General features: G+C 71.3%; 118 protein-coding genes and 1 pseudogene (1 of these 119 only partly in view). 62 read left to right on the forward strand and 57 right to left on the reverse strand.

Annotated elements, in window-relative coordinates:
* The 8 genes from JHE00_RS05190 to JHE00_RS05225 form a co-directional block, all read right to left on the reverse strand.
* Positions 1–692, reverse strand: a 692-nt coding sequence (locus tag JHE00_RS05190) for an LLM class flavin-dependent oxidoreductase (RefSeq protein WP_200315845.1), incomplete at its 3' end; no start/stop codon positions are given.
* Positions 693–705: 13 nt separating this feature from the next.
* Positions 706–1,683 (reverse strand): ABC transporter substrate-binding protein, encoded by a 978-nt coding sequence (locus tag JHE00_RS05195; protein WP_200315240.1) that lies wholly within the window; start codon positions 1,681–1,683, stop codon positions 706–708.
* Between the two features lie 12 nt (positions 1,684–1,695).
* Complete coding sequence (locus tag JHE00_RS05200) at positions 1,696–2,427, reverse strand: ABC transporter ATP-binding protein (protein ID WP_200315242.1); 732 nt, start codon at positions 2,425–2,427, stop codon at positions 1,696–1,698.
* Positions 2,428–2,429: 2 nt separating this feature from the next.
* Positions 2,430–3,281 (reverse strand): ABC transporter permease, encoded by an 852-nt coding sequence (locus JHE00_RS05205; RefSeq protein WP_200315244.1) that lies wholly within the window; start codon positions 3,279–3,281, stop codon positions 2,430–2,432.
* The gene (locus tag JHE00_RS35785) at positions 3,278–5,062 is read right to left on the reverse strand and encodes a rhodanese-like domain-containing protein (RefSeq protein WP_200315246.1); all 1,785 of its coding nucleotides are present in this window, start codon (positions 5,060–5,062) and stop codon (positions 3,278–3,280) included. The genes JHE00_RS05205 and JHE00_RS35785 overlap by 4 nt, the downstream gene beginning before the upstream one ends.
* Complete coding sequence (locus tag JHE00_RS05215; protein ID WP_200315248.1) at positions 5,059–6,057, reverse strand: ABC transporter substrate-binding protein; 999 nt, start codon at positions 6,055–6,057, stop codon at positions 5,059–5,061. Before JHE00_RS05215 ends, JHE00_RS35785 begins: the two co-directional genes overlap by 4 nt.
* On the reverse strand, positions 6,054–7,184 hold the full coding sequence (locus JHE00_RS05220; RefSeq protein ID WP_307831825.1) for an LLM class flavin-dependent oxidoreductase: 1,131 nt from the start codon (positions 7,182–7,184) through the stop codon (positions 6,054–6,056). Before JHE00_RS05220 ends, JHE00_RS05215 begins: the two co-directional genes overlap by 4 nt.
* The gene (locus JHE00_RS05225; RefSeq protein WP_230422805.1) at positions 7,181–7,891 is read right to left on the reverse strand and encodes an alpha/beta hydrolase; all 711 of its coding nucleotides are present in this window, start codon (positions 7,889–7,891) and stop codon (positions 7,181–7,183) included. Before JHE00_RS05225 ends, JHE00_RS05220 begins: the two co-directional genes overlap by 4 nt.
* A 149-nt stretch (positions 7,892–8,040) precedes the next feature.
* Between JHE00_RS05225 and JHE00_RS05230 the strand changes: the two genes are divergently transcribed.
* Entirely contained in the window at positions 8,041–8,664 is a 624-nt protein-coding gene (locus JHE00_RS05230) for a CGNR zinc finger domain-containing protein (RefSeq protein ID WP_307831839.1), read from the forward strand.
* A gap of 132 nt (positions 8,665–8,796) precedes the next feature.
* Here the strand turns inward: JHE00_RS05230 and JHE00_RS05235 are convergent, their stop codons facing one another.
* Positions 8,797–10,089 carry an aspartate aminotransferase family protein gene (locus JHE00_RS05235; RefSeq protein WP_200315254.1) on the reverse strand — a complete coding sequence of 431 codons (1,293 nt, stop codon included), beginning with the start codon at positions 10,087–10,089 and terminating at the stop codon, positions 8,797–8,799.
* Between the two features lie 96 nt (positions 10,090–10,185).
* Here JHE00_RS05235 and JHE00_RS05240 point away from each other — a divergent pair, with 96 nt between their 5' ends.
* Positions 10,186–11,097: a LysR family transcriptional regulator gene (locus JHE00_RS05240; protein ID WP_200315256.1), complete on the forward strand. Its 912-nt coding sequence runs from the start codon at positions 10,186–10,188 to the stop codon at positions 11,095–11,097.
* A 13-nt stretch (positions 11,098–11,110) separates the two neighbouring features.
* On the opposite strand, the gene JHE00_RS05245 is transcribed toward JHE00_RS05240, so the two are convergent.
* Positions 11,111–11,761: a DUF3159 domain-containing protein gene (locus JHE00_RS05245; protein WP_200315258.1), complete on the reverse strand. Its 651-nt coding sequence runs from the start codon at positions 11,759–11,761 to the stop codon at positions 11,111–11,113.
* A gap of 329 nt (positions 11,762–12,090) precedes the next feature.
* On the opposite strand from JHE00_RS05245, the gene JHE00_RS05250 reads away from it, so the two are divergent.
* Both JHE00_RS05250 and JHE00_RS05255 read left to right on the forward strand, forming a co-directional pair.
* On the forward strand, positions 12,091–13,365 hold the full coding sequence (locus JHE00_RS05250) for a sensor histidine kinase (protein ID WP_200315260.1): 1,275 nt from the start codon (positions 12,091–12,093) through the stop codon (positions 13,363–13,365).
* 233 nt (positions 13,366–13,598) lie between these two features.
* Positions 13,599–14,387, forward strand: coding sequence for a helix-turn-helix domain-containing protein (locus tag JHE00_RS05255; protein WP_200315262.1), 789 nt, complete (start codon positions 13,599–13,601; stop codon positions 14,385–14,387).
* On the opposite strand, the gene JHE00_RS05260 is transcribed toward JHE00_RS05255, so the two are convergent.
* From JHE00_RS05260 to JHE00_RS05280, 5 genes and pseudogenes are all read right to left on the reverse strand, one after another.
* On the reverse strand, positions 14,379–14,648 hold the full coding sequence (locus tag JHE00_RS05260) for a GlsB/YeaQ/YmgE family stress response membrane protein (RefSeq protein ID WP_200315264.1): 270 nt from the start codon (positions 14,646–14,648) through the stop codon (positions 14,379–14,381). The two genes, JHE00_RS05255 and JHE00_RS05260, sit on opposite strands and share 9 nt — an antisense overlap.
* A 285-nt stretch (positions 14,649–14,933) precedes the next feature.
* Positions 14,934–15,518 (reverse strand): annotated as a pseudogene (locus JHE00_RS05265) (3-keto-disaccharide hydrolase); the annotation flags it as partial.
* Positions 15,519–15,774: 256 nt separating this feature from the next.
* Positions 15,775–16,344 (reverse strand): dihydrofolate reductase family protein, encoded by a 570-nt coding sequence (locus JHE00_RS05270; protein ID WP_200315268.1) that lies wholly within the window; start codon positions 16,342–16,344, stop codon positions 15,775–15,777.
* Positions 16,345–16,759: 415 nt separating this feature from the next.
* Entirely contained in the window at positions 16,760–17,230 is a 471-nt protein-coding gene (locus JHE00_RS05275) for a DIP1984 family protein (protein ID WP_230422806.1), read from the reverse strand.
* 49 nt (positions 17,231–17,279) lie between these two features.
* Positions 17,280–18,380, reverse strand: a complete 1,101-nt coding sequence (locus JHE00_RS05280) for a winged helix DNA-binding domain-containing protein (protein WP_200315270.1) — start codon at positions 18,378–18,380, stop codon at positions 17,280–17,282.
* 187 nt (positions 18,381–18,567) lie between these two features.
* Between JHE00_RS05280 and JHE00_RS05285 the strand changes: the two genes are divergently transcribed.
* The 4 genes from JHE00_RS05285 to JHE00_RS05300 all read left to right on the forward strand — a co-directional run bounded on the left by JHE00_RS05285 (position 18,568) and on the right by JHE00_RS05300 (position 20,594).
* The gene (locus tag JHE00_RS05285; RefSeq protein WP_200315272.1) at positions 18,568–19,236 is read left to right on the forward strand and encodes a DJ-1/PfpI family protein; all 669 of its coding nucleotides are present in this window, start codon (positions 18,568–18,570) and stop codon (positions 19,234–19,236) included.
* A gap of 28 nt (positions 19,237–19,264) precedes the next feature.
* Positions 19,265–19,564, forward strand: a complete 300-nt coding sequence (locus tag JHE00_RS05290) for a hypothetical protein (RefSeq protein WP_200315274.1) — start codon at positions 19,265–19,267, stop codon at positions 19,562–19,564.
* Between the two features lie 106 nt (positions 19,565–19,670).
* Positions 19,671–19,859 (forward strand): DUF4177 domain-containing protein, encoded by a 189-nt coding sequence (locus JHE00_RS05295; RefSeq protein ID WP_200315276.1) that lies wholly within the window; start codon positions 19,671–19,673, stop codon positions 19,857–19,859.
* 12 nt (positions 19,860–19,871) lie between these two features.
* A complete protein-coding gene (locus tag JHE00_RS05300; RefSeq protein ID WP_200315278.1) occupies positions 19,872–20,594 on the forward strand; it encodes a helix-turn-helix domain-containing protein in 723 nt (240 codons plus the stop codon).
* Between the two features lie 44 nt (positions 20,595–20,638).
* On the opposite strand, the gene JHE00_RS05305 is transcribed toward JHE00_RS05300, so the two are convergent.
* Positions 20,639–21,271 (reverse strand): TetR/AcrR family transcriptional regulator, encoded by a 633-nt coding sequence (locus tag JHE00_RS05305; protein WP_200315280.1) that lies wholly within the window; start codon positions 21,269–21,271, stop codon positions 20,639–20,641.
* Between the two features lie 101 nt (positions 21,272–21,372).
* Between JHE00_RS05305 and JHE00_RS05310 the strand changes: the two genes are divergently transcribed.
* Entirely contained in the window at positions 21,373–22,227 is an 855-nt protein-coding gene (locus JHE00_RS05310) for an NmrA family NAD(P)-binding protein (RefSeq protein WP_200315283.1), read from the forward strand.
* A 13-nt stretch (positions 22,228–22,240) separates the two neighbouring features.
* Here the strand turns inward: JHE00_RS05310 and JHE00_RS05315 are convergent, their stop codons facing one another.
* The 11 genes from JHE00_RS05315 to JHE00_RS05365 form a co-directional block, all read right to left on the reverse strand.
* Entirely contained in the window at positions 22,241–22,897 is a 657-nt protein-coding gene (locus JHE00_RS05315; RefSeq protein WP_200315285.1) for a response regulator, read from the reverse strand.
* Complete coding sequence (locus tag JHE00_RS05320) at positions 22,894–24,108, reverse strand: sensor histidine kinase (protein ID WP_200315287.1); 1,215 nt, start codon at positions 24,106–24,108, stop codon at positions 22,894–22,896. The genes JHE00_RS05315 and JHE00_RS05320 overlap by 4 nt, the downstream gene beginning before the upstream one ends.
* Positions 24,101–24,805, reverse strand: coding sequence for a hypothetical protein (locus JHE00_RS05325; protein ID WP_200315289.1), 705 nt, complete (start codon positions 24,803–24,805; stop codon positions 24,101–24,103). Before JHE00_RS05325 ends, JHE00_RS05320 begins: the two co-directional genes overlap by 8 nt.
* Positions 24,802–25,701 (reverse strand): ATP-binding cassette domain-containing protein, encoded by a 900-nt coding sequence (locus tag JHE00_RS05330; RefSeq protein ID WP_200315291.1) that lies wholly within the window; start codon positions 25,699–25,701, stop codon positions 24,802–24,804. The genes JHE00_RS05325 and JHE00_RS05330 overlap by 4 nt, the downstream gene beginning before the upstream one ends.
* Positions 25,698–25,943, reverse strand: coding sequence for a PLDc N-terminal domain-containing protein (locus tag JHE00_RS05335; protein ID WP_200315293.1), 246 nt, complete (start codon positions 25,941–25,943; stop codon positions 25,698–25,700). The genes JHE00_RS05330 and JHE00_RS05335 overlap by 4 nt, the downstream gene beginning before the upstream one ends.
* 111 nt (positions 25,944–26,054) lie before the next feature.
* Positions 26,055–26,453, reverse strand: a complete 399-nt coding sequence (locus JHE00_RS05340) for a VOC family protein (RefSeq protein ID WP_200315295.1) — start codon at positions 26,451–26,453, stop codon at positions 26,055–26,057.
* Positions 26,454–26,473: 20 nt separating this feature from the next.
* Positions 26,474–27,244 carry an NAD(P)-dependent oxidoreductase gene (locus tag JHE00_RS05345; RefSeq protein ID WP_200315296.1) on the reverse strand — a complete coding sequence of 257 codons (771 nt, stop codon included), beginning with the start codon at positions 27,242–27,244 and terminating at the stop codon, positions 26,474–26,476.
* A gap of 34 nt (positions 27,245–27,278) precedes the next feature.
* On the reverse strand, positions 27,279–28,010 hold the full coding sequence (locus JHE00_RS05350) for an IclR family transcriptional regulator (protein WP_200315298.1): 732 nt from the start codon (positions 28,008–28,010) through the stop codon (positions 27,279–27,281).
* A gap of 23 nt (positions 28,011–28,033) precedes the next feature.
* Positions 28,034–28,654 (reverse strand): RraA family protein, encoded by a 621-nt coding sequence (locus tag JHE00_RS05355; protein WP_200315300.1) that lies wholly within the window; start codon positions 28,652–28,654, stop codon positions 28,034–28,036.
* Between the two features lie 66 nt (positions 28,655–28,720).
* Positions 28,721–28,996, reverse strand: a complete 276-nt coding sequence (locus JHE00_RS05360; protein ID WP_200315301.1) for a hypothetical protein — start codon at positions 28,994–28,996, stop codon at positions 28,721–28,723.
* 32 nt (positions 28,997–29,028) lie between these two features.
* Positions 29,029–30,375, reverse strand: a complete 1,347-nt coding sequence (locus JHE00_RS05365) for a TRAP transporter large permease subunit (protein WP_200315302.1) — start codon at positions 30,373–30,375, stop codon at positions 29,029–29,031.
* Between the two features lie 223 nt (positions 30,376–30,598).
* Here JHE00_RS05365 and JHE00_RS05370 point away from each other — a divergent pair, with 223 nt between their 5' ends.
* The 5 genes from JHE00_RS05370 to JHE00_RS05390 all read left to right on the forward strand — a co-directional run bounded on the left by JHE00_RS05370 (position 30,599) and on the right by JHE00_RS05390 (position 34,984).
* On the forward strand, positions 30,599–31,201 hold the full coding sequence (locus tag JHE00_RS05370) for a TetR/AcrR family transcriptional regulator (RefSeq protein WP_200315303.1): 603 nt from the start codon (positions 30,599–30,601) through the stop codon (positions 31,199–31,201).
* 111 nt (positions 31,202–31,312) lie between these two features.
* A complete protein-coding gene (locus JHE00_RS05375; protein WP_200315304.1) occupies positions 31,313–32,809 on the forward strand; it encodes a cryptochrome/photolyase family protein in 1,497 nt (498 codons plus the stop codon).
* Between the two features lie 17 nt (positions 32,810–32,826).
* Positions 32,827–33,756 carry an SDR family NAD(P)-dependent oxidoreductase gene (locus JHE00_RS05380; protein WP_230422807.1) on the forward strand — a complete coding sequence of 310 codons (930 nt, stop codon included), beginning with the start codon at positions 32,827–32,829 and terminating at the stop codon, positions 33,754–33,756.
* Positions 33,757–34,197: 441 nt separating this feature from the next.
* Complete coding sequence (sigK, locus tag JHE00_RS05385; protein ID WP_200315853.1) at positions 34,198–34,752, forward strand: ECF RNA polymerase sigma factor SigK; 555 nt, start codon at positions 34,198–34,200, stop codon at positions 34,750–34,752.
* Positions 34,739–34,984: a zf-HC2 domain-containing protein gene (locus tag JHE00_RS05390; RefSeq protein WP_200315305.1), complete on the forward strand. Its 246-nt coding sequence runs from the start codon at positions 34,739–34,741 to the stop codon at positions 34,982–34,984. The genes sigK and JHE00_RS05390 overlap by 14 nt, the downstream gene beginning before the upstream one ends.
* A gap of 16 nt (positions 34,985–35,000) precedes the next feature.
* Here the strand turns inward: JHE00_RS05390 and JHE00_RS05395 are convergent, their stop codons facing one another.
* The gene (locus tag JHE00_RS05395; RefSeq protein ID WP_200315306.1) at positions 35,001–35,249 is read right to left on the reverse strand and encodes a hypothetical protein; all 249 of its coding nucleotides are present in this window, start codon (positions 35,247–35,249) and stop codon (positions 35,001–35,003) included.
* A gap of 27 nt (positions 35,250–35,276) precedes the next feature.
* Positions 35,277–36,143: a trypsin-like serine peptidase gene (locus tag JHE00_RS05400; RefSeq protein WP_200315308.1), complete on the reverse strand. Its 867-nt coding sequence runs from the start codon at positions 36,141–36,143 to the stop codon at positions 35,277–35,279.
* A gap of 154 nt (positions 36,144–36,297) precedes the next feature.
* On the opposite strand from JHE00_RS05400, the gene JHE00_RS05405 reads away from it, so the two are divergent.
* The 5 genes from JHE00_RS05405 (at position 36,298) to JHE00_RS05425 (ending at position 39,773) form a co-directional block, all read left to right on the forward strand.
* Positions 36,298–36,912 (forward strand): hypothetical protein, encoded by a 615-nt coding sequence (locus tag JHE00_RS05405; protein WP_200315310.1) that lies wholly within the window; start codon positions 36,298–36,300, stop codon positions 36,910–36,912.
* Positions 36,913–37,046: 134 nt separating this feature from the next.
* Positions 37,047–37,208 (forward strand): hypothetical protein, encoded by a 162-nt coding sequence (locus JHE00_RS05410; protein ID WP_200315312.1) that lies wholly within the window; start codon positions 37,047–37,049, stop codon positions 37,206–37,208.
* 35 nt (positions 37,209–37,243) lie between these two features.
* Complete coding sequence (locus tag JHE00_RS05415) at positions 37,244–39,085, forward strand: asparagine synthase-related protein (protein WP_200315314.1); 1,842 nt, start codon at positions 37,244–37,246, stop codon at positions 39,083–39,085.
* Positions 39,082–39,339 carry a lasso peptide biosynthesis PqqD family chaperone gene (locus JHE00_RS05420; RefSeq protein WP_200315316.1) on the forward strand — a complete coding sequence of 86 codons (258 nt, stop codon included), beginning with the start codon at positions 39,082–39,084 and terminating at the stop codon, positions 39,337–39,339. Before JHE00_RS05415 ends, JHE00_RS05420 begins: the two co-directional genes overlap by 4 nt.
* Positions 39,336–39,773, forward strand: a complete 438-nt coding sequence (locus JHE00_RS05425; protein ID WP_230422808.1) for a lasso peptide biosynthesis B2 protein — start codon at positions 39,336–39,338, stop codon at positions 39,771–39,773. The genes JHE00_RS05420 and JHE00_RS05425 overlap by 4 nt, the downstream gene beginning before the upstream one ends.
* Before the next feature lie 301 nt (positions 39,774–40,074).
* Here JHE00_RS05425 and JHE00_RS05430 read toward each other — a convergent pair whose 3' ends face one another.
* From JHE00_RS05430 to JHE00_RS35790, 11 genes are all read right to left on the reverse strand, one after another.
* Complete coding sequence (locus JHE00_RS05430) at positions 40,075–40,464, reverse strand: VOC family protein (RefSeq protein WP_200315318.1); 390 nt, start codon at positions 40,462–40,464, stop codon at positions 40,075–40,077.
* Between the two features lie 124 nt (positions 40,465–40,588).
* Positions 40,589–41,011, reverse strand: a complete 423-nt coding sequence (locus JHE00_RS05435; protein ID WP_230422809.1) for a DoxX family protein — start codon at positions 41,009–41,011, stop codon at positions 40,589–40,591.
* Between the two features lie 223 nt (positions 41,012–41,234).
* A complete protein-coding gene (locus JHE00_RS05440; protein ID WP_200315320.1) occupies positions 41,235–41,705 on the reverse strand; it encodes a nitroreductase/quinone reductase family protein in 471 nt (156 codons plus the stop codon).
* A gap of 194 nt (positions 41,706–41,899) precedes the next feature.
* Positions 41,900–42,505 carry a hypothetical protein gene (locus JHE00_RS05445; protein ID WP_200315322.1) on the reverse strand — a complete coding sequence of 202 codons (606 nt, stop codon included), beginning with the start codon at positions 42,503–42,505 and terminating at the stop codon, positions 41,900–41,902.
* An 82-nt stretch (positions 42,506–42,587) separates the two neighbouring features.
* Positions 42,588–42,848, reverse strand: a complete 261-nt coding sequence (locus tag JHE00_RS05450) for a hypothetical protein (RefSeq protein WP_200315324.1) — start codon at positions 42,846–42,848, stop codon at positions 42,588–42,590.
* Between the two features lie 31 nt (positions 42,849–42,879).
* On the reverse strand, positions 42,880–43,701 hold the full coding sequence (locus JHE00_RS05455; protein WP_200315326.1) for a S1 family peptidase: 822 nt from the start codon (positions 43,699–43,701) through the stop codon (positions 42,880–42,882).
* A gap of 125 nt (positions 43,702–43,826) precedes the next feature.
* On the reverse strand, positions 43,827–45,191 hold the full coding sequence (locus tag JHE00_RS05460) for an FGGY-family carbohydrate kinase (protein WP_200315328.1): 1,365 nt from the start codon (positions 45,189–45,191) through the stop codon (positions 43,827–43,829).
* Positions 45,188–46,633 carry an FAD-binding oxidoreductase gene (locus tag JHE00_RS05465; protein WP_200315329.1) on the reverse strand — a complete coding sequence of 482 codons (1,446 nt, stop codon included), beginning with the start codon at positions 46,631–46,633 and terminating at the stop codon, positions 45,188–45,190. Before JHE00_RS05465 ends, JHE00_RS05460 begins: the two co-directional genes overlap by 4 nt.
* Positions 46,634–46,665: 32 nt before the next feature.
* The gene (locus tag JHE00_RS05470; protein WP_268958189.1) at positions 46,666–47,442 is read right to left on the reverse strand and encodes an SDR family oxidoreductase; all 777 of its coding nucleotides are present in this window, start codon (positions 47,440–47,442) and stop codon (positions 46,666–46,668) included.
* Positions 47,443–47,553: 111 nt separating this feature from the next.
* On the reverse strand, positions 47,554–48,039 hold the full coding sequence (locus JHE00_RS05475; RefSeq protein ID WP_200315330.1) for a GNAT family N-acetyltransferase: 486 nt from the start codon (positions 48,037–48,039) through the stop codon (positions 47,554–47,556).
* Between the two features lie 40 nt (positions 48,040–48,079).
* The gene (locus tag JHE00_RS35790; protein ID WP_200315331.1) at positions 48,080–48,964 is read right to left on the reverse strand and encodes a Rieske (2Fe-2S) protein; all 885 of its coding nucleotides are present in this window, start codon (positions 48,962–48,964) and stop codon (positions 48,080–48,082) included.
* Between the two features lie 700 nt (positions 48,965–49,664).
* Between JHE00_RS35790 and JHE00_RS05485 the strand changes: the two genes are divergently transcribed.
* From JHE00_RS05485 to JHE00_RS05555, 15 genes are all read left to right on the forward strand, one after another.
* On the forward strand, positions 49,665–51,158 hold the full coding sequence (locus JHE00_RS05485; protein ID WP_200315332.1) for an amino acid permease: 1,494 nt from the start codon (positions 49,665–49,667) through the stop codon (positions 51,156–51,158).
* Positions 51,159–51,260: 102 nt separating this feature from the next.
* Positions 51,261–52,454: a PucR family transcriptional regulator gene (locus JHE00_RS05490; RefSeq protein ID WP_200315333.1), complete on the forward strand. Its 1,194-nt coding sequence runs from the start codon at positions 51,261–51,263 to the stop codon at positions 52,452–52,454.
* A 142-nt stretch (positions 52,455–52,596) separates the two neighbouring features.
* Positions 52,597–53,841, forward strand: coding sequence for a lyase family protein (locus tag JHE00_RS05495; RefSeq protein ID WP_200315335.1), 1,245 nt, complete (start codon positions 52,597–52,599; stop codon positions 53,839–53,841).
* Positions 53,834–54,922 carry an NAD(P)/FAD-dependent oxidoreductase gene (locus tag JHE00_RS05500; RefSeq protein WP_200315337.1) on the forward strand — a complete coding sequence of 363 codons (1,089 nt, stop codon included), beginning with the start codon at positions 53,834–53,836 and terminating at the stop codon, positions 54,920–54,922. The genes JHE00_RS05495 and JHE00_RS05500 overlap by 8 nt, the downstream gene beginning before the upstream one ends.
* Before the next feature lie 10 nt (positions 54,923–54,932).
* Positions 54,933–56,468: an AbgT family transporter gene (locus JHE00_RS05505; protein ID WP_200315338.1), complete on the forward strand. Its 1,536-nt coding sequence runs from the start codon at positions 54,933–54,935 to the stop codon at positions 56,466–56,468.
* A 21-nt stretch (positions 56,469–56,489) separates the two neighbouring features.
* A complete protein-coding gene (locus tag JHE00_RS05510) occupies positions 56,490–56,801 on the forward strand; it encodes a hypothetical protein (RefSeq protein ID WP_200315339.1) in 312 nt (103 codons plus the stop codon).
* Positions 56,802–56,896: 95 nt separating this feature from the next.
* Positions 56,897–57,769 carry a TetR/AcrR family transcriptional regulator gene (locus JHE00_RS05515; RefSeq protein WP_200315340.1) on the forward strand — a complete coding sequence of 291 codons (873 nt, stop codon included), beginning with the start codon at positions 56,897–56,899 and terminating at the stop codon, positions 57,767–57,769.
* Positions 57,766–58,659 carry a beta-keto acid cleavage family enzyme gene (locus JHE00_RS05520; RefSeq protein ID WP_200315341.1) on the forward strand — a complete coding sequence of 298 codons (894 nt, stop codon included), beginning with the start codon at positions 57,766–57,768 and terminating at the stop codon, positions 58,657–58,659. The genes JHE00_RS05515 and JHE00_RS05520 overlap by 4 nt, the downstream gene beginning before the upstream one ends.
* Positions 58,652–59,605 carry a 3-hydroxyacyl-CoA dehydrogenase NAD-binding domain-containing protein gene (locus JHE00_RS05525; RefSeq protein ID WP_200315342.1) on the forward strand — a complete coding sequence of 318 codons (954 nt, stop codon included), beginning with the start codon at positions 58,652–58,654 and terminating at the stop codon, positions 59,603–59,605. The genes JHE00_RS05520 and JHE00_RS05525 overlap by 8 nt, the downstream gene beginning before the upstream one ends.
* Positions 59,598–60,035: a thioesterase family protein gene (locus JHE00_RS05530; RefSeq protein ID WP_200315343.1), complete on the forward strand. Its 438-nt coding sequence runs from the start codon at positions 59,598–59,600 to the stop codon at positions 60,033–60,035. The genes JHE00_RS05525 and JHE00_RS05530 overlap by 8 nt, the downstream gene beginning before the upstream one ends.
* A 31-nt stretch (positions 60,036–60,066) precedes the next feature.
* Positions 60,067–61,623 carry an ABC transporter substrate-binding protein gene (locus JHE00_RS05535; protein WP_200315344.1) on the forward strand — a complete coding sequence of 519 codons (1,557 nt, stop codon included), beginning with the start codon at positions 60,067–60,069 and terminating at the stop codon, positions 61,621–61,623.
* A gap of 13 nt (positions 61,624–61,636) precedes the next feature.
* The gene (locus tag JHE00_RS05540; protein WP_200315346.1) at positions 61,637–62,593 is read left to right on the forward strand and encodes an ABC transporter permease; all 957 of its coding nucleotides are present in this window, start codon (positions 61,637–61,639) and stop codon (positions 62,591–62,593) included.
* Entirely contained in the window at positions 62,590–63,465 is an 876-nt protein-coding gene (locus JHE00_RS05545) for an ABC transporter permease (protein ID WP_200315348.1), read from the forward strand. Before JHE00_RS05540 ends, JHE00_RS05545 begins: the two co-directional genes overlap by 4 nt.
* Positions 63,462–65,057, forward strand: coding sequence for an ABC transporter ATP-binding protein (locus JHE00_RS05550; RefSeq protein WP_200315350.1), 1,596 nt, complete (start codon positions 63,462–63,464; stop codon positions 65,055–65,057). Before JHE00_RS05545 ends, JHE00_RS05550 begins: the two co-directional genes overlap by 4 nt.
* A complete protein-coding gene (locus JHE00_RS05555; protein WP_307831826.1) occupies positions 65,054–66,142 on the forward strand; it encodes a serine hydrolase domain-containing protein in 1,089 nt (362 codons plus the stop codon). Before JHE00_RS05550 ends, JHE00_RS05555 begins: the two co-directional genes overlap by 4 nt.
* A 7-nt stretch (positions 66,143–66,149) precedes the next feature.
* Here the strand turns inward: JHE00_RS05555 and JHE00_RS05560 are convergent, their stop codons facing one another.
* Positions 66,150–67,856, reverse strand: coding sequence for a cation:proton antiporter (locus tag JHE00_RS05560; RefSeq protein ID WP_200315352.1), 1,707 nt, complete (start codon positions 67,854–67,856; stop codon positions 66,150–66,152).
* A gap of 141 nt (positions 67,857–67,997) precedes the next feature.
* Complete coding sequence (locus JHE00_RS05565; RefSeq protein ID WP_200315354.1) at positions 67,998–68,927, reverse strand: TauD/TfdA dioxygenase family protein; 930 nt, start codon at positions 68,925–68,927, stop codon at positions 67,998–68,000.
* Positions 68,928–69,162: 235 nt separating this feature from the next.
* Between JHE00_RS05565 and JHE00_RS05570 the strand changes: the two genes are divergently transcribed.
* The 5 genes from JHE00_RS05570 (at position 69,163) to JHE00_RS05590 (ending at position 75,220) form a co-directional block, all read left to right on the forward strand.
* Positions 69,163–70,185, forward strand: coding sequence for an ABC transporter substrate-binding protein (locus JHE00_RS05570; RefSeq protein WP_200315356.1), 1,023 nt, complete (start codon positions 69,163–69,165; stop codon positions 70,183–70,185).
* Entirely contained in the window at positions 70,182–70,988 is an 807-nt protein-coding gene (locus JHE00_RS05575) for an ABC transporter ATP-binding protein (protein WP_200315359.1), read from the forward strand. Before JHE00_RS05570 ends, JHE00_RS05575 begins: the two co-directional genes overlap by 4 nt.
* Positions 70,985–71,827, forward strand: coding sequence for an ABC transporter permease (locus JHE00_RS05580; protein ID WP_200315361.1), 843 nt, complete (start codon positions 70,985–70,987; stop codon positions 71,825–71,827). The genes JHE00_RS05575 and JHE00_RS05580 overlap by 4 nt, the downstream gene beginning before the upstream one ends.
* A gap of 4 nt (positions 71,828–71,831) precedes the next feature.
* Entirely contained in the window at positions 71,832–73,163 is a 1,332-nt protein-coding gene (locus tag JHE00_RS05585) for an LLM class flavin-dependent oxidoreductase (protein ID WP_200315363.1), read from the forward strand.
* An 89-nt stretch (positions 73,164–73,252) separates the two neighbouring features.
* Complete coding sequence (locus JHE00_RS05590) at positions 73,253–75,220, forward strand: UvrD-helicase domain-containing protein (RefSeq protein WP_200315365.1); 1,968 nt, start codon at positions 73,253–73,255, stop codon at positions 75,218–75,220.
* 3 nt (positions 75,221–75,223) lie between these two features.
* Here the strand turns inward: JHE00_RS05590 and JHE00_RS05595 are convergent, their stop codons facing one another.
* Positions 75,224–77,155 carry a S9 family peptidase gene (locus JHE00_RS05595; RefSeq protein ID WP_230422810.1) on the reverse strand — a complete coding sequence of 644 codons (1,932 nt, stop codon included), beginning with the start codon at positions 77,153–77,155 and terminating at the stop codon, positions 75,224–75,226.
* Between the two features lie 203 nt (positions 77,156–77,358).
* Between JHE00_RS05595 and JHE00_RS05600 the strand changes: the two genes are divergently transcribed.
* The 4 genes from JHE00_RS05600 to JHE00_RS05615 all read left to right on the forward strand — a co-directional run bounded on the left by JHE00_RS05600 (position 77,359) and on the right by JHE00_RS05615 (position 79,992).
* A complete protein-coding gene (locus tag JHE00_RS05600) occupies positions 77,359–77,730 on the forward strand; it encodes a hypothetical protein (RefSeq protein ID WP_200315366.1) in 372 nt (123 codons plus the stop codon).
* A gap of 122 nt (positions 77,731–77,852) precedes the next feature.
* Complete coding sequence (locus JHE00_RS05605) at positions 77,853–78,245, forward strand: GntR family transcriptional regulator (protein ID WP_200315862.1); 393 nt, start codon at positions 77,853–77,855, stop codon at positions 78,243–78,245.
* A gap of 8 nt (positions 78,246–78,253) precedes the next feature.
* Positions 78,254–79,147 (forward strand): ATP-binding cassette domain-containing protein, encoded by an 894-nt coding sequence (locus tag JHE00_RS05610; protein WP_200315368.1) that lies wholly within the window; start codon positions 78,254–78,256, stop codon positions 79,145–79,147.
* The gene (locus JHE00_RS05615; protein ID WP_200315370.1) at positions 79,144–79,992 is read left to right on the forward strand and encodes an ABC-2 membrane transporter-related protein; all 849 of its coding nucleotides are present in this window, start codon (positions 79,144–79,146) and stop codon (positions 79,990–79,992) included. The genes JHE00_RS05610 and JHE00_RS05615 overlap by 4 nt, the downstream gene beginning before the upstream one ends.
* An 83-nt stretch (positions 79,993–80,075) precedes the next feature.
* Here JHE00_RS05615 and JHE00_RS05620 read toward each other — a convergent pair whose 3' ends face one another.
* Entirely contained in the window at positions 80,076–80,309 is a 234-nt protein-coding gene (locus JHE00_RS05620; RefSeq protein WP_200315372.1) for a hypothetical protein, read from the reverse strand.
* 185 nt (positions 80,310–80,494) lie between these two features.
* Between JHE00_RS05620 and JHE00_RS05625 the strand changes: the two genes are divergently transcribed.
* Positions 80,495–81,319: an IclR family transcriptional regulator gene (locus tag JHE00_RS05625; RefSeq protein ID WP_200315374.1), complete on the forward strand. Its 825-nt coding sequence runs from the start codon at positions 80,495–80,497 to the stop codon at positions 81,317–81,319.
* A complete protein-coding gene (locus tag JHE00_RS05630) occupies positions 81,316–84,198 on the forward strand; it encodes an FAD-binding and (Fe-S)-binding domain-containing protein (RefSeq protein WP_200315376.1) in 2,883 nt (960 codons plus the stop codon). The genes JHE00_RS05625 and JHE00_RS05630 overlap by 4 nt, the downstream gene beginning before the upstream one ends.
* A 3-nt stretch (positions 84,199–84,201) precedes the next feature.
* Here the strand turns inward: JHE00_RS05630 and JHE00_RS05635 are convergent, their stop codons facing one another.
* Positions 84,202–86,448, reverse strand: coding sequence for a S9 family peptidase (locus JHE00_RS05635; RefSeq protein WP_200315378.1), 2,247 nt, complete (start codon positions 86,446–86,448; stop codon positions 84,202–84,204).
* A 143-nt stretch (positions 86,449–86,591) separates the two neighbouring features.
* Between JHE00_RS05635 and JHE00_RS05640 the strand changes: the two genes are divergently transcribed.
* Positions 86,592–87,812, forward strand: a complete 1,221-nt coding sequence (locus tag JHE00_RS05640; RefSeq protein ID WP_230422812.1) for an MFS transporter — start codon at positions 86,592–86,594, stop codon at positions 87,810–87,812.
* Positions 87,799–88,539, forward strand: a complete 741-nt coding sequence (locus tag JHE00_RS05645) for a MerR family transcriptional regulator (protein WP_200315382.1) — start codon at positions 87,799–87,801, stop codon at positions 88,537–88,539. The genes JHE00_RS05640 and JHE00_RS05645 overlap by 14 nt, the downstream gene beginning before the upstream one ends.
* 4 nt (positions 88,540–88,543) lie before the next feature.
* Here JHE00_RS05645 and JHE00_RS05650 read toward each other — a convergent pair whose 3' ends face one another.
* A complete protein-coding gene (locus tag JHE00_RS05650; protein ID WP_200315384.1) occupies positions 88,544–88,681 on the reverse strand; it encodes an alpha/beta hydrolase in 138 nt (45 codons plus the stop codon).
* Positions 88,682–88,702: 21 nt separating this feature from the next.
* On the opposite strand from JHE00_RS05650, the gene JHE00_RS05655 reads away from it, so the two are divergent.
* Both JHE00_RS05655 and JHE00_RS05660 read left to right on the forward strand, forming a co-directional pair.
* Positions 88,703–89,287 (forward strand): hypothetical protein, encoded by a 585-nt coding sequence (locus tag JHE00_RS05655; protein WP_200315386.1) that lies wholly within the window; start codon positions 88,703–88,705, stop codon positions 89,285–89,287.
* The gene (locus tag JHE00_RS05660) at positions 89,284–89,466 is read left to right on the forward strand and encodes a hypothetical protein (protein ID WP_200315388.1); all 183 of its coding nucleotides are present in this window, start codon (positions 89,284–89,286) and stop codon (positions 89,464–89,466) included. The genes JHE00_RS05655 and JHE00_RS05660 overlap by 4 nt, the downstream gene beginning before the upstream one ends.
* A gap of 62 nt (positions 89,467–89,528) precedes the next feature.
* Here the strand turns inward: JHE00_RS05660 and JHE00_RS05665 are convergent, their stop codons facing one another.
* The 4 genes from JHE00_RS05665 to JHE00_RS05680 all read right to left on the reverse strand — a co-directional run bounded on the left by JHE00_RS05665 (position 89,529) and on the right by JHE00_RS05680 (position 92,204).
* Positions 89,529–89,789 (reverse strand): hypothetical protein, encoded by a 261-nt coding sequence (locus JHE00_RS05665; RefSeq protein ID WP_200315390.1) that lies wholly within the window; start codon positions 89,787–89,789, stop codon positions 89,529–89,531.
* Between the two features lie 78 nt (positions 89,790–89,867).
* Complete coding sequence (gene pepE, locus JHE00_RS05670; protein ID WP_230423102.1) at positions 89,868–90,572, reverse strand: dipeptidase PepE; 705 nt, start codon at positions 90,570–90,572, stop codon at positions 89,868–89,870.
* Positions 90,573–90,618: 46 nt separating this feature from the next.
* On the reverse strand, positions 90,619–91,269 hold the full coding sequence (locus JHE00_RS05675; RefSeq protein ID WP_200315394.1) for an aspartate/glutamate racemase family protein: 651 nt from the start codon (positions 91,267–91,269) through the stop codon (positions 90,619–90,621).
* Entirely contained in the window at positions 91,266–92,204 is a 939-nt protein-coding gene (locus tag JHE00_RS05680; protein WP_200315396.1) for a DUF1177 domain-containing protein, read from the reverse strand. Before JHE00_RS05680 ends, JHE00_RS05675 begins: the two co-directional genes overlap by 4 nt.
* Before the next feature lie 153 nt (positions 92,205–92,357).
* Here JHE00_RS05680 and JHE00_RS05685 point away from each other — a divergent pair, with 153 nt between their 5' ends.
* The 4 genes from JHE00_RS05685 (at position 92,358) to JHE00_RS05700 (ending at position 96,011) form a co-directional block, all read left to right on the forward strand.
* Complete coding sequence (locus tag JHE00_RS05685; protein ID WP_200315398.1) at positions 92,358–93,128, forward strand: IclR family transcriptional regulator; 771 nt, start codon at positions 92,358–92,360, stop codon at positions 93,126–93,128.
* Between the two features lie 33 nt (positions 93,129–93,161).
* A complete protein-coding gene (locus tag JHE00_RS05690) occupies positions 93,162–94,853 on the forward strand; it encodes an OPT/YSL family transporter (RefSeq protein WP_200315400.1) in 1,692 nt (563 codons plus the stop codon).
* A gap of 2 nt (positions 94,854–94,855) precedes the next feature.
* Complete coding sequence (locus JHE00_RS05695) at positions 94,856–95,551, forward strand: AroM family protein (protein WP_200315403.1); 696 nt, start codon at positions 94,856–94,858, stop codon at positions 95,549–95,551.
* 61 nt (positions 95,552–95,612) lie between these two features.
* Entirely contained in the window at positions 95,613–96,011 is a 399-nt protein-coding gene (locus JHE00_RS05700; protein WP_200315405.1) for a hypothetical protein, read from the forward strand.
* 26 nt (positions 96,012–96,037) lie between these two features.
* Here JHE00_RS05700 and JHE00_RS05705 read toward each other — a convergent pair whose 3' ends face one another.
* Positions 96,038–96,691 (reverse strand): polysaccharide deacetylase family protein, encoded by a 654-nt coding sequence (locus JHE00_RS05705; protein WP_200315407.1) that lies wholly within the window; start codon positions 96,689–96,691, stop codon positions 96,038–96,040.
* Between the two features lie 112 nt (positions 96,692–96,803).
* Between JHE00_RS05705 and JHE00_RS05710 the strand changes: the two genes are divergently transcribed.
* The 3 genes from JHE00_RS05710 to JHE00_RS05720 are packed head-to-tail and all read left to right on the forward strand — an operon-like array spanning position 96,804 to position 99,357.
* Positions 96,804–97,478 carry a response regulator gene (locus JHE00_RS05710; protein WP_200315409.1) on the forward strand — a complete coding sequence of 225 codons (675 nt, stop codon included), beginning with the start codon at positions 96,804–96,806 and terminating at the stop codon, positions 97,476–97,478.
* 26 nt (positions 97,479–97,504) lie between these two features.
* On the forward strand, positions 97,505–98,878 hold the full coding sequence (locus JHE00_RS05715) for an ATP-binding protein (protein WP_372440358.1): 1,374 nt from the start codon (positions 97,505–97,507) through the stop codon (positions 98,876–98,878).
* Positions 98,875–99,357, forward strand: a complete 483-nt coding sequence (locus JHE00_RS05720; RefSeq protein ID WP_200315413.1) for a hypothetical protein — start codon at positions 98,875–98,877, stop codon at positions 99,355–99,357. The genes JHE00_RS05715 and JHE00_RS05720 overlap by 4 nt, the downstream gene beginning before the upstream one ends.
* Before the next feature lie 26 nt (positions 99,358–99,383).
* Here JHE00_RS05720 and JHE00_RS05725 read toward each other — a convergent pair whose 3' ends face one another.
* Positions 99,384–99,842: an SRPBCC family protein gene (locus JHE00_RS05725; protein WP_200315415.1), complete on the reverse strand. Its 459-nt coding sequence runs from the start codon at positions 99,840–99,842 to the stop codon at positions 99,384–99,386.
* Between the two features lie 44 nt (positions 99,843–99,886).
* Positions 99,887–100,435 carry a hypothetical protein gene (locus JHE00_RS05730; RefSeq protein ID WP_200315416.1) on the reverse strand — a complete coding sequence of 183 codons (549 nt, stop codon included), beginning with the start codon at positions 100,433–100,435 and terminating at the stop codon, positions 99,887–99,889.
* Positions 100,436–100,735: 300 nt separating this feature from the next.
* Here JHE00_RS05730 and JHE00_RS05735 point away from each other — a divergent pair, with 300 nt between their 5' ends.
* Both JHE00_RS05735 and JHE00_RS05740 read left to right on the forward strand, forming a co-directional pair.
* The gene (locus JHE00_RS05735; RefSeq protein ID WP_200315418.1) at positions 100,736–101,461 is read left to right on the forward strand and encodes a hypothetical protein; all 726 of its coding nucleotides are present in this window, start codon (positions 100,736–100,738) and stop codon (positions 101,459–101,461) included.
* On the forward strand, positions 101,461–101,841 hold the full coding sequence (locus JHE00_RS05740) for a GntR family transcriptional regulator (RefSeq protein WP_200315420.1): 381 nt from the start codon (positions 101,461–101,463) through the stop codon (positions 101,839–101,841). The genes JHE00_RS05735 and JHE00_RS05740 overlap by 1 nt, the downstream gene beginning before the upstream one ends.
* Here the strand turns inward: JHE00_RS05740 and JHE00_RS05745 are convergent.
* Positions 101,838–102,752 (reverse strand): EamA family transporter, encoded by a 915-nt coding sequence (locus JHE00_RS05745; RefSeq protein ID WP_230422813.1) that lies wholly within the window; start codon positions 102,750–102,752, stop codon positions 101,838–101,840. The genes JHE00_RS05740 and JHE00_RS05745 overlap by 4 nt on opposite strands.
* Positions 102,753–102,821: 69 nt before the next feature.
* On the opposite strand from JHE00_RS05745, the gene JHE00_RS05750 reads away from it, so the two are divergent.
* A complete protein-coding gene (locus tag JHE00_RS05750; protein ID WP_200315422.1) occupies positions 102,822–103,679 on the forward strand; it encodes a LysR family transcriptional regulator in 858 nt (285 codons plus the stop codon).
* Between the two features lie 13 nt (positions 103,680–103,692).
* Here the strand turns inward: JHE00_RS05750 and JHE00_RS05755 are convergent, their stop codons facing one another.
* From JHE00_RS05755 to JHE00_RS05765, 3 genes are all read right to left on the reverse strand, one after another.
* Complete coding sequence (locus tag JHE00_RS05755) at positions 103,693–105,309, reverse strand: FAD-binding oxidoreductase (RefSeq protein ID WP_200315424.1); 1,617 nt, start codon at positions 105,307–105,309, stop codon at positions 103,693–103,695.
* A 246-nt stretch (positions 105,310–105,555) separates the two neighbouring features.
* Positions 105,556–106,728, reverse strand: a complete 1,173-nt coding sequence (locus JHE00_RS05760; protein WP_200315426.1) for a hypothetical protein — start codon at positions 106,726–106,728, stop codon at positions 105,556–105,558.
* Positions 106,729–106,787: 59 nt separating this feature from the next.
* Positions 106,788–107,570, reverse strand: a complete 783-nt coding sequence (locus tag JHE00_RS05765; protein WP_200315428.1) for an IclR family transcriptional regulator — start codon at positions 107,568–107,570, stop codon at positions 106,788–106,790.
* A 173-nt stretch (positions 107,571–107,743) separates the two neighbouring features.
* On the opposite strand from JHE00_RS05765, the gene JHE00_RS05770 reads away from it, so the two are divergent.
* The 3 genes from JHE00_RS05770 to JHE00_RS35795 all read left to right on the forward strand — a co-directional run.
* A complete protein-coding gene (locus tag JHE00_RS05770; RefSeq protein WP_200315430.1) occupies positions 107,744–108,595 on the forward strand; it encodes a fumarylacetoacetate hydrolase family protein in 852 nt (283 codons plus the stop codon).
* Between the two features lie 223 nt (positions 108,596–108,818).
* Positions 108,819–109,985 carry a mandelate racemase/muconate lactonizing enzyme family protein gene (locus tag JHE00_RS05775; protein ID WP_200315432.1) on the forward strand — a complete coding sequence of 389 codons (1,167 nt, stop codon included), beginning with the start codon at positions 108,819–108,821 and terminating at the stop codon, positions 109,983–109,985.
* On the forward strand, positions 109,982–110,811 hold the 5' portion of the coding sequence (locus JHE00_RS35795; protein ID WP_200315433.1) for a hydroxyacid dehydrogenase. The gene runs 181 nt beyond the window's last position; the window shows 830 of its 1,011 coding nt (coding positions 1–830); the start codon lies at positions 109,982–109,984; its stop codon lies off the right edge, out of view. Before JHE00_RS05775 ends, JHE00_RS35795 begins: the two co-directional genes overlap by 4 nt.

Consider the following 110,811-nt stretch of genomic DNA (forward strand, 5'->3'; position numbering starts at 1 on the left):
GCGATGATCGGCCGGAACGACACCCAGATCCTCGGCCTCGGCCTGCCCACCGCGTCGGCGTGCGCGTGCACCGCCGCGATCTGCTCCGCCGTCTCCCGCAACGGCTCGCCCCACAGCCCGAAGATGTCGCCGAGCCGCCCGCCGACCCGGTAGGCCGCCTCCGACGACCCGCCCACCGAGATCGGGATCAGCTCCTGGTGCGGCCGCACGTCCGAGCGGAAGTTCTCGAACCGGTAGTGCCTGCCGTGGAAGGAGAACTCCCCGGTCTCGGTCCACGCCCGCCGCAGGATGCGGATGTACTCGTCGGAGCGCTCGTAGCGTTGCTCCTTGGACAGGTAGTCGCCCTCGCGGCGTTGCTCGGCGTCGTTGCCGCCGGAGATGATGTGCACGGCGAGCCGCCCGGCCGCGATCTGGTCGAGTGTGGCGAACATCCGCGCGGCGTGCGTCGGGAAGATGACGCCGGGCCGGTGCGCGAGCATCGCCTTGAGGTGCTCGGTCTCGTTGACGACGAACTGCGCGAACTGGTTCGCGTCGGCCCTCGACGAGTGGTAGGCGACCAGCGTGTAGTCGAACCCGCCGTCGTCGAGCGCCCGCGCGTACCTGCGCGCGTAGTCGCGGTCGAAGCCGCTGGAGCCGGGGTTGGTGTCGGAGTCGGCGTTGGGGTTGATGGCACTGATGAACTCGGCCGGCATCGAAGACCCTCCCTCAGCTCTGCCCGGCCGGGCCGGGGTACAGCGAGGTCTCGACACTGCTCGCGACGTCGACCCCGCTGGGCAGGGAGCCGACGTCGGTCATCGTGTCGGACACCTCCTGCACGGCGTCGACGACCTCGGGCCCGATCGGCTCCAGCCGGTCGTTGCCCTGGTCGACGAGCGTGGCGGCGGTGGCCTCGTCCACGCGGTTGGTCTCGGCGAAGGCGGTGACGTAGTCGCCCCGGTGCTCCCGGCTCCAGGCATAGGCCCGCTCGATCCTGGTGAGCAGGTCGGCGATCGCCTCCCGCTTGGCGGGATCGTCCAGCGACGCGGTGGCCGCGGACAGCAGGCCGATGCCGCTGGTCCGGCCGTCCTCGCCGGTCACGAGGGAGCGCGCCCCACCGTCGAGCGCCTTGACTCCGTAGACACCGAACGTGGCCCACACGTCGATCTGGCCCGAGCTGAACGCGGCCTGCGCGTCGGTGGGCAGCAGGTACCGCACGTTGACATCCGAATAGGACAGTCCCACATCGGCGAGTGCCCGCACGAGCAGGTATTCCGCGATGCTGCCCTTCGCCGAGGAGACCACCACGTCCTTGCCCTCGAGGTCGGCGACGTCACGTACCGGTGAACCGGGCTGCGTCACGACCGCCACGGACTCGCCGGTGCTGCGCAGCGCGGCGACGCCCGTGACCGGCACCCCACCGGAGATGGCCTGCAGGGTCGGCAGGTCGGCGGCGATCGCCGTGTCCACCGACCCGGCCTTCACGGCCTCGAACAGCGGCGCGGCGCCCTGGAACTGTGCCCAGTCGACCTCGTACGGAGTGTCCTCGAGCACCCCTGAGGCGTCGAGCAGGGTCTGCAGTCCCTTGACCTGGTCGCCGAGCACGAGCGTGGTGGTACCACCGGAGGCGGAGCCACCACACCCGGCGGTCAGGGCGGTGAGCAGGCCGGCCAGCGCCAGGGCGGCGGTACGGCGGAAGCGGCGCACGGGTCTCTCCTTTCAGGACGCGGGGGTGGTGTCGGGCCGGGCCGAGGCGTCGCGGACGCCGAGCCAGCCGAGCAGGCGCCCGCGCAGCGCGACGAAGGTCGGGTCGCCGACGTCGCGGGGCCTGGGCAGGTCGACGGTCACCTCGTGGGCGATGCGCCCCTCGTCCATCACGAGCACGCGGTCGGCGAGCAACAGCGACTCCTCGACGTCGTGGGTGACGAACAGGACCGCGCAGCCGTGCTGGCGCCAGAGGTCAATGACGAGCCGCTGGGCCTTGGCCCTGGTGAGCGCGTCGAGCGCGCCGAACGGCTCGTCGAGCAGCAGCAGCTCTGGTTCGCGGACGAGTGCCCTGGCCAGCGACACGCGCTGCGCCTCGCCACCGGAGAGCGTCTTCGGCCACACGCCGCCGTGCCCACCGAGACCCACTTCGTCGAGGTAGCGGATGGCGAGGTCCCGGTCCGGGCGGCCCGGCAGGCCCAGCACGACGTTGCGCCACACGCGTTTCCACGGCATGAGCCGCGGCGACTGGAACGCCACCGCGCGCCGCTGCGGCACCTCGACGACGCCTTCGATCTCGGCGTCGATACCGGCGAGGATGCGCAGGAGGGTGCTCTTGCCGCACCCGCTGTGGCCGAGCAGCGCGACGAACTCGCCCGGCTGGATGTCGATGTCGAGATCGGTGAGCACGCGCCGGTCGCCGAACTCCCGGTTCAGCCCCCTGACGCGCACGGATGGCTCGGTCATGGTCACGTCCCGTCGAAGGAGGAGCGCCACGACAGCAGGTACCTGCCGAGGAGCCGGACGATGAAGTCGGAGATGAGGCCGAGGATCGCGTAGACGACCAGACAGACCACGATCACGTCGGTCTGGAAGAACTCGCGCGCGGTGTTCATCAGGTACCCGATGCCCTCGGTGGCGTTGACCGTCTCGCCGAAGACGAGCGCGAGCCACGCGCTGCCGAGCGCGTACCGCAGACCGACGAGCGCACCGGGCACGGCGCCGGGCAGGATCACGTGGCGGATCAGGCCCACCCGGCCGAGGCCGAGCACCCGGCCCGCCTCGATGAGCTGCGCGTCGACGGCACGGATCCCGCCGTAGAGGTTGAAGTACAGGGGAAACGACACGGCCAGTGCGACGAGCGCGATCTTCGGCGTCTCATCGATGCCGAACCAGATGATGAACAGCGGGATCAGCCCGACCCACGGGATGGTGCGGATCATGCCGACGGTCGCGTCGATCAGATCCTCCCCGAGCCGGAACAGTCCGGCGACGAGTGCCAGCGCGACCGCGATCGAGCCGCCGAGCAGGAACCCGGTGAGCGCTCGCTGGCCGGAGGTGAGGATCGCGCTGGTGAGCTCCCCGTCCGCGGTCAGCTGCACGGCCTGGCTGACGACGTCGACCGGCGAGGCCAGCACGTCGGGCGGCAGCGCGCCGGTCGCGCTCGCGACGTACCAGGCCAGCAGAAACGCGACCGGCCCGATGGTGCGGCGCACGGCACGGGGCAGCGTCAGCCCGGACCGTCTGCGCTCAGGTTCGACGGTCACGCGCCGCACCGCCGAGGGCGGGCCAGGGGGCGCGAGGGGGTCGGCGCGGGTCATGGCGTACTCCTCTCCGTGGGATGCGGGCCGGTGACGGCCGGCCGGCCGGGATCGGCCGACCACTGGGACCAAGAGCCCGGGTAGAGCGCCGCGTCGATGCCGGCGATGGCGAGCGCCGCCACCTGGTGCGCGGCCGTGACTCCGGAGCCGCAGTAGACGCCGACGCCGGCACGCGCGCCGAGCTCGCGGAACCGGGCGGCGAGCTCGGTGGCCGGGCGGAACCGGCCGTCGGCGGTCAGGTTGTCGCCGGTCGGCGCGCTGAGCGCCCCCGGGATGTGCCCCGCCCTCGGATCGACGGGCTCCTCCTCGCCGCGGTAGCGGGCGCCGGCCCTGGCGTCGAGCAGCGCACCCGGGCCGGGCAGCGCGGCCGCGTCGTCGGCGGTGAGCACCGGCAGGTGCCCCGGCTCGAGCACGACGTCACCACGTTCGGGAGCATCACCTTCGCCGGAGTGCAGCTCCCCCTGCCACGCCCGCAGTCCGCCGTCGAGCAACCGGACCCGTGAGACCCCGCCCCAGCGCAGCAACCACCACGCGCGCGCGGCCGACAGGCCGCCGTTGTCGTCGTAGACCACCACGGAGGCGCCGTCCCGCACACCCCAGCGGCGAGCCGCGTCCTGCAGGTCCGCGAGGTCGGGCAACGGATGCCTGCCCTCCGTTGTGGACGGTGTCGCCGCGAGCTCGGTGTCGAGATCCACGTACACCGCGCCCGGCAGGTGTCCCTCCGCGAAGTGCCGGTGGCCGTCGGGATCGCCCAGCGCCCAGCGCACGTCGAGCAGCACGGGCGGCTCCGGTGAGTCCAGCTCGACCGCGAGCGACGCGGCCGACACCAGTACCTCCGCCGCCCGGTCGCGCGCGGCGGCGGCGACGAGCTCACGCCGCACGGCCTCGTTGCGCGGCGTGGCGACGCCGTGCAGGCGGCCGAGCAGCACGATCTCACCGTTGAGATAGTCCACCTCGACGGATCCGGCGGCCCGCGCGAGGCTCTGCCAGGTCGAGTTCCCACCCGCGGCCAGCCCCGGGATCTCCGCAGGCGCGGTCAGGGAGAGGTCCACGTCGGACTCGGCAGCGAGGTCGGCGACGGCGAGGCCCGCGGCGTCGAACACGGCGCGGGCCTCGGTCTCCAGCTCCTCGCCGACCCGGGCGCTGTGCTCTCCCCTGCCGTACAGGGCGTCGGGGGCGTTACGCAGGTTGCCCAGCAGCTTCGCCAGCTTCCAGCGCGGCAGGTCGGTCACCACCTGCACCCCGAAACCGGCCTCGCGCAGGTCGTCGGCGATCCAGCTCAGCCGAGGGTCCTTGCCGCCGGGGTAGCGGCCGAGCCAGAGCAGTCCCGGTGCGCGGCCACCGCGGGCCACCACCTCACCGGGGCGCAGGAACTCGGACGGCATCCACACCACCGCGCCGAACACCGTGCGAAAGCGGCGCAGCGCCGCGCGCTCGTTGTCCAGCCCGTTCTGCAGCACGAGCACCGGGAGGTCCGAGGCGTACCCGCCGCCGGCGACGGGCCGCCACGACCAGTCCTGCAACGCCTGTTCGGTGTGCTGGGACTTGGTGGCCAGCACGAGCACGTCGTCGGCGGTCAGCTCCAGCTCGTCGGGACCGGAGACGACCGGCAGGCGCACCACGTGCGTGCCGTCCGGCCGCACGTAGCGCAGCCCGTCGGCACGCAGCGCCGCACCGTGGTCGCCCCTGGCGACCAGCACCACCTCGGCGCCCGAGAGGCTCAGCTGCGCGGCGACCGTGGCGCCGACCGCGCCCGCGCCGATGATCACGTACCGGGTCATGGCGCCACCGCCTGGGACACCGCGTCGTTGAACCGCGTCGTGAACCCGGTGGACACCTCGACCGGCGCGTCGTAGGTCCCGAGCTCCACCCAGGCGTCGGCCTCGCGTTGCAGGGTGTCGTAGACCTCCGGCCCGATGGGCACGTACGACTTGGTCTGTCGCCGCGCCGCGAGTTCCGCGGCCTCCGGGCTGAGCCCGCTGACCTCCTGCCCCGCTTTCGCCCAGGCTTCGGGGTGGTCGTTGACCCACTCCTGGGCCTTCGCCACGCGGCCGAGGAAGTCGGCGATCGCCTCGCGTTTCGCGGGATCCTCGGAGGCCTCCGTGCCGACGAACTGGAACGTGTAGGTCTCGCCCAGTTCGGTGATGTCACCCGAGTTCAGGATCGGCCGCGCACCGGACTGGGTCTGTGCGGTGGCGAGGATCGGGTCCCAGACGGCCCACGCGTCGACCTGGCCGGAGTTGAACGCGGCGAGCCCGTCGCTGGTCTTGAGGTTCACCAGCTCCACGTCGTCGGCGCTCAGGCCGAACTGCTCCAGCGCCAGCAAGGTGTAGTAGTGCACACCCGCGCCGAAGGTCAGCGCGATCTTCTTGCCCTTGAGCCCGGAGAGGTCGCGGACCGGCGAGTCCTCCGGCACGACGATCGCCGAGGACTCGGCGCCGGAACCGTGTGCGGTGGCCGCGGAGCCGACCTTGACGTTCTTGCCGCCGTAGAGCGCCTGGATCGCGCCGGTGCTCCCGCCGTTGCCGCCGACGTCCACCGACCCGGCGCTGATCGCCTCGAGCAGATCGGGGGTGGCGTTGAAGTCCGCCCACTCGATGTCGTAGGGAGTGTCGTCCAGTCCGGCCGCCTCGAGCAGGGTGCGGCTGGAGAGCTTGTTGGACTGGCCGACCGTCAGGGTGACGCCGTCACCGGAGCCGCTGTCGGAACCGGTACCGCAGGCGGTCAGCGCCGCGAGGGTGACGACGGCCAGTACGGTGCGCAGGATTCGGGTCATGATGCGGATGCCTTCGGAAGAGTCGGGTGGTCGAGGCCGCGGTCGCGCAGCACGTCCCTGATCACGGGCAGCAGGTGACGGCCGTAGTCCCGCGCGTCGCCGAGCAGGTCCCAGCCCTTGAACAGGAACGAGGTGACACCGAGCTCGACGTAGTCGGCGACCGCGCTCGCGACCGTCTCCGGGGACCCGACCAGCGCCGAGGAGATCCCGGACGCGTTGGTGGCCTTCGAGGTTCCGGTCCAGTACGCGCGGTCGAGCAGCGCCCCGCTCGCGTTGACCTCCCGCAACCGGTCACTGCCCTCGTTGTTCGCGGTCTTGTCGCCGATCCCGCGCAACCGCACCCGGTCCCACGAGCCGCCACGCACGTTGCGTTCGATGGTCGACGTGATCCGCTCCGCCTTCTCCAGCGCCGCCGCGTCGGTCGGGGCGATGATCGGGCGGACGGAGACGTTGAACGCCAAGGGTTCCGTGCGGCCCACCTCGGCGGCCACGGCGCGGATGCGGCCGATCTGCTCGCGGGTCTGCCGCAGCGGCTCGCCGTAGAAGGCGATGGCGTCGGCGACCCGTGCGCCCGTCGCGATCCCGGCGGCCGACGAGCCGGCGAAGTAGATCCTCGGCCGGGGCCGCTGCACCGGGAACACGTCCACGTCGATGCCCTCGACCTGGTAGTGCTCGCCGTGATGGTCGAGCGGTCCCTTCGTGGTCCACACGCGCTTGACGATCTCGACGAACTCGCCGGTGCGGGCGTAGCGCTGTTCCTTCGGCAGCCGGTCACCGTCCCGGCGCTGGTCGGCGTCGCTGCCGCCGGTGATGATGTGCACCGCCGTCCGCCCGCCGCTGAGCGCGTCGAGGGTCGCGATCGTGCGGGCGAACACGGTCGGTGCGACGAAGCCCGGTCGGTGGGCGATGAGGAAACCGAGCCTGCTCGTGTACGCCGCGGCGAACGCGGCGAGCTGCGCACCGTCGGCCATCGCGGAACCGTTGCCGATGAGCACCCGGTCGAACCCGGCCTCGTCCTGTGCGGCGGCCAGCCGCCGGAGGTAGTCGAGATCGACGGGGCCGGTGCTGCGCTGCTGGATCTCCTGCCCGTCGTGGGGTGCCAGGAATCCGAGGAACTCGATGCTCACGGCAGCACCTCGCTGGTGTTGCCGAGCAGTTCCTCGACGAAGAGCACGATGCGGGCGGCCGCGATGCGATGGGTGGCGTCGTTGAGCGCGTCGTGGCGACCGCCTGCGACGGCGACCAGGCTCGCCCTCGGCAACCGGGCGTAGCGGGCTCTGGCCCCGGCGAGAGGACTCAGCGGATCCTCGGCGCCGTGCACGCCGAGGACAGGCACGTCCACCGCCGGGAGCTCGGCGTCGAGGCGCAGCGTCTCGGGAATCGCGGCGAGCGCACCCGGGGTGAGCCGCTGTTCGTCGCTGATCCACTTCCGGTGGGCCGGGCACGCGGTGCGCGAGGCCAGCTCCTCGTCCCAGTCGCGCGGAGCCTGCCCGGCGCCGCTGGGCAGGCCGGCCAGCACGAGTCCCGCGACCCGGACCGTGCCTGTGGCCTGCAACCGCGACGCCAGCAGCGCGCCGGTGTCGGAGCCGATCAGCACGTGCGGGGCAGGCAGCGTGTCGTCGGCCAGCAACGTCTTGACCGCCGCGGTGACGGCCTCGGGATCGACGCTCGCGTCGCCCAGCGCGTGCACGCGGTAGCCGTCGGCCGACAACCGCCTGCCGAAACGCTCGTACACGGCGGGCCGCTCGCCCCGGCCCGGCAGCACGACCAGTGTGGCCCTCGGGTTGATGCCGTCGGGCTCGGACCAGTGCAGGCCCGTCGCGTGATCAGTCATGCCCATCACGACACACGACGCCGACGTGAGCCGTCAAACCCCTCACGCAATGTGGGAAGTTGTGCGCTCCCATATATTTTCGTGGTGAAATCGGGTAAGGCAATTCGGTTGACAGGCACGACGAAAGGCAGGCGGCCCCGGTGACGAGTGTGCGTGCACGGGCGGTTCAGGGCCGACGACGACGCGGGCCGGTCGAGACGACCAAGGACCTGCGCAGGCTCGGGTTCCCTTTCCGCTCAGGGAGTTTGAGTCTCGACTTCGTGGCCACCGTGGCCAAACGCGGCATGGGCGATCGCGAGATGCTGGCGACGCCGGACGACCTGGAGACGTGGCTGCACGTCGCGGGACTCCCGCCGGCCGAAGAACCCGCGACACCGTCCGAACTGGACTCCGCTCGCGCGCTTCGCGAGGCGATCCACCGGCTCACATGGTCCAGAGTGGACGGAGCAAGACCGAACCGGGCGGCCATTCGTGTCGTCAACGACGCCGCGAGTGCGGGCACCCCGGCCATCACGATCGGCGCCGACGGGAGCACCGCCGTGCCCGCGCCGAGCGCGCCGGTGACGGCGTCGCTGGCACTGGTCGCCCGCGACGCCGTCGAGCTGTTCACCGGACCGCTCGCCCACCGCATCCGCGCCTGTATCGGCCACGACTGCTCGCTGTTCTTCGTCGACAGGTCGCGGCCCGGATCTCGCCGCTGGTGCGCGATGGCCGCGTGCGGAGAGAAGGCGAGCTCGGCCAGCTACCGGCAGCGCCACCCCGGCGCCCGCTAAGCGAACCCCACCAGCGCTCGCGCGTTCCTGCCGAATGCGGTGAAGGGCACCTTTACTGCACTAGATGCAGTAAAGGTGCCCTTCACCGCAATCAGAGCGGGCGCACCCGGTAGCGGCGCTGCCTGACGCGCCTTAGCGACCCGTCACGTCGGTGAGCGCGGAGTCGAGGATCGCCACGCCGCGGTCGATCTCGGCGTCGGTGGCGGTCAGCGCGGGCGCGATGCGGAAGGTCCCGCCCATGCCGGGCAGCTGCACGATGTTCATGTGCAGCCCGAGTTCGGCGCAGCGGCGCGTGACGGCGGCGCCGAGCCGGTCGGTGTCCCCGCCGTCGGGCCCGACGAGCTCCAGCCCGACGAGCAGTCCCCTGCCGCGGACGTCGCCGATCACCGGGTGCCGCGTGCCGAGTTCGAGCAGCCCGCCTCGCAGCCGCTCGCCGAGTTCGCGGGCGCGTTCGTCGAGCCGGTCGCGCGTCAGCACGTCCAGCACCGTGTTGCCGACGGCGGCGGGCAGCGGATCGTTGACGTGCGTGGTGAAGAACAGGAACCCGCGCTCGTGGGCGCGCTGTTCGATCTCGGCGCTCGTCAGCACGGCAGCCAGTGGCAGCCCGGCGCCGAGGGTCTTGGACAGCGTGAGGATGTCGGGCACCACGCCGTCGCGTTCGAACGCGTACCAGTCGCCGGTGCGGCACAGTCCCGTCTGGGCCTCGTCCAGGATCAGCAGCATGCCGCGCTCGTGGCACTTGTCGCGCAGCGCGGCCAGGTAGCCCGGCGGCAGGTCGACGACGCCACCGGAGCTCAGGATCGGCTCCACCAGGCAGGCCGCGAGGCTGCCGACCGACTGGGCGTCGATCAGGTCGAAGCCGAGGTCGAGCTGACGACGCCAGTCCAGGTTGCCGTCGGCGTCGAGCAGGTCGGGCCGGAACCGGTCGGGCACCGGCAGCGCGAAGTTGCCCGGCGCGGCGGGCCCGTAGCCTGCCCGCCCCGCGACGTAGGTGGCGTTGGCGGCGGCCTGTGTCATGCCGTGCCAGGACCGGGCGAACGAGACGATCTCGTGCTTGCCCGTGACCAGCTTCGCCATGCGCAGCGCGGCCTCGTTGGCCTCCGCGCCCGTGGTCAGCAGCATCGTCTTGTCCAGCGGCTCCGGCAGGCTCTCCGCGAGCCGCCTGGCGAGGTCGAGGACGGGGCGGCTCAGCATTCCGCTGTAGAGGTGGTCGAGCGTGCCGACCTGCTCGCGGACGGTCGCGACGATCTCCGGGTGGGAGTGCCCGAGGATCGCGCTCATCTGCCCCGACGTGAAGTCGAGCAGCTCGCGTCCGTCCTCGGTGAACACCGAGCTGCCCTTGGCGCGCTCGATGACGCCGGGGCTGAAGGAGCCACGTCCGGCGTAGCGGATGAGGAAGCGTTCGTGGGCGTTGTCGTCCGGCATGACCTCGACGCTACGAACGGAGTTCCGTCGCGTCCAGCGCACGATCACGACGATGCTGTTCGACGGAACCGCACAACGGCGTCGCACAATGGAGCCATGCTGAACCCCTGGCGCCTGCGCCTGCTCGGTCTGCTCGACAGCCTCGGCACCGTCCGCGCCGTGGCCGAGACGCTGCACCTGAGCCCGTCGACGGTGTCCCAGCAACTCGCCGTGCTCGAGACCGAGACGCGCAGCACGCTGCTGGAACGGTCAGGGCGGCGCGTGCGGCTGACCCGCACCGGCGTGGTGCTGGCCCGCAGGGGCCGCGAGATCCTCGATCGGATGGCCGAGGCGGAGGCCGAGCTGCGCGCCCTCAACGACGAGCCGATCGGCACGGTCCGGCTCGGGGTGTTCCAGAGCGCGATCCACCCGCTCGCCGTCCCGGCGGCCGCCCGGCTCGCCGACTCGCACCCGCACCTGCACGTGGAGCTGATCGAGTCCGAACCGCACGAGAGCGGGCCCGCACTGCGCACCGGCGAGCTCGACGTCATCGTCACGACCACCGACTACGTCGAGTTCCCGTGGGGCCGCGATCTCGAGATCGTGCCGCTGGGCACCGACCCGGTGGTACTGGTGCTGCCCGCGGAGCACCCGCTCGCCCGGCGCCGGGTGGTGGACCTGGCCGCGTGCGCCGAGGAGACCTGGGCGTGCGACCGGCCGGGCTCCTACATGGCCGAGCTGACGCTGCGGCTGTGCCGCGAGTCGGGCTTCGAGCCCAGGGTCGCGTGCCGGTTCAGCAACTACCTGCTGCTGCTCCAGCACGTCGAGGCCGGCCGGTCGGTCGCGCTGCTGCCCGCGCTCACCGTCGCGCCCGGCCACGCGGTGGTGACTCGCGAGCTCACCACGCCGGTGCAGCGCAACGTGACCATCGTCGTCCGCAGGGGCACGGCTCCGCGCGCCGCGGTGGACGCGGTCGTCGGGGCGCTGCTCGACCACCCCGATATCCCGGCGCTGTCGGCCCCCGGCTGAGTGCCGGACGGGCTCACACGACCCGGCCGCGGTGCTTGAGCCGCTTGCTCGAGTGGCGGGCCGCCCACAGCACCACGAGGAACGCCAGCGCGAGCAGCGGGTAGCCCATCGCGAGCCTGGCGAAGGCCAGCCAGCCGGTGCTGTTCTCGTCGTAGAGCCACTGCTGCACCACGAACCTGGCCGCGAACAGGACCGTCAGCGTCGCCGTCGCGAGGTCGAAGGCCAGCATCGAGCCCCGGTCCGACCGCCACGCGGTGCCCTTGCCGGTCACCGCGTTCACGAGCACACCGACCAGCGGCCACCGCACCAGGATCGACACCAGCAGCAGCGCGGCCCCGATCGCGTTCGTCCAGATCCCCAGCAGGAAGAACCCCTTGGCGGAGCCGGTCTGGTACGCCACGAAGGCCGCGACGCCCACTCCCAGCAGACCCGACACCGCTGTGGGGAACGGTTCCTTGCGAACCAGCCGGAAGACGGTCACCGCCGCCGCGAGGCCCAGTGCGATCACGATCGCCGGCTGCAACCCGAAGACGGAGTTGACGATGACGAACACGACCACGGGCAGTCCCGTGTAGACGAGGCCGATCGGCCCGCCCAGCTGGTCCATCACCGAGTTGCCCGCTCGCCGCGGTTGCCTGTCTCGGACGGTCCGGGCCTCGGTCATCACTAGCTCCCCTTCACTGGTTCGGTGTGCCGCCTGGGGGCCCAGGAGAAACGGTGCCGCTGCGGCACACTCAAGCCCGGACCGCGTGACGCGGGTCACTAGGCCGAACGGGCGATGCGCGCGGCGAGCGAGCCTAGCAGCGCATCCACCAATTGGTTGATGCGACGGTCCGCCACCGCCCGTGGCGAAACCTGGCCGCGCGGACGATCCGGCGCCCGCGCCCTCGCGGCACGCTGAACTCATGCACGAACTCGCGCGAACGCGCACGCGCCCGTCATGCTGACGAGCAACGCGCGGCGGTCGCGCGAGGTCTGGTCCAGGAGTGCGTCGTGAGCATCGAAGCCGAACTGCGCGCGGAGTTCGACTACTGGGAGCGCAAAGAGGCCGCCGCCGTCGACGCGCTTCCCTACGTCCTGCTGACCTTCAGCACCCTCGTCACGTTGCTACAGCCCACCTGGGGTGTGCCGGTGAACGCGCCAACGGTCATCGCGCTCTCGGCGGGGGCCGCGATCTGGCTGCTCTGGTTCCACACGCTGCACCCGCAGTGGCGCGGCAGGCGCCTGCTGATGGGCGGCTACTACGCCGGGCTGATGGCCTTCATGGGGTGCCTGGTGTACCTCACGCCCTGGTATGGGTTCTTCGCGTTCGCGGGCTATCCGCAGGCCTTCGAGTACCTGCGCGGGCGCTGGCGCTACGCGGGCGTCGTCGCCACGGCGACGATCTCGGCAGCGGCCTACCTGGGCGGGGTGGATCCGCTCACCGCCGACGTGCTCTGGGAATGGGGCACCGTCAGTGCCGTGAGCGTCGTGCTGGCGAGCGGCTTCTTCTACCTGGCCGAGATGATGGAACTGCGGGACGTCCGGCAGAAACGGGCGCTCGCGGAGCTGCACCGGGCCAACGTCAAGCTCGAGGAAGCGCTGGAGGAGAACGCGGGCCTGCACGCCCAGCTGCTCACCCAGGCACGGGAGGCCGGCGTGCTCGACGAGCGGCAGCGGATGGCGCGCGAGATCCACGACACCCTCGCCCAGGGCCTGGCGGGAATCCTCACGCAGTTGCAGGCCGCCGAGCAGTCCCTCGACGAGCACCCGACCCTGCGCAGGCATCTGACGAACGCGACGGCGCTCGCCCGCGAGAGCCTCACCGAGGCTCGCCACACGGTGCACGCGGTGGAGCCGATGGTGCTGGCCGAGTCCCGCCTGCCCGACGCGATCGGCGACGTGGCCAGGCGCTGGGAGGAGGTGCACGGTGTGGCCGTGCGGCTGACCACCACCGGCGACGCCAGGCCCATGCACGCCGACATCGAGGTGGCCCTGCTGCGCACCGCGCAGGAGGCGCTGGCCAACGTGGCCAAGCACGCCGCCGCGGGCCGGGTCGGCCTGACCCTGTCGTACATGGAGGACGTGGTGACACTCGACGTGCGCGACGACGGCGTCGGCTTCGACCCGGACGTCAAGCGTGCCGGGGGTTCCGCGGACGGCGGATTCGGAATCGCCGGAATGCGCCAGCGAGTACGGCGCCTCACGGGACGTCTGGAGATCGAGTCGGAGCCGGGCGGCGGCACGGCCGTCTCGGCCACCGTGCCCGCCATCCCGGCAGGCGGCTGAACCCTGCCTGTCCGGGCAGCGATGACGGGCGCGTTCGCCCTCGATCGGGCACGAACCCGGCCCGCACCCGGACGCTGCGGCACACTCGGGACCAGCGTGGTGCGGGTCCCGACGCAGCGGCCGCACCGCCCGGTTCGGGTGGCGTGCCGCGCCGCACGAGTGCCGCGGTGGCAGAGTTCGTGCCGAGTCCGGCGCGGCCCCGCGGCCGGGTCCCTCAGAAGGAGAAGTCAGTCGTGGCCTGGAGTACTCGTCAGCTCGCCGAGCTGGCCGGCACGAGCCTGCGGGCCGTGCGGCACTACCACGACGTGGGTCTGCTGCCCGAGCCGGAGCGCAGAGCCAACGGCTATAAGCGCTACGGCGTCGCGCACCTGGTCCGGGTGCTGCGGATCAAGCGGTTGACCGACCTCGGGTTCTCGCTGTCCCAGATCGCGGAGATGGGCGACGCCGACGAGCATCCCGAGGAGGCGTTGCGCCGGCTGGACGTCGAGCTCGCCGAGACCGTGGAGCGGCTGCAGCGTGTGCGCGCCGAGCTCGACCTGATCCTGCGCGAGTCGACACCGACCGACCTGCCACCCGAGCTGGCCGTCGCCGCGGCCGACGCGAACCTCTCCGGCGCCGACCGCGCCTTCATGGTCGTGATGAGCCGGGTGCTGAGCCCGGAGGCGATCTCGGCGTACACGAAGATGCTGCGGAACCAGCCGTCGAACCCCGTCGTCGACGCCTTCGACGAGCTGGATCCCGATGCCGACGAGAAGACGCGCCAGGCGCTGGCGCGCGACATGGTGCCGCACGTCCGCGAGCTCTACGCCGACAATCCGGGCCTGGTGGACACCAGTCCGCAGACACCGTCGGCGAAGAAGCTGGCGGCGCACTCGGTGGACGCGGCACTCGAAGATCTCTACAACCCGGCCCAGGTGGACGTCATGTACCGCGTCCGGAAGTTGTTGAAGCGACAGCGGTCCGACGATCCCGGTCTGAAAAGGACGGACGCGGGATCGTCGGAACCGGACGGATCAGCGTGACTTGATCTTGCGCCCGGTCACCTTGTTGTAGATGACCAGGACGATGACCGCGCCGATGACGGACCCGATCCAGCCCGCGGGCTCGAAGCCGCGGATGCCCACGGTGAGCAGGCCGAAGATGAACCCACCCACGACCGAGCCGATGACACCCAGCACGATCGTCTTCAGCAGACCGATGTCGTCCTTGCCGGGAACAATCGCTCGCGCGAGGAACCCGGCGACCAGTCCGAACACGATCCAGCCGAGAATTGTCCAGAACATCGCTTCACCTCGTGGTCGATCGGACTAACACTCTTACCCTACGGGAGCGGGTCCCGGCACGCTGGCTTCGAGCGTCGGACACGGGAGCGATTGCCGCGACAGCAACACTTCGGGCCCGGTCAGACCGGTCGGACTCTCACCGGCTGTGGCGAGCGCCGCACGCGCCGTCCGAGCGCCGATGCCGCCGGTGGTCGCGCCGCGCCTCGCCGTGACCGGCAGCCTCGCCGCCACCACCAGGTGGCGACGGCGAGGCAGCACGGCCTGAGCGCCCCGGCTGCGCTCAGGTCAGAGCCGCTCGATCCACACGGAGCGGAAGCGGGGGTTCTCTCCGGGGTCACCGTGGTCCTGCAGCCGGATCGCGCCCGGCTCCGGCCCCTCGGCCCGCCCGGATCCGGTCTTGCCGTCGATCGCGACGTCGTCGTGCACGAGCTGCCCGTTCCACCACAGGCTCACGCGCGCGTCGGCCACCTTCTCGCCGGCACCGTCGAAGCGGGCAGCGGTGAACTCGATGTCGTAGGTCTGCCACGTCAACGGCGGTGTCGCCGCGTTGACGTCCGGAGCCTTCTTCGTGTAGATCGCGCCGGCGTCGTCGTTCGCGGGCTCGTCGACCCCGAACGACTCCAGCACCTGGATCTCGTAGCGCTCCTGAAGGTAGACACCGCTGTTGCCCCGGGTCTGGCCCGTGACCTCCGGCGGATAGTCCGGCTGGAACCACTCGACGTGCAGCCGGAAGTCGGTGAACGTCTCGGTGGTGCGGATGTCGCCGCCGTAGGACTCCATCGAGCCGGCCGCGACCGGCCACGTGGCTTCGCCCCCGTCGGCGGACTCCCAGGCGTCGAGGTCGGTGCCGTCGAACAGCACGATCCGCTCCTGGCCCCCAGCGGCCGGACGTTCGGCCTGCGCCACGGCCGGAGCCGCGACGAGCACGGCGGCGAGCACCGACAGCGGTGCGAGGAGCTTCCGCATGCGCCTTCCCCTCGACGGCGACAGGACCGGCTCGCGCTCCGCTGTGACGGGAGCCACGACGCCCACAGTGAAAAGCCTCTTCGGTGGAAAGTCAACGAAAGTCGGCTCAAGTTCGACAAAAGCCCTCAGCTGTCGCAATGGCCGCGACGACGGCCGCCAGTCAGTTCACCACTCGGTAGCGCAGGTGCGTGGCGGCCGGCGTGACGACCGCGTCGAGGCGCTCCAGCGTGATCGCCGAGCCGAGCGTGGCGAACAGACTCGTGCCGCCGCCGATCAGCAACGGGACCACGTGGACGAAGATCTCGTCGACCAGGCCGAGCGGCAACGCCTGCTGCAACACGGTCGCGCCGTGCAGGCCGACGGCTCGCTCGCCCGCCGCCTCCGTGGCGAGCTCGATCGCCTTGGCCGCGCCGTCGTGGACGAAGCGGTAGACCGACGGGCACCGCGCGGGCGGCTCGCGGTGCGTGACCACGAAGCACGGGAGTCCGCCCAGCGGACCGTTCTCGCCCCACATGTCCACGCACTTGTCGAAGGACCTGCGGCCCATCACGATCGCGCCGGTGCCGACGACGGCGGCGTCCAGCAGTGCCCGGTCGGCCTCGGTCGAGGCGTCGAACAGCCAGTCGTGCAGCGTGCCCGCGCCGTCGCCGAAGGGGTTCTCGCGGCTGTCGTTGGGGCCGGTGACGTAACCGTCGAGCGAGATCGACATGTCGGAGACCACGAGTGCCATGGGAGTGTCCTCTCAGAGTCGGGGATCGGGTGTTCTCACCGACACGTCGAACACGGAGCCCGGCTTTCGACACGGCTCCCGGGAAAGTTCCGGGGGCCCGGGTCCGTGCCTCGATGACGCCCCGGAACGGCGAACTCGACCCGCTCGCCCGACCTCGCCGCCGGGGGCGCGGAGCCGCCCATCGTGGCGGCCGGGTGCGAGGAGGTCCCCTGTCCCTCCCTCACCGGATCCGGAAACCAGCACGTGGTGGTGAGTCGTGCCGCGTACGCGATCACGTGTCCGCTGTGCGGGGCGTGCACTGTCCCACGGGAGTCGAACCCATTGCGCCGCCCTTGGCGCACCAGCGGGCCGGAATTACCGCCGGCCACGGCGTGTGCTCGCTTTTCCGGAAGCCGGCTACCGACTCCTCGCACCGTCAGGGCAGCAGCGTGACCGTCCAGTTGGCTCGCTGGATGTCGGCGTCGATCTGCCGCAGTTGCGCCGCCGTCTGGTCGGCCCGCACGCGCAGCTCGCTCACCGGCAGTGCCGTGAGCGTGCGCAGTTCCGAGCGCAGGTGCCGGAACTCGTTGCGGGCCGCCCCGGCGTCGGCGGCCGCGGTGAGCACACTGTGCCGCTGCCGCAGGACGTCCCGCCGCGCCAGCGCGTCGGTGATCGTGCCCTCGCCCAGCGACGTCGCCGCGTTGGTCCGGTTGATCCGCCGGATCAGCGCCTCCAGCTCTCCCAGTGCCTGCTCGGCCTCCGCGAGCAGCGCGACCGGGTCCTCGACCGGGCTGTCACCCTCCTGGTAGCGCGCGTTGCCGACGATCCGGGCCCGGAGCTGGTCGATCCGCTTGGCGGTGGCCGAGCGGATCGCCAGCGCCTCCGCGACCGTCATCTCCCCTGTCATGATCCCGAGGCTACGGCCTGTACCCCGCTGCGCGCACGCGAGTTCTCACTCACCGAGCCGCGGTGATCCGGACCCGCCGACTGTCGTGATCGGACAGCAATGCCGCCAGCGCACCGCCCTCCTCGGCGACGGCCTCGCGATCGGACTTGGCCAACCGCCGCAGCGGCGCGACCACCACGGTGCTGTCCTCGACGGTCCAGGTCGCGCCGACCCGGCCGTCGACGAGCACCACGCGCTCGCCCGCCACGGAGAGGCCGCGGTGGTCGTCGTCGATGATCCGGCTCCGGTCGTGGTAGCCGAGGATGGCGTTGTCGAACGCGGGCAGGAACCGCACCGGAGCCGCGGCGTCGGCGTCGGGCCGCGGCGCGTCCGGCAGGTCGAGCAGCTCGCGCCCGCGCTCGTCGCGCACGCTCACCAGCTCGTCGCGGATCGCGGCCACCGCGGCGGGCAGTCCCGCGAGACCGCACCAGGCGCGCAGGTCGGCCGTGGCGGCGGGACCGAACGCGGCCAGATAGCGCCGGACGAGCGCCGCGCCCACGGGATCGGCGCCCTCCGGCGCGGGCGGATCGATCTCCCGTCCCAGCCATTGCGACATCAGGGCGTAGCGCGCCCCGCCTGTGGCCCGCCAGAGCCCGCGCGGTGGCAGCTGCACGACGGGCAGGAGCGCGGCGATCAGCACCTCGCCCAACGGCCTCGGTCCCGGTTCCGGCCAGCGGTCCGCGAGCTCTCGCGCGAGCTCGCCCATCGTGCGCGGTTCGCCGTCGGCCAGTGCCTGCCTGCCCGCGTCGGCGAGCGCGTCGAGGTCGACGCCGTCGAGTTCCCTGCGGTATACCCCGAGCACCTTCTGCGTCAGCATCGCGCCGTGCCGCGCGCGCCAGGCCAGTGCGTCGTCGGCGGTGACGAGGTGCACGGTGCGGCGCATCAGGTGGGTCCGGGCCACGCGCCGTCCGGAGAGCGACTCCGAGAGGCTCGCCGGGTCGAACGCGCGCAGCCGCGACCACAGTCCGATGAACGGCTCCTGCGGTTCCTGCGCCTGCAACCCGCCCAGGTGCGCGACCGCGTCGAGCACGGGAAGGTCGGATCGGTCGAGCAGCAGCTGCCGGGCCAGCGTCGCGCGGTTGAGCGCCCGGATCGTGGTCGGGACGGTCATGGACGGTGCACCTTTCGACGTCGCCTGCTCGCACACCACGGTGGCAGGAATAGCGGTCAGGGGATGTCCGCATCCCGGGCCTGGCGACAACCCGTCGGTACGCGGCAGGAATGCCACTCCTGACAGCGGTTCTCCCCGCCTAGCGTTGCACCCCGTGACCACCGGCGCGAAAGGACAATCCGCTGCCATGTACGCACAAATCGTTCTGTTCGACGGCTTCGACCCGCTCGACGTGATCGCACCCTTCGAGGTGCTGCACGCGGGCGGTGTCGCCTCCGGGGGCGCGGTGGAGGTGGAACTGGTCTCCGCCGAGGGCGCCCGCGAGGTGGTCGGCGGAACCGGCGGCCTCGCCCTGCGCGCCACCGCCGGACTGGACCCTGGCCGCGCGGGGATCGTGGTGGTGCCCGGCGCGGCGGGTCGCATCGCCGAATCCGGCGACGACGACAGCGACGGCGACGCCGGGTCCATTCCCGTCCTGCTCGGCCGCACGCTGCGGACCGAGCTGCCGACGCTGCTGCGGCAGGCGATGGACAACCCGGAGATCACCATGAGCACGGTGTGCGGTGGCTCCCTGGTCCTGGCCATGGCCGGGCTGCTGGAGGGCCGCCACGCCACCACCCACCACCTGGGGCTGGACCTGCTCGACGCCACCGGCGCGCACGCGGTGAACGCCCGCGTCGTCGACGACGGCGACCTCGTCACCGGCGGCAGCGTCACCTCCGGACTCGACCTCGCGCTCCACCTGCTCGACCGCGAGGTGGGGCCCCGGATCGCGCACGCCGTCGAAGAGCTGTTCGCCCACGAGCGCCGCGGCACCGTCTGGCGCGACCGCGGAGAAGCACCTGTCTACAGCTGACCACCCTCGAGAAAGTAAGCACACCACGATGTCCGTCGAAGGTCTCTGGGACCTGTCCCTGTCCACGCCGATCGGCACGCTCTCCGCTGTGCTCGAGCTCCGCCGCGAGCACGGCGTTCTCACCGGGACCGCGCGCTGCGCGGGAGAAGAGGTGGCGCTGCGCGACGTCGCCCTCGACGGCGACCGGCTCACCTGGACACAGTCCATCAGCCGGCCGCTGCGGCTCAATCTGGCGTTCGCCGTGACGGTGCACGGTGACACCCTGTCGGGGACGTCGAAGGCCGGGCGCCTGCCCGCCTCGAAGGTCACGGGCACGCGCAGACCGTGACGTCCAGCGCGACACGCCACGAACGCGCGCCACGGCTTGACCATGCCCCTGGGGCACGGTGTCCACTGCGGCGGCAAGCACCAGCCGAGAGCGGGAGGACGCCACCGTGGCCCAGTTCGAGCACAAGATCCTCACCTACGAGATGAAGTGGAAGGGATTCCCCTACTCGCAGATGGAGAAGGAGCTCAACGAACTCGGCAGGGAGGGCTGGGAATCGGTGGGCACCATCGTGCCGAGCATCGGCAACGGGCAGACGCACGAGATCAGCATCGTGCTCAAGAGGACCGTGGGCTGAGGAGGCACTGCGGTGGCGTGGAGCACCCGTCAGCTTGCCGAGCTCGCCGGCACGACGCTGAAAACCGTCCGCTACTACCACAAGATCGGGCTGCTGGACGAGCCCGAGCGCGCGGTGAACGGTTACAAGCGCTACCAGATCACACACCTGATCCGGCTGCTCCGCATCCGCAGGCTCGTCGATCTGGGAGTCCCGCTGTCCGGCATCGAGGCGATGGGGGAATCGGAGGAGACCGCGGCGCAGGCGCTGCGCTCCCTCGACGCCGAGCTGGAGGCGAGCATCGAACGGCAGCAGCGGATGCGGGCGGATCTGGCGGTGGTGCTCCGGCAACGAGAGATGGCCGAGCTCCCACCGGGGTTCGACCCGGAGGCCGCACAGGGCCCGGAATCCGAACGATCCCTGCTGCTACTGCTGTCCCGCGTGCTCTCACCGTCCATGATGGGCACTCTGCGGGAGTTGCACCAGGGCGAACGCGCGCCGTTCGTGGCGCAGTTCGACGCCCTGCCCGCGGACGCGAACGAGGCGGAACGGCAACGGCTGGCCGAGCGCTACCTTCCCGAGGTCGCGCGGGCCTACCGGGACTATCCGGCGCTGCGGAACCTGGACGCCGCCTCGTCGGGCAGGACATCGTCCACCAGGGCGATCGTCAGCGAGGGACTGGCCGAGTTGTACAACCCGGCGCAGCTCGACGTGCTGCGCCGCCTGCACGTACTCCTCGAGCGGGAGAACGACTAGGTCTCGAGTGGGAAACCGGCCGACGCCGGTCGACCGCGCTCGCGTCATCGGGCCGGTCTGCGTATCCCGCCGAGGATGAAACCGGTCCTGCGGTCGTAGTCCGCGCGGGGCGGGCGGCTCCCGTGTTTGAGGGCCAGGGCGTTGTCGACGATGAGCGCATGCAGGTCCTCCCGGGTGAACTCCGGGGCGAGTACGCCGGCGGCATGTCCTGCCTCGACCAGCTCGTCGTAGATCTCTCCTGCGGCATGGCAGATCGCCAGAAGCTGCTCCGAGTGGGGATATTCCTGAAGCAGGACGTCATTGACCGCGGGCCGCCGGTACTGCAGGTCGCGGATCGCGCCGAGATAGTGGTCGATCCGCTCGGCGACATCGGGGATCGAGCGCGTGTGCTCGATGATGCGCTGCGACTCGGCCGCGACGACGTCCTCGATGACAGCCTCGATCAGTCCGACTCTTCCGCCGAACCTGTTGAAGATGGTCGCCTTGCTCACTCCGGCGGCGACGGCGACATCCTCGAGTGGCGCGGAGAAACCGTGCTCGCCGAACACGTTCCGTGCGGCGGCGAGGATCTGCGCGGCATTGCGGCGGGCATCCGTACGCAGCTCAGACGTGGATCTTGACGGGGCCACGACCTCTCCTTCCTCCGCCACGCGGGCGAACTTGACTCCGGGAGTCATGTTACCTACCGTGGGCTCGTAGAAACTTGACTCGGTGAGTCAACTTATTTGGGCTCCCGAGCCGCCCGAGCCGTATGCCCGCACCACAGAAGGACCTAGCCATGATCATCGTGACCGGAGCGACCGGCACCCTCAACGGCGCCACCGTCGTGGATCTTCTCCGACGCGTTCCAGCGGCTGAGGTCGGCGTCAGCGTCCGCAACCCCGATCGCGCCCGGCACCTGGCAGCTCGCGGCGTGCGTGTGCGCCAGGGCAGCTACGACGACCCCGCAGCCCTGCGCCATTCGTTCGCCGACGCGGATCAGGTGCTCCTGGTCTCGTCGAGCGATCTCACCGCCGATATCCTCACGCAGCACCGCACGGCGATCGACGCCGCGGTGGATGCCGGCGCTCGGCGGATCCTCTACACCAGCAGTCACCGAGCCGGCTACGACACGCCCTATCCGGCACTCGCGATCCATGCCGCCACCGAGGCGTACCTTGCCGCGTCGGGGGTCGCGTGGACCGCGCTGCGCAACGGCTTCTACGGCGACCTCGACGCGATGCTCGGCCCGTGGCAGTCCTCAGGCGTGATCGCCAAACCGGCCGACGGCCCGTTCGCGTGGATCGACCGTCGCGACGCGGGACAGGCCGCCGCGGCGATCCTCACCGGCGACACCCAGTTCGACGGCCCCGTCGAACTGACCCCGGCCACGCCCGTCACGCTCGACGACTTCGCGTCGGCGGCCTCCGAGCTGACCGGGCGCAGCATCGAACGCGTCGTCGTGGACGACGAGCAGTGGATCGCGGAGGAGCTGGCGAACGGCACTCCGGAGGCAGCCGCCCGCCTCACGCTCTCGATGCTCCAGGCGACGCGGACAGGCTACTTCGCCCACGTCGACCCGCTGCTCGCCCAACTCCTCGGACGAGAGCCGCGCAACGTCGCCGATCAGCTCTCGGACCACATTGCCCGATGAAGCGAGTCTTCGCTCACGCGTCCTGATCGGTGAGTCCGGCGTCGTGGACGACGAGAGCGACCTGTGTCCGGTTGCCCGCGTCCAGCTTGGCCATGATGTGTCCGATGTGGACTTTCACGGTGGATTCGCTGAGACCGAGCTTCCTGGCGATCTCGCCGTTGCTGAGCCCATGACCAAGGCACACCGCGACGTCGTGCTCGCGCGGCGTCAGCTCGGCGAGCCTGGAGCGCGCCTGCTCCCCCGCCGCACCGGTGGCGAACGTGGTCAGCAGCCGCCTGGTGATCCTCGGCGAGAGCATCGCCTCGCCCTTGCCGACCACCCGCACCGCGGCGACCAGGTCCCGGGGCGGCGTGTCCTTCAACAGGAAACCGGCCGCGCCGTGGCGCAGCGCGGCGTAGACGTACTCGTCGAGGTCGAAGGTCGTGAGGATGACCACCGAGGGCGGGTCGGCGCGCCCGGTGAGCCTGCGGGTCACCTCGATGCCGTCGACCTTGGGCATCTGCACGTCGGTGAGCACGACGTCGGGACGGTACCGGTCGGTCAGCTCGACGGCGTGCGCACCGTCGTCGCCCTCGGCCACGACCTCGATCTCGGGGTCGGAGTCCAGAATCATCCTGATGCCACTGCGGACCAGTTCCTCGTCCTCGAGCAGCAGCACCTTGATCGTCACGTGGCCTCCTGGGCTGGTGTGGCTGTCACCGGGAACCGCGCGCTGACCCGGAACCGGCCGTCACCGGTCGGCCCGGTGTGGAGCTCGCCCCCGGCGAGCTCCACCCGCTCCCGCATACCCACGAGACCGTAGCCGGAGCCGGGAACGTCGGACGAGCGGGGCGTGAGCTGGTTGGTCACGGTCAGGTCCAGCCGGTCGTCCGCGGTGGCCAGCCGCACCTCCACCGCCGCGTGCGGCGCGTGCTTGCCCGCGTTGGTCAGCGACTCCTGCACCACGCGGTACACGGCGCGGCCGACCTCCCCCGCGATCGCGGGCGCCGGGTCCGGCAGCTGGAGCTCCACCCGCGCCCCGGTGGCGGTGACGTCCTCGACGAGCTCGTCGACGGAGGCGAGCACGTCGGTGCCGTTGCGGACCGGCGTGAGCCCGGCCTGCGGCGCCTCGTCGCGCAGTACCCGCAGGATGCCGCGCAGCTCCTCGAGCGCGGTGGCGCTGACCGACCGGATCGTCTCCGCGGTCTGCGCCGTGCGTTCGTCGGGCGCCTGGATCGAGAGCGCGCCCGCCTGCAGCGCCACGGCGGTGACCCGGTGTGCAACGACGTCGTGCATCTCGCGCGCGATGCGGCGTCGTTCGGCGAACACCGCCTGGTCGGCGAGCAGCGTGCGCGTGCGCTCGGCTTCCTCGGCCCGGTCACGCAGCACCGCCAGCAGATCGGCGCGCTGCCGCATCCAGAGCCCGGCCAGCGCGGGTCCGACGATGAACAGCCCGAGGAACATCGCCAGCACCATCGGCGACTGATAGTCGCGCTGCAAGTGCGGGACGAGCACGACCAGGACCGTTCCCAGTGCGGCCACGCCGGTGATCCAGCCGAGGCCGAACCGCGCGGCCACCGAGTACAGCCCGACGGTCAACGGGAGCAGCGTCGCGTCGGCCGCCATCGCCGCCGCGGCGAGCGCGAGCACCGGCACCGGCCACCGCCTGCGGACGAGCAGGGCGGCACACGAGACGAGCACGGCGGGCAGGTGCAGCGGCGGATGCGGGTCGGCGGGATCACCGCTGGCCAGGGTGAACCAGATCGCGAACGCGGCCACGGCGACGTCGAGCAGCACCAGCTCCACCCGGCCGTCCCACCACGTGAGCAGGCGTCTCACCCGCTCGGGCGGCCGCCTCACGGTCAGGACCAGCAGGCGAAACCGGGCGAGGGCCTCACGCATCGCGTCGCATCAGGGTCACGTGCGCCGCGGCGAGACCGGCGACCGCGAGTGCGGCGAACACCAGCGGCGCCAGCCAGCCCTGCCCGCCTCCCCCGGCGGGCAGTCCGGCCGTGCCGCTGATCGGCAGCACCGACAGCGGGACCCGCAGCAGCGCCGCCACCACGCTCTCCGCCATCAGAGCCCACACCGCGAGCACCCCGACCGCGGCGGCGGTGTGCCGCAACAGCGCGCCCAGCGCCACCCCGACGAGTCCCGAAAGGACGGTCAGCAGCAGCACGCCGGCCACCGCGGTCCCCCACGTCGCCGCCTCCGAGGGCAACGCTCCGCCGCCCGCGAGGACCCCCGCGGCGGAGAGCAGCACCATCAGCGCACCGCCGAGCAGCCCCAGCCCGCCGATCACGACGGCCCGCGCCGCGACGATCCGCGCGGGCGTCCGCAGCACCAGGCGCGTGGTGGCCCGCGTGCCGTGCTGGTCGTCGAGACTGAACGCGCACACCCCGACCGCGGCGACCAGCAACGCCCCCACGCGCGCGACCAGACCGAAGGACGAGGTGAACGCGTTGAGCGTGCCGAGATCGCGTTTGAGGCCCCAGTACAGGCCGGACGCGAACTGCAGCACGGCCGCCGCGGTGAGCAGCAACCAGGTCGAGCGCAGTGACCGCACTCGCAGCCATTCGTACGCCAGCGCGTTCTTCATCGCGCCCGCCCTCCCTTCGCGGCGACGGTCGCCGCCATGAACGCTTCCTCGAGTCCACTGTGCCGCACGAACAGCTCGCGCACGGGAGCACCCGTCCTGGCCGCGATCGCCGAGACCAACTCGGTGTCGGCGGTGTCGACCACCAGCTCCTCGGCCGCTTCCCTGCTCACGCGCAGGCCCCGGCGGGTCAGCTCCAGCATCAGCTCCACCGGCTGCGAGGTCCGCACCACCACGTCGGCGTGCGCGTGCCGCTGGACGAACTCGGTCATCGGGCCAGCCGACAGCAGGCGACCCGAGTCGATCACGATGAGATCGTCGGCGAGCTGTGACATCTCGGCGAGCAGGTGGGACGAGGCGAACACCGTGCGCCCCTCAGCCGCCAGATCGCGCAGCAGCACGCGGATCCACCGCACTCCCTCGGGGTCGAGCCCGTTGGCGGGCTCGTCGAGGATCAGGTACTCGGGATCGCCGAGCAACGCCGTGGCGAGCCCGAGCCGCTGCCGCATGCCGAGGCTGAACCGGCCCACGGCCTTGCGAGCGCTGGTTTCCAGTCCGACGGTGGCCAGCACCTCACGCACGCGCCGCGCCGGGACTCCCCCGCCTGCGGCGACCATGCGCAGGTGTGCCTCGGCCGTGCGGGCCGGGTGGAACGCGCCCGCGTCGACGAGCACGCCGACCGACCGCAGTGGGTCGGCCAGCTGCGCGTAGCCGCTCCCCCCGAACGTGGTCCGCCCCGCGCCGCGCGCCAGACCCAGCATGAGCCGGATCGTCGTCGACTTGCCCGCGCCGTTGGCGCCGAGGAAGCCGGTGACCACGCCGGGCCGCACGGTGAAGGTCAGTCCCTCCACTCCGGCACCGTCGGGGAACCGCTTCGTCAGCCCTTCCGCGCGGATCACAACTGCCCCCTGCCGTAGGCGTGGCCACGGCCGATGACGAACCACAGCAGACTGCCGAGGAACGGCGCGCAGAACGCGAAGATCACCCAGACGAGTTTCATCCCCATGGCCAGAGGTGAGGCCAGGATGCTCACCAACGCGGCGATGAAGAGCACCACGAACGACAGGACCGCCGCGAGGATCAAGATCCCTACGATCCACCGCGGGTCCAGGTCGGCGGCGAGCACGAGCTGCGAGTCCACGTCTGTTCTCCTTGCCGAAAACGGGTTGTGCCAACAACGACACGTCCACGATCGGCCACGAACAGCTGCGCCGCATCAGAAGTTCGGCGAGAACCGCCTAGGCGGAAAGTACTAGACCACGGCGGGACTGGCGTGCGCGCACACCTGGATCCGCGCTCCGTCCGGGTCGCGCAGCCACAGGATCCACTGGGTGGGTATCCGTTCGATCTCGCTCACGTCCAGCTCGTGCGCGAGCGCGCGCTCCCTGACGGCCGCGAGTTCGTCGAGACCGGCGACGGCGAGGCCGAAACTCTCCACGCGCGGCCGCGGAGACCTTCCCGCTTCCGCCTCGACCAGTTTGAGGTAGCGGCCCTCGCCACCCAGCTCCACGATCGCCATCCGGGGGACGTCGTCGCTCGCCGCCCGGTCGAACACGATCCTCGCGTCGAACGCATCGGCGTAGAAGCGCGCCATCCGATCCAGTTCGGACGTGACGGCGACGACGTGGTTGATCCCGGAGGTGAGCGGCATGCGCCGGAGCCTAGCCGGGATCAGGCGTGCGACTGCTCCGCGATCCGTTCCAGCGTCCGGCGCGAGGCGTCCGACATCTCGGCTGGCACGGCCAGTTCGGTGAGGTACTCGACGACCGAGCTCATCTCGTGGGCACGGCGCAGCGCGTGCTGGCGGGTGCCCGTCTCGAACCGGTCGATCATGCGTCCCTCGCCCGCGAGCTGACCGGCGATCTGGGCGCGCACCCAGCCTTCACAGCCCGCCGCGCGGCCAGCCTCGAGCGTCTCGACGACCACCACCGCGAGGCTCTTCATCAGCACGCTGCGCAGGAGCTTGCGCGAGGTGGCGTCGCCTGCCGCGCCGTCGATGTGTTCCACGTCGGAACCCAGTGAGCGCAGGAACTCCGCCACCTCCGGCGCCGCCGAGCCGCTGACGATCGTGTCGGTCGCGGCACCCTTCATCGGGACGGGGCCGAGGATCGCGACGTCGGCGAACCCGGCGCCGCCCGCCTCGATCAGGGCGGCGGCCTCGGCCATCACACCGGGCGAGGCGGTGGTGAAGTCCGCGTACACCGCGCCCGCGCCGAGCTCGCCCGCGCACTCCCGCGCGATCGTCAGGCTCAGGCTCGCGCCGGTGAGCACCACCACGAGCTCGGCGTGCGCCAGCAGTTCCGGCAGCGACTCCACCCTGCGCACGCCGTCGGGCGTCGGCACGGGCCCCGGGTCGTGCCCCACGACGTCGTGGCCGGCGCGCACGGCGTCGGCGGCGTAGCGGGACCCGGCCTCGCCCAGTCCCGCGAATCCGATCTTCATCTCTGTCTCCTCGTCTGGGGAACCCGGTGCGACGTCACGGGTTCACCGCCTGCGCGGCGCGGCGGAGCTCGGGCACCGAGCCCAGCAACCGCTCCGCGTCCACCGTCTCGGTCGGCCCGACCGCGGAGATCGCGCCGAGCACGGTGGCTGTCTGGTCGTACAACGGCACACTCACGCTGGCGAAGCCGATGTCGCGCTCCTCCACCGAGATGTGGTAGCCGTCGCGGCGGATCGCGGCGAGCTGCTCGCGGTACTCCGCCGGGCTGCCGGGAAGGTCGGGCAGCAGTTCCTCGGCCGTCTCCCGCGGCAGTGCCGCGAGGATCGTCTTGCCCGCGCCGACGTGCAGCGGGAGGCGTCGGCCCAGCGGCATCTGGTACCGCAGCGGGCTCTCCCCGTCCACCCGCAGCGTCAGCACCCTGGCGTTGCCGACGCGGACGTAGAGGTTGGTGGTGAGCCCGGTGGCCTCGGACAGCTGTTGCATGACGGGCCTGCAGCGGTTGCTCAACGGGTCGGTCAGCAGGAATCCGTTGGCCAGTCCCAGTGCCGCCGGGCCGAGCCGGTACTCACCGTGCTCGGCCACGACGAAGCCGCGCTGCTCCATGGCCCGCAGGATCCGCAACGTCGTCGCGTTCTGCAGGCCCGCCCCCGAGCTCAGGTCCACCAGCCGCAAGGGCCGGTCGCTGGTTTCGAGCAGTTCGAGCAGCTGGAAAGCCCTGTCCACGCTCCGGACGGTCGTGGAAGGCTGCTTGGCGGATTCCTCGGTCATGACCGACATTGTCACAGCCGCGATCAGCTCCCGCGCTGGGCAACGGTGCGGGCTCGCGCGGCCTCCTCGTCGGCGTGCTTGCGCTCGGCGCGCTCCAGGACCTCCCGCGCCTCGGCCCACGGCACCACGGCGACGCCGTCGGAGTCGCCCAGCACGATGTCGCCGGGGCTCACGACCACCCCGCCGATCGCCACCGGAACCTGCTTGCGCCACGGCCCGTTCTTGTACGGGCCCGCCGGGCTGCTCGCGCGCGCGAAGACGGGGAAGCGCTCCGCCTCGAGGTCCTCGATGTCGCGCACGGCTCCGTCGATCACCATGCCCGCGCACTCGGCGTTGATCAGCCGGTGTGCGATGAGCTCGCCGATCAGCGCCCGGTCGCGCACGCCGTGACCGTTGACCACCAGCACCTCGCCCGGTCGCACGTCCGCGATGGACTCGTGGATGCCCTTGTTGTCACCACCCGCCACCTCGAGGGTGCGGGCCCTCGCCGTGAGGCGGGCGCCGCGCCACGTGGCGCCGATCCCGGCGTCGACGACGCCGAGCCGGTCCATCGAGTCGCCGACGTTGGCCACCGGCAGTGCCGCGAAGCGCTCCCGGATCCCGAGCCACTCGCGCTCGGCGTCATCGGTGTTGCTGTCGTTCACGTCGTTCCTTTCGGTTGTCGGTGCTGTCTGGTGCTATCTGGTGTTGTCGGTGCGGTCCGGTGGCGGCTAGTCGCCGGGCTTGTAGCCGTGGACGTAGGCGAGCAGCAGGGTCCACATGCCCAGCAGCGCGGCGGTGCCGAAGACCCACGGGCTCAGCACGTCCCACGCCCCGCTCACGAATCCGCCGCTCACCGCGACGAGCCCGGCGATCTGGGACAGCACGAGGACGGCGCCGAGCAGCAGCATCACGACGAGCAGCACCACGAAGACCGCGGTGGTCGCCGTCATCGCCTTCTGGCGGACGGGGCCGGGCGTGGGCCCGGTGGGTTCGGTGTGGGACACGATGCGCGTTCCTCCTCGACGGTTCGGGTGGCTCAGTGCGGCACGGGTAGCCAGCCCGGCCCGATCAGCGTGGCGATGACCAGGAAGGGCAGGACGTAGAGCACGATCAGCGGCACGAAGGTCCGCACCGGGTTGACGCCCGCGATGCCCGTGGCGATGTAGATCGCCGACGCTCCGGGTGGTGAGGCGCCCTCGGTGGAGGCGGCGACCAGCACGACGCAGCCGGCCAGCACGGGGTGCACTCCCGACGCGACGAGCACGCTGAAGCCGATGCCGCCGATGGTCGCGATCGTGGCGGTCGAGCTCAGTGGTCCCGCCACTAGCACCACGAGCACGGCGACGATGAAGGACATGACGGCCGGGCTCGCGTCGAGGCCGATGAGCACCTCGGAGAGCTGTTCGGCCAGGCCCAGCTCGGTGAGCACCGCGCCACCGGCGAAGGCGAACACCAGGGTGGCGCCGATGTCGCGGTAGCGCGGCGCGCACTTGGCGACGAAGCCGAACCACTCGGTGCGCGTCTTCGGCAGCTGACGCCAGCCCACCACCAGCGCGAATAGCCCGAGCAGGACGGGGATCCACACCACGATGCTGATCGAGTCCATCGCGACCTCACCGACCGCGCTCGTCACCAGGTCCCCGGTCGGGCCGAGCGTGACCAGCATGGGAATGAGGATTCCGAGGAACACCAGCAGCGAGGTCCAGCCCCGCCGCAGCGACGTGCGCAGCGGCGAGATCAGCTCGGGGTCCAGCCGGTCGATCTTGTGGCGCCGCACGAAGAAGTACACGACGAGCAGGCGCCACAGCACGCACCAGGCGGCGGCGACGAACATCGCGGGCAGCAGCTGGTCGGTGCTCAGGTACGGCGAGACCGTGCCGAGGCCCACGAGGATGAAGAACGACGCGCTGGGCGGGATCACCGTGCCGTTGCCCGCGTTGCCGGCGACCATCGTCGCGGCGACCTCCGGCGGCCACTTCGACCGCTTCATCCACGGGATCGCCACCGCGCCCATGGTCGCCGCGTTCGCCGAACCGGAGTGCGCGACGGAGCCGAACAGGGCGGAGCCCGCGGTGGCGACGTAGCCCGCCCCTCCCCGGAACCTGCCCAGCAGGGAGTTCAGCACCTCGATCTGCCGGTCGACCACGCCCGAGGCCGACAGCAGGAAGCCGATGAAGGTGAAGGCCAGCGCGGCGAACACGATCTCCTGCGAGAACGCGGCCCGCATTCCCTCCCCGACCAGGTCGAGGAAGGCGGATCCGCCGAACCCGCAGACCACGAGGAAGCCGACGATCATGGCCTCCCCGATGCCACGGCGCAGCACCACGCTCCACACCACGATCACCGTGATGTAGGCGGCGAGCGCCCAGACTGCTGTGCCCATGTCGACCTGGTTCCCCTCGTCGTCGAGAGTTCACTAGATGAACTATTAGTTCATAACTGAATTCGGTCGAGAGTATGTCCAGCGCTGACGTCTCGCGTCAAGTGATTCCCGGAAAGCCCGTGAAGTGACCACTGTGGACGGTCACCGCCGGGGCACGACCGGACGACGTCGGCAACGCCGGTATCGTGCGGGGCATGACTGTGGAGTTCGCGCGGGTGACGTCGTGACCGGTCCGGTTCCGCGCGTCCGGCGCGACGAGGTGCGACGGCGGCTGCTCGACGCCGCGGCCGTGGTGTTCGCCGAGCGCGGCTACCAGGCCGCGCGGCTCGACGAGATCGCCCACGCCGCCGGCTTCACCAAGGGCGCGGTCTACTCGAACTTCGCGGGCAAGCACGCCCTGCTCGCCGAGCTGATCGACCAGCACGTCCGCACCGAGTTCGCGGTGAACGCCGACGAGATCCGCGCCAGGAACCGGCCCGACCAGGCGCTCGAGGACATCGCAGGGGCCTTCGCGGCCGGCATCGTCGAGGAGGGCACCTGGACCCGGCTGCTCGTGGAGATCGCCCAGCAGGCAGGCCACGACGCGGACGTGCGCGAGGTCTACGTCGGCGTGCGCAGGACGCTGCGCGACGAGCTGGCCGCCGCGCTGACCAAGGCGTTCGACGAGCTCGGCATCGAGCTCGCGGTGCCGGCGCAGCAGCTGGCCCTGACGCTGCAGTCGTTGCGACTGGGTCTCGCGCTCGAGCACGGCACCGACCCGGAACAGGCCGATCTGGCCGCCATCCGGGCCGTCTTCACCGACACGCTGCGGGGCCTCACCCGCTGAGTTCCGCCGCACTGCACGAGGCCCGTCCCGAACTTACGATTGGCCGGTGACCCACCGGACCGACCGAAGGGGACCGAGGTCCCCGCGTACTGCCCTGCCCCGGCGCGCGGGATGAGCGCTCCGGCACCGCTGTGGTTGTTCGCCGACCAGCTCGGCCCGCATTTCCACGGCACCGCGGACCTGCGCGACCGCGAGGTCCTGCTGATCCGGTCGAGCGCCGCGTTCGCCCGCAAGCCGTTCCACCGGCAGAAGATGCACCTGGTGGAGGCCGGGATGCGGCGGCTCGCCGAGGACCTGGGCGAGCGCGCGCGGATCATCGACGCGCGGACCTACACCGAGGGCCTGCGCCGGTTCGGCCGCCCCGTGGTGGTCCACGAACCCGGTTCGCACGCGGCCGACGCGCTCGTGCGCAGGCTGCGCGACCAGGGCATGGTAGAGGAAATCCTGCCCACGCCAGGATTCGCGTTGTCCAAAGCGGACTTCGCGGAGTGGGTGTCCGGTCGCAGGCGCTTTCTCATGGAGGACTTCTACCGCGACCAGCGCCGCCGCTTCGGCGTGCTGCTGGAAGCCGACGAGCAGCCCGTGGGCGGCAAGTGGAACTACGACCACGACAACCGCCACCCGCCACCCGGCCAGGCCACGCTGCCGGTGCCCGCGCCCTATCGGCCGCAGGAGAACGAGATCGACGAGCGGGTGCGCGCCGATCTCGACCGGGCGGAGCGCGACGGCGCCATCCGGCCCGTCGGTGTGGACGGCCCTCGCCGGTTCGCGGTGGGACACGACGAGGCCCGCCGGGCGCTGCGCCGGTTCCTCGACCACCGGCTGCCCACGTTCGGCCCGCACCAGGACGCCATGCTCGGCGGCGACTGGGCGATGTCGCACGCGCTGCTGTCGGTGCCGCTCAACCTCGGTCTGCTCGACCCGCTCGACGTCGCGCGCGAGGCCGAGCAGTGCTACCGCTCCGGCGACGCACCCCTGGCCAGCGTCGAGGGCTTCATTCGGCAGGTGCTCGGCTGGCGGGAATGGGTGTGGCACCTCTACTGGCACCTCGGCCCGGACTACCTGCGCCGCAACAAACTCCAGGCGCGCCGCACGCTTCCGGACTGGTGGTGGCGGCTCGACGCCGACGCCATCGAGGCGTCCTGTCTGCGCACGGCACTCGCCGGGGTGCGCGACCGCGGCTACGCCCATCACATCGAACGGCTGATGGTGCTGGGCAACCACGCGCTGCAACGCGGCTACGACCCGGCCGAGCTGAACCGGTGGTTCGCCACGGCGTTCGTCGACGGGTTCCCGTGGGTGATGCCCGCGAACGTGATCGGCATGAGCCAGTACGCCGACGGCGGGATCGTCGCCACCAAGCCGTACGCCTCGGGCGGCGCCTACATCAACCGCATGAGCGATCACTGTCGCGGCTGCGCGTTCGACCCGAAGCAGCGGGTCGGCGAGGACGCGTGCCCGTTCACCGCCGGGTACTGGGCGTTCCTCGATCGCAACGAGGAACGGCTCCGGGGCAACCCGCGCCTGCGCCAACCACTCAACGGCCTGCGCCGGCTGGCCGACCTGCCCGCGGTCGTGGAGCAGGAAGCCGCCCGCGACCGGTTCTGACACTCCTGGAGGATTTCTTGCTCGACACCCTGCTGGACCGCACGGTCGTGCTCGGCTACTCGCGCTGGGGCTACCGCCTGCGGCGGCGCGGCTGGGCGCAGGACGACCCGCCCGCGGGCTCGTTGCGCGGCAAGGTCGTTCTCGTCACCGGCGCCAGCTCCGGCCTCGGCGAGGCCGCGGCCATCGACCTCGCCAAGCTGGGCGCGGCGGTGGTGCTGGTGGTGCGCAACGTCGAACGCGGCGAGCGCACCCTGGAACGCGTCCGCGAGGCCGTGCCGGAGGCCGACGTCAGCACCGCCCGCTGCGACCTCTCCGACCCCGGGTCGGTGCGGGAGTTCGCCGCCACGCGGTCGCGGGTGGACGTGCTGCTGCACAACGCCGGGGTGCTGCCGAAGGAGCGCACGGAGAACGCCGACGGGCACGAGCTGACGCTGGCCACTCACGTGCTCGGCCCGTTGCTGCTGACCGAGCTGCTGCGGCCCGTGCTGCGCGAGTCCGCCGACGCGCGGGTGATCCTGATGTCGTCGGGCGGGATGTACACGCAGGCGCTCGCCGTCGACGACCCCGAGTACCGCCAGGGCACCTTCCGCGGCGCGACGGCCTACGCGCGCACCAAGCGGATGCAGGCCGAGCTCACGCCGCTGCTGTCACAGCGCTGGTCCGGCGACGGCATCGGCGCGTACTGCCTGCATCCCGGCTGGGCAGACACCCCCGGCGTCGCCGACTCGCTGCCCGGCTTCCAGCGGCTGACCAGCAAGCTCCTGCGCACGCCCGCCGAAGGCGCCGACACGGCGGTGTGGCTGGCGGCGACCAGGCCCGCGCCACCGTCGGGCCGGTTCTGGCACGACCGCCGCGAGCGTCCGCTGCACCTGCTGCCGCGCACCCGGCCCGCGGCGGGCCAGCGGGAGCGGCTGCTGCGGTACTGCCTCGAGGCGATCGGTCTCTGACAGCAGTCGTCAGCGTGCGATGAAGTCCAGCAGGACCTCGTTGAACCGCGCCGCGTGAGGCGCGCCCTCGACCACCACCAGCCCGCTGTCACGGATCGCCGCACCGGTCGCAGGCGATCACGCGAATGGCCCGCCGACACGAGCGCGGGCACCCGGAACTCCCAGGAACTGCTGCTCAACGGCCGGCCGTGGATCAGCACCACGGGAGCTCCCGAGCCGTGGTCCTGATAGGACAGCTCGACGGGGGTGTTTCCGTCGGTTCCCACGGTCATGGTGGGCACGGCGCGTTCCTCCTGCGGCCTCGGGTGCGCGGATGGGCCGCCCGGTCGCCCGACCCGACCGGTGCCGAAACCCGGCCTCGTCCGAATCCGACCAATACGGACACGTGGCCACCACGAATTCCCGGTGAACGACGTCGCCTCGACACGGATCGGGAAGGTGATGGAGACACCGGAGTCGTTGATCGAACAGGTGGCGAAGGGCGACAAGGACGCCTTCGCCGACCTGTACGACCAGCTCGCTGGCGCGGTCACCGGCATGGCCGCGCGTGTTCTGCGCAACCAGGCACACGCGGAAGAGGTGATGCAGGAGGCGTTCCTGGAGGTCTGGCGCAAGGCAGGCACGTACTCACCCGACCGGGGAAGCGTGCGGACGTGGGCACTCACGATCGCGCACCGGCGCGCGGTGGACCGGGTCCGCTCGGCGAACTCGGCGACCGAACGCGAGGTACGCGACGGGCTGGCCAACCCTCACCGGGACTTCGACGAGGTGTCGGACGCGGTGCTGGCCGGCTTCGAACGAGCGGAGGTCCGCACCGCGTTGCAGAGCCTGACCGCGCCACAGCGGCAGGCGATCGTCCTCGCCTACTTCGAGGGACACACCTACGCCGAGGTCGCGGTCCTGCTCGAGCTGCCAGTGGGCACCGTCAAGTCCCGAATGCGAGAGGGGCTGTTTCGACTGCGGACGAGTTTGGAGGTGTCCGGTGACGACGAATGACGATCACTACGACCCTCACGGTCTGCTCGGCGCCTACGTGCTGGACGCCGTCACGGACACACAGCGAGAGCAGTTCGAGCAGCACCTCGAGCAGTGCCCACGCTGTGGAGAGGAGATCGACGAGCTGCGCGCGGCGGCGGCGTGGCTGGGCTCGGTGGTCCCGCGCACGCCACGTCCGGCGACGCGGGAGTTCCTACTGGACCAGCTCGACCGGACCCCGCAGGGCGACTGACGGCTCCGTGTGGCCGTCAGCCGGACAGAGCTTGCGGGGGCTCGCGGTGGCCGCCCGCAGCGCGCAGCGCGTCCAGCAGCATGCGGTGGATGACCTCGCGCGCCAGGCCGGTGTCGGCGTGGATGTCCTCGACCGAGCGGCCCTGCAGGGCCGCGGTGAGCAGGTCGCGCTGGTCTCCGGGCAGCCCGCGCAGGGCGGCCAGGGCGTCCCGCGCGGGGCCCGGCCGGCCGGGCGCCGGTGGCAACTCGGAAACGGTGCTGGTCATGGTCGTCCCTTCCGCCGGAGCCCGGCGTTACTTGTCCGCCACCGCGTCGAAGACCACACGCGCGTTGTCGCCGAACACCGCGCCGTCGAGGTGCCCGACTCCGGCGCTGGTCACCGAGACGAGCCGCCCGGTGCGGGTGGCGGGGTCGAAGTCGGCGAACCAGGGTCCGCCGCTGGCCCCGCCGACCATGTCGCAGTTGATCCTGAGGTTCCCCGCCGTCGGCGAGGCCGGGGCCTCGCTCTCGCAGTACAGCTGCCGCTGGCCCAGCTGGGGCCGCGACATCGGGTAACCGAAGGTGGTGACCTGCTCCCCCACGGAGCCGGAGAGGTCGACGTCGTTGGCGCCGACGGTGTCGGTCAGCGACCGCCCGTCGACCGGGTCGACCTGCACCACGCCGATGTCGTGGCCAGCCTGGTCCGTGGTGGTGAACTCGTGCGGGAAGGCCGCGGCGCGCACCGGGAACACCCCGTGCGGCGCCTCGCCCTCGTGATAGCCGGGCGCGAACACCAGGTCCCCGTACGCGGCGTCCTCCCTGCCCGGACTCGTGAGGCAGTGCGCCGCGGTCACCACCGTGCCGCCGCTGTCACCGGCCACCGAGGTGGCGGTGCAGTAGCTGTCCCTGAGGTCGTCGGGATCGGTGAAGTACAACCGCCCGACCGTCTCCAGCGGAGTGTCCTTCCACTCCTTGGTCAGCGGGCCGGTGTCCTGCGTCGCCTCGCTCTTCGCGGCGTCGCGCATGCGCTCCGGGGTCCAGTGCGCGAGCGCGTCCTCGCGCTGCTGCGCCGTGTACTCGGTCACCACCGGGGGCTCCTCCGCCGCGCTCGCGGGCGCACTGGTCACGGCCGAGGCCCCGACCAGGACAGCGAGCAGGGCCAGGGAGCGTGTGAGCCGCATGTGATGCCTTTCGTCCGGACCGGTCATGATCCACTACCCGCTCGGCGAGCACGGCAAACGTGATCCGGGGAACGAGGACTTGAGTGTGCCGTGGCGGCATACCTTTCACTCGGGACCAGCGCACCCCGCAGATCCCGACGACCTGGAGGAACCCGTGACCCGCGAGGCCGATGAGCAGCGGTTGAAGCCGTTCCGGCGCTCCGAGGTGCTCAACCGCCACCTCTACACGATCGAGCACACCGGGCCCGACGGCTCCCCGGCGGTCTACACCGTCGAGGTCGACGCCAACGTGGACTGGGACGCACGGCTCTATGTCGACGAGAAACGGCACGGCCAGCAGGAGATGCCGGCCGAGTTCCCCGTTCCGGGCGGCAAGATCGAGGTGAACGCGTCGATGTACGGCATCCAGCGGGTCCACTTCGTGTCCGACACCGGCGAACAGACCCGCCTGTCGCCGCTACCGGGCACACTCGAGTACCTGCGGGCGAGGCTGGCCCAGCGCAGTCCGGTACTCGACCGGGTGATCGCGTGGACGGCGATCGTGATCCTGGTGATCAACCTGGTGCTGGCGGTTCCCCAGGGTCTCGAGCTCCTCACCGGGGTCCCCCGCGTCGCCGAGCTGGTCGGCACGTTCACCTCGCCGGTCGCGCTCCCGGAGTGGCTCAACATCACGCTGCTCCTCGCGGGAGCCGCGGCCGCGGTGGAGCGGGTGCTCACGTTGCGCCGCAACAAGGTACTCGACGTCGAGACCATCTGGTCGGCGTTCTAGCCGCGCGCGTACCAGCCAGGCAGCGCCCGCGCCAGTCTCCGGCCGGTAGCGGACAAAGCCTGGCAGACCCCGGCGGACCGTTTGGATGATGGCAGGGTCCGAATCCCCGATGAGCGAGGAATGAGGGAACTGTCTTGGACCGCAACGTGAACCACACCGAAGACCTTCACGACGGCTCGATCAGCGAACTGCCCGCCTACGAGCCACCGTCCTTTGAGGACATGGGGTCGTTCCGCGGCGAGACCGGCGGGGGCGGCGCGCTGTACTACGACCCGAACATCCGGGGCATCGTCTGACGGTCTGACCATCGACTCAGGAGAGTGAGCTCGACATGCTGGAGCACGGCGCGCTGTTCTTCCTCGTCCTTCCGGACCGCGAGGACAGCCGCGCCGTGCTCCGGCATCCCGGGCTGCGGGGCCACGACATCCGCGTGGTCGAGCACGCCTCGGGTCTGCCGTGGATCGTCGGCAGGTGGGACGACGGCGACCTGCGTCTCGCGCGCCGTGGTCCCGACTCGCTGGCCGTCGTCGGCCGTGTCTCCGCGAACGACACCGAACTGCTCGCCGCGCTCGCGTCCTGGGACCGGCGGACGGGGGCCGACGAGCCGTCACGCCGCTGGGCGGGTGATTTCCACGTCGTCTCGTCGGTCGGCGGTGAGGCCTCCCTGCGGGGCACCGCGTACGGAACCCGCCGCGTCTTCCACACCGACCACGCCGGGCTGACGGTCGCCTCCGACCGGGCCGCGGCACTGGCGCGGCTGACCGGCGCGCCCATCGACCGCTCCGCGCTGGCCACGCGCCTGATCTCCCCCTCGCCGTACCCGCTCGCCGAGCGTCCACTGTGGAACGGTGTGCACTCCGTGCGTCCCGGGTACCGGCTCGTGCTCCCCGGGGCCGGCGGTGCCCGGTCGGTGCGCTGGCACCGGCCGCCCGAGCCCGGCGTCGGCCTTCGCGACGGCGCCCGGCAGGTGCGCGAGGCGCTCGATCGCGCCGTCGCGCTGCGCACCGACGGCGACGGGCTGGTGAGCTCCGATCTCTCCGGCGGGCTCGACTCCACGTCGGTGGCCTTCGTCGCCGCGCGGCAGCTCGACCCGAGCAGGTTCCTGGTGTCCACCGGCTCGGACAACCCCGGCAACTGCGACGACCTGAACTGGGCCCGCGACGCCGTCGCCCACCTGCCCGGCGTCGAGCACGACGTGTTCGCCGGAGCCGAGCAGCCCCTGTTCTACGAGGGCTGGCAGGACCTGCGGGTGCCCTTCGACGTGCCGTCCGAGGCGATGGTGAACCCGGACCGCGTGTTCGCCTCGGCGCGGCGCATGGCGCGGCGTGGCTCGCGACTGCACTTCAAGGGCATCGGCGGCGACCAGCTCTTCCAGAGCCCGCCCGCGCACTACCACGCACTGCTGACGCGGCAGCCGCTGTTGTCGCTGCAGCGGATCCGCGGGTACCGGGCGCTGTTCTCCTGGCGCTGGCGCGAGCTGCTGCCCGCACTGGCCGACCGGCGCTCGTTCGCCACCGCGATGTCGCGCCTTGACCTGGCCAACCCGCGTTCGGTGGAGTTCGGCACGGTCCTGCTGGACTGGTCCTACCCGGCCCGGGTGCCGTCCTGGCTCACCGCCGAGTCCCGCGACCTGCTGGCCGAGGAGCTCGCGAGCACCTCCGGCGCGGCCCCGCTGGCCCCCACGCGGGGCCGGCACCTCGAACTCGAGGCGATCGACTGCTTCACCCGCGAGCTGGCCCCGTGGCGCGACATCGGCCGCCGCGACGGCATCGAGTTCGCCCTGCCCTACTTCGACGACCACGTGATCGACGCGGCGCTGGCCGTGCGCCCGCGGGACCGGGCCACCCCGTTCGCCTACAAGCCGCTGCTGGCCGAGGCCATGCGCGGGGTGCTGCCCGCGGAGATCACCAGGCGCCGCACCAAGGCCACCGGCGACGCCGCCGTCGGCGCGGGGCTGCGCCGCGGACGCGAGGCACTGGCGGCCCTGTGGGAGGACTCCGTGCTCGGCGACCTGGGGCTGGCCGATCCCGGCGAACTGCGCCGGCTGTGCCTGTCACCGTCGGCCAAGGGCGCAGCGGAGGGACTGATCGACGCCGTGGCCGCCGAACTGTGGGCCCGCTCGGCGGTGCCCGCCGCGGCGGCACCGGACCTGGAAAGGAGCGCGAGCGCATGAGCACCGCCTTCGCCAAGCACGTCACCTTCACCCGCACCGAGTACGGCGGCGTGGTCCTCGACCGCAAGAAGGGCCGCTACTGGCAGCTCAACCCCACCGCGGTGCTGGTCACCGACACGCTCGGCGAGGGAGGCTCGGTCGCCGACGCGGTGCGCCGGGTCAGCCGGGAGTTCGCCGTGAACGAGCAGCGGGTACAGCACGATGTGACCGAGTTGCTGGACCGGTTGCGGGCATCGGGAGTGCTGCGCGCATGAGTGTGCAGATCATGATCCCGTGGGACGAACGGCTGCGTGGCCGGCGTCCCGCGCTGTGGTTCGGCACGAGGCTCGCGATCGCGCTCGCCCGGGTGCTGACGCTGCTGCCGCCGCACCGGCTGGAACGCGTGCTGACGGTCCTGCGGTGGCGGGCCAGGCCCGCTACCGCCGCCGAGACCGACGAGGCACTGCGATCGGTGCTGTCCAGCAGCCTGATGCTCAACGCGCACAAGGCGTGCCTGCCACGCTCGATCGCGGCGGCGCTGACCTGCAGGCTGCTCGGCCGCTGGCCCACGTGGTGCACCGGCGTCGGTGTCACCCCGCCGTTCTCAGCGCACGCCTGGGTGGAGGTCGACGGCGTGCCCGTGGGCGAGGTCGACAACGGCACCGGCTTCGCGAGGCTGCTCGTCGTCGCCCCGGCGGACGAGCGCTAGTGCCGGACGCGCCGCAGCGCCAGTAGCTCCTCGGGCGTGAAGTCCGCCGACCGCGCTCACGTGACGATGCGCTGCTCCTCGTCGCGCAGCTCCCGCGCGACCTTCAGCACGCCGTGCTGGTCACCGTGCAGCAGGTCTCCGGCTCGACGGCCGGCCCGGCGTGCGTACCCGCGACTCCGCGGCCGCCGAGTCGATCGTGACCGCGGGCGCCCGCGGCGGACTCAGCGACCTGCCGCGCGCCCCACGGCCGGCCAGGGATCGCTCCACCACGATTTTGAGTCGCAGACATGCGACAGCAACGCTAGCTCTGCGGGAGATTCTCCCACAGGCCCACCACGTTGCCCTCGGTGTCGACGAAGTAGGCGTAGTAGCCCATCTGCGGGATCTCCGTGCGCCCCACAAGTTTCGCGCCGCCGAGCCGCTCGATCTTCTCCAGCGCCGCGTCGATGCTCGCCACGTCGACGGTGAGCACCGGCCCCTTAGGTGCGGCGTCGGCACGGTCGAACATGCCGCCGTTGATGAACCCCGGTTCGGTTGGCATCCCCTGCTCCGAGGTCGGTCCGGTCGTCACGATCGTGTACGCCATCTCGGGCATGTCCGTGAGATTCCAACCGAACACCTCGCGGTAGAAGCCGCGGGCGCGCTCACCGCTGTCGAACGGGATCTCGAAGTGAACGATCTTGCCGCTCATCGCCGTCTCCTGCCGTCTCCTGCTCCTCGCTCGATCTGACGGCACCGACGCTAGTTACGGCCACCAGGCCCGACCAGGGCACTTCTGCCCTATCCCGGCATGGTCCATTCGCGACAGTGCGCGCTCAGGTTCGCGTCGACCACAGTGCCCATGCGACGAGCAACGGCTGCCCCGCCAGGCGCACGGCGCGCTTGCGGTCGGTGTCCAGGCCGAAGCCGTCGCGCTTGTTCGTGTACTGCGAGATGTTGCCGGGAAACACCGCGGTGAAGAACGCCGCGGTGAGGACACCCATCCGACGGCGTTCCTTCGGCAGCGCGATCAGCCCCGCGCCGAGCGCGATCTCGGCCGCACCGGAGAGCAGCACGACGTCGTCGGCGTCCATCGGAACCCACGGCGGCACCTGGGCCTGGAACTCCTCGCGGGCGAACGTCAGGTGCCCGATGCCGGCGAACGCGAGCCCGGCGCCGAGTGCGTGTGCGGCGACGCGACGCGCGCGATCCGTGCGAGCGCGGCGGCGACGCGTCGACAGCGTTGAAGTACGAGTCATGTCCCCACGGTAAGGACTCACCACCGATCGCGCCGGGTCACGGGAGGAGGAATCGATCGTGTCGCACCCGATGCCTCGCGGAGGAATCCCGCATGCCCGCGCTCACCCGCGTTCTGGGTAGGGCCACCGCCGCCCACGCGGCGGACGCGCTGCCCGACCGCGGTGCACGCCTGAGTCAGCGGTCGGTCCACAACGGACAAGTCTGGTCGCCTCGGTGTGGTCCTCAGTCGCTAGTCGCCGGTTCGAGGATCACGACCGCCGTCCCGCCGGGCCTGCGGGTCGCGTAGGCGTCGAGGTCCTTGTCCAGTTCGCGCCACCGGGCCCACAACCGCTCGTGCTCCTGGTCGCGGGCCGCCCTGCCCCGGACTCGCCTGGTGCCGTCGACAAGTACCACGCTGGCGTCGGGTTTGGCCTGGAGGTTCAGCCACCACGCGGGTTCGGGCTCGGCCCAGCCGTTCATCGCGAGCGTCACCAGGTTCGGGCCGTCGTGGAAGTAGGCGAGGATCACGCTGCGCTCACGGCCCGTGCGACGCCCCACGGTCGTGAGCCGCATGGTGCCCCACCGGGTGCCTTTCGGCGGCCAGAGCCCGGTCCGGCCAGGCGTGAGGCGGTACAGGGCGCGGTGCACCTTCCACGCCAGCCGGACGAACCAGCGCGGCGGAAGCCGCCCGGACCACGTGCCTTCGCGAGACATGGGACCCCCAGGGGCTGCTCCGACGTCGGCCGAGATTAACCCCGCCGCGGGCGCCACACCAGGGCCACTGGACCCCGAAGGCGCCGACTCGGGCCCGCAGTGACCAGTCGCGCACCGGCGCACGCGTCGTGATCCCGGACGAGCCGGGCACGTACCGGCGGCCGGGTACGCATGCGTGCGGCTTCCCGGCGTCGCTACCTCGCGCGGGTGCCCGCCCAGTGGGCGATACCCGCGCCCGCCGCGGTGCCGACGGCGAGCGCGCCGAACAACAACACCCACCACACGTCGACGAGGTACCCGGTCACCGCGATCGCGGCACCGAGACCGAGCACGCCGCCCACCCCGGCGGTCCCGCCCGGTGCGTCCCGGCGGCGAGGATTCGGGCGGCGGAAGAGCGCGGGCGCGGCCCAGAACGACGCAACGGAGATCATCAGCAGCACCACGCCGACGTCCCGCCAGAGGTAGTCCTGCTCGGCGAGTCCGTAGGCCAGCACCGCGATCCCCCCGGACAGGAGGACACCGAACGGCGCGGCCCTCGGCCCGCCCAGCAGGTAGAGCCCGGCGCACGCACCGACCGTCAGCGACAGGCCGATCGGAGCCAGGAACGCCGTCATCCCGACGAGCATCATGTGCTCGGACGGGTAGATCTCGGCCGCGCCCAGCGCGGCCGCCGCGATCCCGAGGACGGGGCTGGCGATCAGCAGCCCCATGGTGATCCAGGTCAGCCTCTTCTCGAACTTCTTCTCGAACAACAGCTGCTCGGCGGCCTGCTGCCCGCGACGCTTCGTGCCGGACCCCATCGCACTCCCCCCGACCGAGCCGGGGCACCCCGTGTGCGATCACCGGCGACGGGCAGACTACCCGGTCAGCCCGGTTCGTGACCTAGTCGCGCACGAGAAACGACGACCCACCCGGGTTCCGGATCTCGCGGACACCCAGGTCGGCGAGGTTGTCCACGAACCGCCGGCGCGTCACGGGAGCCGCCCCGAGCCGCCCGACGAAGGCGAGGTACTCCTCGTAGAGCTCGTGGGTCGCCTGCTCGCCATCCCACAGCAGTCCGCGGTGAAGCCACTCGACCACGGTCGGCTCGGGACGCGCCGTGCGGCGCTCATCATGGTCGCCGTGCTCATCGTGCTTGGTCATGCTCGTCTCCTGCCGGGTCTGGTCGATCGGGTCACGCGGCCGCGGTGACGTCGCGGTCGTCCACCACCTGGTCGATCCACTCCGAGTACGCGGCCACCGACGTGAAGAGCGCGGGCCCCTCGGCGCACTCCGACTCTCCCTGCCCGGAGCGGCTGGTGGCCCCCGCGAGGCTCCAGGTTTCCGGACCGGTCCTGACGAGCAGCGGGCCTCCGGAGTCGCCGTGGCACGCGCCGACACCGCCGTCGCGCTCTCCCACGCACAGCTCGGCGTCGGTCTTGCGGTCGGTGCAGAGCTCCGGTGCCACCACGCGGGTGTCGAGCTGGTGCAGCTGTCGCGGCTTCTCCGGGGCCGGGCAGGTCACCGGGTCCTGACAGGTCGAACCCCAGCCGAGCATCCGGACGTCCGCACCCGGGTCAGTGGCCGTGGCGTCGGCGAGGTCGATGGGCTCGGCGTCCACCGGCTCGGCCAACCGGACCAGGGCCACGTCGTCGCCGACGAACTCGCCCTCTCCGTAGCCGGGGTGCACGACCTTCTCCACCACCCGGCGCTGCTCGCCGCCCTCGGTGCGGTCATTGCTGCCCACCCTGGCCGTGAGCTGCGTCAGGTCGTCGACGCCGGCCACGCAGTGAGCCGCCGTGACCGCCCAGGTGGGACTCACGAGACTCGCCCCGCACCGGTGCAGTGGTTCTGGCGGACCGTCGAGCGTGAGGTTGACGATGAACGGATACTTCCCGTCCGCGACGTCTCCCCCGATGACGGCGGCGTCACTGTCCGACGCGCCCGCGGCGGAGGTGAGGCCCGCCAGAATCGCGCCCGTACCTGCCAGCACTGCGGTGACCCGAGTCCAACGCATTCCGTTCCTTTCCACGACGACTGGAATCGGTGCCCAGTCTCGGGCGGAACAAGATCATCGGGCATCGGCCGATCGGCCGGGTGCGCCTCGGCCGAGTGGTCCGGACGAGCAGGACCACCGGCCCGTCAGTCCAGCGCGGAGGCCATCCACCGGAACAGCGGATCGGTGTGGCTCGGCAGCTCGGCGTACATCGCGCCGAGCCGCCGGTAGAGCTGGTGGGTGGCCGGATCGGGGACGAACTCGGTGCCCGGCCGCACCATCGCCTCGATCGCCTCGTCGAACCCGCCGAAGAGGCCGAGCCCGACACCCGCGCACAGGGCCGAGCCGAGCCCGGCGCCGCCGTTCGCGGTGCGCGTGGGCCGGTTGAACACGTCGGCGATGATCTGCATCAGCACCGCGGACTCCGCTCCCCCTCCGGAGACCAGCACCCGCTCGAACTTGGTGTTGAGCTCCGCGGCCATCGCCTCGGCGTTGCCGTGCATGGTCAGCGCGATCGCCTCCAGCACCGCGCGGTAGAGGTGGAACGGGCCCTGCCTGCCGTCGAAACCGAGGAACGCGCCCCTGCGGAACGGCGCCTCCACCGGAGCCAGCCAGTCGAGCACCGCCACCAGCCCGTCGGAACCGGCCGGGACAGTCGCGGCACCCTCGTTGAGCCGGTCCTCCTCGCCGAGCAGGTCGCGCAGCCAGCTGACCGTCCACATGCCACGCCGGATGCCGTGGCTCTCGTACAGATACTTCCCCGGGCGGCACGCGAAGTTCGACCAGAACGCCTCGGCGTCCCGCACGTTGCGCGCACCGGTGGTCATCCCGGCGATGTAGGTGCCGAGCGAGAGCAGCACGGTGCCGTCGTCGGCCAGCCCGCTGCCCAGTGCCTCCACCGACTTGTCGTTGGCGGTGGCGAACACCGGCAGCCCCGCGGGCAGCCCGGTGTGCGCCGCGGCGTCCTCGGTGACGGTGCCGAGCAGCTCGCCCGGGTTCACGAGCTCGAACAACATCTCGCGCGGCACGTCGGGCTCGGGCAGCCACGACCACGTGTCGGTGTCGATCGGCCACACGCCCTGGTAGTTCGCCGCCGTGTCCCGGAACCGGCCCGTCATCCGGGCGGTGATGTAGCCCGACGACGTCGTGACGTAGCGGACGTCGGGATCGGCGTGCTCGTACGGGCGCGACACCCGGTCGTCCATCCAGCTCAGCACCGGCTGGGCCAGGGTGCCGTCGGCCCGCAGCAGCGCGCGGCAGAACCGGATCGTGCACAGGCCGACGCCGCGGATGTCCTCCACCCTGCCCTCGAACACGGCCAGCGCCGCCCGCATGGCGCCGCCGATCGAGTCCCACAGGTCGTCGTCGGGGTGCTCGACCGCGCCCGGCTCCGGCATCGCGTTGGGGCGCAGCGGAACCCGGCCCCGCGCGTGCACGGTGCCGTGCTCGTCGTAGATCGTGACCTTGGTGCTCTGCGAGCCGTTGTCGATCCCGACCAGATACGCCGTCACGAGCGCTCCACCGGGAAGATGGTGCCCGGGTTCATGATCCCCTCGGGATCGAAGGCCTCCTTGAGCCTGCGCAGGACCGCGTAGGCACTGCCGTGCTCCTGCTCCGTCCACGGCGTGCGGTACTTGCCGATGCCGTGGTGGTGCACCATCGACCCGCCCCGCGCGAGCGTCTCCTCGACGATGATGGCGTTGATCGGAATGTGGTACTTCTCGATCTCCTCGCGGGGTTCGCAGTTGATCCGGTAGTCGTAGACGAAGTACATGTTCGTCCCGGTCTGGTAGCTGTGCGAGGAGTGGCCGCCGAGCATCGTGATGTCGTCGACGTGCGGGTACTCGCCGGTGATCCGCGCGATCACGGCGTCGTAGATCTCGCCGATCACCGACCAGTCGGCGGAGACCTCGGTGGTGTAGCCGAGGGTGGCCTCGGTGAGCATCGCCTTCTTCTCGGCCTCGATCTTGTCGGGTCCCCAGTTGAGGTTGTCGAACCACTCGCGGATGAGCTCGGGCTCCACCCGCTCGTGCGTGTGCCCGGCGAGCACCCTGTCGATCTCGGCGCTGGTGGCGTCGGCCAGCGGCGCGGGCCCCTCGGCGAGGAAGACGGCGACGCACTTGCCCTTGGCGAAGTGGGAGAAATGCTGCGCGGCGTCCTGCTCCGAGTAGACCCTGGCCACCGAGGGCCGGTAGCCGTTGGTGATGACCTCGCGCAGGACCGCGATGCCGGTGTGCACGTCGTCGAGCAGGTAGCCGTGGAAGCGGTAGTTCTCGGGCTCGTACTTGAACAGCTTCACCGTGGCCTCGGTGACGAAGCACAGCGCGCCCTCGTTGCCGATGGCGATGCTGCGGATGTCCGGGCCGGCCGCACGCCGCGGCACGCTCTTGATCCTGGCGATGGTGCCGTCGGGAAACACCGCCTCCAGACCGGTGACCATGTCCTCGATCGCTCCGTAGAGCGTCGAGAACTGACCGATCGAGCGGGTGGCGACAAGGCCGCCGATCTGGGCCAGCGGCTTGGACTGCGGCGAGTGCCCTGTGGTCAGGCCGTGTTCGCGGACCCGCTCCTCGAGCACGCGCAGCGGGACGCCGCACTGCGCGGTGGCCTGCATGGTGACGGGGTCGACGCTCACGATCTCGTCCATCTCGGACCCGTCGAGCACCACGGTGCGCTCGAACGCCGTCTCCAGTCCGCCCTCGGTGCCGGTCCGGCCGGTGCGCGGCACGATGTTGACCCGGTGCTGCGAGGCGAAGGACAGGACCCGCGCCACCTGCTCGGCGTCGCGGGCCCGCACGATGGCGACCGGTAAGGGACCGTCGTAGATGCCGTGGACGGCGGTGTACTTCTTGAACCTGTCGACGCTCGCCTCGCGCAGCAGCTGCTCGTCGGTGTCCACCCGGTCCGCGCCCGCGATCTCCCGAAGGCGGCCGATGATCGCCTGGTTGTCCATAGTGGAATCTTTCTCCCGTTCGGTCGTGTCCGTCAGCGAGTCAGGTAGCCGCCGTCGACGGTGAGGACGTGTCCGTTGACGTAGTCGGAGGCGCGGCTGGCGAGAAACACCACCGCGCCCATGAGGTCGCCGAGCTCGCCCCAGCGCCCGGCCGGGATGTGGTCCAGCACGCGCTGGTTCGTCTCCGGTTCCGAGCGGGTGTGCTCGGTGAGCGGCGTGGCGAAGTAGCCGGGGGCGATGGCGTTGCACTGGACGTTGTGGGCGCCGAGCTCGTCGCAGTAGGCCTTGGTGAAGCCGACGATGCCGTGCTTGGTCGCCGCGTAGGCCGGGGACAGCCGCCCGCCCAGGAAGGAGAACAGCGACGCGATGTTGATGATCTTGCCGTGCCCCTGCTCCACCATGTGCCGCCCCGCGCACCGGCCGAGTTCGAACGGCGCGGTGAGGTTGAGCGCGACCATCGGGTCCCATTCCGTGCGGCCGAACTCGCCGGCGGGCGCGAGTTTCGAGATGCCCGCCGAGTTCACCAGGATGTCGACCGAGCCGAGCGTGTCGACGCAGCACCGCACCACCCGCTCGGGTGCGCCCTGTTCGGTGAGGTCGACGTCCATGAGCTCGAGCCGGGTTCCGGTCGGCCCCGCCAGTTCCTTGGTCTCGCCGTGGTCGTCGAACACCGTCGGCACGAAGACGTCGGCGCCCGCCTTGGCCAGCGCCAGCGAGAACGCGCGGCCGAGGCCGGTGTTACCGCCGGTCACGATGGCGTTGCGCCCGCGCAGGGAGAACATCTCGAGCGAGAAGTCCTGGATGTCCAACGGGAGACCCTTTCGCCGGTGTGCTCGCCTGCCACGTGCGTGCCTGTCGTGGGCGACCGTACCGGCGCTGTCATCGTCGCTCCACCGCGCGAGGCGAGGATCTCCCGGAGTTCACCTGTCCGTTCGGGGCGTGTCCCGAACCGGGATGGCCTGCACCAGGCGACGGGACGCGGCGAAGCCGTGCCGCTCGTAGGCGGGCACGGCGTCCTCGGACGAGTGCACGGTGACCCGTTCCAGCCCGAGGTCGGCGGCCAGGCGCAGAGTCACGTCGATCAGCACGCCGCCGAGGCCGTGGCCCCGGGCCTCCGGGACCACGTACACGCACTGCACGTCACCGCAGGCTCGCTCGAACGCGTACGGCGTCGGCACGCGCGCGGTGATCGCCAGGAACGCCATCCCGAGCACCTCGCCCTCGCGGAGGAGGACCAGGCACCGGTGGCTCGCGGCGTTGTCCCGCGTCCACCCGGCGAACTCGCGCACGAACAGTGCGCGGTCGCGGTCCGGCAGGTGGTCCCGTTCGGCGACCCAGCGCCAGCGCAGGCCGGCGACGGTCTCGAGCTCGACGGGACGGGCGGGGCGGACCTCAATGTTCGGCACGGGTGCGATTGTGCCGCTCCCGGCGCGGCGACGGGCCCCCTCAGCCCGCGGTCGGCACGCCGGCGAACGTGCGCACCCTGGCCTGAACCCTGCCGTCGACGACGCGGGCGTGGAAGCGGGGCTGCGGTGCCGTCGCGGGGCCGTGCACGACCGCTCCGTCGGCGAGCCGGAACACGCTGCCGTGCCAGGGACATCGCAGACAGTCGCCGCCGTTCTCGCTCAGTAGTTCGCCGTCGTGCAACGGACCCGACGTGTGCGAGCAGGTGTCGGCGAGCACGTCGACCTGGGATCCGGTGCGCACGAGCACCACCGGGACGTCGCCGGCGAACCGCTTGACCGGGCTGCGGTCGGGCAGTTCGGCGAACCCGACGAGGTCGGTCCACTCCCCGGGCCCCGTGTGGGGCACGGCCTCCGTGTGGTTGGCGCCCATCGCGAAGTGGTAGGACAGGTGACCGCCGATGGCGGCGCTCGCGCCGAGGACCGACAACCCGGCGAGGCTCGCCGCGGCACCGGCCGCGCGATGACCCCTCCCGCGCAGGCGCAGTGACGCGACGAAACAGAGCAGCCCGACGGCGTTACCGGCCGCGTGCACCACCGCTACCCGCTGTTGTTCCTCGTGTCCCTTCAGGTAGTCGGCCGTGCCCGCGGCGGCCGCGGGCAGGCTCGTCACCAGTCCGACGCGGATCAGCGCGTCGGCCACCGGCGCTCCGCCACGGCAGGCGTCCGCCACGGCCGAAGACACGAACGCGCCCATCGGCGCCTGCACCAGCGCGGGATGCAGTGGGTGGCCCAGCCAGACGCCGTGCAGCGTGTCGCGCAGGCGCCGCGAGCGCAGCACCTTCTCCCCTGTGACGCGCAGGAGCGCGGCCGCGCGGTCGAGCCTGCGTTGCTCGGCGAGGCGGGCGATGTCGTCGAACGGTCGCACGAGTTCCTTGTGCCCTCCTGCGGCCGCGGTCAAACGCCGTGCCGCCAGCGGGTCTTTCAGTCCGGGTGGACGCGGATGGACACCGGCGGACCGGTAGGTCGCCAATGCCGCGTCGTTCACCCGCCGGTGCCGGTCCAGCTGCCCGCACGACCGCGCCGCGGTGGCCTCTGGGGACCCGGTACGTCAGTCGCCGATCGCGTACGGGCACCGAGCCCGAAACCCAGTCCGCGAGCACCGATGCACCCAGCACCGACCGGGCGAGTGTCAAGGCAGGGCGATCTGATCCGCCGACTGCTCCCGAGGGGAGAGCGACGCCGACGGTATCGAGCGTCACCGAAGGGTCCAGTCCACCGAGCCGGATGGTCCGGAATCGACTCGGCCCGGCGTCGGCGACATCAAATTTTCCGTCCGATACGACCGAAATAAGAACCACAGTCCGCTTTCCACAGTGGATTCCTTGGTGCATAACGGTCAATCGGCTCTGGGGTCCTCAACTTCCGAGGGGTCACGCGTCGCTTCCGGTGGCACGCCGTCCACAATGAACGACGCAAAAACTGATCACGAACGCGCCGGTCGTGACGTTCGGCATCTGGGGGCTTTCGCGCGGCCTCGCGTCCTGCCGGGTGATAGTCGGCGCGACCGATCCGGTTGGTCCGGACTGGGCACCGCCCTGGGCGGGCCGGGCAGGGGAAGGGAACGCATGGCACTGGGCAGAACGAAGTCTATCGAGCAGGCTATTCGCGACACCGAAGAACCCGAGTTCCAACTGAAGAGAGCCATCGGCCCGGTCCAGCTCACGATTCTCGGCATCGGTGTCCTCATCGGTACCGGCGTGTTCGTCCTGACGGGCCAGGCGGCCGCGCAGTACTCGGGCCCCGCGGTCGCACTGTCGTTCGCCATCAGTGGTGCGGCCTGCGCGCTCGCGGCACTCTGTTACGCGGAGTTCGCGTCCACGGTTCCGGTGGCGGGTAGTGCCTACACCTATTCCTACGTGTCGATGGGCGAGTTCATCGCCTGGATGATCGGCTGGGACCTGATCCTGGAGTTCACCATCGGCGCGGCCACGGTGTCGAAGGGCTGGGGCGGCTACTTCGACAGCGTGTTCAACTCGATCGGCATCACGTTGCCGGAGGCGCTGTCCAACGCCCCGTCCGACGGCGGCATCGTGGACCTGCCCGCCGTGTTCGTCGCGCTGCTGATGGCGGTCGTGCTCGTGCTCGGCATCCGGTTGTCCACGTGGGTCAACGCGGCGGTCACCGCGCTGAAGTTGGTGATCGTGGTGGGCATCATCGCGGTGGGCATCTTCTTCGTGAAGGGCGAGAACCTCACGCCGTTCATCCCCGAGGCCCGCGAGGGTTCCTACGGTGACAGCGTCGCGGAGTCGCCGCTGCTGCTGCAGATCTTCGGCGTGGACACGATCTACGGTGGACTCGGTGTGTTCACCGGTGCCGCACTGGTCTTCTTCGCCTACCTGGGTTTCGACATCGTCGCCACGATGTCCGAAGAGGTCAAGCGCCCGCAGCGCACGATGCCGATCGGCATCATCGGCTCGCTGCTGATCGCCACCGTCCTCTACATCATCGTGTCGCTGATCATCACCGGCATCGTGCCGTTCGACCAGCTCAATGTGGAGGCACCGGCTGCCGTCGCGATGGCCGCGACCGGCATACCCGCGGCCGAGTTCATCATCTCGCTCGGAATCCTCATCGGACTCACCGTGGTGATCATGACGCTGATGCTCGGCCAGAGCCGGGTGGCGTTCGCGATGAGTCGCGACCGGCTGCTGCCGGTGTGGCTGTCCAAGGTGCACCCGAAGTACCGGACGCCGTACCGGCTGACGATCATCACCGCGATCGTCGCCGCCGCGCTGGCCGGCTTCATGCCGCTGACGGCGCTGGGCCAGCTGGTGAACATCGGCACGCTCGCCGCGTTCGTCCTCGTGTCGATCGGCGTCATCGTGCTGCGGCGTACCCGGCCGGATCTGCCGAGGGCGTTCAAGACGCCGTTCGTCCCGGTGCTGCCGATCGTGTCCGCGCTGGCGTGCCTGCTGGTCGCGCTGTTCCTGCCGTTGGACACCTGGATCCGGTTCGTGGCGTGGATGGCGCTCGGCGCGGTCATCTACTTCTTCTACGGCCGCAAGCGGAGCCGGGTCGGCACCGGCGAGGACATCTCGGAGACCGCGCGCAGGGTCTGACCGAGACGACCGCGACACCACGGCGCACCCGGATGCTCACCGCGGCTTCCGGGGGCGTCGTACGTCGCGACCGACTTGTCCGGTTGAGTAGGCTCCGCGCCCATGGATTCTCTGGACGAGTGCTGGCACGGCCGAGTCGTCAGGGCGACCACCCAGGCTGTGCTCACGCGTATTCGTGCGGAGTTTCCCGACTACGACGTCCTCGACGACGCCACCGTGCAGGACGACGTCGGCTACGTGACCACCTGGCACTCCGAACTGGTGCTCTCCTGCCTCGCCGCCGAACACCAGCCCGATCCCGGGATCTTCGGCAACAGCGCCATCCGGCGGTTCCACCAGGGCGTGCCGGTGCAGGCGCTGCTCAGCTCCTACGAGGTGTGGGCCGAGGAGCTGTGGAAGCAGGTGCTCGAACCGACGGACGACACGGCGCCGGACCCGAGGTGGACCATGGAGTTCGCCGCGGCCATCACCCGGCACGTCCAGGTCGCGCTCTCGGCCGTGAACCGGATCTACGTCGACGAGGCGGCGGGGCGCGGCCGCGCCCACGCGGGCCTGCGACCCGACCTGCTGCGAGCGCTGCTCGCGACCGACGAGGCCACGGAGTTTATCCAGCGACTGGCCAGGACATTGCGACTCGATCCCACGGTGCCGCACGCGCTGGTGCTCGTGCGCTCACGCGAACCTGACGACGCCGCCAGAGCCGAGCTGCGCAGCGCGCTGCGCACCACCACCGACGCACTCGACGCGGCCAGGTTCGCCGTGGTGACCAGCGGCATCGACGGCCAGGACGCGGTCGCGATCTCGCCGCTGCACGACACACCGCACCAGCGGCTGTTGGAGACCGCCGACGCGATCGCCGCGGACCTGCCGGAGTTCTTCGTCGGGGTGAGCCGCCCCTACCGGACCTCGGGCGGCTTCGCGCACGGCTACCTCGAGGCGCTGCACGCGATCACGTACGCGCCGGGGCGTGGTGAGCGGCGGGCGTACGCGCCGTCGGAGGCGCTGCCCAACCGGATCCTGCGGGAGAGCGACCACGCGGAGCGACTGCGCGCGCAGACCGTGGACCTGGTCGCCGCCTACGACCGCGAGCACGGCTCCGAGCTGCTGGTCACGTTGCAGACCTACGCCGAGGCGCACTTCGGACTCAAGACCGCGTCCACGATGCTCTACGTGCAGCCCAACACCGTGCGGTACCGCCTCCAGCGCGTCCACGACCTCACCGGGCACGACCCGCTGACCTCGCACGGCATCTTCGTCCTGCTCGCCGGCCTGCGGCTGATCGAACCGGAGCGCTGAGCGCCCAGATTGCCGATCGCGCAAATCCGGGGCCGCAACTTCGCGCTCAGGACTAGTGCTGTGGGCCCCACGGCGCTCCTACTCTCTCTGGAATTCCAGAAGGGGCTGGTCACCGGCCCCTCCTTCCCGGAGAGAGGCTGCCTTGAGCGACCCGCACCACGCACCGGACGGGACGACCGCCCGCTCCCTCGCCCACTCCCCGACCGCGACCCTCCGCCTGTTCGACGTGCCGGAGCTGATCGTGGCGCTGGCCAGGGTCAAGCACGCGGCGGCCAGGGCCAACCACGAGAACGGCCTGCTGCCCTCGACCGTCGCGGAGCCGATCGAGGGCGCGGCCCAGCGCTTCGCCGACGGCCACGACCACGACGCGTTCTGCCTGCCCGTCATCGCCGCGGGCGGCGGTACCGCCACGAACATGAACGCCAACGAGGCGATCGCGGCGGCGGCGCGAGCCGGTGGCGTCGAGGTGCACCCGAACGACCACGTCAACCTTTCGCAGTCCTCCAACGACGTCTATCCGACGGCACTCAAGCTCGCCCTGCACCCCATCGCGGTCGCCGCGGCCGACGAGCTCGCCCGGCTGGCCGCCACCTTCCGGATCAAGGCCGAGGAGTACGCCTCGGCCACGCGGCTCGGCCGCACGGTCTGGCAGGACGCGGTGCTCGTGCCGATCCGCGACACGCACCTGGGTCAGGCCGCCGCGATGCAGCGCCTGTCCGACGGCCTGCGCACGGCGGCGCGGCGACTGCTGGCCGTGCAGCTGGGCGGGACCGTGCTCGGCACCCGCGCCGGGTCGAGCCAGGACTTCGCCGAGCGCGCACTGGGCCACCTCGCCGGATCGACGGGTCTGGACCTGCGGCCGAGCGAGAGCCTGACCGACGCCTTCGCGCACAGCGACGTGTTCTCGGAGGTCGCCGACGCCGTCGCCAGGGCAGGCGCCGTGCTGCACAAGATCGGCCAGGACCTGCGGGTGCTGAGCTCGGGACCGGTGGGCGGACTACGTGAGCTCACACTGCCGTCCATCCAGCCAGGGTCGTCGATCATGCCGGGCAAGGTGAACCCCGTCATCCCGAACATGGTCATCCAGGCGAGCTTCGGCATCCGGTCGGCCTCCTACGCCGTGTCCATGGCGGTGGCGGCGGGCGAGCCCGACATCAACGTCAACGGTCCCGCGGTCACCGCCAGCCTCTACCCCGCGTTGCACGCGCTGCGGGAGAACACGGCGATCCTCAACGACCACTGCGTCGCGGGGATGGTGTGGAACCTCGACCGGCTCGAGGAGTTCAAGGCGGGCAGCTACGAGGACCTGATGGAGCTGGCCAGGGCGCGCGGCTACGACACCGCCTCGCGCAGCGCCTCGACGCGCGGGGTGAGCGCCGATGCATAGCGCCGTCGTGATCGGTGCGGGCGTCGTGGGCAGCACGATCGCCGCGACGCTGGCCGCACGGGGACATGCCGTCACCGTGCTGGACGCGGGTGAGCCGGGTTCGGCCGTCAGCGAGGCGAGCTTCGCCTGGGTCAACGCCCACCACGGCAAGCGTCCGGTGTCCTACCGGGAGCTGAACCGCCGGGGACTGCGCGTCCACCACCGCTGGCACCGCGAGGGCAGGGCACCGTGGTTCTTCCCCACCGGAGCGCTCACGGTGGCCGGTGACCGAGGCGGCGGGGAGAAGCTGCGGGCCGAACTCGAGTCCGCCGCCGAGACCGGCGAGCAGCTCACCGAGCTCAGCGGCGCGCAACTGCGCAGGCGGTTTCCCGACCTGGGTCCCGACGTCGACCACGCCTCGTTCAATCCCGACGAGGGCTGGGTCGACACGCGCAGGCTGATCGCCCACCAGCTGGCCGCGGCGAGCGGAGCCGAGGTCCGGACCTCCTGCCCGGTCACGCGCGTGCTGCCCCGCCCGGGCGGCGATGGCGTCGAGGTGCACACCGCCGACGGGGGCGTGCACGAGTTCGACTCCGTCGTCGTGGCCGCGGGCAACGGATCCGCGCCGCTGCTGCACTCGCTCGCGCCGACACCGTTGCTGACGACCGGGAGCGCGGACGCGAAGATCGGCATGACGCTCGAGACCGAGCCGCTCGACGTCGCACCTCCCACGGTCTTCAAGTCCCCCGACGTCTCGATTCGCCCCGCACCCGGCGGCAGGGCTGTGATCGCCGACCACGCGACGGCGGCGAACTTCCGCCACGACGACCCCGATCTGTGGACGCTGCCCCGGACTCTGCTCGCCAGGGCGGCCACGATCATGCCCGCACTGGCGAGCGCACGGATCGCGCGCGTCCGGGTCAGCGAGCGCGTGATGCCGGTTGACGGGTTGCCCGTCGTCGGCAGGGTCGCTCCCGGCGTGCTCACCGTGCTGACCCACAGCGGCGTCACTCTTGCGCCCCTGCTGTCGGAGCTCGTCGCCGACGGCCTCGACGCCGACACCCCGCCCGGCCTCGTCGACTACCGCCCGGACCGGTTCTGAGGAGGACCCGATGACCGCTCCCACCAGTCAGAGCCGTGCCAGCAGTGGACTTCAGCGCGTGTTGCGGGGAATCGAGGTGGTGGGAAACAAGGTCCCGCACCCATTCGTCCTGTTCCTGGTCCTCATCTCCGTCATCGCTGTCGCGAGCCTGGTGCTCGACGTCCTCGGAGTCACCGCGACCTCACCCAACGGCGAGGTCATCGAGGTCCGCAGCCTGCTGTCGACCGACGGCATCCGGATGGCGCTCGACACCGCGCTCGAGAACTTCATGCTCTTCAGTCCATTCGGGACCGTTCTCGTGATCATGATGGGCGTCTCCGTGGCGACCCAGACCGGTTATCTGCAGTCGTTGCTCACCGGGATCGTCAACCGGGTCCCGAAGAAGCTGGTGACGTTCTCGGTCTCGTACCTGGCGATGATCGCGCACGTGGCGGGCGACGCCTCGATCGTCATCATGGCCCCACTCGGGGCGATCGCGTTCCACCTCGTCGGCCGCAGCCCCATCACCGGCATGGTGCTGGCCTACGTCTCCGCCGCCGCGGCCTACGCCGCCAGCCCGTCGGTGACCCCGTCGGACGCCATGTTCAGCGGCCTGAGCACCGAGGCGGCCCAGCTCGCCGAACCGGGCTACGTGGTCTCGCCGATCTCCACCATCTTCTTCACGGCGGCCTCGTCGGTGGTGATGGCACTCGCGCTGACCCTGGTGTGCGAGCTGGTGATCACCCGCCGGGTCGCGGCGCTGGGCGAGATCAAGCACCTGCCGCACGAGCTCGAGCAACTGGACTCTTCGTCGGCGGGCGGGAGCGCGCGGGAACGGCGTGCGACGCGCTGGGCCTCGGTGCTGCTGCTGGCCTACGTCGCACTGGTCCTGCTGGCGCTGATCCCGTCGTGGTCACCACTGCGCACCGCGGACGGCGAACTGGAGGGCGGCCCCGTCTTCGCGGGCATCGCCGTGATCAGTTCGCTCATGTTCATCGTCGCGGGCGTCGTGTACGGCAAGCTGTCCGGCCGGATCACGTCGGTCCAGAACGACCTGCCCAAGCACATGGCCCACGGGGTGCACGAGCTCGCGCCGATCATCGTGCTGTTCCTCGTGATCTCGCAGTTCACCGCCTACTTCAACTGGACCAACCTCGCCCGCGTCATGTCCATCAAGGGCGCGGAGCTGCTGCAGCAGGTCAACATGCCGACCCTGCTGTTGCTGCTGCTGATCATCGTGACCGTGTCGGTACTGGACGTCGTGACGCTGGGCGGAGCCGCGATGTACGCGATGGTGGGCCTCGTGCTGGTGCCCATGCTGTTCAGCGTCGGAGTGTCGCCGGAGACCACGCAGACCGTGTACCGGATCGGCGACAGCATCACCAACCCGGTCAACCCCTTCAACCCGTACTTCCTGTGGGTGCTCACCCTGCTCAAGCGGTACCTGCCGAACGCGGGTATCGGGACGCTGGCGTCGATGACGGTTCCGCTGGCGCTCGGCGCGGGCGCCATCTGGATCGTGTTCTTCCTGATCTGGACGGCACTCGGCATCCCGCTCGGACCGTGACGGATCTGGCACGATGCCGGGATGGAGACACGACTGTGGATCGCGGTGGACCAGGGCTGGGTGAGGGCGGACCAGGTGGTGCAGGTACGCCACGCCCGTGCCACGAGCGGGGTGTCGTCCCAGAACCAGTACCAGGTCAGGGTGCGCCTGGCGACGCCGGACGGCACCGCGGACCGGTTCGGTCCCTCCGAGCACGTCTTCGCCGCGGTGGCCGAGCAGGAGACCGCGGCGCACATCGCGGAGGAGCTCGTGCGCTACCTCTACCGCAGCGGTGACCAGGCCATCGGCATCATCGTTCTGAGCAAGGGCAAGGTCACCTCCGAACGGCGCTGACCAGGCACGCGAGGCTCCCCTGGCGACTTGCGCAAGGCTAACTGTCGCGTCAGTAGCCTTGCGCAAATCGCAAGGGGCCACTACGGTCACCCGACATGGCCGAGACCGAAGACTTGCGAACGCGGGTCCGCAGTCTCATCGGCGCCAAACCGGGAGCCCAGCGCGAGTTCGCCAAGGGCATCGGCCTCGACGAGACCAAGCTGTCCAAATCGCTCAAAGGCACGCGACGGTTCTCGCCAGAGGAACTCGTCCTGATCGCCGGGCACGCGGGTGTGACGGTGAACTGGCTGCTCAACGGTAGCGACGAAGCCGTCACCGTCACCGCGGTGCCCGTACCCGCCACCCGTTCGGCCAGCGCGCCCACCGAGGGTTCGCAACCCGAACGACGGCGGCACATTCTCGAGACAGCGTGGAAGCTCATCGCCACACGCGGTTACCACCACGTGCGCATCGCCGACATCGCCAAGGCGTGCGGCACCAGCACGGCCGCCATCCACTACTACTTCCCCACCAGGGAAGACGTGCTCAACGAGGCGTTGCGGCGCAACGTGAAGCTCGCGTTCGACCGCCAGGTCGCCGAGCTGCACGCGATCGACAACGCCCACGAGCGACTGGTGCGGCTGGTGGAGCTGCAGCTGCCCACGGACGGACTGCTCAGGGACGAGTGGTCGGTGTGGTTGCAGGTGTGGAACGAGAGCGCGCTGAACCCGGCCATGCGCTCGCTCTACTGGGACTCCTACAACCGCTGGTTCGACACGATCTCCATGACCGTCCGAACCGGACAGGAACAGGGACTGTTCCGGGACGGCGACCCCCGCGAGGTCGCCACCCGACTGAGCGCGCTCATCGACGGGCTCGGCATCCAGGTGCTCACCGGCAAACCCGGCCGCACGGCCGACTCCATGCGAGAGCACCTGAGGGACTTCATCGACCGCAACATCGTCCAGGGAGGACTGCGAGAACCATGAACAGCGAAGTCATCGTCACCTGCGCGCTCACCGGCGCGGGTGACACCGTCGGCAAGAGCGAGCACGTGCCGGTCACTCCCGAGCAGATCGCCGCCTCCGCCGTCGAGGCCGCCAACGCCGGCGCGGCCGTGGTGCACATCCACGTGCGCAACATCGAGACCGGCCAGGGTTCCCGCGACGTCGGGCTCTACCGCGAGGTCGTGCGCCGGGTCAAGGACAGCGGCGTCGACGTGGTCATCAACCTCACCGCGGGCATGGGCGGCGACCTGGTGATCGACCAGGAGGACCCGCTCAAGCCGGTGGACGGCACCGACCTGGTCAACGCCCAGGACCGGCTGCCGCACGTCGAGGAGCTGTTGCCCGACATCTGCACGCTCGACTGCGGTTCGCTGAACTTCGGTGAGGGCAGCCAGCTCTACGTGTCCACTCCGGACATGCTGCGCGCGGGCTCCAAGCGAATCCAGGAGCTCGGCGTCAAGCCGGAGCTGGAGATCTTCGACACCGGACAGCTCTGGTTCGCCACCAAGATGATCGAGGAGGGGCTGATCGACGCTCCCCCGCTCTTCCAGCTGTGCATGGGAATTCCCTACGGCGCGCCCGCGAATCCCGAGTTGCTGCAGACGATGGTGCACATGCTGCCCGAGGGCTCGCAGTGGGCCTCGTTCGCGATCGGCCGCAACCAGCTGCCGTGGGTGGCGCACTCCGCGCTGCTGGGCGGGCACGTGCGTGTCGGCCTCGAGGACAACCTCTACCTCAGCAAGGGCGTCAAGGCCACCAACGGCCAGCTCGTCGAGCGCGCCGTCGGCATCGTCGAGGGACTCGGCGCGAAGATCGCCTCACCCGACGACGCGCGCCGCATCCTGAAGCTCAAGGGGGCTCCGAGTGCCTGAGCCCAAGGACGTCACCACCGTCGCGTGCATCGGCGCGGGCGTGATCGGCGGCGGCTGGGCCGCCCACTTCCTCGCCCGCGGTTACCAGGTGCGCGCCTGGGATCCGGCGCCCGACGCCGCCGAGCGGCTCGGCAGGCTGGTCGCGGCCGCGTGGCCCGCGCTCACCGAACTGGGCCTCGCCGAGGGTGCCTCGCCGGACAACCTCACGGTGCTGCCCACCCTCGCCGAAGCCGTGGCAGGCGCGGGCTTCGTGCAGGAGAGCGCGCCCGAGGACCTGGACGTCAAGCGGCGGCTGCTCGCCGACATCGCCGAGGTCACGCCGGACGGCGTCGTCATCGCATCGTCCACGTCGGGCTACGGCATGAGTGAGATGCAGACCGAGGCCGCGACGCCAGAGCGGCTCGTGGTGGGTCACCCGTTCAACCCGCCGTATCTCATCCCGCTCGTCGAGGTGGTGGGCGGCAAGGCCACCGAGGCGTGGGCCGTGGAGTGGGCGAGCGAGTTCTACCGCCACGTCGGCAAGTCCGTGATCACGATGGACAACGAGCTCCCCGGCTTCATCGCCAACCGGTTGCAGGAGGCCTTGTGGCGCGAGGCGCTGCACATGGTCGCCAACGGCGAGGCGACGGTGGAGCAGATCGACACCGCGATCACCGACGGGCCCGGTCTGCGCTGGCCGGTGCACGGGCCGTGCCTCACGTTCCACCTGGCGGGCGGCGAGGGCGGCATGGCGCACATGCTCGACCACTTCGGACCGTCGCTCAAGGCCCCGTGGACGCGGCTGGACGCGCCCGAGCTGACCAAGCGCCTGCGCGACGACATGGTGGCGGGCTGCGAGGACGAGGCGGGCGAACGCTCGATCGCCGACCTCGTGGCCGAACGCGACCGCGCGATCATCGCGGTGCAGCGCGCCGTCGAGGCCAGCCGAGGAGGCAGCGGTGGGTGACGTACTGGAGTACCACGACACCGTTCGCGACGAGTGGATCGACTACAACGGACACCTGAGTGAGCCGTTCTACGTCATGGTGTTCGGGTTCGCCACCACCCACCTGATGGACCACACCGGCATCGACGAGAGCTACCGGACCGGAACCGGAGCGTCGCTCTACACCGTCGAGGCCCATGTGCGGTACCTGCGCGAGGTCGGTCCGGGCGCGGACCTGCACATCACGACGTTCGTGCTGTCGGTCGGCGAGAAGAAGGTGCGGTTCTGCCACGAGATGAGAGTGGGCGGCGAGCTGGTGGCCACGGAGGAGCTGCTGGCCATCCACGTAGCCGGGGCCAGAGCGGCGCCCCTGCCGGAGGACATCGCGCAGCGCCTGCGCGGCCACCTCCTCGGCGCCCCTGACTACGCGGGGCGAGCCATCAGCTCCTGACCCCCAGGCCCCCTACCGGAAGTCCGACTTCATGTCGTTTGACAAACGTATCTCTCGAAGGAATTTTCTCGTCGGCAGCGCCGTGCTCGCGGGCACGGCTCCGCTGCTGGCGGCCTGTGGCGGGCGCTCCGGCGCCGTCACCGTCCCCAGTGGACCACCTCGTCGGGGAGGCCGGCTGCGCGTCGGCGTCACCGGCGGCGGCGCGTCCGACACGCTCGACCCGCACATCCCGGCGACCAGCCCGGACATCGCGCGGGTGCGCAACCTGTACGAACCGCTGCTCTACCGCGATCACGACTACGAGCTCGAGATGCTGGTCGCGGAGTCGCTCACGTCGTCGCCCGACGCGACGACGTGGACGGCGACCCTGCGCGAGGGCATCAAGTTCCACGACGGCAGACCGGTGACGCCCGCCGACGTCGTGGCCACGTTCCGCCGCATCCTGGATCCCGACGATCCGAAGAGCGGCGCGGCGAGCCTGACGATGCTCGGCGACGTGGTGGCCACGGGCGACCGGCAGGTCGAGTTCCGGCTCTCCGAGGCCTCCACCGTGTTCGACGACTACCTCGCCCAGTACTCGCTGGGCGTCGTGCCCGCGGACTTCTCGATGGACAACCCGGTGGGCACCGGACCGTTCCGGCTCCAGGGCTTCACCCCGGGCCTGCAGAGCTCGTTCGTGCGCAATGAGCACTACTGGCGTCCCGGCCAGCCCTATGTGGACGAACTGGTGCTGATCAACTTCCCCGAGGACGACGCCCGCATCAACGCGCTGCTGTCGTCGCAGGTGGACGCGATCGACCAGGTTCCCGTGGCACTGGTGGAGGTGCTGCGCAGCGACGAGCGCCTGCGGGTGCTCAGCGCGCAGACCGGCACCTGGCTGCCGTTCACGATGCGGGTGGACCGCCCTCCGTTCGACGACGTCCGCGTGCGGCAGGCACTGCGGCTGGTGGTCGACCGCGAGCAGATGATCAACCAGGTGCTCAGCGGTCAGGGCCGGATCGGCAACGACCTGTATGCGCCGTTCGACCCCGCCTACGCGAGCGAGCTCCCCCAGCGTAAGCAGGACATCGCGCAGGCACGCCGGCTGCTGGCCGAGGCCGGGCATCCGAACCTGGACATCGAGCTGGTCACCGCGCCCATCCAGGCCGGCGCGGTCGAGGCGGCGCAGGTGTTCCAGCAGCAGGCCAAGGCCGCGGGCGTCAACGTCAGGCTGCGCAGACTCGACACCACGACGTTCTTCGGCGAGAACTACCTGAGCTGGGACTTCGCGCAGTCGTTCTGGTACACGCGCAACTACCTGCCGCAGGTCGCCAACGGGGCGCTACCGCAGTCGCCCTACAACGAGACGCACTGGGAGGACCCGGAGTTCCTCGACCTGGTGCGCCGGGCCGACCGCACCGTGGACCGCGCCGAGCGCGAGGAGCTGCTCAAACAGGCGCAGCGCATCGAGTACGAACGCGGCGGCAACATCATCTGGGGCTTTATGAACCAGGTCGACGCCTTCCAGGTGTACGTGGCGGGACTGGTGCCCGACCGCACGGGCCTGCCCCTGTCCGGTTACTCGTTCCGCGAAGCATGGCTCGGCTGAGGAGGTGGGTTCGTTGTCCCGTTTGATCATTCGCAGACTGCTCGTCAGTCTTGTGGTGCTGTGGCTGGTGTCGTTGCTGGTCTTTGTCGCGACGCTGCTGCTTCCCGGCGACCCGGCCCGCGCGATCCTCGGCCAGCAGGCCACGCCGGACCGCATCGCCGCGCTGCAGGCGCAGCTGAACCTCGACGCGCCCGTGTGGGAGCGCTACCTGAGCTGGCTCGGCGGCGTGTTCACCGGTGACCTCGGCACGTCGGCCGCCACGCAGGGCCCGGTCAACGACCTGCTCGGTGACCGCATCGGCGCCTCGCTGGTGCTGCTGGTGACCGCGGCGGTGCTCAGCACGCTGGTGGGACTGGCGCTGGGCACCTGGTCGGCCGTGCGGCGCGGCCGCGCCGCCGACCACACCGTGTCCGGCATCAGCCTGGTGATCGCGGCGCTGCCCGAGTTCGTGATCGGTGTCGCGCTGATCGTGCTGCTGTCCACCACGGTGTTCCCGCTGCTGCCGTCGGTGACGCTCGCCCCACCGGGCGAGCCAGTGTGGTCGCAACCACTGCAGCTGATCCTGCCGGTGCTCACGCTCACGCTCGTGGTCACGCCCTACATCACGAGGATGATGCGCGCGACGATGAGCGAGGTGCTCGACAGCGGCTATGTCGAGATGGCGCGGCTGAAGGGAATCCCCGAGCGCACCGTCCTCACGCGACACGCGCTGCCGCACGCGATCGGCCCGGTCGCGCAGGTGATCGCGCTGCAGCTCGCGTGGCTCGCCGGCGGCGTCGTGGTGGTCGAGTTCCTGTTCCGCTACCCCGGTGTCGGGCAGGCGCTGATCGACGCGGTGAACAACCGCGACGTCGAGGTGGTGCAGGCGATCACGCTGCTCATCGCCGCGGTCTACATCGTGGTGAACCTGCTGGCCGACATCGTCGGCATCGTGACCAACCCCAGACTGCGGACCGAGGTGAGCCGATGAGTACCCCGACCGTCCCGTCCACCCGGTCCCGCAAGTCCACCGTGTTCCGGCGCGCGCTGGCGTTGCCCCAGGCGAAGATCGGGCTCACGCTCACGGCCGTCGTGGTGCTGCTGGCGGTGCTCGGACCGTGGCTCGGACCGTGGCTCACCGGCTACGACACCACCGGTTTCGCGGGCAAACCGTTCCACTCCGACGGCGTCGCGGGCACCGACGGACTCGGCCGCGACGTGTTCACGCGCTTCCTCGCGGGCGGCGCGACGCTGCTGCTCTACGCCGTGCTGGCCACCGCGATCGGCATCGTGCTCGGCACCGCACTGGGCATGCTCGCCGGCTACACCGGCGGACGGCTCGACAGCATCATCATGCGCGGCAACGACGTGCTGCTGTCGTTCCCGCAGCTGGTGTTCGCGCTGCTGGCCATCGCGATGCTCGGGCCGCAGGGCTGGCTGCTGGTGCTGGTCATCGGCATCACCCACGCACCGCGCGTGGCCAGGGTCGCGCGGCAGGCCACCGTCGCGGTGAAGGACAGCGACTACATCAAGGCCGCGCAGCTCTACGCGATGCCAAGGCGACGCATCCTGTTGCGCGAGGTGCTGCCGAACATCACCGGCCCGCTGATGGTGGAGCTGGGCCTGCGCCTGACCTACTCCATCGGCTACGTCGCCTCGCTGTCGTTCCTGGGCCTCGGCATCCAGCCGCCCGCGGCCGACTGGGGCCTGATGATCAACGAGAACCGCATCGCACTGGTGCTGGAGCCGTGGGGCGTGCTGCTGCCGGTGCTGGCCATCGCGGTGCTGACGGTGGGCACCAACCTCGTCACCGACTCGCTCGCGTCCGCGGCGGCAGGCCGCGAGAAGGAGGCCGCCGCATGACCGCGCAGGTGACACTCACCCACGCGCTCGAGGTCGAGGACCTGCGAGTGAACACGCTCGCGGGCTCGCCCGTGCTGAAGGGAGTCTCGTACTCGATCGCGCCCGGCGAGGTGCTCGCGCTGGTCGGCGAGTCGGGCTCGGGCAAGACCACGGCGGGACTGGCCGCGCTGGGCCACTTCCGCCGGGGCCTCGCTCCGGCGGGCGGCACCGTCACCGCGAACCCCCGCGACGGGCAGTCCGTCGAGGTGCTCGGGCTCGCCGAGCGCAGGCGCAGGGCGCTGCGCGGGCACACGCTGTCCTATGTCCCGCAGGATCCCGCGCTCTCGCTCAACCCCGCGCTGCGCATCGGTCTCCAGATCGCTGAGGTGCTGGAGGCGCACGGCTACGGCGCGTCCGACGACGAGCGCTCCGCACGCGTCGCGGAGGTGCTCGGCGAGGTCGGGCTGCCCGCCGACGAGGACTACCAGCGGCGCTACCCGCACCAGCTCTCCGGCGGCCAGCAGCAGCGAGTGGGCATCGCGATGGCGTTCGCGTGCAGGCCGAGCGTCGTGGTGCTCGACGAGCCGACCACCGGGCTCGACGTGACCACGCAGACGCTCGTGCTGCGCACCGTGTCCGAGCTGACCACCGAGCACGGCGTGGCGGCGCTCTACATCACCCACGACCTCGCGGTGGTGGCCGCCATCGCCGACCGGGTCGCCGTGATGCGCGGTGGCGAGATCGTGGAGAGCGGCACGGTCGAGGAGGTGCTGCGCCGCCCGTCGCACTCCTACACGCGTGAGCTCGTCGACGCGGTGCCCGACCTCGACGGTGGCGGCGAGCTGCCCACTCCCGACGCTGACGCGGCGACACTGCGGGTCACCGATCTCTCGGTGTCCTTCGGCGAACACCGGGTGCTGAGCGACGTGTCGCTCACCGTCCACTCCGGAGAGTGCCTGCTGCTGCTCGGTGAGTCCGGGTCGGGCAAGACCACCCTGTCGCGCTGCGTGGCGGGGCTCAACGACGACCACTCCGGCAGCGTGGAGCTGGACGGCACCGCGCTGGCCGCGTCGACGCGGAGGCGCTCGGCCGACCAGCTGCGCGCCGTGCAGTACGTGTTCCAGAGCCCGTACTCGTCGCTGAACCCCCGCCGCACCATCGCGCAGTCGGTGGAGGTGCCGCTGGAGATGCTCACGGACCTGGACCGGGCGCAGCGGCGCGAGCGGGTCGGCCAGACGCTGGACAAGGTGCGGCTCAGCCGTGAGCTCGCACAGCGGCTGCCCGACCAGCTCAGCGGCGGGGAGCGACAGCGCGCCGCCATCGCGCGGGCGCTGGTCACCACACCGAAGGTGCTGCTGTGCGACGAGGTCACCTCGGCGCTGGACGTCTCGGTGCAGGCCACGATCATCGACCTGCTCTGTGAGCTGCGGGCCGAACTGGGCACCGCGATGGTGTTCGTGACCCACAACATCGCGCTCGCGCGGCACGTCGCGGACCGGATCGCGGTGCTGCGTGGTGGCGAGATCGTCGAGACGGGGCCCGTGGACGACGTGCTGAGCGATCCGCGGCACGAGTACACGCGCCAGCTGCTCGCCAACACCCCCCGGATGTGAGCGTGCGTACCGACGGCACCATCGCCCCCGGGTTCGAGGGCGTCCGCGACGTGTTCGCCGAGGTGGTCGCGAACGGCCACGCCGGTGCGGCGTTCTCCGTGGTGCGCCACGGCGAGGTGCTCGTGGACCTGTGGGGCGGGCTGGCCGATCCGCGGCGCGACGAGCCGTGGCGCGAGGACACGCTGTGCGTGCTGTTCTCGGGCACCAAGGGCATCGTCGCCGCGGCCCTCGCAGCGCTCGGCGTGCTGGATCCCGAGTCCGAGCTGCGGCGGTACTGGCCGGAGTTCACGCCGGGAATGCGGGTGCACCACGCACTCGCCCACACCGCGGGTCTGCCCTATGTGGACGCCGAGCACGACCTGCTCGACGTCAGCGGCTGCGCCGAACTCCTCGCCAAGCAGGATCCACTGTGGACCCCCGGCACGCGGGTGGCCTACCACGCGCTGACCTACGGCTACCTCGTGGGCGAGCTGCTGCGCAGGGCCACCGGTCAGTCGGCGGGCGAGCTGGTGGCCGAGGTGCTGGCGCGGCCGCACGGGCTGGACCTGCACCTGGGCACGCCCGCGCACCTCGACGAGCGCGTCGCGCGGCTGGTGCGGGCCCCGGACTACCGGATCAGCACGTTCCTGGACGACCCGCAGCGGCGGCGCATCGTCGAGCGCATGTACGCGGGCCTGCTCGACTCCGACGAGCTGATGAACTCACCCGCCTACCGCAGAGCCGAGCTCGCCGCGGGCAGCGCGACGGGCACCGCCAGGTCGATGGCGACGCTGTACGACCTGCTCGCCGCGGGCCTGCTCGCCTCGCCCGAGGCGCTCGCGGCGGCCACCCGCACGTGGTCGGAGGGCACCGACGCGATCAACGACCGGCCCGTGCACTTCGGGCTCGGCTTCGAGCTGGCCGACCCCATCGGCACGTACGGCCCGGCCACGGTCGCCTTCGGCCACTCGGGCGCGGGCGGCGGAAGGCACGGCGCGTGGCCCGACGCGGGACTCGGCTTCTCGTTCGTCACCAACGAACTGCGGGCCGAGAACTCCGACGGCAGAGCCGACCGGCTGCTCGCCGCGGTGCACGACGCGCTCTGAGCGCGGCTCACGTGGTGAACCTGGCCGCCTGGTTGTCGATGACGTGCTGGGCCCGCTCCAGGGTGTGCGAACCGTAGGTCCCCGTGGCGCGGGCGTCGAGCAGCGCGTTCTGCTGGGCGTCGACGAGCAGGCGCAGCAGTTCGCGGCGTTGCCGGTGAGGACTGTCGGGATCGGGGTCGGTCAGCATCCGCTCGATCACGTCGGCGGTGGCGAGCACCCGTTCGCGCGCCTGGTCCAGCACCTCGTCGTCGAAGGGCTCGCCGTTCTCCCGCCGCAGCGCCGGGCTGTCCAGCACGGACTGGGTGGCGTCGTGCAGCTCGGTGGCCAGGCGGCCGAGCTCGCGCCGGTCGTGCTCGACGTCGGTGCCCTGGATGCCGAGCTTCGCGATGAGCACGGGCAGCGTGCCGCCCTGCAGGATCAGCGTGACGATCGCGACGGTGAAGGCGATCAGCACGAGCTCGGCCCGGTGCGGCACGTCGGTGGGCAGCGACTGGGCGGCGGCCAGCGTCACCACTCCGCGCATTCCCGACCACGCGAGCACGGCACCACCGCGCCAGTCGAGTCCCTCGCTGGCGAAGAACGTGGCGTCGGCGTGGCGGCGCTGAAGGATCCGCGTCACCTTGTCGTAGCGGTGGTCCTTGCCGGGTCGCGGGCCGCGGGTGGTGATCCGGTCCAGCGCGTCCTCGATCCGCCCTGCCCGCTCCCCCGCGCCGCGCTGCTGTCTGCGCAGCGCCGCGATCAGCGGGGTGACGAACGCGATGCGCAGCACGATCAGCACGGCCGTCGCGAGCAGCCCGAGCCCGACCGAGGTCCACACGCCCTCCCCCGAGTTGTGCACGTCGGCGAGCACGGTGGTGATCTCGAAGCCCATCAGCAGGAAGACGCCGTTCTCGAGCAGCAGCTGGATCGTGCGCCAGTTGGTGCGCTCGGCGATGCGGTCGTGCGCGGTGAAGCGCTTCGCGCTCTGGTGGCCGGTGATCAGACCGGCCGTGACCACGGCGATCACTCCGGAGGCGTCCAGCTCCTCTGCCGGGATGAACGCGAGGAACGGGACGACGAACGAGATCGCGGTCGTGAGCACCGGCTGGCCCCTGATCCGCGAGCGGGCCCACACCGACGCGGCGCCGACGAGCGCGCCGACGGCGATGCCGATGACCACGGCCGAGGCGAAGTCACCGAGCGCGCCCCAGAACGACACCGTGCCCGCGATCGCGGCCACGGCGGTGCGCAGCAGCACCAGCGCTGTGGCGTCGTTGACCAGGCCCTCGCCCTCCAGGATGGTGACGAGCCGGGGCGGCAGCCCGAGTCGTTTGCCGATGGCGGTGGCGGCCACGGCGTCCGGAGGGCTGATCACCGCGCCGAGCGCCACCGCGGCGGCGAAGCCGATGTCGGGCAGCAGCCACCAGATCAGCAGCCCGGTCCCGAACGCCGACACGACGACGAGCAGCACCGACAGCGCTCCGATGGTGCCGAAGTTCCGCCGGAAGTCCACCACGGGCACGTTCACCGCGGCGGCGTGCAGGATCGGCGGCAGTACCACCACAAGGATCCAGTCGGGCTCGAGGAACAGCTCCGGCGCGCCCGGCAGCACGCTGCATCCCATGCCGACCAGTACGAGCAGCACCGGCGCCGCGACACCGAGCTTGGGAGCGGCGTACGAGACCGCCACGATGATCAGCACCGCCACGACGACGAGCAACGCGAGTTCCTGCATGAAGTCGTACTCTTTCGTCTCCTCGACCGGCCTCTGCCGGAGGCAGACACTACGACGGCCCGCCCGTTCCCGCAGGTCGAGATCGAGTACGACAGTGCGGGCCGCGGAGGAGCCACCGGCCGGCTCCTCCGCGGCGGCTGCTCAGGTGAGCGACGAGTAGTGCGACGCGTCCCCGGTCCTGGCCGTGCTGCGGACCCCGTCGACGCTCTCGGGAACGGTGCCCGCGACGGTGATCCGGTGCAGCCTGCGTGCCTGGTCGCCGTAGTCGGCCACGCCGTAGTGCTGGGTCGCGCGGTTGTCCCAGATCGCCAGGTCACCGGGCTCCCACTGCCAGCGCACGGTGTTCTCGAGCCGGGTCACGCGGGCCTGCAGCAGTGCGAAGATCGCGTTCGACTCCGCCGAGGACAGGCCGACGAGCTGTTTCACGAAGTGGCCGAGCAGCAGCACGCGTTCCCCGGTCTCGGGGTGCACCCGGACGACGGGGTGTTCGGTCTCGTAGACGTCCGAGCGGAACTCGTCCCGGTAGGCCTGCTCCTTCACGTCGACGCCGCCGATCCGGCGCTCGTCGACGTGGCGCGAGTAGTCGTAGAGGTTCGTGTGCACGGCCCACAGCTGCCCGGCGAGCGCCTTGAGCGACTCGGGCAGGCCCGCGTACGCGGCGGCGGTGTTGGCCCAGACGGTGGTACCGCCGTGGTCCGGGATCGTGAGGGCACGCAACAGGCTGAACGCCGGGATCCGGTCGACGAACGTGACGTCGGAGTGCCAGCTGTTGGCCCTGCCGTACTCGGCGTCGATGGGCAGGACGTTGTCCAGTCCCACACTCCGCACGGTCGGGTGCGGCCGAGTCAGTTCGCCGAGCAGGCGGCCGAACTCCTGCTGACCGGTGTCGTCGAGGTGGTGCTGGCCGCGGAAGAAGACCACCTTGTGCGTCAGCAGCTCCGTCCTGATCCGCGCGACCGTCGCCGCGTCGAGGTCGCCGCCGAGCCGGACCCCGTCGATCCGCGCGCCGATGTTGCCGCCGATCTTGGTCACGGAAATTCCGACAGGTGTCGTTGCCACGTCAAGACTCATGAGAGCTCCCTGTTGTTTTCGCGCTGGGTTCGCCCAGTCTGAGCCAGAATTGACGAACTAGGCAATATTGCACGCAGTACGAAACTAATTCGTCTCACGGTACGAAATCCCTTGCACAGCAACACAGTTCAAATCATGGGAATCGTTGATTCCCGCCGGAAGCGCGTGCCAGCCTGGCCCGCGGTTCAGTATTTCCGCCACGGATCCCCACCACTTCGCCACAAAGGACATATTCGTGACAACGACCAATCGACGACAATTCCTGGGGTTCACCGCGCTCGGGCTCACCGCCGCCGCCGGAGTGCTCACCGGCTGCGGCACCGCGAGCGGACGGGCCACCAAGACCATCCGCTACCAGGGCTGGGCAGGCCAGGTCACGCCTCCCGAACTGGCCGCGGAACTCGGCTACCTCGGCGACGTCACGCTCGAGTGGGTCGGCAACACCATCAGCGGGCCACAGGACATCCAGTCCGCCGCCACCGGCCAGGTGGACTTCGGCGGCGCGTTCAACGGAGCGGTGGTCAAGCTGGCCGCCCGCCAGGCGCCGATCACCGCGGTCATCGGCTACTACGGCGTCGACAAGGACGAGGCAGGCGGCTACTACGTGCGGGAGGACAGCCCCATCACCGACCCCAGGGACCTGCTGGGCACGAAGGTCGGCATGAACACCCTCGGCGCGCACAGCGAGGCGATGCTGGACATCTACCTGGAGCGCAACGGGCTGTCCCCGGCGGAGATCGAGCAGGTGCAGCCCACGGTGGTGCCCCCGGTCAACATCGAGCAGTCGCTGCGGCAGCGACAGATCGACGTGGCCGTGCTCGGCGGGATCCTCAGGGAGAAGGCGCTCGAGCGAGGCGGCATTCGCAAGCTGTTCAGCGACTTCGAACTGCTCGGCGACTTCACCGCGGGCAGCTACGTGTTCCGCGACGACTTCCTCGCGGCCAACGGCGAGACCGTGCGCACCTTCGTCTCCGGCGTCGCCAAGGCCATCGAGTGGAGCAAGAGCACACCACACGAACAGGTCGTCGAGCGCTTCACCAAGATCGTCGCCGACCGCAAGCGCAACGAGGACACCGACCCGCTCCGGTACTGGCGTTCCTACGGCGTGGCCGGCACCGGCGGCCTGATCAATGACGAGGAACTCCAGCTCTGGGTCGACTGGCTCGGCAAGCGCGGCGAGCTCGACCAGGGCGCGCTCACGGTCTCCGACATCTACTCCAACGAGTACAACTCCTACGCGAAGGAGTCCCGGGCATGAGCACGAAGATCAGCTTCGACGGCGTCGGCCACACGTTCCCGATCAGGGGCAGCCACGACCGGCTCACGGCGCTGGAGGACATCGACCTCGACATCGCCGACGGCGAGTTCGCCGTGCTCGTCGGGCCGAGCGGGTGCGGCAAGTCGACCCTGCTCGACCTGCTGGCCGGTCTATCGGCACCGAGCTCGGGGCGCATCCTGCTCAACGGCGAGCCGGTGTCCGGGCCCGGCGTCGACCGCGGGATCGTGTTCCAGCAGTACGCGCTGCTGCCGTGGCGCACCGCGCAGGGCAACGTCGAGTTCGGTCTCGAGGCCACCGGTGTGCCCAAGCGGGAGCGCGCGGAGCGGGCCCGCGAGTACCTCGAGCTCGTGGACCTCGCCGCCTTCGCCGACCGGCACCCGCACGAGCTCTCCGGCGGCATGAAGCAGCGGGTGGCGATCGCGCGCAGCCTCGCCTACGACCCCGACGTGCTGCTGATGGACGAGCCGTTCGCCGCGCTCGACGCCCAGACCCGCGAGTCGCTGCAGGACGAGCTGCGCCGAATCTGGCGGCGCACCGGAAAGACCGTCGTGTTCATCACCCACGGCATCGACGAGGCCGTCTACCTCGGGCAGCGGGTTGCCGTGCTGACGTCGAGGCCGGGCCGGATCAAGTCCATTGTGGAGGTGGATCTGGACCGCGAGGCCGCCGACGACATCCGCTCCACCCCCGAGTTCGCCCAGCACCGGCACGAGATCTGGTCGCTGTTGCACGACGAGGTCGTGCGCGCGCAGGAACAGGAGAAGGAGGCGGTGTCGGCATGAGCACGTCCACGATCACCGAGCCGGTCACCGGACCCGGCGGCAGGCACGCGCCCGCCGCGCCCCGGCGCCCGCGCCCAGCACGCCGCGACCGCTCGGTGCTGTTCCGGTTGTTCACCAAGGTCGTCGCGATCGTGCTGTTGCTGGCGGCGTGGGAGTTCGCGCCGAGGGCGGGGCTGATCGACCCCACGTTCCTGACGCCGTTCTCGGAGGTGGCGAGCGCGCTGGCCGAGCTGGCCGCCAACGGTCAGCTCGCCGAGCACGTCCAGGCGAGCCTGACGCGGTCGCTGTCCGGGTTCGGGATCGCGGTGCTCGTCGCGGTGCCGCTCGGTGTCCTGATCGGCTGGTACCGCGTCGTCTCCGACGTACTGACGCCGTTGGTGCAGCTGTTCCTCAACACCGCCGCACTGGCCCTGCTGCCGGTGTTCGTGCTGATCCTCGGCATCGGGGAGGCATCCAAGATCGCGATCGTGATCTACGCCTGCACGTGGCCGATCCTGCTCAACACGATCAGCGCGGTCCGCAACGTCGACCCGACGCTGCTGAAGCTCGCGAGATCGCTCGACCTGCCCCCGCTGCAACTGTTCGGCAAGGTCGTGCTGCCCGCGTCGATCCCGACGATCTTCACGGGCCTGCGGCTCGCCGGGGCCGCCGCGATCGTCGTGGTGATCGCCGCGGAGATGGTCGGGGCCAAGGCCGGGCTCGGTTTCCTGATCAACGACTCGCAGTACAACTTCGCCATTCCGTCCATGTACGCCGGCATCGTCGCCATCTCGGTGATCGGCGTCGGCTTCAACCAGCTGCTGGTGTTCATCGAGCGGCGACTGACGAACTGGAAGTGACACCATGACCCGACGACAACTCCACCTGAACGCGTTCCTGATGGGAGTCGGCCACCACGAGGCGGCGTGGCGGCATCCGCGCACCGATCCCACCGTGCTCTCCGACGTCCGGCACTACCAGAACCTCGCGCGGATCGCGGAGCGCGGCACGTTCGACTCGGTGTTCCTCGCCGACGGCGTGCAGCTCATGGGCGACGTGGCCCACACAGCCGCACCGCACTTCGAGCCGCTCACGCTGCTGTCGGCCATCGCGACGGCGACCGAGCACATCGGACTCGTCGCGACCGCCTCCACGGGTTTCTCTGAGCCCTACAACCTGGCGCGCTGGTTCTCCTCGCTCGACCACATCAGCGGCGGCAGGGCCGGCTGGAACATCGTCACCACCGCGGGCGACCGCGCGGCACAGAACTTCGGCAGGGACCACAACGCCGAGCACGCCGAGCGCTACCGGCGGGCAGCGGAGTTCGTCGAGGTCGCCACCGCGCTCTGGGACTCGTGGGAGGACGACGCGGTGCTCGCCGACCAGGCCTCGGGCCACTTCGCCGACCCCGACAGGGTGCACGAGATCGGCCATCGGGGACCGTTCTTCGGGGTCCGCGGCCCGCTCAACCACGTCCGCAGCCCGCAGGGCAGACCGCTGCTCGTCCAGGCCGGGTCATCGGAGGACGGCAGGGACTTCGCCGCGGCACACGCCGAAGCGGTGTTCACCGCACAGCAGCAGCTCGCCGACGCCCAGGGCTTCTACCGCGACCTCAAGGCTCGCGCGACGGCAACGGGCAGGGAGCCGGAGTCGCTGAAGGTGCTGCCGGGGATCGTCCCGGTACTGGGCTCGACGACCGAGGAGGCCGCACGCCTGTCCGCCGAGCTGGACGGGCTGATCGTGCCGGAGCGCGCGGTGCGGGCGCTGTCGGAGCTGATCGGTGTCGACCTCACCGGCCATCCGCTGGACGAGCCGCTGCCCCCGCTGCCGCCCGTGAGCCGGATCAACGGTGCCAAGAGCCGGTTCGAGCTGGTCCGCGACCTCGCCGAGCGGGAGCGGCTGACGTTGCGCAGTCTGCTGGGCAGGCTCGGCGGCGGCAGAGGGCACCAGGTCGTCGCAGGCACGCCGGAGCAGCTCGCCGACCACATCGAGCACTGGTTCACCCACGACGCGGCGGACGGGTTCAACATCATGGCCGCGCTGCTGCCCTCCGGCCTCGAGGAGTTCGTCGACCACGTGGTGCCCGAGCTCCGGCGGCGCGGGCTGTTCCGCACGGGCTACACCGGCCGCACCCTGCGCGAGCACTACGGCCTGCCCCGGCCCGCGAGCCGCTACACCGCGCCAGCACTGGCGTGATGTGCCAGATCCATGTTGCGGCGGCCGATCAACCCCTACAGTTACAGGGAGGTTCCGGAGAGTGACGCCAGTCAGCGGGGAGGGCACCGATGCCGAGCAGGCACGCCCAGCGGATCGCCGAGCGCGAGTCGTCGGACCTGCTGAGCAGGCACCACCCTCATCTCGACGCCCCGCGGCGCCGCGTGCTTGCCGCGCTGCTGAGCCGCACCGCGGGCGCCTGGCGGCTGCTCGTCGACGACGCGCTGCCGGAGCGCGCCGCCAGAGCCGAGGCGTTCCTGGCAGGGCCGGGCGGTCTGTTCGCGGTGCTGCTCGGCGAGCACCCGCCCGACGAGGACACCTTCGAGACCATCCGGCGGCACGCCGAAGAGCGCTGCGCCGGGATCCGCGATCACCGGGGACAGGTCCTGACCGGCAGCGGGCTGCACTTCGTCTTCATCGGGCCTGGCCGCTCCGGCCGGGGGGTCGAGCGGTACTGGACGCTGACCGAACGCGACCTGCCTCGGCTGTTCCGGCGCGACGCGGCGCACCTGACCCGCCGCCACGTCGACGCGATCGTCGAGCAGGCCGCCACGCGGCTGACCGGATACCGGGAACTGCGGGTCCGGCCGCCCGAGCGGGCACCGGAACCGGACGGGCTGCTGTCGGCCGACGAGCTGACCGAGGACGAGGTGAGCGGCGCTCAGCTGCGGCCGTTCGACAGCTGGCTCACCTTCCTGCACCCGCAGCAGCGGGCCGTGGTCACGCGCCACTACAACGGTCCGGCGCGGATCAGCGGCCCCGCGGGCACCGGCAAGACCGTGGTGGTGCTGCACCGGTTGCGGCACCTGGCGCGGCGCAGCACCGGCCCGTTGCTGTTCACGACGTTCGTGCGCACCCTGCCCGCGGTGCACGAGCAGTCGTTCCGGCGACTGGCTCCCGAGGTCGGCGACCGCGTCGAGTTCGTCAACCTGCACGCGTGGGTGCGGGAGTTCCTCCAGTCGCGCGGCGTGCGGCTCAACGTGCAGCGCGAAGCGATCACCACGGCGTTCGCACTCGCCTGGCGCAAGCACGGAGCGCCGCTGGCCGCGATCGAACCGACCGAGGACTACTGGCGGACCGAGCTCCACCGCGTCATCAAGGGCCGGGGCATCACCACCGTCGACGACTACCTGCGCGCGGCGCGCAAGGGCCGCGCGCTGCGCCTCGGCGCGGCGCAGAAGGAACTCGTGTGGAGGCTGTACGAGGCCTACGAGGAACGGCTCGCGGCACGAGCGGCACACGACTACAACGACATGATCTCCGTCGCGCTCGAGGAACTCACCACGCGACCGCTCGAGCACGGCTACGCGGCCGTGGTGGTGGACGAGGTCCAGGACATCACCCTGACCGGGCTGCGGCTGATCAACCGGCTCGCGGGCGAGGGCCCGAACCGGCTGCTGCTGGTCGGCGACGGCCAGCAGCAGGTCTACCCGGGCGGCTGGTCGCTGTCCGACGCGGGAATCCCGATCCAGGGCCGCGGCGAGGTGCTGCGCGTCAACTACCGCAACCGGGCCGGAGTGCTCACCTTCGCCCGCCGCTTCGACGCGACCACCCAGGTCGACGACCTCGACGGCCAGGCCGGGGTGTCGCTGCTGCAGGCGGAGTCGGCCAACCCCGGCGGTCACAGCCACACCTGGACGGGCACGGAGGACGAGCTGGCAGGCGAACTGCTGCGGCAGGTCCGCGAGCTGCCGGTACCGCTGGGCCAGACCGCGCTGATCGTCTTCCCGCCCGCGCAGCTGAGCCGCTGCACCCGCGTCCTGCGCGAGGCCGGTGTCCCGATGCTGTCGCTGGACCGCTACGCCGGCGAGGCGGGCGAGTCGCTCAAGGTCGGCTCGGTCCACCGCGCCAAGGGACTGGACTTCCAGGCAGTGCTGGTGGTCGAGTTCCCCGAGCGTGAGCGGGCCGGGCCGGCCGCCGAACAGGAGTCGGATGAGCTGCGCGGACGCCAGAACCTGGTGGCGGCCACCCGGGCCCGTGACTTCCTCTGGTGGGCCACAGTGCGGGACCAGGTTCCGGCGTCCACTGTGGAGGGCTAGACATCACTCCTTGGCGGACTCGCCGCGTCGGCCACCGAGGAACTCACCGAAGTGCGCCTCGATGGCGTGATACATCCGGATCAGGTTCTCGGGGTTCTGGAAGCCGTGCCCCTCGTCCTCGGCGACGAGGTACTCCACCGGCACGCCGCGCTCCCGGAGCGAGGCCACGATGTTGTCCGCCTCGGCCTGGACGACGCGGACGTCGTTGGCGCCCTGCACGACCAGCAGCGGCGTGCGGATCCGGTCGACCATCGTGATGGGTGAGCGGGCCAGCAGGTCGGCCTCCTGCGCGGGATCGTCCGGATCGCCCGCGTAGTGGAACCAGTTGTTGGCCATGTGCGGCCGGACGAACGGCGGCAACGTGCGCATGAAGTTCACCAGGTCCGAGATGCCGACATAGTCCACCGCCGCCGCGAAGTAGTCCGGAGTGACCGTGACGCCCACCAGCGTGGCGTAGCCGCCGTAGGAGCCGCCGAAGATCGCGATGCGGTCGGGGTCGGCGTAGCCCTGTGCCACCGCCCAGTCGGCGGCATCGATGAGGTCGTCGTGCATCCTGCCGGCGAGTTCCCCCGCCGCGGCGGTGATGTGGCGCTTGCCGTAGCCCGACGAACCGCGGAAGTTCACCTGCAGCACCGCGTATCCCCGGTTGGCGAGCAGTTGCACCTGCGCGTTGTAGGTCCACGAGTCGTGGGCCCACGGTCCGCCGTGGACCAGCAGCACCAGCGGCAGCTTTTCGGGCGCGATGCCTACCGGCAGCGTCAGGAACGCGTGCAGCGGCAACCCGTCCCTGGCGGGAAAGCCCACCGCGGTCATCGGCGCGAGGTCGGCGGGGTCCAGGTCCGGGTACGGGCGGAACAGCAGCCTGCTCTGCCCCGTGCGGTGGTCGTAGAGGTAGGTCAGCGCGGGCTCGCGGTCGTGGATGAACGTCGCGACCCACACCTGCTCGGTCTCGTCCGACGACACCGAGTGGAGCACCCCGTCGGACAAGGTGGACAGCTGGGCGTAGACGTCGGCGAAGTGCGGGTCGAGCACCTTGATGACGGGCTTGTCGCCCACGAACCGCGCCGCGAGGACCTCACCGGTGCGCCTGCTGATGAACAGCGTCGGTGGCATCCCCGGCGACATCGGGCCCATCGTGCACAGGCTGTGCCCCTCCACGGCGGCGACCACGGTCTCCTCGCCGGTCCTGCCGTCCACGCGGATGAGCCGCAGGTCGTCGGAGTCCTGGTAGGCGCCCAGCAGTAGTCCCGTGCCGTCCGCGGTCACCACGCTCGGATGCACTCCCACCGGGTGCTGCGGGCCGCCCTGCCTGCAGAGCAGGGTCTTCTCCCCCGTCTCGGCGTCGACCGTCGAGAACTCGTGGGCGCCGTCGTCGGCGACCTCGGTGTAGAAGCTCGACTCGCCGTCGGGACCGAGCAGGAAGCTGCCCTTGAGGTCGGGCTGCTCGCAGTACAGCGTCGTCTCGCCCGTGGCGATGTCGATGCGGAACACGTCGAAGTACATCTGGCGACGGTTCATGGTGACGAGCACGCTGCCCGGCGCCGACCGCAGCGGCTCGACGGCGAGCACGCGCGAGCCCACCGGCAGCGGAGTCAGGTCGACCGCGGGCTCGTGCGGCGCGCCGAGGTCGACCCTGTGCAGGTGCCAGTCCTCGTTGCCGTCGGTGTCCTGCAGGTACAGCATCCACCGCGGATCCTTGGTCCAGTGGTAGGTCTTGATGCCACGGCGCTCGTCGTTGGTGACGCAGACGGCGTCCTCGTGCGACTCGTCGATGCCGCGCACCCAGACGTTCGTCCGTCCGTTCCTCGGCGCCAGATAGGCGATCCTGGTGCCGTCCGGCGAGATCGACGCCCCGGAGAACACCGGGTTGGCGAAGAACTCCTCCGCCTCGATCAGACGCGGGAGCGACCCCGCTCGGCTCATGGTCTCGGTCATCCGGCACTCCAGTCGGTCGGCCCGCGCGACGAGCGGGTGGTCATGTCCCCACCGACGACACACCGTGCCGTCGCGGCACGCTCAAGTCGCAACGTGGTGATTCACCTCATTTCGCCCGAGCCCGGTTGACGAACCGGCGAGCCCGTGGTTCCGTGGATCATGCTTTCACTAGTTAAGTAGTGTTTTAGGGATTGGGGAGACTGATGACGCACAAGCTGACCCGGACCGTCCGCATCGGTGCCGGTATCGCCGCCGCGGCGGCGCTGACCGTCGCCGGAGCCGGAGCGGCGAACGCGAACGAGACCGCCGAGCCCGATCTCACGCCCATGCACGTGGTCACCGCCGAGTACCCGATGGAGGTGAAGGTGACCAACGCCAACGGTGACGGGATCTACTACACCCAGAAGCCGGACTCGACCCGCACCTTCAAGACCGAACCGGGCGGCTGGACCAACGTGTCCTTCACGGTGAACGGCCAGCTGGTCAACTCCTGGGCGCTGACCTCGACAGAGGACACGTTCACCTGCTCGGCCGGTGGCAGCGCCGCCGAACCCGAGGTGACCTGCGTGTACTGAGGCGGCGCAGCGACGGTTCGTCGGGGGAGTCGTCGCTCCGGGTGGGCACGGGCTTTCCGGGCCCACCCGGAGCCGTTCGGTGAGGCACCGCCAGAATGACCGCCAGAGGAGGTGGCAGCGCGGTGATCGAGTTCCGGATCGACCGACGCTCGGGCGTCGCCGCCTACCTCCAGATAGTCCAGCAGGCACGGCAGGCGCTGCTGCTCGGAATCCTCGTGCCCGGCGACCGGCTGCCCACCGCGAAAGAGGTGGTCGCGGCCACCGCGATCAACCCGAACACGGTGCTCAAGGCTTATCGCGAACTGGAACGCGAGGGCCTGGTCGAGGGACGGCGCGGGCTGGGCACGTTCGTACTGGACTCCGCGTCGATCTCCGACCGCGTTCGCGAGTCACCACTGCGGGCCGAGCTCGCCGACTGGATGCGCCGCGCGCGCGAGGCCGGGCTCACCTACGAGGACGTGACCGCGCTCGTCGACAGCGCCCGCGAACAGTACTTCGACAACCAGGGGTCGTGACACCACCGATGTCCCTTTTGGACACCACCGGCGGCAGCGCCGTCCGCGCGAGCGGGCTGGGGCGCCGTTTCCACCGGACCTGGGCCCTGCGCGAGGCGGACTTCGCCGTGCCAGCGGGCGCGATCACGGCCGTGGTCGGCGCACACGGCAGCGGCAAGTCCACCCTGCTGAGCCTGCTCGCGGGACTGGACCTGCCCACCACCGGGTACGCTGAGGTCCTGGGCGCCGATCCCCGGCGTCGACCGCAACCGGCGGTGAGCCATCTCGGCCAGAGCCGCCCGCTCTACGACTACCTGACGGTCGCGGAGACGCTGCGCCTCGGGCGCGAGCTCAACCGCGAGCGCTGGGACGAGCCCTACGCGCGCAGGCTCGCCGAGCTCGGAGAGCTCTCCCCCACCGCACGCGTGCGCACTCTGTCCGGCGGTGAACGAGTACATCTGGCGCTCGCACTGGCACTGGGCCCGCACCCGGACGTCCTGCTGCTCGACGAACCGCTCGCCGGACTCGACCCGCTGGCACGCGGGCGCGTACTGCGCGCGATCCTCGGCGAGGCGGCCGAATCCGGCGCCACCGTGCTGCTCGCCTCGCACGAGATCGACGACCTCGCCGACACGTGCGACCACCTGCTCCTGCTCGACCACGGTCGCGTGCGCCTCGCGGGCGAGCTCGCGCCGCTGCTCGACGAGCACCTGCTGCTGACCGGTTCCGCGGGCGAGATTCCCGCCTGGCTCCGCGCTCACGACGTGGTGCGCTCGCGTCACACGGGACGACAGCTCACGGCGCTGGTGCGCCGCACCGGCGAGCTCGACGTGCCGGCGCAGTGGCGTGCCGACGCGCCGACCCTGCCCGAGCTCGTCCTCGCCTACCTGGATCCGGCGGCCGAATCGGTGGTGCCCGCATGATCTGGCTCGCCTGGCGGCAACACCGCGCCGCGCTCGTCACGGCCGCGGCCACGTTCGCCGCGTTCTGCCTCGCGCTGGTGCTGCTCTCCGCGCTGGAGCTCACGAGTCCGGTCGCCGACCCGCTGGGGCTCACCAACAACCGGCCCGCCGACTACCTCGGCTACGTGCTCCTGGCGGGGCCGACGCTGCTCGCCGCGCTGTTCGCCGCGCCGCTGCTGGCACGCGAGCTCGAGCACGGCACCCACCTGTTCGCGTTGTCCCAGTCGGTCAGCCGCGGCCGGTGGCTCACGGGACACCTGCTGGTCGGCGGCCTGCCTCCGGTGCTGCTCTTCGCGGTCGCGGCGGCCCTCTACCACCAGGTGGTCGCACCGGGTCCGTGGTACGACGGCATGGCCGAAGGTGTGTACGGGGCGCTGCCCCTCGTCAGGGGACTCTTCGCGCTCAGCGTGGGCGCGCTGTTCGGGGTGCTCGCGCGGCGCGTGCTCACCGCGGCGACCCTCGCGGGCGTCACCGTCACCGTGGTGGAGGTGCTCGCCGACCTCGTGCGGCCGTACCTGTTCGCCCCGGACGTGCTCCTGCACCCGGTGACAGCGTCGTGGAGCGCCGAGGTGTGGACGCTCGCGTCCGGCTACGTGCGGGGCGGGCAACTGCTGCCGGACGGCGCCGTCGTCGGGTGCACGCGGGACGACGCGGCCTGCCTGGACAACGCGGGCATCACCGGACGCTGGACCGAGCTGCACCCGATCGGGCACCGCGTTCCGCTGCACTGGATCGAGTGCGCCGTCTACGTCGCTCTCGCGCTCGCGGCCCTCGCACTGCTGTGGCGGCGCACCCGGCGAATCTGATCCACTGTGGACAGGGCATGGAGAAGGCCCGCCGCCCGGACTGGAGTCCGAAGCGGCGGGCCCCTACCCCTGGGGCTCGCGCGTTACGGCACGGCGGCGGCGGGCGGAGTGTCGTCCGCACCACGCACCGACGTGTACACGCGCGAGCGTTCTTCCGAGTCGGCCGGATCACCCGCGGCACTGCCCGGAGCCGACGCGCCGGTCAGCTCCTCGATCCTGCGCAACGCGGCCTCCGCGCGATCGGCCGCGTGCTCGGCGTTCTCGGCGTGCTCCTGCGCCTGCGAGCGCCACTTCTTGAGCTTCTTGGGGCTCGGCATCGTGTGTGTTCCTCCACCCTGGCATCCCACGATCAGGTGATGAACGGCTACCCGAGGACCGTCGAGATCAAACGCCGTCCGGCCCACTGTCCACTTGGAACAGTCCGGGAACCGGGCCACGTAGCGTTCCACATGGTGACAGTTGACAGCCACCGAGTACGGCCTTAGCTTCCTGAGCCGTGGCCATGACAGAACAATCGATCCACGATGTGGAACGATCGGGCGACCGTCCTCGCGCGGGCGACCAGGCCGGTCAGGGGTCGCAGAGCGTACGGCGCGCGCTGGACCTGCTGACCCTGATCGCCGCGGGGGAACGCCGGGGCGGGCTCTCGGTGGCCGAGGTGACCGACGAGACCGCGCTGACCAAACCCACCGTGCACCGGCTCCTGCGCGAACTGCTGCACGCCGGCTACGTCGAACAGGCCCCGGACCGGCGGTACCGCCTCGGACCCGAGGCCTACGCGGTCGGCGCCGCGGCCGAGGCCAGGTACGGCATCCGGCAGCACGCGCTCGTGGCCGCCACCCGAGTGGCGGCCGCGTGCGAGGACGTCGCCGTGGCGACCGTGCGGCGCGGCCTGCACTACGTCTGCGTCCACCGCGAAGAGGGGCGCTGGCCGGTGCGCAGCCACGTCCTTCAGGTGGGCGACCGGATGCCGCTCGGCGTCGGCTCCAACGGGGTCGCGTTCCTCGCGGCGATGCCGCCCGCGCAGGCCGACGAGATCGTGGCCGCCGTCGCCGACGAGGTGACCCGTAAGTTCCCCCACCTGACGCCCGACGTGATCGCCGGGCTCGTCGACGAGGCCCGCGAGCGCGACGGCATCGGCATCGTGCGCGGCCTCATCAGCAGCGACAGCGCGGGCGCGGCGCTGGCGGTGCCGGCCCACGGCGGGCCGAACGGCTTGTCGATCGGCATCGTGACTCCGGCCTCTCGCCTGGCGCCGGACCGCGAACCGCTGCTCTGCTCACTGCTGCGCGCGGAGACCGGACAACTCGCGAAGGAGCACCCATGACCGTCCAGCCCTTCCCGGGTACCGACGAGACCACGACCACCGCGGAGCTGCACGACCAGCTGGAGGCGGTGCTGCCCCGGGGCGAGGTGCGCACGCGCGCGATCGACCGGCTCCGGCTCGCCCACGACGCCTCGCACTTCGCGCGCACCCCGCGCGCGGTGGCCACGGCCGCCTCGGCCACCGACGTCGGCGGGCTGTTCATGGTCGCCGCGCGCACCGGTGTCCCGCTGACCTTCCGCTCCGGCGGCACGAGCCTGTCGGGCCAGAGCGTCACCGACGGCGTGCTGGTCGACACCAGACGGCACTTCCGCGACATCGAGGTCCTCGACGACGGCGCGAGGGTGCGCGTGGGTCCGGGCGCCACCGTGCGCGCGGTGAACGCGCGGCTGGCGCGCCACGGCCGGATGCTCGGCCCGGACCCGGCGAGCGAGGTCGCCTGCACGCTCGGAGGAGTCGTCGCCAACAACTCCTCCGGGATGGCGTGCGGGACGGCCGGGAACAGCTACGCGTTGCTGGACTCGCTGGAACTGGTGCTGCCCTCGGGAACCGTCCTGGACACCGGCACGCCCGGCGCCGACGACGAACTGCGCGCCAGGGAACCGCGACTGTGGGCGGGACTGTCCCGCTTGCGCGACCGGCTGCGCGGCGACGAGCTCACCCGGCGCACCATCGAACGGCAGTTCTCGCTCAAGAACACCATGGGCTACGGGCTGAACTCATTCCTTGACCACGACCGGCCCTCCGACATCCTCGCGCGGCTGGTGGTGGGCAGCGAGGGCACGCTCGCGTTCATCGCCTCGATCGTGATGCGCACCGTGCCCGTGCTGGCCCACACGCGCACGGGTCTGCTGGTGTTTCCCGGCCTGGCCGAGGCCAACCGGGCGCTGCCCGCGCTGGTCGACTCGGGACCGGCGACGATCGAGCTGCTCGATGCCACGTCGCTGCGGGTCGGACAGGCCGACGCCGGAGCCGATCCGCGGCTGCGCGCGCTCGACGTCGACCAGCATGCCGCACTGCTCGTCGAGTACCGGGCGAGCACGGCGGAGGAGGTCGAGGCCCTCGCCGCCGACACGGAGCCGCTGCTGCGGACGCTGCCGTTGACGGGTCCGCGCGAGCTCTCCGGGGACCCGGCGTCGAAGGCAGCGCTGTGGCAGCTGCGCAAGGGCCTCTACGCCAAGGTCGCCGAGGCCCGCCCGTCCGGAACCGCGGCACTGCTGGAGGACATCGCCGTGCCCGTGCCGGAGCTGCTGCCCACCTGCGAGGGCCTGATCGGGCTGTTCGGCGAGCACGGTTACGAGCACGCCGTGATCTTCGGCCACGCGAAGGACGGCAACATCCACTTCATGCTCACCGAGCGCCTCGGCGACGGTGGCGGCCGCGACCGGTTCGGGCGCTTCACCGACGACATGGTGGACCTCGTGCTCGGCCACGGCGGCACTCTCAAGGCCGAGCACGGCACGGGCCGGATGATGACGCCGTTCGTCCGCCGCCAGTACGGCGACGACCTCTACGACGTGATGCGCGAGATCAAGCGGCTCTGCGACCCGGCCGGGCTGCTCAGCCCCGGCGTGATCCTCGACGACGACCCCACCGCGCACCTGTCCGACCTCAAGTCGGCGCCCGAGGTGGAGTCCGAAGTAGACCGTTGCGTGGAGTGCGGGTTCTGCGAGCCGGTCTGCCCGAGCCGCGACCTCACGACCACGCCGAGGCAGCGGATCGTGCTGCGCCGTGAGCTGGAACGTGCCAGGCAGGCCGGAAATCACACGCTGGTCGCCGAGCTCGAGCAGGACTTCGCCTACGACGGCGTGGACACCTGCGCCGTGGACGGCATGTGCGCCACCGCCTGCCCCGTGCTGATCAACACCGGCGACCTGGTGCGGCGGCTCCGCGCCGAACGTCCACAGAAGACGGCCGCGAAGGCGTGGACGGTCGCCGCGAAGCACTGGGGCGCCACCACGAGGCTCGCGGGCGCCGCGCTGACGGCCGCGCGGGCTCTGCCAGGTGACCTCGCAGGGAAGGTCACCGCGGCCGCGCGCGCGGTCGGCGACCCGGAGCAGGTGCCGCTGTGGTCGCCGGATCTGCCCGGCGGGGGCGGCGCGCGCGTGCCCGAGGGCCTGGTCGACACCGCGGCCGACCTCGTGCTGTTCTCCTCGTGCACCACGGCGATGTTCGGCTCGGGCACAGGCTCCGGCACAGGCTCCGGCACCGGCTCCGACGGCGCCGCCGCGGCGTTCGTGCGGCTGTGCCACCGCGCGGGCGTGCGCCCGACGGCGCCCGCGCGGCTGGGTTCCCTGTGCTGCGGGACCCCGTGGAAGTCGAAGGGGCTGCGCGACGGCGCCGCCGCGATGGCCGAGCGGGTGCTGCCCGCGCTGTGGGAGGCGAGCGGGCAGGGCGCGCTGCCAGTGGTCAGCGACGCGTCGTCGTGCACCGAGGGGCTGCGGGTGATGATCGACGGCGGGCCGGAGCGGTACCGGTCGCTGCGGGTCGTCGACGCCGTCGGCTTCGCCGCCGAGCACCTGCTGCCGAAGCTCACCGTGTCCGGGCGACTGGACCGGATCGTGCTGCACCCCACGTGCTCGGCGACCCAGCTCGGTCTGGTGGAACCGTTGCGGCGCCTCGCCGGTGCGGTCGCGGCCGACGTCGTGGTGCCCGACTCGTGGGGCTGCTGCGGTTTCGCGGGCGACCGCGGCCTGCTCCACCCGGAGCTGACCGCGGCGGCCACCGCGCCGCAGGCGGCCGAGCTCGCCGGGCTCGACGCCGACGCCTGGGCCTCGTGCAACCGCACCTGCGAGCTCGGCATGAGCCGGGCGACGGGACAGGACTACGAGCACGTGCTGGAGATCCTGGAGCGGCACACCCGCACCGCCCAGGACCAGTAGCGCTTACATCAGCACCGAACCGGACGGCAGCGGCAGCTTCGCCAGCCGGTACTCCGGCGGCTCGGCGCCGTGCAGGTGCCGCACGAAGTAGTCCCACAGGCGACGGGTCACGTAGTGCATGCGGCCGAACATCGCGTGCTCGACACCGGGCACCAGTAGCAGGTCGAAGTCCTTGTCGGCCTCGATCAGCGCGTCGGCCAGGCGCAGCGTCTGGTATGGGTGCACGTTGTCGTCGAGCTCGCCGTGCATGAGCAGCAGCTTGCCGCGCAGGTTCGCGGCCAGCGCGGTGTTGGAGATCGCGCGCTTGCCCTCGTCGCTGACGTCGCCGTGGTACTGCTCGGCCCACATCGAGAGGTAGACACCGCTGTCGTGGTTTCCCGCCACGGCGACCCCGACCGAGTAGAACTCCGGATGCGTCAGCAGTGCGCGGGCGGTGGCGAACCCGCCGCCGGAGTGCCCGGTCATGCCGACCCGCTCCGTGTCCAGCCACGGGTACCGGTGGCCGAGCTCGCGAATCGCCGCGACGTGGTCGGCCAGCTCGCTGGACTCGCCGAGCGCGCCGTAGGAGTAGTCGTGGAACGCCTTGCCACGGCCAGGTGTTCCACGACCGTCGATGGCGACGACGGCGAAGCCCAGTGCGGCGAGCGCCTCCGGATCTCCGGTCCCGGTGTTGTCGAACGACGACGCGGTGCGGCACACCTGCGGCCCGGGATAGCTGTGGTCGATCACCGGGTAACGGCGATCCGGGTCGAAGCCGTGCGGGCGCCAGAGCAGGCCGTAGATCGAGGTCTTGCCGTCCGCCGCGGTCGTGCGGAACCGTTCCGGCGGCGTCCAGCCGAGGGCGGCGAGCTCGCTCGCGTCCGGTGACTCCAGCTCCACCAGTACCAGCCCGTCGCCGTCGAGCACCGCCGACCGCGGCGGCGTGCTCACCGTCGAGGCGCGGTCGACGAGGTAACCGCCCTCGGGCGGGCTGATCGCGTCGTGGTCGAACTCGTCGTCGGTCAGGCGCGCGAAACCGGTGCCGTCGAGCCCGATCCGGCAGATCTGACGGACGTAGGGGTCACCGTCCACCAGCCCGGCGGCGACGAACCACACCTGCCTGCGCTCTTCGTCGACCCACAGCACGCGGCGCACGAGCCACTGTCCCGAGGTGAGCTGCGTGGGCACGGTCGCCTCGGCCGGGTAGAGGTAGAGGTGACCCCAGCCGTCGCGCTGCGACCACCACAGGACCTCACCGGAGTCGAGCACGCGCGCCATCGGCGGCTCCCAGTACTCCGGGGTCGGGTCGACGCGGGTCCGGCCGGTCTCGGCCAGCACCGTCGTCACCTCGCCGGTGGCCGGGTCGAGCCTGCGCAGCTCCAGTGCGAGCCCGTCGCGGGACTGGTGCAGGAAGTGCACCGCCTCGCCCTGCTTTCCGGTCCACCACCGGAACTCCTCCAGCATCGACGGATGGGTCGCCAGGAAGGGCTCGCCCTGCTGGCGCACGATCTCGCGCGTGGTGACGTCGAGGACCGTCCACGACGCCGTCGCCGTGGTCTCGTCGCCCGCGATCGGGTAGCGGTAGCGGTGCGCCACGGGCCTGCCGCCGTCGCGGGGAGCGGACTCCACGAGCACCTGCTCGGCGAGCGCGCGCTGGTCGAGCCGGTGGGTCAGGATCCGCGTCGAGTCGGGCGACCACACCAGCACCGGCGCGGGTTCGAGCCCGAACGCCCGCAGCAGCGTCCGCGAACTCAGCGCGTCGACGGTGACGCCGTAGCCGAAGTCCGGCTCGGCGTCGTCGGTGAGCGCGAACTCCTGCTCGCCGTCGCGGGAGCGGACCCAGATGTCGCCGTCGCGGCGGAACGCGCACCACTTCTTGTCGGGTGAGGCCACCTCGCCCGGCCCCTCGGGCCGGTCCCTTTCCACCCGGACACACTCACCAGAACGGAACTCCCACCGCGCATCGAACGCCGAGAACCGGACGGAGTCCCCGAGCTCCACCGAAGTGATCGGCAGGTCGGTGGCCTCCACCGCGTGGCCCGAGGCCGCCGACAATGCCGCGGCGAGCCGGTCGGCGTCGACCGCGTCGCGCTTGGTGCCCTCGGCCGGGTCGACCACGACGAACCGTGACCCGGCCTGATAGGCGAACCGCGCTCCCCCGGCCAGCCATCGCGGCTGCACCGCGCCGGGCACCCGCAGTGCCCGGTTCGGCGCCAGCATCTGCTCGGCTCGTGCGTAGTCCGCATCGGACAGTCTGGTCACTGTTCTCATCCCTTCCTCCGGCTGCGTCGACACCGAGGACACACCCTGACGTCGCGTCGGGCTCAAGGCGGAGGTGATCCGGGCCACGCGACGACCACCCGATCGCGGCGCGGAGTTGACCCCGACCCGACGTCACGGTTTCTGCTGTGCCCATGCCATTCGTCGCGATCGTCTACCTCGGCTCACACTTCCTGAGCCTGCTGGGCAACGGGATCGTCGCGGTCGCGCTGCCGCTGATCGTCCTGCAGACCACGGGCAGCCCGCTCAGCGTCAGCGCGGTCTCGACCGCCACCGCAGGGCCCGCGCTGCTGGTCGGACTGTTCGCCGGAGTCGTGCTCGACCGGGTCAACCGGAGGAACTGCTCGGTGCTCGCCGACGTCGTCTCGGCCGGTGCGGTCGCGGCGATCCCGCTCGTCGAGGTGCTGTGGGGACTGAACCTGTGGTGGTTCGTGGCGCTCGCGATCGTCGGCTCGTTCGGCGACGTCCCCGGGATGACGGCGCGCGAGGTGCTCGTCCCCGCGGTCGCGCGGCACACCGGCATCCCGCTCGAACGACTGGTCGGCCTGCGACAGTCGCTGACCTCGATGGGACTGGTGATCGGGCCCGCGGCGGCGGGCGGCCTGCTCGCGCTGTTCGACGGCAGCACGGTCCTGCTCGTCACGGCGGCGACCTCGGCGACGGCCGCGCTGCTCACCGCGTTGATGCCGCGTCACTTCGGCCGCATCGACAGTGCACCGGGCGAGCGGGCGTCGGTGTGGGCACAACTGGTCGCCGGTGTGGGGGTGCTGCGCCGCAGCCGCTTCCTGACCGGGATGGTCGGCCTCACGGTCGGCCTCGCGACGGTGGTCGGCGGGTTGCAGGGCCTGGTGCTGCCGCTGTACTTCAGCGTTATCGGCCGGCCCGATCTGCTCGGGTTCGTCCTGACGGCACTGGCGATCGGGATGCTCGCCGGCGCGGGCCTGTTCGCGGCCGTCGGCACCCGCAGGTCGCGCAGGTTCTGGATGACCATCGCGCTGGCCGGGACCACGACCGGGTTCGTGCTCATCGCCACGCTCGCCGCACCGGCGACGGTGTTCGCGGGCGCGGCACTGGTCGGCGTGTCCAACGCCCTGCTGGGCGCCGTGGTGGGAGTCCTGCAGGCCGAGCGCATCCCGGAAACCCTGCGCGGCAGGGTGCTCAGCCTGCAGAACTCGTTCCTGCAGGTCGCCGCACCGGCGGGCATCGGGCTCGCCGGGGCCGTCGCCGAGTACGGTTCCCCCGTCCTGGCGGGTCTGGCCGTCACCGCCGTGTGGCTGGTCGTGCTCGTCGCCGTCGTCGGGTCGCGGGCACTGACCGACCTGGAGCCGAAGGAGCAGACCGTTGCGCAGCAGTGAACTCGCCGCACTCGCCGGGGTCACCGTCCGCACCCTGCGGCACTACCACCAGATCGGTCTGCTCGAGGAACCCGAGCGCTCGGTCAACGGCTACCGCGACTACGACGTGCGGCACCTGGTGCGGATCCTGCGGATCAGCCGCCTGACGGGGCTCGGCGTCCCGCTCGCGGCACTGCCGGACGTACTCGACGACCAGGTGGCCGCCGACGAGCTGCTCGACGAGCTGGACCAGCAGGCCGCCGCCGAGATCGAGCGGCTCACCAGCAGGCGGGCCGTGATCGCCGGACTCCGCCGCCACGGCGCGCTGCCCGACCTCCCACCCGCGCTGGCGTCGTACGGAGCGTCGCTCAGCGCCACCGCGGACATCGCTCCCGATCTGGCGCGCCACGAGCGCGAGCAGATGGTCCTGCTCGCGCACCTGGTCGGCGAGCAGGGAACCACCGCACTGGCCGGATTCCTGGGGCGGGCCAGCGCGCTGACGCCGGGCGCGACGGCGCTGCTGAGGCGCTTCGCCGAACTCGGCCCGGACACCCCGGAGCGCGACGTCGAGCAGCTCGCCGAGGACTTCGCGGAGCACTACCGCCCCGTCCTCGAGGCGCTGCCCGACATCGAGGTCGGCGCCGACGCCCTCCCGCTGCTGGCGGCCTACAGCGAGCAGACGCTCAACGACCAGCAGCGCCGTGCCAACCGGCTGCTCCAGGATCGGATCACCAGCTGGCACGGTTAGGGCGTCAGGCGGGTTCGGCCACGCACGTGAGGTCACCCTCGGGACGCGGTCCTGTCTTCAGGAACGTCGTCACCGCGTCGTTGGCACACTGGTTCTCGCCGATCAGGTACGTGCCGTGGCCGCCCTGGTCCGCCGTCACCATCCGGGCCCGGTCCCCGGGTCGATGGCCGAGGCCACGGTCGTGGACTCCCGGGCGACGGAGCAGGTCTGCGACGGTCCGGTGTGCGTCACCGCGATCCACGAGAACGAACTCGCCCGGCGCTCCGGGCCGGGCGAGCGGGCGCTGCGGCTGCTCGCCACGCTGCCGGGCGCACCGTCGCGCATCGCCGAGGTCGATCACGCCGTCTCGCCCGACGAGGTGCCGCCCCGTGCCGGGGACACCGTGCTCGTCGACCTCATGACGCCGTCCCTGCGCTCCGCCACCGAGCCCGACGACGTGACGCGGTCGTTGCTCGCGGGAGCCGGAACACCGTCGTGCTATCCGGCGTGGGAGGAGACCACCGACGCCGCGCTGCACGAGCGTGCCGCGCGAACGGTCATGGCGGGCTGGTTCACCGGCGAGCCGACACCGCTGCGCGGGCACAGTGTGTCCGATGTGGACCTGCGGCCGGTGCTCGAACGGTCGTGGGCCGCGCTGCGCGCGCTGCCCGACGAGGAACAGCGCAGCCGCGTCATCGCGGTCAGGGAGGCGGGGCTGACCTGCCGGGGCGACCAGCTCGAGATCCTCACCGGCGGGACGACCGGATGAGATGGGCGATGCTCTACGCCCGCTCGCGACAAGTACCCGCGGCCGTGGCCTCGGTACTGGTGAGCACCGCGCTGGTGGCGGTGGCGGCGCGAACGGGCTGGTCGCTGCTGCCGGTGACGCTCGCGCTCACGGTGGCGATCGCCGTGGCCGCCACCGGGCTGCACGGCGCTCGTCGCTGAGCACGGCCTCCTCGGCGCCGTGGCCGGTGCCGCAGCGCACCGAGCTGGGCCGAGCGAGCCCGTCAGTGCCCGGACAGCTCCATCGTCCAGAGCAACAGCGCAAAGAACAGCTGGGCCGAGGCGATGCAGCAGCCCGCGACCGCGAAGCCGTCCAGCCGCAGGCGCCGTCCGAGCCACAGCGCGAGTGCGCCCGCACCGAGCGCGAGAACGGAGAGCACCTCACCGAACGGCACCAACCAGCCGAGAATCGCGAGCACCAGAGAGACGGGACCGAGCGAGCCGCGCAGTCCGGGCCGCTCGTCCGTGGGCACTGGTCGGGTCACCGGCCACCCCCTCGAGTACTACCGGCGGATGCCGGTGACCCTACGCTCGCGCAGGCCGAGCGGCGAGACCTCGCGTTTTCAGCGCGCGGAGTCGGTCAGCGGCACGCCGAGGACGTCGAACCGCGCACCGGGCGTGAACTCCTCGGGCGACTGGCCCCGCCGGAACAACCGCGCGGTGTGCCCGTGCAGCGTCACACCGGTTCCGTTGACCCGCAGCCACGCGCCCTCGCGCAGCCCGAGCACGGCGATGTCGTTCTCCTCGTGGAACTCCGCGAGCCGCTTCTCCCTGGTCTCGCCCATGTGCGTGCTGTGGGGGTCGGGGTCCAGGTAGTGGGGGTTGATCTGGAACCCGATGAGCCCGATGGCGTCGAAGCTGTCGGGCTCGACGATGGGCATGTCGTTGGTGGTGCGCAGCGTCGGGCACGCCATGTTGGTGCCCGCGCTGGCTCCGCCGTAGCGGGCGCCGCCCCTGACCGCGTCCCGGATCGCGCCGACGAGTCCCTTTCGCTGCAGGGTGCGCAGCAGCCGGAACGAGTTGCCACCGCCGATGAACACCGCGTCGGCCGAGGCCATCGTCGCGGCGGGGTCGGCCTCGGTGTGCAGTCCGCGCAGCCGGAGACCGCTGCGGGCGAAGGCCTCGGCCATCACCTGCGTGTAGCCGTCGTGATCGGCGAGTGCGTAGGGCACGAACCACACGTCGCGGCCCGCGTAGAACTCGGCCAGCGCGTCGCGGGCGTGGGAGAGCCGCTCGGCGCCGTGGTTGGCGGAGTTGGACAGCAGCATCAGTTCCACGGGCGTGTTCCTCTCGGCTGTGGAGTTCCGGCCCGCGTCAGCGTGCCACGTGCAGGGCCGCGATCGACCCGGTGGCTCGCACCGCGTCCACCACCGGCACGCTCCACGCCGCCCGCGCCTCGGGGCCGAGCGCGATCGAGGTCAGGCCCGTGCAGCTGAACAGGATCGTGGACGCGCCGTCGTCGACGAGCGCGCCCACCGCCGCCAGCGAGGCGCGCCTGCCCTGCTCGGTGAGCAGGTCGGTGGTCTTGCGCACGCCCTCGGGCCTGCGATAGGCGACGAGGCGCGAGCCCAGCACAGCCGAGACGGCCTCGGGAGCCTGGTCGTTGATGCCCAGCACGCCCACGTCGTTGCTCACGGCCGCGGCGACCGCTGCCGAGGTCGACCCCGCCCCGAGCACCGGAACCGGCACGGCGGCCCTGGCCTCGGCCAGCGCCGGATCGGCCGCGCAGCTGATGACGATCGCCGCAGCTCCCGACTCCGCCAGCGCGACGGACTCCGCGACGATCTTGGGCGCCGCCGCCGCGTGGCTGTCGGGGTCGAAAACACCGTGCGGCTGGTCGGGGATGCACACCGAGCGCGTGGCGATGCCGTGCTCGTCGGTGATGGCCCGGCCGTGCGCGGTCAGCAGTTCCTGGTCGGACGTGGTCAGCACCCTGACCACGCCGACGAACGGCGCGGCACTCACCGGGCGGCCGCCTCGCCGCGCAGGTGGTTGAGCGAGCCGTAGGTGCGCTCGAGCAGGGCGAACTCGTCGCGGTCGTAGAACTGCGCGCGACCGGCTCCAAACTCCTTGGCCGCCTCGATGCAGAAGCGCGCGGCGGACTCCACGCTCGTCAGGTCGGTCGCGCCGGTCGCGGAGCCGGGAACAGCCGACTCGGTGGTGATCGCCACGCCCACGACCGGGGCCGTCGTGGCCACCGACGGCTGGAGCAGCGAGTTGATGTGGTGCACGCCGTTGCCGTAGGGGGTGATGTCCTGCGTCGTCACGGGCAGCACCACCGGGTGGGCGCCCGTGGTGATCGCGGCGACGTTCAGCAGGTCCTCGCGGACCCGCAGGATCCAGCCCTCCTTGATCGTCGGCGTGAGGGCGAACCCGCGGTGGTTGAGGATCCGGTTGCCCTTCGTGGTGTCCACGGAGAGGATCGCGTCCATCCGTTCGTCCACTTCGTACTCGTTGGTGGTGGCGAAGGCCACCGGCGAGTCCATGAACGGCACGGGGTCGTGCGGCCGGGTCGGGGCGTTCGGGCAGATGTGCGTGGTCAGCACGACGTCGCCGGGCAGCACGTCGCCACGCTTGCGCATGGTGGCGAGCTTGGCCGCGACGGTGACGACCGTGAGCGCACCGTCCCCATCGGACACGAAACCGATCTGCTCGGGCCTGGCCCCGATGCCGCCGAGCCTGCCGATCACACCGAGAGTGGGCGCGTCGCCACCGGCGGTGCGGCCCGCCGAGCCGGGGATCACGACCTTGATGAAGTCGGTCGATCCCTTCGCCTCGGTGACGGTCCGCACGGTGACGTCCTCGACACCGGCTCCGCGCAGCCAGTCGGCGACAGACTTCCCGGTGACGGCCGGGTCGTCCAGCAGTTCCTCGGCCTCGATGACCTGGCGCCAGGGCACGACAGAGCCTCCTCAAATCCTGGTCGGCGCGACACGAACTCGTAACACGAGCGGCGCGGCGAACCCGTTGACATTTCCTGTGAGGATCGTGTGCCATGAGGCGCGCTAAATGCAACAGCGTCTCATTATCAGCAACAGACAAAGGCAGTGACAGTGGACGAGAACCCCGCGGGACCACTTCGGACGGTGGATCGCGCCCTGGTCGTGCTCGGTGCGTTCACCGACGAACGACCCGAGCGCGGCGTCGTGGAGCTGGCCCGAGAGCTGGGCCTCGACAAGTCCCAGGTGCAGCGCATGCTCGCCACACTGGCCGCCCGCGGGTTTCTGACCGTGAACGCCAACACCCGGCGGTACCGGCTCGGGCCCGCTCTGCTGGGACTGGGCCGCCGCGCCGAACGCAGCATCGGGCTCGACGGAGCCATTCCCCCCACGCTGCACGACCTGGCCCACGAGTTCGAGCTCAGCGCGGTGTTCAACGTGCCCGACGGCCACCACTACCGCTGTGCCGCCGCGGTCGACTACCCGGGACCGCTGCGCTACTCCGCCGCCATCGGCCAGCTCTACCCCGGCCACGGCGGGGCGAGCGGGCACGCCATCTTCGCCCAGTTGCCCGCCGACCACGTACGGCAACTGTTCACCGGTCACCTCACCCCGATGACCCGGGGATCGATCACCTCCGTCGACGCACTGCTCGCCCGGCACGCGGACGTCCGCGAACAGGGCGTCGCGGTCAGCGAAGGCGAATACCACACCCAGGTCATGGCCGTCGCCGCTCCCGTTTTCGTCGCGGGCGCCGTGATCGGCTCACTGGCCATCGCGGGAGCCGCGGACAACATGCGCGACCGGGCCGAGAGCATCGCCGCCACGGTCCGGATCCGCGCGCGGGAACTGACGCTGGGCTACCAGCCCGGCGCGGCCCGCTGATCCGCCTCCTCACTCTCTGTCCCAAGGACCCCCATGTCAGCAGTGAACCGGTCGCGTCAGGTCTCCGACCCGACCCACCGCCACCCCCGCGTCATCGAGCCGGTCGTGCTCGCGACCACTCTCGGCCTGAGCGTGCTCGGCGCCGTGGTCGGCATGCACATGATCACCACACTCGGTGTCACGGCGAACACCTCGATCGTCGGCGCGCTGCTGGCGATGCTGATCGGCAGAGTCTCGGTCGGCGGGCTCAAGTCGATGCGCTCGCCACACCGGCAGAACCTGGCTCAGACGTCGATCTCGGCCGCCACGTTCTCCGCGGCCAACTCCCTGCTGACCCCGATGGCGGTGTTGTTCGCGTTCGGGCGCGCCGACCTGGTCTGGCCGATGCTGATCGGCGCCGTGGTGGCGCTGTTCGTCGACGGCTACGTCCTGTACCGCCTGTTCGGCAGCCCAGCGCTGCCCGCCGAGGCGGCGTGGCCACCCGGTGTCGCGGCCGCCGAGACGATCAAGGCGGGTGACCGGGGCGGCAAGCAGGCCATGATCCTCGGCGCCGCGGGTGCCGTCGGTCTCGCCGGATCGCTCGCCGGGCTGTCGATGTCCGCCGCGGGTGTCGCCCTGATCGGCAACGCGTGGGCGCTCAGCATGTTCGGGCTCGGGCTGCTCACCGCCCAGTACGCACCGGACCTGCTCAACATCGACCTCGAGGGGCTCTACCTGCCGCACGGGCTCATGATCGGTGCGGGCATCGTGGCGCTGGTACAGGCAAGCGCGATCCTGCTCCGCCGCCGGTCGAGGACGGCCGACGCCGAGCGCGCGGACAGCACTCTCGCGGAGCCGGAGACCACTGCGTCCTCCGAGACCTCCGAGACCTCCGAGATCTCGGAGGCACCGGCGGCCGACGAGCCGACCGCGCCCGCCGAGGCCCGCTCCGGCAGCCGAGGGCTGGCCGAGGGGCTCGGGTTGTTCCTCGGCGGCGCCCTGCTGCTGGCGCTGATCAGCGGGATCGCGGCCGACATGAGCGTGCTGGGCATCATCGGCTGGATCGTGTTCGCCGGGGTCGCCGCGCTCGTGCACGAGATCATCGTCGGGCTCGCCGCCATGCACGCGGGCTGGTTCCCGGCGTTCGCGGTCACACTGATCTTCCTGTTGTTCGGTCTGCTGCTCGGCATCCCCGGACTGCCGCTGGCCGTGCTGACCGGCTACTGCGCCGCGACCGGACCCGCGTTCGCCGACATGGGCTACGACCTCAAAGCGGGCTGGATCCTGCGGCGCGACGAACCGGGAGGACGCCGGTTCGAGCTCTCGGGCCGTCGGCAGCAGTACTTCGCCTCGATGATCGGCTTCGTCGTCGCCGCCGTGGTCGTGGCGCTGCTGTGGGAGCGCTACTTCACCGCGGGCGAGGTGCCGCCGGTGGCCGAGGTGTACGCCACCACGATCCTGCAGGGACTCTCCGACCCCGACGTCCTGCTCTCGCTGGCGATCTGGGCCGTGCCCGGCGCGATCATCCAGCTCATCGGCGGCAGCAGCCGCCAGCTCGGCGTGCTGCTGGCGACCGGTCTGCTGGTGGCCACGGCGGACGCGGGCTGGCTGGTGGTCGGCGCCCTCGCGATCAGGTTCATCTACCGCAAGCTGCGCGGCCCCCGCGCGGACAAGGAACTCGCCCTCGTCGGCGCCGGCATGATCGCCGGCGACGCCATCGCAGCGACCTCGAAGGTGGTGCAGTGACCATGACGGAACCCACGCTCGGCCTCGTCACGATCGGCCAGGCTCCCCGCACGGACCTGGTGCCCGAACTGCGCGCGACGCTGCCGCCGTGCCGGATCATCGAGCACGGCGCGCTCGACGGGCTCGACGCAGCGCAGATCGCGGACCTCGCGCCCCGGCCCGGCGAGCACGCCGTGACCTCGCGCCTGGCCGACGGCGGGTCCGCGGTGTTCGGCCACGACCAGGCGCTGCCGCTGATCGGCGAAGCCATCGCCCGCGCCGAGGACGACGGCGCCGACGTGGTGCTGCTGGCCTGCAGCGGCGCGTTCCCGGACATGCCGCACCGCACGCCGCTGCTGCTCGTCGAGCAACTGGCCCACCACGGCGTGGCCGGGTTCGGAAGCGAACCGCGCATCGGGATCATCCGGCCGCTGCCCGAGCAGCTGCCCGACGCGCTGCCCGCGTGGGAGCGCTCGCTCGGCCGTCCCATCGCCGCCGCCGACGCCGCGAACCCCTACGCCGACGGGGAGTCCGCGTCCGCGGCGGCCGCCAAGCGGATCGCCGGGGACGTGGACCTGATCGTGCTCGACTGCATGGGCTTCGACGAGCCGATGCGCCGGGCGGCCTCCGCGGCGGCGGGCAAGCCCACGCTGCTGGTCCGCTCGCTCGCGGCCCGGCTCACCGCCGAGCTGCTGGTCGCGACACCGCCCCGTGGCTAGTGGGTCCGAACCTGTGAACTGAACCGTGCTTTTGCGGGCGGGAGCCGGGATACTGGCGATCATGACTTCGGTAGAACCTCGGACCTCGCCCGTGAAGTCCTGGCTCGTCGCCGCCCGGCTGTTCGCGGTGCTGACCGTCGCGACCGTCGTCCTGTTGTTCGGGACCGCGGGCGTGCTGGTCCAGCAGAACGAGGCGCTGGACCTGCACGGCACCGGCGCGCTGCTGCTGCACGTCACGTCCGGGCTGTTGACGCTCACGCTGGCGTTTCTGGCCTGGCGCGGCGCCGTCAGCTGGATCGGTGCCGTGGTGGCGGGGGTGTTGCTCCTGCTGTCACTGGTCCAGGCCTCGCTGGGCAGCGCGGACTCACTGAACCTGCACGTGCCGGGGGCCTTCGTGATCACCGCGATGGCCGTCGGTCTGGCGGTGTGGCTCTTCGCGCGCCGCACCAAGGCCGACTGAGCGTCCATTAAGGACCGGCACGCTCGTCAGCAGCCGGGCACAGTGGTGAACTCGTAGCCCTGTGCCGCCAGCTTCGGCAGTGCGATGCGCAGCGCCTGCACGGTGTCCGAGCGGTCGCCGCCACCGTCGTGCAGGAGGACGACCGCACCGGGACTCGCCTGGTCGACGAGGCGCTCGGCGATCACCGACGCTCCGGGCCTTCGCCAGTCCTCGGTGTCGACGTTCCACAGCACGCTGCGCAGGCCCCGGTCGTCGAGCCGCGCGTCCACCTCGTCGTTCGTGCTGCCGTACGGCGGGCGGACGCAGGAGCTGGTGGAGCCGACGGCGCGCAGCGCGGCGGTGGTCCGGTCCAGTTCGGCGTCCAAGGCCGCAGGATCGAGTCGGGTGAGGTCAGCATGGGCCCAGGAGTGGTTGGCGACGACGTTGCCCTCGGCGATCGCGCGCCGGGTGACGTCGCGGTGCTGCGCGAGGTCGGCGCCGAGCGCGAAGAACACGGCCTCGGCGTCGTTGTCCGCGAGGACGTCGAGTACGGCTCCGGTCGCGCGGCCGGGACCGTCGTCGAAGGTCAGATGCAGCAGCTTGGGCTCCGTCGGAGGCGAGGCGGCGGCGCTGCAGCCGCTGAGCGCGAGCAGCACGGCGAGCGGGACGAGCAGGCGCCGGGTCAGGTTTCTCGTGGTCATGTTCCCGACGATCGGCGCGGCATGTCGGCACGACGTCCACGGAATGTCCTGATCTCGTCGCAGAGTCGCGCACACCGGGCGTCCACACCGGCCTGACCCGATAATCGTTCCCGTGGCACAGGTTCTGCTGATCGAGGACGACCCCGCCATCCGCCGCAGCCTCGGCATGGCACTCGGGCGGCACGGGCACCGGGTCCGCGCCGCGGAGACCGGCGAGGACGGGCTGCGGCAGTCGCGGGCCGAACGGCCGGAGGTGGTGGTGCTCGACCTCATGCTGCCCGGGATCGACGGATTCGAGGTGTGCCGCAGGCTGCGGGCCGACTCGGGCGTGCCCATCATCATGGTCACCGCGAGGGGCGACGACTTCGACGTGGTGAGCGGACTGGAGGCCGGAGCCGACGACTACGTGGTGAAACCCGTGGAGCCGCGGGTGCTCGACGCGCGCATCAGGGCCGTGCTGCGCCGGGGCGTCGCGGAACCGCAGCGCGTCGAGACCCACGCCGGGCTCGTGCTGGACCGGGGCGGCATGACCGTCGCCAAGGACGGCGAGCCGGTGACGCTGACCCCGACCGAACTGCGGGTGCTGCTGGAGCTGTCCCGGACGCCGGGCCAGGTGCTCAGTCGCCAGCAGCTGCTGGAATCGGTGTGGGAGCACGACTATCTCGGCGACTCCCGGCTGGTCGACAACTGCGTGCAGCGGCTGCGCGCGAAGATCGAGACCGACCCGGCCTCGCCGGTGTTCGTGCAGACCGTGCGGGGTTTCGGCTACCGCTTCGGGCCCGTATGAGACCGCGCGGGCTCCGGGTCCGGTTGGTGCTGGCGTTCGTGCTGGTCACCGTGATCGGCGCGGTCGCGGCGGCGTGGGCGAGCTACGGCTCCGCCCGCGGCTCCATGGTGGACGAGGCCCAGCAGCGCGCCACCGACGAGATCCGGCGCCGGGTTGCCGCGGTGACCGCCGACCTGACTTACCCGCCCGACCAGGGTGCGCTGGACCGCCTGCGGGCGGCGGTCGGCGCGCCCGCGCTGGTCACCTACGGCTCGCTGAGCTCCGCGGAGGGCACCGGACTCGGCCTGCTCACCGGCGAGCTGCGCGCCGAGGTCCGCGACCGCGAGGCCCTGGTGTTCCAGCGGGTCACCTCGGACGAGGGGCCGAGGTTGCTGGTGGGCACGCCGGTGATGCGGACCTCCGTGGACGGCGCGCGGGCACCGTCCGGGATCGAGGTCTACGCCGTCCGCGATCTCACCCCGACCCAGCAGCGGATCGACGCCTCGGCGGAGGCGGCGGTGCGCACCAGCGCGCTGGCGCTGCCGCTGGCGATCGTGCTGGCCTTGTTCGCCGCGGGCGGTGTGCTGCGGCCGGTGCGCGAGCTGGGCGGCACCGCGCGCAGGCTCGCCGACGGCGACCTCGACGCGCGCCTGCGGGTCCGGGGATCGGACGAGCTGGCCGAGCTGTCGGCCACGTTCAACCACATGGCGGCGGAGCTGCAGGACTCGGTGGACGAGCTGCGCAGGATGGAGGCCGACTCCCGGCGGTTCGTCGCCGACGTGTCGCACGAGCTGCGCACACCGCTCACCACGCTGACCGCGGTCGCCGAGGTCCTGGAGGGCGAGGCACAACGGATGACCCCGGACGCGCGGGAGTCGACGCTGCTCGCGGTGGAGGAGACCCGCAAGCTGACCCGGCTGGTGGAGGACCTGATCGAGGTGTCGCGCTTCGACTCCGGCACGGCGAGCCTGCGCCGGGAGCAGGTGTGGGTGCGCCGGGCCGTCGAGGACTGCCTGCGCGCCCGCGGCCTGCTCGATCAGGTGGAACTGGACGCGCCGGACGACGTCACCGCGGTGCTGGACCGGCGGCGGCTCGACGTGCTGGTGGCGAACCTCGTCGGCAACGCGTTCACCCACGGCCGCCCGCCGGTGCTGGTGCGGCTGCGCGCGGACGACGAGCAGGTCGAGGTGACCGTCGTCGACCACGGTCCCGGCCTGCCGGAGGGCGGACGGCATCGGGTGTTCGAGCGCTTCTACAAGGCCGACGCAGCGCGGACGCGGTCGGAGGGCAGCGGGCTCGGGCTGGCGCTCGCCCTCGAGAACGCCCGGCTGCACGGCGGCGACGTCGTGGCGGGCGACGAGCCGGGAGCAGGCGCCCGGTTCGTCGCCACTCTGCGCCGGTTTCCCCGGGAGGACACATGAGCAGGAGCAGGCTCGCACCGGCGCTCGCCGCGGCGGCGACGTTGCTCACCGGATGCGGGATCGACGCGAGCGGCGTGCTCGACGGTGGTGATGCGCCGACCGGCGTCGCGCCCGGGGTGACGCTGTACTTCGTCGACGATCGCGGCGAGCTGCGAGGACAGCTGACGCAGAGCTCGCGGCTCGGCGACGTCACCAACGCCGTCGACCTGCTGCTGCGGATCGGCGACGGGTCCAGCGACGGGCTGCGCTCGGACCTGCCCCGGGTCGAGTCGCTGGGCCCGACGGTGACGGTCGCCGGCACCGTCCTCACCGTGAACGTGCCGCTGGCCCGCCGCGACGTCGGACCCCTCGGTGTCGACCAGCTCGTGTGCACCGCGCTCGGCGTCCGGACGCAGAGCGGCGACACCGGCGTGACCCATGCCGTGGTGTCCTTCACCCACGGCGGCAGCACCGAGCCGGGGACCTGCCCGGCGCCGTGACGGTGCTTGGTCCAGGTCAGTCCGGGTCACTCCGCTTCGGCGACCTCGGCAAGCCGGTCCAGCGAGGCGCGCAGCCGCTCCGCCGTCGTCGCGCGAGCGCGGACGAGGCGCTTCTCGTCGGTCAGGCCGGACCAGTCGTAGGTGTGGGTCACGCGGGTGCGGCCCTCGTCGAGCGGCTCCAGCTCCCAGCGCCAAAGGTGACCCGGCGGTTGCGCGCCCGGCTCGGAGGGCAGCCAGGCGATGCGCCGCCCCTCCTCGAACTCCACGACGTGGTTTTCCCGCACGGTGCCCTGCGTCAGCAGCATCGTGAACACCTCCCCCACCCCGCGAACGCGTTGTCCCTCGGGCGCTTCGGCGAGGTTCTCGTTGCCGTCCCAGCTCGGTTGCCTGGTGGGGTCGGCGATCAGGTCGAAGATCCGGTCCGCGTTCGCGGCGATCTCACGGCCGGCGGACACGACGGTCGGAGTTGCGGAGTCATCGGTCACCGGGTGATTGAAGCATCACGACGCCTCTCGTGGCACCCTCCGGATCAGTCGCGCTCACCGCTGGTCGGGCACGGCTCGAGCTCCGACGGCAAGGAGCTCGCGGCCAGGCTCCGCACGATCTCCGCCCGGATCATCGGGTCGACCGTCGCGCCGGGGAACTCCGCGGCGAGGTCGTCCGCCCACTCCCGGAGATCGACGCGGCCCGCGGCCACGACGCTCACCGAGGAGGGCAGCGACTCCCGCTCGCTGAGCGAGAGCGGCAGCGGACGTCCCGCGTAGATCCGCTGGAGCCGCTCGTGGGCCTCGTCCTGGGTTTCGGTGTAGACCTTGCGCGTCCGCCGGTCGTCGCGCACGGCCTCGGCGATCCGGGTCATCTCCGCGTCGGCCCGGACATAGAGCACGACCCGGTCGGCGCAGACGTCGTGCTCGGCGAGTGCCACGACGGGGGCCAGATCCGGCGGCGCCGGCGCGGGCTCGTCGTCCAGCCACACCGGAATCACGGCGGCAGCGGCGACGACGAGGAGCACGATCGCCGTGGACGCCAGGAACGGAACTCGACGCGAGGACGGCGTCGATCTCGGGGGTTCGGTCACGGCAGCACTCTAGCGGCAGAACTCGGTGCACAGTAAGGAAAATCACCACCGAGAAACACTGGCAACCGGGCGCTTTCTCGCACTGAGCACGCCGGTCTAGTCCAGGCACCGCATCCACACCACGACCGACCGCCCGGACCCGCCGCCGACAGGCTCGGTGTGCACAACCATGCTCCCGGTCCTGCCAGCAGACGACCCTCACTCGAGGCGGATTCGCCCGACGGGCGACGTGATCGACGCTCGCCTTGCGGGACACCTCCACTCTTGTACTATCTGCTTGATACAAGAACGGAGTTGACGATGAACCTGGGATCGACGCTCGGCGTGGCTCTCGTCCTGGGGCTGGTCGGGCTGGCCATCCTCACCGCGTTGTGGCCCACCGAGAGGAGCGCTCACAAGCTGCTGGCCAAATGGGGCATCGACGATCCGGCGCAGGACGAGACCGACATCGCGATGCAGTACCTGCGCCGTCGCCGGTTCTGGTACCCGTGGCTGTTCCTCGCCCTGCCGACTCCGCTCGCGGCGATCGGGTTCGGCGACGACAACACACTGGGCGTCATCGGCGCCACACTGGTGCTCGGCGGTCTGCTGGCGGAGCTGTTCGCGCAGCGCCCGGCGATGCAGACGCGACGGGAGGCGACGCTGGAGCACCGAGGAGTGCGCGACTTCGCTCCGATGTGGACACTCATTGTCACCGCGGTCGCGGAGATCGCCGCGCTCACCTACGTCGTGGTCCGCGCGGACTGGCCCGCGCTCGCCGTGGCCGCCGGAGCCGCCGTCGCGTCCTGGCTGATCATGGCGCTCGCCGTCCGGCGACCGGTCCAGGGCACGCGACGGGTCGACCTGGCACTGCGGCACCGCAGCGCACGAGTGGCGCTGGGGCTGGGAATCGGGACTGTCGCGGCGATGTGCTGGCAGGTCAACGCGTTCCCCGAGTTCGTCGGGTTCGTGGTGTCGATCGCCGCGATGATCGCGATCGCGTCGCCGCCCCGGCGGCTGCCCGCGATCGCGGCCCGGGCGGGCTGATGCCCCTGCGCATCGTCGTCGACACCGAGAGCGGGCTGGCCCCGTGGCGACAGGTGCAGGACCAGATCGTGCGCGCGATCTCGATCGGGGCACTGACCGAGGGCACGCGACTGCCACCGATTCGCCAGCTCTCCCGCGACCTCGGTCTCGCCTCGGGGACGGTGGCCCGCGCCTACCGGGAGCTGGAGGCCGCGGGCTGGGTCGCCACGGCGAGGGCCAGAGGCACGTTCGTCACGGCGCCCACCGGCCGTCCCGATCCCGGCGAACTGCTCCGCGAGGCGGCCGAGGAGTTCGCCGCGCGGGCCAGGGAACTCGGCGCCGACCCCGACACCGCGACCGCCCTGGTCCGCGAACACTGGGCGGATCGCGACTCCCGCTAGGGAGCCGGTGTCCGCGCGAACCCGCGCACCGAGACCACCACGTTGCTCAGCACGATCAGCCCGATCCCCGTCCACTCGTGGGCCTCGAGAGCCTGGTGGAGCAGCAGCCAGCCCGCCAGTGCGGCCCACACCGGGTTGACGCTGGTGAACGTGCCGAACAGTGGTGCGGGGACCCGGCGCAGGGCGACCAGGTCGGCGACGTAGGGCACGATCGACGACAGCAACCCGCAGCCGATGGCGAGCCCGAGCGCCGCCGCGGTCGGCGGGTGCGCAGCGAACCAGCCGATCGCGATCGGCAACCACGCGCCCGCTGTGACCACACTGGCCACCGCCGTGCCCTGCAACCCCGGCAGCCGCTGGCCGAGCGTGCGATTGAGCAGGATGTAGCAGCCCCACGCCGTCGCGGCCAGCAGCGCCAGGCCGATCCCGACGACGTCGGTGGTCGGCCCCGGACTGGTCAGCACCACCACACCGGCACCGGCCAGCACGGCGCACCCGAGATCGAGCGGTCTCCGGGAACCCGCGATGGCGACCGTGAGCGGGCCGAGGAACTCCAGGGTCACGGCCAGGCCGAGTCCCACGCGGTCGATCGCGGCGTACAGGCTGAGGTTCATCACGCTGAACACCGCGACCAGGCCGAGGATCGGCCACCACTGGTCCGCGCGCAGGCCACGCAGCCGCGGGCGCACGATCGGTGTGAGCACCAGTGCGGTGACCAGCTGCCGCACCGCGACCACGCCGACCGGTCCGATCACGGGGAACGCCGTGGCACCCACGGCCGCGCCGGTCTGGTTGGACGCCGAGCTGGCGAGCATCAGTGCGATGCCCCCACCGCGCTGGCGTGGGTTCGCCGTCGCGGCGGAGAGCTGCCCGGCACCGGCCGGGCGCCGTACGGTCTCGACGCTGTCCATACCCGCACCGTAAGTACCGGCGAGCCCATGAACCTAGTGCATGTTTCGACGCTGCCATACGCTGAAGTTATGGACTGGAGTCTGCGTGAGCTGCGGTTCTTCGTCACCGTCGCCGAGGCCGGCTCGTTCACCGAGGCGGCGACGCAGCTCTACGTCTCACAGGCGGCGGTCTCGCGCACCATCGCGGGACTGGAGCGGAGCGTGGGTGATCGGCTGCTGCGGCGGGTTCCGCGCGGGTGCGAGCTCACCAGCACAGGCCAGCAGCTGCTGCCACCGGCCCGCCGGGTGCTGGCCGAGGCCGACAGGTTCACCGAGTTCCTGCACTCCCGCCACGGCGTTCTGCGGCTCGGCTACGCCTGGGCCGCGCTGGGCAGGCACAGCGCGCGGCTGCAGCGGGAGTGGGCGCGCCGGCACGAGACGCTCGACCTGGAACTGGTGCGCCACAACTCGACCACCGCGGGCCTGGCCGAGGGCCGGTGCGACGTGGCGATCGTGCGGCGGCCGGTCGACGACAAGCGGTTCGACTCCGTGGTGGTGGGGTTGGAGCGACGGCTGGTCACCTTCGCCTCCGACGACCCGCGCTGGGCGCGCAGGCGAGCGCTGAGCATGGCCGAGATCGCCGAGCGCACCGTGATCATCGACCCGCGGGCCGGCACCACGAGCAGCAGCCTGTGGGAGGGAGCCGAGCAGCCGCCCCGGTTCCTCGAATCGACCGATGTGGACAGCTGGCTCGACGCGATCGCGGCGGGACGCGGCGTCGGCACCACCTCCGAGGCCACCGCGCACCACCACCCCCGGCCCGGCGTCGCCTACCGGCCCATCAAGGAGGGGCCGCGCATCCCCGTCCGGCTCGCGTGGTGGCGCGACCACCACCCCGCAGGGCTCGAGGACCTGGTCGACGCCATCACCAGGCTCTACTCGGGTTAGAGCACGACCATCCTCAGCCCGCCGGTTCGATCGACAGGGCGTGCCGGAACTCGTCACGCGGGTCCCACCTCGCCTTGATCCGCCGCAGGCGCGCGTAGTTGTCCTTGTAGTACAGCGTGCGCGCGGAGACCCCGGACGTGTTCCACGCCGGATCGAGCAGGTCGTTGTCGGGATAGTTGATGTAGGAACCGTCGTTGACCTCGTCGGGCACGGGCACGCCGCCGGTGTCGGCGTAGACGTCGCGGTAGAAGGAGCGGACCCAGGCGAGGTGGGCCTCGTCGCCCTCCTCGTCGGCCCAGGTCGTGTAGTAGATCACCTTCATCACCGAGTCGCGCTGGGCGATCGCGGTGTCCCCCTGCGCCACCGCGTTCACCTGCCCGCCGTAGCCGAGCAGCAGCACTCCCGCGCTGGGCACGCCCGCGGGGTCGGTCAGGTAGCGGTACACGGCGGCGCGCTGTCGCTCGGTCATCGACCTGCGCAGGTAGCCGGCCTTGTTCTTGTAGCGACGGGTCGTCGCGTCGCCGGACTCGCCCGAGCCCGCCCAGGTCATCCGGTGCAGCCACGCCGTCGAGGTGCTGCCCGAGAACACCGGTTCGACCTCCACGCCCTCCGACACCGCGGCCACGAACTCGGCCACCAGGTCGTTCGCGCCTGGCACGTCGGCGTCGATCTGCGCGAGCAGCGCGAAGGCCCCCGCGCTGCTGTGGGACAGCACGAAGAGCCCGTACAGGTTCGTGGCGGGCGAACCGGGCGCGCTGTTGCGCTCGTGCCAGGTGCCGAAGTTGTGCAGCAGCCTGCTGAAGTCCTGTTCGGTCATGCTCTCCCACGACCACGCCACGGCGTGCTCGAGCATGGTGGCGGGCGAGGTCGGCAGCAGCCGGGACGGCTCACCGGTGGCTCCCGGCGAGCGCAGCCAGTACCGGGTCACCACCCCGACGTTGCCACCGCCGCCGCCGGTGTGCGCCCACCACAGGTCGCGGTTCGGGTCGTCGGGCTCGCGGGTTGCGATCACCGCGCGGGCCTTGCCGTTCCTGCCCACCACCACGACTTCCACCGCGTAGAGGTGGTCGACCACGGAGCCGTACCGGCGCGACAGCGCCCCGTACCCGCCGCCCGCGAAGTGGCCTCCCGCGCCCACGCCGGGGCAGCTGCCACCGGGCACCGTCACGCCCCAGCCCTGGTACAGCTTCCGGTACACCCGGCCCAGCGTGGCTCCCGGCTGCACCTCGAACGCCCGCATCGCGGGGTCGTAGGTCACCGAGTCCATCGGCGAGAGGTCGAGCAGTACCCGCACCCCCGCATCGGCCGTGAAGTCCTCGAAGCAGTGGCCGCCGCTGCGCACGGCGACCCGCCGCCCCGAGGCCACCGCCTCGGTGACCGCGCGCACCACCTGGGAAGTGGAGCCGATCACCTGGATCTCGTCCGGATCGCCCACGAACCGGAAGTTGTTGCCCCGCAACAGCGAGCCGTACCGCGCTTCACCCCGCCCGATCCGTACCGGCCCGAACGCCTCCGGCTCGGGAGCCGCCGTAGCGGGAGCGATCAGTCCCGCCCCCAGCGCGCCGCCCGCCGCCCCCGCGCCGGCGAGCAACGCCCGACGACTGACCGCGTGCCCCTGCGACCTGCTCATCCCAACCCCCGGCTGTCGAACTCGGCGAACCACCTCACCGTGTCAGCGCGGCGGCCGGGGCCGCATCAACCGATCTTCCGATTCCGGGAACCACCGAATGGAGGGCCGAGGGTGCTACGGCGCGGCGGTCAGTGCCCTCTCCCCCATCGGGCTGCGCTCGGCGTAGTCGTCGTCGACGAGCCGGGCCGATCCGGCAGAAAAGTCCTTTGTAGACATAATGGTGTCCGCTGAGACCCACGTGGTGCGTCACCTGATGTGAGAGTTGTGCTTGCGCGCCAGCACCCACACGTAATACCACTTGTCGCTGCGCAGCGCCTGCTTGCTGTTCTCGGTGACCGCATGGATGACGCCCCAGACACCGCCGCCCGCGCCCGCGACGGCGATGGCGGCCTGCATGGCAGGGCCGTACACGGCGACGAGCACCGCGCCGACGGTTCCGATCGCGGCACCCGACACGGCGACGGCCCGCTTCCGCTTCACCTTCGCCATCTCGGCCTCGACGGCGCGGATCCCCTCCTTGATGTGCAGCCCGTGCTTGACGAGTTCACGTTCCGACTGCACGGCGTTCAGTGCGTCGTCCATGTCGTTGAAGGTCAGCCGGAGATGGTCGCGAAACGACGCGTAGGACGCGAACTCCTGCGTGGTGATCTCACTGAAATCGCGGAGTCCGACGCCATCGACGAAAGGGAGGTCGATCGTCAGCACAGGCCGTACCAAACGACTCTTCAGCGGACTCGCTCCGGACGCGTCCACGGCCCGTCGATCCCTGATCAGGTAGTCGACGCCGGGGTAGGGCTGCTGGGAGTGGAGGTGCTCCTGGCGGAGCTGAGCGCTCGACCGGACGGTACCCAGAGCAGATGCGGTCGCGTAACACGGCAGATACCAGGCCAACCCCGCTCTGAGCAACGGCTCGGCATCGCGCAGCCACGCCCCCAGGCCGTTCAGGTCCGGGCAGTACATACCGAACCACTTCTCGTGGCGCCGCACGGTGTCATCGAGATCGGCTCTGATGTAGCCGTTGATGTCCGTGTCGACTCCGTCCATCGAGGACGCGGTGAACACGTCGTGCCTGTCGCGCGCGCTCTGTGCGCCCGGCGTGTAATTCTCCTGGACGCCGAGCTGGTGGAACTCACCCGAGCGGACATGAGAGAGCAACAGCGTGTCCGAGATCAACGTGGCCCGCTTGGTGATCGTGTCGAAACTCCGGCCGGTGTCGTCGGTCGCCAACGCCACCGTGAACCGTTCGTGTTTCAGCTTCTGCTCATCGACCACCGCCGCGCGCCGCCGACTCCACATCGCGCGGCCGTACGCCTCGGCCAGTTGATCCGGCGAGATGCCGCGCACGTGCCTCGACGTGAAGAACCGTCGCATGTGTTTGGCGACGACCTCGTTCTGCACCGGCTCTCGGCGAGCGAACATGCACTCATCGTATCGAGACCGCGGTGGGAGTGGGACAGAAAGAACGGCTGACCCGCCGCTCAGTTCCCCTCGGCCATTCCGCGCACCACGTCCTTGATGAGGTCGGCGACGGCGGCCACGCGGTCGGGTGTCGCCTGGGACTTCAGCAGCGACGAGCTCACCGCGAAGGGCTGACCGTCGGTCGCCGAGCCCGGCACGGTCGCCGCGACGCACACGATGCCCTCCGCCGCTTCCTGGTCGTCGACCGCGTGCCCGGCCGTCCGCACCGCGCGAAGGTCGGCCAGCAACGGATCGAGCGCGGTGATCGACCACGACGTCCGCGCCGCGAACGGCTCGCCGTCCGCCAGCAGAGCGCGCACGTCGTCCTCCGGCACACCCGCCAGCATCGCCTTGCCCAGTGCCGTGCACGTGACCGGCAGCCGGGACCCTGCTTTGCTCGTCGGTCGCAACAGGACAGTGCCCTCGTGCACGGCGAGGTAGACGACGTCCGCGCCCTCCATCGTCGCCAGCTGCAGCGTCTCCTCCCGATCGCCGAGCCTGCCCATCTGTTCCTTGAAGGCCCGCACGGGATCCAGCGCGTCGAGGTAGGCCTGCGAGAGGCGCAACAGCCCCGGACCGAGCACGAAGCCCCCGTCAACGGCCCTGACCAGGTCGCGGTCGTGCAGTGCCGCACAGACGTTGACCACCGACGCGCGAGGAATGTCGCCCGCCGCGGCGGCCAGCTGAGCGGGCGTCAGCGCGCGACCGCGAGATCTCGCGAGCGCGTCGAGGATGGCGCCCGCTCGCAGCACCGCGGGCGCGGGCGACGCACTGGCCCAGACCGATTCGCTTCGCGTACTCATCCCACCCGCTTTCGTGTCAACCTATTGACAGCTCGTCATCATATTGACTGCGTGGTCGTGCGTCGATAGCGTCCGCACAATCCGGCACATCGAACACCACGTCCTGCCAGGAGCCGGGCCCGCCCGCCCCAGGACCGACCGCCCATGCCGGCCTTCCCGAAGGAGAACGCAGTATGCGACTGGCACGCCTCGGCGAGCCCGGGCAGGAGCGCCCCGCCGTCATCGACGACCAGGGCCTCACCCGCGACCTCACCTCGCTCACCCACGACATCGACGGCGCGTTCCTGGCCGCGGACGGCATCGCCAGGACCCGCCGGGCGCTCGCGGAGGGCACCCTTCCCGCGCTGGAGAGCGACGAGCTCCGGTTCGGGCCGCCGGTGGCACGCCCCGGCATCGTCCTGTGCATCGGGCAGAACTACGCGGCCCACGCCGCCGAGTCCGGCGCCGAGCCGCCCACGCGCCCGGTGATCTTCTTCAAGCCCCCGAACACGGTGGTCGGCGCCTACGACGAGGTGCGGATTCCCCGCGGCTCAGCCAAAACCGACTGGGAGGTGGAGCTGGCCGTGGTCATCGGGAAGCGAGCGCAGTACCTCGACTCCCCCGAGCAGGCGCTCGAGCACGTGGCCGGCTACACGATCGCGAACGACGTCTCGGAGCGCGACTTCCAGCTCGTCCACTCCGGCGGGCAGTGGTCGAAGGGCAAGTCCTGCGCGACGTTCAACCCGCTGGGTCCCTACCTCGTGCCCGCCGACGAGGTGCCCGACGTGCAGAACCTCCGGCTGCGCTCGTCGGTCAACGGCGAGCCGCGCCAGGACTCCAGCACCGCGGACATGATCTTCTCCGTCGCGCAGATCGTGCACGACCTCAGCCAGTACCTCGTGCTGGATCCGGGCGACGTCATCAGCACCGGCACGCCCGAGGGCGTGGCGCTGTCCGGGCGTTTTCCCTACCTGTCGGCGGGGGACGTCATGGAGATCGAGATCGAGGGCCTCGGCCGTCAGCGCCAGGTGCTGGGCAAGGCATAACAGCACCGAAACGGATGGGTCGCGGCCGACGAGATCCTTGCCTTCACTCGTAACTTGTATGATACGTTACGACTGCCTCGAAGGCGCGGTAGGCGACCCTTCCTGGCAGCCGCAGACGGTTCTGTCGTCTCCAGGCGTGTTCCGGCTCCCCGCCCTGCGTCGTTGCTTCATCGGCGCAGGGCGCACGCGGAGACAGGGAACGAGAACCACGGAAAGGGAGCGGATGAGGATCACCGGCTACCGCACGCTGTCGACGTTGAACCACTGGGGCCGTCCCGTCGGGGACGCCAACGGTTTCATCGCCGACGGCGTCACCGAGGTGCCCGTGGTGCTGCTCGAGACCGACGGCGGCCTGACCGGTGTGGGGCTCGGCGCCCACGGCGACGCCCAGCGGATCTTCCCCGCGCTCGAGGGGCAGGACCCGCGCGCGGTCACCGCGCTCTACGACCGGATGCTGGCGCACACCTTCAAGAGCGGCCACGCCGGCACGACCTTCGGCACCATCGGCGCCTTCGACATGGCCCTGTGGGACCTCAAGGCGAAGCTCGCGGGCGAACCGCTGTGGCGCACACTCGGTGCGGCCGACCGCTTCGTGCCCGGCTACGCGTCGGGCCTCGACATCGCGCTCGACGACCAGGAACTGGCCGAGCACTACACCGCCTGGGCCGAGCGTGGCTTCACGGGCGCCAAGCTCAAGGGAGGGCTCGACACCGAGCGCGACGTCGCCCGGCTGACCGCCGTGGCCGAAGTGCTGCGCGCGAACACCTCCGCCCCCGCACTGATGCTCGACGTCAACGAGGCGTGGGGTCCGCACCAGGCGGTGCGGCTGCTCGCCAGAATCGAGGACAGCATCGAACTCGCCTGGATCGAGGAGCCGGTGCGGCGGTGGGACGTGCCGGGCAACCGTGCGGTGGCGCGCGCCGCGCGCGCCGCGGTCGCCTCCGGCGAGAACCTGACCGGGCTCGAGCAGTTCCGCCCGTTGCTCGCCGCCGACGCCCTGCAGGTGGTGCAGACAGCGGGAGTCTGGGGCATCACGCACTTCCTGCGCGTCGCCACGCTCGCCCACGGCCACGACCTCCCGGTCAGCCCCGTCGGCTACCACGCGAACCCGCTGGCTCACGCCGCCGCGGCCGTGCCCAACCACCTCGTCACCGAGGTGCAGGGCACCGAAACCCCGGTGGGCGTGACGGTGGACCAGGTGATCGCCGACGGCGGCATCGTGCTCGGCGACTCCCCCGGCCTCGGGATCACGATCGACGAAAGCGCCATCGGCGAACTCGACCGCACCGGTGCCTGGTCGCACCCCGACGGCCCGCACGTGCGCCCGGCGACCGCGGGGCTGCGCCTCGTCCCGGCGCAGGGTCCCGTCGGAACGGAGGACGGATCGTGACGCGACCACGTGCGCTCCTCGCGATGGACCCGCGGCTGCCCGGCGCCCTCTTCGACGCCGGGGCGCTGGCCCGGCTGCGCGCCGCCACGGACCTCGACACCGGCCTCGTCGTGACGGAGGCGGACTCGGCGCGCTCGCGGATTGCCCTGGCGGAGACGGAAATCCTCGTCGCCGGCTGGGACGCGCCCGTCGTCGGGTCCGCCCTGCTGCCCCGGCTGCGGGCAGTGATCTACGCGGGCGGCGTGGCCGCGACGTGCCTGGCCGATCCCGAGTCGTTCGCGGCCCGTGGAGTGGTCGCGGCCAACGCCCGCGCCGCGAACTCCGCTCCCGTCGCCGAGTACACGCTGGCGATGATCCTGCTGGCGAACAAGAACGTGCTCGGCGCCGAGCGGGAGTACCGGCGGTCAAGGACCGTCCCCGGCCCGCTCGCCGCCGATCCCCGGAACGGCAACTACCGGCAGACCGTCGGCATCGTGGGCGCCTCCACCGTCGGACGCGCGGTGCTCGCGCTGCTGCGATCCTTCGACCTGGACGTGCTGCTGCACGACCCCACGCTCACGCCGGAGCAGGCGCACGAGCTGGGAGCGCGACTCGTTCCGCTCGACGAGCTCATGGCCGCCAGCGGCGTGGTGTCGCTGCACCAGCCGCTGACGCCCGACACCCGCGGGCAGATCGACGGCGCGGCGCTCGCGCTGCTGCGTGACGGCGCCACGCTGATCAACACCGCGCGCGGCGCCGTCGTCGACCAGAACGCCCTCGTCGCGGAGCTGCGGAGCGGACGCATCACCGCCGTACTGGACGTCACCGACCCCGAACCACCGGCAAC

The organism is Prauserella cavernicola, from assembly GCF_016595675.1.
Classification (GTDB): Bacteria; Actinomycetota; Actinomycetes; order Mycobacteriales; family Pseudonocardiaceae; genus Prauserella_A; species Prauserella_A cavernicola.

What these genes read in the sequence shown, in the direction of transcription:
- JHE00_RS05505 (WP_200315338.1), top strand. Translation starts at nt 54,933, where the DNA reads ATGACCGCTCCCACCAGTCAGAGCCGTGCCAGCAGTGGACTTCAGCGC.
- JHE00_RS05400 (WP_200315308.1), bottom strand. Translation starts at nt 36,143, where the DNA reads ATGCGGCTCACACGCTCCCTGGCCCTGCTCGCTGTCCTGGTCGGGGCC.
- JHE00_RS05510 (WP_200315339.1), top strand. Translation starts at nt 56,490, where the DNA reads ATGGAGACACGACTGTGGATCGCGGTGGACCAGGGCTGGGTGAGGGCG.
- JHE00_RS05585 (WP_200315363.1), top strand. Translation starts at nt 71,832, where the DNA reads ATGACCCGACGACAACTCCACCTGAACGCGTTCCTGATGGGAGTCGGC.
- JHE00_RS05420 (WP_200315316.1), top strand. Translation starts at nt 39,082, where the DNA reads ATGAGCACCGCCTTCGCCAAGCACGTCACCTTCACCCGCACCGAGTAC.
- JHE00_RS05690 (WP_200315400.1), top strand. Translation starts at nt 93,162, where the DNA reads ATGTCAGCAGTGAACCGGTCGCGTCAGGTCTCCGACCCGACCCACCGC.
- JHE00_RS05235 (WP_200315254.1), bottom strand. Translation starts at nt 10,089, where the DNA reads ATGCCGGACGACAACGCCCACGAACGCTTCCTCATCCGCTACGCCGGA.
- JHE00_RS05425 (WP_230422808.1), top strand. Translation starts at nt 39,336, where the DNA reads ATGAGTGTGCAGATCATGATCCCGTGGGACGAACGGCTGCGTGGCCGG.
- JHE00_RS05640 (WP_230422812.1), top strand. Translation starts at nt 86,592, where the DNA reads ATGCCATTCGTCGCGATCGTCTACCTCGGCTCACACTTCCTGAGCCTG.
- JHE00_RS05635 (WP_200315378.1), bottom strand. Translation starts at nt 86,448, where the DNA reads ATGAGAACAGTGACCAGACTGTCCGATGCGGACTACGCACGAGCCGAG.
- JHE00_RS05700 (WP_200315405.1), top strand. Translation starts at nt 95,613, where the DNA reads ATGACTTCGGTAGAACCTCGGACCTCGCCCGTGAAGTCCTGGCTCGTC.
- JHE00_RS05415 (WP_200315314.1), top strand. Translation starts at nt 37,244, where the DNA reads ATGCTGGAGCACGGCGCGCTGTTCTTCCTCGTCCTTCCGGACCGCGAG.
- JHE00_RS05760 (WP_200315426.1), bottom strand. Translation starts at nt 106,728, where the DNA reads ATGTTCGCTCGCCGAGAGCCGGTGCAGAACGAGGTCGTCGCCAAACAC.
- JHE00_RS05610 (WP_200315368.1), top strand. Translation starts at nt 78,254, where the DNA reads ATGTCCCTTTTGGACACCACCGGCGGCAGCGCCGTCCGCGCGAGCGGG.
- JHE00_RS05245 (WP_200315258.1), bottom strand. Translation starts at nt 11,761, where the DNA reads ATGACCGAGGCCCGGACCGTCCGAGACAGGCAACCGCGGCGAGCGGGC.
- JHE00_RS05275 (WP_230422806.1), bottom strand. Translation starts at nt 17,230, where the DNA reads ATGACAGGGGAGATGACGGTCGCGGAGGCGCTGGCGATCCGCTCGGCC.
- JHE00_RS05660 (WP_200315388.1), top strand. Translation starts at nt 89,284, where the DNA reads ATGAGATGGGCGATGCTCTACGCCCGCTCGCGACAAGTACCCGCGGCC.
- JHE00_RS05600 (WP_200315366.1), top strand. Translation starts at nt 77,359, where the DNA reads ATGACGCACAAGCTGACCCGGACCGTCCGCATCGGTGCCGGTATCGCC.
- JHE00_RS05545 (WP_200315348.1), top strand. Translation starts at nt 62,590, where the DNA reads ATGAGTACCCCGACCGTCCCGTCCACCCGGTCCCGCAAGTCCACCGTG.
- JHE00_RS05590 (WP_200315365.1), top strand. Translation starts at nt 73,253, where the DNA reads ATGCCGAGCAGGCACGCCCAGCGGATCGCCGAGCGCGAGTCGTCGGAC.
- JHE00_RS05430 (WP_200315318.1), bottom strand. Translation starts at nt 40,464, where the DNA reads ATGAGCGGCAAGATCGTTCACTTCGAGATCCCGTTCGACAGCGGTGAG.
- JHE00_RS05720 (WP_200315413.1), top strand. Translation starts at nt 98,875, where the DNA reads ATGAGCAGGAGCAGGCTCGCACCGGCGCTCGCCGCGGCGGCGACGTTG.
- JHE00_RS05750 (WP_200315422.1), top strand. Translation starts at nt 102,822, where the DNA reads ATGGACTGGAGTCTGCGTGAGCTGCGGTTCTTCGTCACCGTCGCCGAG.
- JHE00_RS05745 (WP_230422813.1), bottom strand. Translation starts at nt 102,752, where the DNA reads ATGGACAGCGTCGAGACCGTACGGCGCCCGGCCGGTGCCGGGCAGCTC.
- JHE00_RS05550 (WP_200315350.1), top strand. Translation starts at nt 63,462, where the DNA reads ATGACCGCGCAGGTGACACTCACCCACGCGCTCGAGGTCGAGGACCTG.
- JHE00_RS05435 (WP_230422809.1), bottom strand. Translation starts at nt 41,011, where the DNA reads ATGACTCGTACTTCAACGCTGTCGACGCGTCGCCGCCGCGCTCGCACG.
- JHE00_RS05320 (WP_200315287.1), bottom strand. Translation starts at nt 24,108, where the DNA reads ATGCGTGAGGCCCTCGCCCGGTTTCGCCTGCTGGTCCTGACCGTGAGG.
- JHE00_RS05630 (WP_200315376.1), top strand. Translation starts at nt 81,316, where the DNA reads ATGACCGTCCAGCCCTTCCCGGGTACCGACGAGACCACGACCACCGCG.
- JHE00_RS05615 (WP_200315370.1), top strand. Translation starts at nt 79,144, where the DNA reads ATGATCTGGCTCGCCTGGCGGCAACACCGCGCCGCGCTCGTCACGGCC.
- JHE00_RS05485 (WP_200315332.1), top strand. Translation starts at nt 49,665, where the DNA reads ATGGCACTGGGCAGAACGAAGTCTATCGAGCAGGCTATTCGCGACACC.
- JHE00_RS05740 (WP_200315420.1), top strand. Translation starts at nt 101,461, where the DNA reads ATGCCCCTGCGCATCGTCGTCGACACCGAGAGCGGGCTGGCCCCGTGG.
- JHE00_RS05535 (WP_200315344.1), top strand. Translation starts at nt 60,067, where the DNA reads ATGTCGTTTGACAAACGTATCTCTCGAAGGAATTTTCTCGTCGGCAGC.
- JHE00_RS05260 (WP_200315264.1), bottom strand. Translation starts at nt 14,648, where the DNA reads ATGTTCTGGACAATTCTCGGCTGGATCGTGTTCGGACTGGTCGCCGGG.
- JHE00_RS05240 (WP_200315256.1), top strand. Translation starts at nt 10,186, where the DNA reads ATGCTGAACCCCTGGCGCCTGCGCCTGCTCGGTCTGCTCGACAGCCTC.
- JHE00_RS05650 (WP_200315384.1), bottom strand. Translation starts at nt 88,681, where the DNA reads ATGGTGACGGCGGACCAGGGCGGCCACGGCACGTACCTGATCGGCGAG.
- JHE00_RS05340 (WP_200315295.1), bottom strand. Translation starts at nt 26,453, where the DNA reads ATGCCGCTCACCTCCGGGATCAACCACGTCGTCGCCGTCACGTCCGAA.
- JHE00_RS05490 (WP_200315333.1), top strand. Translation starts at nt 51,261, where the DNA reads ATGGATTCTCTGGACGAGTGCTGGCACGGCCGAGTCGTCAGGGCGACC.
- JHE00_RS05735 (WP_200315418.1), top strand. Translation starts at nt 100,736, where the DNA reads ATGAACCTGGGATCGACGCTCGGCGTGGCTCTCGTCCTGGGGCTGGTC.
- JHE00_RS05280 (WP_200315270.1), bottom strand. Translation starts at nt 18,380, where the DNA reads ATGACCGTCCCGACCACGATCCGGGCGCTCAACCGCGCGACGCTGGCC.
- JHE00_RS05705 (WP_200315407.1), bottom strand. Translation starts at nt 96,691, where the DNA reads ATGACCACGAGAAACCTGACCCGGCGCCTGCTCGTCCCGCTCGCCGTG.
- JHE00_RS35785 (WP_200315246.1), bottom strand. Translation starts at nt 5,062, where the DNA reads ATGACCCGGTACGTGATCATCGGCGCGGGCGCGGTCGGCGCCACGGTC.
- JHE00_RS05445 (WP_200315322.1), bottom strand. Translation starts at nt 42,505, where the DNA reads ATGGGGTCCGGCACGAAGCGTCGCGGGCAGCAGGCCGCCGAGCAGCTG.
- JHE00_RS05375 (WP_200315304.1), top strand. Translation starts at nt 31,313, where the DNA reads ATGAGCGCTCCGGCACCGCTGTGGTTGTTCGCCGACCAGCTCGGCCCG.
- JHE00_RS05580 (WP_200315361.1), top strand. Translation starts at nt 70,985, where the DNA reads ATGAGCACGTCCACGATCACCGAGCCGGTCACCGGACCCGGCGGCAGG.
- JHE00_RS05225 (WP_230422805.1), bottom strand. Translation starts at nt 7,891, where the DNA reads ATGACTGATCACGCGACGGGCCTGCACTGGTCCGAGCCCGACGGCATC.
- JHE00_RS05775 (WP_200315432.1), top strand. Translation starts at nt 108,819, where the DNA reads ATGAGGATCACCGGCTACCGCACGCTGTCGACGTTGAACCACTGGGGC.
- JHE00_RS05770 (WP_200315430.1), top strand. Translation starts at nt 107,744, where the DNA reads ATGCGACTGGCACGCCTCGGCGAGCCCGGGCAGGAGCGCCCCGCCGTC.
- JHE00_RS05755 (WP_200315424.1), bottom strand. Translation starts at nt 105,309, where the DNA reads ATGAGCAGGTCGCAGGGGCACGCGGTCAGTCGTCGGGCGTTGCTCGCC.
- JHE00_RS05515 (WP_200315340.1), top strand. Translation starts at nt 56,897, where the DNA reads ATGGCCGAGACCGAAGACTTGCGAACGCGGGTCCGCAGTCTCATCGGC.
- JHE00_RS05695 (WP_200315403.1), top strand. Translation starts at nt 94,856, where the DNA reads ATGACGGAACCCACGCTCGGCCTCGTCACGATCGGCCAGGCTCCCCGC.
- JHE00_RS05305 (WP_200315280.1), bottom strand. Translation starts at nt 21,271, where the DNA reads ATGACTCCCGGAGTCAAGTTCGCCCGCGTGGCGGAGGAAGGAGAGGTC.
- JHE00_RS05215 (WP_200315248.1), bottom strand. Translation starts at nt 6,057, where the DNA reads ATGACCCGAATCCTGCGCACCGTACTGGCCGTCGTCACCCTCGCGGCG.
- JHE00_RS05655 (WP_200315386.1), top strand. Translation starts at nt 88,703, where the DNA reads ATGGCCGAGGCCACGGTCGTGGACTCCCGGGCGACGGAGCAGGTCTGC.
- sigK (WP_200315853.1), top strand. Translation starts at nt 34,198, where the DNA reads ATGGAGACACCGGAGTCGTTGATCGAACAGGTGGCGAAGGGCGACAAG.
- JHE00_RS05200 (WP_200315242.1), bottom strand. Translation starts at nt 2,427, where the DNA reads ATGACCGAGCCATCCGTGCGCGTCAGGGGGCTGAACCGGGAGTTCGGC.
- JHE00_RS05625 (WP_200315374.1), top strand. Translation starts at nt 80,495, where the DNA reads ATGACAGAACAATCGATCCACGATGTGGAACGATCGGGCGACCGTCCT.
- JHE00_RS05440 (WP_200315320.1), bottom strand. Translation starts at nt 41,705, where the DNA reads ATGTCTCGCGAAGGCACGTGGTCCGGGCGGCTTCCGCCGCGCTGGTTC.
- JHE00_RS05575 (WP_200315359.1), top strand. Translation starts at nt 70,182, where the DNA reads ATGAGCACGAAGATCAGCTTCGACGGCGTCGGCCACACGTTCCCGATC.
- JHE00_RS05450 (WP_200315324.1), bottom strand. Translation starts at nt 42,848, where the DNA reads ATGACCAAGCACGATGAGCACGGCGACCATGATGAGCGCCGCACGGCG.
- JHE00_RS05310 (WP_200315283.1), top strand. Translation starts at nt 21,373, where the DNA reads ATGATCATCGTGACCGGAGCGACCGGCACCCTCAACGGCGCCACCGTC.
- JHE00_RS05395 (WP_200315306.1), bottom strand. Translation starts at nt 35,249, where the DNA reads ATGACCAGCACCGTTTCCGAGTTGCCACCGGCGCCCGGCCGGCCGGGC.
- JHE00_RS05465 (WP_200315329.1), bottom strand. Translation starts at nt 46,633, where the DNA reads ATGGACAACCAGGCGATCATCGGCCGCCTTCGGGAGATCGCGGGCGCG.
- JHE00_RS05560 (WP_200315352.1), bottom strand. Translation starts at nt 67,856, where the DNA reads ATGCAGGAACTCGCGTTGCTCGTCGTCGTGGCGGTGCTGATCATCGTG.
- JHE00_RS05325 (WP_200315289.1), bottom strand. Translation starts at nt 24,805, where the DNA reads ATGAAGAACGCGCTGGCGTACGAATGGCTGCGAGTGCGGTCACTGCGC.
- JHE00_RS05365 (WP_200315302.1), bottom strand. Translation starts at nt 30,375, where the DNA reads ATGGGCACAGCAGTCTGGGCGCTCGCCGCCTACATCACGGTGATCGTG.
- pepE (WP_230423102.1), bottom strand. Translation starts at nt 90,572, where the DNA reads ATGCTGCTGTCCAACTCCGCCAACCACGGCGCCGAGCGGCTCTCCCAC.
- JHE00_RS05565 (WP_200315354.1), bottom strand. Translation starts at nt 68,927, where the DNA reads ATGAGTCTTGACGTGGCAACGACACCTGTCGGAATTTCCGTGACCAAG.
- JHE00_RS05765 (WP_200315428.1), bottom strand. Translation starts at nt 107,570, where the DNA reads ATGAGTACGCGAAGCGAATCGGTCTGGGCCAGTGCGTCGCCCGCGCCC.
- JHE00_RS05620 (WP_200315372.1), bottom strand. Translation starts at nt 80,309, where the DNA reads ATGCCGAGCCCCAAGAAGCTCAAGAAGTGGCGCTCGCAGGCGCAGGAG.
- JHE00_RS05270 (WP_200315268.1), bottom strand. Translation starts at nt 16,344, where the DNA reads ATGGCACTCGTGGTCTCCGACATGTCGATCTCGCTCGACGGTTACGTC.
- JHE00_RS05350 (WP_200315298.1), bottom strand. Translation starts at nt 28,010, where the DNA reads ATGACCGAGGAATCCGCCAAGCAGCCTTCCACGACCGTCCGGAGCGTG.
- JHE00_RS05595 (WP_230422810.1), bottom strand. Translation starts at nt 77,155, where the DNA reads ATGACCGAGACCATGAGCCGAGCGGGGTCGCTCCCGCGTCTGATCGAG.
- JHE00_RS05205 (WP_200315244.1), bottom strand. Translation starts at nt 3,281, where the DNA reads ATGACCCGCGCCGACCCCCTCGCGCCCCCTGGCCCGCCCTCGGCGGTG.
- JHE00_RS05500 (WP_200315337.1), top strand. Translation starts at nt 53,834, where the DNA reads ATGCATAGCGCCGTCGTGATCGGTGCGGGCGTCGTGGGCAGCACGATC.
- JHE00_RS05455 (WP_200315326.1), bottom strand. Translation starts at nt 43,701, where the DNA reads ATGCGTTGGACTCGGGTCACCGCAGTGCTGGCAGGTACGGGCGCGATT.
- JHE00_RS05285 (WP_200315272.1), top strand. Translation starts at nt 18,568, where the DNA reads ATGTACGCACAAATCGTTCTGTTCGACGGCTTCGACCCGCTCGACGTG.
- JHE00_RS05290 (WP_200315274.1), top strand. Translation starts at nt 19,265, where the DNA reads ATGTCCGTCGAAGGTCTCTGGGACCTGTCCCTGTCCACGCCGATCGGC.
- JHE00_RS05345 (WP_200315296.1), bottom strand. Translation starts at nt 27,244, where the DNA reads ATGAAGATCGGATTCGCGGGACTGGGCGAGGCCGGGTCCCGCTACGCC.
- JHE00_RS05520 (WP_200315341.1), top strand. Translation starts at nt 57,766, where the DNA reads ATGAACAGCGAAGTCATCGTCACCTGCGCGCTCACCGGCGCGGGTGAC.